Here is a 115,343-nt window from a genome sequence, read left to right as displayed (position 1 = left end):
TCGTCACCACCCGGACCATTATCGGGATCCGCATATGCGGGCGCTGCGATGCCGATCGCGGCACAGATGCCGATGAGTGCTATCAACCCTTTCATTGATTCACCTCTCGTTCTCGTGGCGACGCCATAGGTCAAAGGTTCTGCTTTGGAACAGCATTCGGTACCAACTCATCTCTCAACCCAATTGCGCGTCCGGCGGCACGACACTGGACTTGCCGCTCTTGGCTAGGTGCACTGCGTGAATTCCGGGCTTCTTCGCAAGTTGTTCGAGCAGGCTGTCAAGACCCTCCGGGTCGACGGTGTGGTGCTGGACGCTGTCGGGCCGGTCCGAGATCTGGGCGACCATGCGCTTGAGCATTTCCGGCGATTTGAGGTCTTTGAGGTCTTTGACCGGCGTGAGACTTCTTCGGGCGCCGCTGCCGGCCAGCACACCGGGAGCCCCGGCACCGAAAGCACTTCCGGCCATGCCGGCCAAAGACATCGAACTCAGCAGGCTGCCCTGGCCCAGCTCGGCCGCGGGCACGGCCTCCGGCCCAGCCGCCGACAGTGCGGCGGCGACCGTCTGGATGGCCGGAGTGTTCGCGGTCCAGCTGGGCGGCACCGTCAACGACCCCACCAACGTGCCACGCCCGAAATGAGCTGCGGGACTTGGCGATAACGCACTGGTAAGCCAGCCGCGGCCCCAATGCGGCACCAGCCCGCCCTCCAGGGCGTCCTTGGGCAGCTCACCCAACATCGCGGACTTCGAAGCGAACTTCAGGAACTGTGACACTGGGAAGTTGATCAGCAACCCGATGTCGTTGAACTGGGTGGAAAATCCGAGGGGTACCTTCACCGCGTTGTACAAGCTCGTGAAGGTCGACGCCCCGGCGGAGCCGAAGAGGCCGTTGAGCAGACCGTTGATGGTGGCGGTGTAGTCGGTGCTGAGGTTGGCGAGCACTTGCAGCAGTTGCGAAACCGGGTTGCTCGCCGAGAGGACCGACTGGGCAACGCTGCCCGCCGCGCTGCCGGCCGATTGACCCGCGGCGAGAGCTTGGTTGGCCAGCCCGCCCGCGTTGACGACTTCGGGTGGTTCAGTGAACGGCGTGACGTCACTCGCAGCGGCCGACGAGGCGGCGTAATCGTCCATCGCGACAGCGTCCTGGGCCCACATTTCGCTGTACTGGGCCTCGGTAGCGGCGATGGCCGCCGTGTTCTGCCCGAAGAGGTTGGTAGCCACGAGCACAGCCAGTTGGCTGCGGTTGGCCGCGATCTCGGCCGGTGGGACGTGGGCGCTGAAGGCCGTCTCGTACGCTGCCGCAGCCGCATTGGCTTGGCTGGCAGCCTGCGCCGCCTGTGCCGCCGTGCCGCTCATCCAGGTTACGTACGGCATTGCCGCGGCCGCCATGGCCATTGACGACGGGCCTACCCACGGCCCACTGGTCAAGCCGGTGATCACCGAGGAATAGGACGCGGCGGTGACCTGCAATTCGGCCGCCAGTTCGTCCCATGCGGCCGCGGCGGCCAGCATCGGCCCCGCCCCCGGACCGGTATACATGCGGCCCGAGTTGATTTCGGGCGGAAACGCTGCGTAGAACATCCCTATCTACCCCCTGCCGGAGTGCGCGTCTTAGTGGTCAGCACGGTCAGTCCTCCATCGGCGGCAGGACGAAGATCATGGCGGCGGCGGGGTCGGCTTCCGCGACGACTCCTCCTAGCGCCTTCACGGCCGCACCGCTGCTTCCGGAACCCACTGCGGTGGCGCTGAGCGCATTTCCCGCCAGGGCCGACATCGCCATCTCGCTGAAAATGCCGGCCTCTCCGGCCGATGAGGCTGCCGGAGCCGCTGCCGCCAGATTTGCCGTCAATGTCGAGGCGACCGAGCGCAGGGCCGGGGCCGCGGTGGTCCAGCCTTGGGGCACCGACATGCTGCCCACCTGTGCCGCGTGGCCCATGGACCCCGCGATCCCGCCCACCGAGTTCGCGGACGACAGATTGGCCGCGACCCCCTCGGCGATCGGTGCCAACGTCCCTTTGATGGGTGCCGCCGGCGTGAAGAAGGATTGCAGCGCCTGCCCGTTCTGTGCGTAGGCGTATACCTGCCCGAACGACAGGAACGGGCCACCGGGTATGGACGAGAAGCCCTGCAGGGAGAACGGGCCGGTCAGCGTCGAAAAGATGGCGTTGAAGTTGGCCAGGTCGCCCGCGAAGCCCGACGGCAGTGTCGCGTTGGCGAGTTGCGGCAACGCAAGTCCGGGAAGGAAAGAGGTCGATCCCGTCGTCGGCGACGACCCGATGGTGCTGGCCAACCCCTGCAAGGCGGTGGGCAACGAGTTGATGAACTGGGGCAGCTGCGTCGTGACCTCGGCGCCGACGGCGGCGCCCGAAGCCTGCGATACCGCCGCGGCCTGAGCCGCCTGGCCCGCCGCGTTCGTGGTCTGGGGCGGCTCGGTAAACGGCGTCAGCTGCGACGCGGCGGCCGACGATCCCGCATACACGTACATCGCCGTGGCGTCCTGCGCCCACATCTCCATGTACTCGGCCTCCGTCGCCGCGATCGCGGGGGTGTTCTGGCCGAAAATGTTGGTGGCGATCAGCGTTAGCAGCAGCGCGCGATTGGCCTCGATGATCGGCGGTGGAACGGTAGCCATGAACGCCGCCTCGTATGCGGCGGCCGCCGTATTCGCCTGTGCCGCTGCCTGATCGGCGCGGGCAGCGGTGGCCGACAGCCACGACACGAACGGTCCCGCGGCGGCCGCCATGCTGATCGATGTCGGCCCCAACCAGGTTCCGGCCGTTAGGCTCTCGATGACTGAGGCGTAAGCCACTGCGGTGGAATGCAATTCGGCGCCCAACTCGTCCCAGGCCGCCGCGGCGGCAAGCATCGGCCCCGCGCCCGGACCGGTATACATGCGCCCGGAATTGATTTCGGGCGGCAGCGCTCCGTAATCCATCTGTGTACCTCTTGATCCGTCGATGATCGTCGTGGCGGGTCGCTGCGGAACCTTCGACGACAAAGCTGGAATAGAACTTCTCGATGCACCTGGTATTGAGATATATCGGGGTAATGCGCCGGCTCGATGACCCCGGGCTGTTGCCTGTTTCAGACCCCCTGTCTGATCTGCTAATAGGTTCTGGGACGATTATTTTGCGGGAGTTCCCGGTAAGTAATGGCGATGTAAACAAGAAGTCTCCGTGCTTGGCCGATGCCGGTGAGATCCGTCGATAGCTAACGACAAAAATATCAAAACGCGTGGTCAGAGCCTGTTTTAACAGCGGTGCAATCACACCGCAATATGGCGCCATGTGAAATCGCATTCGAAATTGAATGACCAGCCTCGGTGACTAATCAAGAATAGGAATGCGAGGCTTGCGTCATGAGTAATTCTTAAAATGCCAATTGGGGTCTAAATACCAAAAATACGTCACAAGCGTGCCTCGTCACACGCACGCGTCACTCACGAGGAGTCGGCGAACGCAAACCGAGGCGCGAGCGGCAGCACACGGGCGTCGAGGGGACCGGCCTCGCCGCGGCGGGTGCTGACCCTCATCGTGGGAATCTCCTAACCTCAGCAACAACTAACTAAAACGTTAGAAGACGGCGGGCCGAATCCGCTGTCGTGCGCCTGCCCAGTAACTGGGAGCTTGCTGAAAGAGATTCTGGGCGGACCGGTTCCGCTATCCTGCGGCGGGCGGTCGTGCGACGACGAGGGGACGGAACCCGTACTGCGGAACCGCGCGGCCGAAGGGTTCGGCGGCTACATTGCCCAGCGGTACGCTCGGCATGCCGGGGGTCCCCGCCGGCGGCGGCGCAACCATCGGTGTGCCGCCCAACACTGCGGCATGAGGGCTGGCCAGCGGCGCGGCCGCCGTCCAGCTCGGCGGCACGGCCAACTTGCCGACACTGCCCGCGTTACCTGTTCCAGCGACGACGGCGCCGAGGCCGCCTGCGGGGCCCAACTGGCTCGCCGCAGCGCTGCTGACACCGCCCAACTGGCTGCCCGCGGCGGTACCAAGCCCGCCTGGAAGCGTCGCTTCGGCGGCCTCAGCCACGCCACCTATCGCGGACGTCCCGAACAAACTCGACAGGGTCCCAACCGTCGCACCCGGCGTCAGAGTCCCGGTCGAAGTGATGGTGTTCCAGATGTTCGCGTTGGGTCCCCACTGAGCCCAGAAACCGGACAACCACGACGGGCCCGATCCCGTCAGCAGCAGATTCGCGATGTCCGGCAACGAGTTCGCGCCACCGGACCCCGAGAGACCCTGCAGCGCAGCGGGAACCGCAGACATCAACTCCGACAGGGTGCCCTGCTGGCTGGCGGCGGCACTGCCGGTGGCCTGGACCACCGCGGCCGCCTGGGCCACCAAACCGCCGCCTGTCGTCATCTCTCGCGGCTGTTCGAACGGGCTCAACTCCGTAGCCGCGGCTGACGAACCGGCATAGGCGTACATGGCTGCAGCGTCTTGCGCCCACATCTCGCAGTATTCGGCCTCCGTCGCCGCGATGGCCGGGGTGTTTTGGCCCAGGATGTTGGTGGCGATCAGAGCCGCCAATTGGGCGCGATTGGCCACGATCAGTGGTGGCGGAACGGTCGCCGCGAAAGCCGCCTCGTACGCGCCCGCGGCGGCCTCAGCCTGCATGGCGGTCTGCTCGGCCTGGGCGGCCGTGGCGTTCATCCACGCGATGTAGGGCGCCGCCGCGGCCGCCATCGAGGCAGCCGCCGGGCCGTGCCATTGTTCACTGGCAAGCGCCGACAGGACTGATTCGTAAGACAATGCGGTGGAGCGCAATTCGGCGGCCAGGCCCTTCCAAGCGGAGGCGGCGGCCAGCATCGGAGCCGACCCGGCTCCCGAATACATGCGTGCGGAGTTGACCGCGGGCGGCAGCGCGGCAAAGTCCAGTGCGATGGTCATGATTGGCTCCCTCGCTTACCTGGTCGTGATGGCGTTGGCGGCTTCGGTGGTGGCATACGAGCCAGCGGCCGCGTCGAGTGTGGCGACGAACATCTCGTGGATCGCCGCCGCTTGGGCGGTCACCGCCTGGTACAGCGCGGCTTGTGCACTGAATTGTGTTGCGGTCAAGGTCGATACCGCATCGGTGGCAGCTGGTGCCAGGCCCGTCGTCAGCGGAGCGGCCGCGGCGTTCTGCGCGGCCATGGCCGACCCGACGCTGTGCAGTTGACCGGCGGCCAGCGCCAAGGCTGCTGGATGCGTGCTTACGTATGACATCGGACTTCCCCCTGATGAATGACATGGAAGACCGAGCTCGGGCCAATGTCGCTGGATCTAAGGCGTTTTCGCGCACGCGAGCTACGAGGCCTCGCTACAGCGAGCGCGCGGATCAGCGAATTGCGTTAAGTCGCTTTAGATTGCGAAGACGGCGCCGAGGCCGGATCGGAACGAAATGATCGTCGATTTGGGATACGGACTATCGTCGGTACTCATTTCGCTCTCACCTCCTCAGGGCCTGGGCACACGGGGATGCCACGGTACGCGCAGCACAAAGGGATGAGGACCCGGCAGAAACACCAGGTGCGGCACCCCTCTCGTCAGAGCTTTGGCACCACACGGCGTATCCGGTATGGCCGGAAGCCACTTGGGCTCAACCCTTAAGCCGGGAAGAGCTGTCCTGACCCTGGGCGTCTTTCGACGTTCGAGGTCAGTGGCCTATGTCCGTGCAGACGCCTCACCTAGCGAGGTGCATGCAGAGGCCATAGTGGCACTCGATACGACCGGCGTCAACTTCCCTACCCCCGTGTCGGCCGCCACTGGCGGTCATTGGACACGAAAGTTCCTCAACTACAGAGGATTCGGTCACTGCCGACACAGCTAGCCGGCGGCTGGCGGGCGTCCCAGCTGGACGGACCGCTTACGTTGCCTTCACGTCCGCAACGGCGGCGCGCAGACCCTCGGCGAGGTCTTCGCGAGTCAGCTCCTTGAACCGACGCAGTTGAGCCTCGGTGAACTCGACGGTGTCGCTGGCCAGCACCTCGTCGAGGATGTCGTCGTCAAGACGGAAGCTGCGGTGGTCGCGGGCCTTCTCCACCACGTTGCGCACGAACCCGGCATTACCGAGCACGTCGATACCGCGGATCAGGTCCCCGTCTTCGGAGTAGGTCTCGTCGTTGTAGAACTTCGTGTAGGACGGCAACAAGATTTGCGCGGTTTCCTCGGTGAGGATGTCCTCGTTTTCCTTGCTCATCAACAGCGTCAGCGCGATCAACTCATCCGGCGTGTAGCTGAAAAACTCGATCACCGTTGAAAAGCGCCGTCGCAGACCCTGGTTCACCTCGAGCATCTTTTCCATCGCTTTGGCGTAGCCCGCGCCGAACACGACGAGTTCGTCACGATGGTTCTCCATGTACAGCAGCAGCGTGTTGATGATCGCGTTACCGTACGGGTCGCCCTGCGAGTAACCCTTCTCGTGCAGGGTGTGCATCTCGTCGAAGAAAACCGCACCGCCGAGTGCGCCTTCGAGCATCTCCTCGGTGTTCTTCTCCGCGTCGGCCATGTACCGGCCCAAGAGCTTGGTTCGGCTGGTCTCCACCACCTGCGGCTTACGCAATACGGTGAGCCCGCACAGCTGCTTGGTGAAGGCCCTCGCGACCGACGTCTTGCCGGTGCCAGGCGGTCCGAGCAGCAGAGTGTGGCGCGACGTCACCGGAACAGGCAGGCCCATCTTGGCTCGGGCCAGGTTCACCTTGGTCGTCGCCTTGATGAGTTTGATTTCCTTCTTGGCCCGCTCCATGCCGAGCATCGCGTTGAGCTCGGCATCGCCTTCGGCCAGGTACTTGGCCGCCATCTCGGCGTGGCGGGCCGCTTCCGTCTGCGCGCGGGTGGGTGCGCTGTCCGGGTCCCACGGGTCGGTCCGCGCCTCAATGGTCTCCGGGTCGGTGACCACCAGCCGGAAGTTCGGGTTGTCCAGCGCTTCTCGCGCCGGGGTGAACTTCGCGTCGCGCGAATAGACGCGACGCAGCAATTCGACCGCTTCTTCCTCGCGCCCAACGTGGCGCAGGCACATGCCCTGCGTGTAGAGGGCGATGTTCGCCGCGCCGGGTACCCGGTCCCCTTCGATCGCCTCCTGCCCGCGCCGGTAGGCCTCCTCGAAGACCCCGAGGGACGCCAGCGCCGTGGTCGCCATGGCCGCACCCGCCGCCTTGAGCTCGGGGTGACGCCAGGTGGTCGCTTCGGGGAACTGATTCAGCACATCCGGCCAGCGTTTCGTGCGGAAGTAGAGAACCCCCCGCACATACCGGACCAGCTCCGCGTCGAACGGATGGCGCGGGTCTGTCTTATCCAGCAATTCGGCCGCTTCCGCGTAGCGCTTGGCTTCGGCCAGGACCGCTGCGTATGCGCAAGCGAGCGAATCAACACTGGTAACCGCCAGCCGGAGGAACAAGCCGTCGGAAACCTCGGGCCGGAACTGCAGATCGGTCACACCGAGGCGGCGGGTTTCCCAGCCGAAGGTACGCACCGCGGCCCATGCGCCGGCCAACACTTCGATGCTCTGATCGCCCGCAAGTATCCGAGCCAACCAGGCATCGCACATTCCGGGATCGCGCGTGGTCGCCGTCGCGAACATCTGGGCAGCGACCTGCGGATTGTGACTGGGCTGCAGCCCATTGACCGAGATCCCAGACGCCAGCAGACCGGCGACCATCGCGTTGCGGGCGTCTTCGGCAGCAGACTGCGCGCGTGTCATTGGGTTGTTGGTGAGCTCGTTGCGTGCTCCGGCTCGCTGCCCACGGGCAACACGAGCTCATCGTGGTCGCGCAGGTCGCGGCTGGGAAGGACCAGCTGTGGCCGCGTCGAGGGTGCCGGGAGGCTGGCACGCACCGCGGCCAGCTGGCGACCCGTGAGCCGGTTGAGCCCGGCCGCAATTTCCTTGGGCAAACGGGAATCGCTGTGATAGCGAACCCATGCAGACACCTGTGGCCGTCCTGACTGCGTCGTCAACCTCACGGTAAGCACCGTAGCGCCCACCTCTGGATGGTCCGCAAGCCACACCTGATTCAGCATCTCAGGACCGATGTCGTTCGGTGACACCCAGAAACTCGTGGCGAAGCCGTTGAAGTGCTTGAGGTGGCGCCAGCCGGGACGGCTCCAGGTCGGCTCCAGGTCGGCCAGCACCGCGCTGTCGACCTCGGCCAACTCGTCGGCGGTCAACGGCCGCGCCGCGCAGCTCTGCCCGTCGAGGTCTTGGACCATCCGCTCGGTTGCTGCCACCAGCGTCGCCGCCAGCGAGTCGCGGCACACCACCGCCTCCAGGTTGCGCTGCGGGTTCATTCGCAACACCACCCAGGTGCGGCGCCGGTTGGCAACGCCCTGGCCGCCCACCCGGTCCCACTCCTCCGGTCCCCACTCACCGAGCGAGGCCGAGGCCTTGGCCGCATCGACGCTGCCGTGCAGCTGGACGGACACGATGTCGATGCCGTCCAGGTGGATGTCGAACTGACGGAGGCCATCTGCCACCGCCGTCAACGGCACCCCGGCCGTCGCCGGCGTCCAGTGGCGATGCCTACCCGTCGGGTCGCCCTCGCCACCGTCCACCTCGATGACCGAAACCAGCTGGCCACGGTATTCGCGCACGCCGATGTTGTCGCGCCCGAACTTGCGCTTGTGGTCGACCGCCGGCGTGCACCCTGCGCCCAGGGCAGTGCCCGGGTCAGCGGACCAATCCCAAAGCCAGGACGCGAGGCCAGAGGTCACGGTGATGCCGTGGTAGGTGACGACCGACAGCAACGTGACCAGCACGGCGATGCCGACACCTACCCACCACGCGATGCGGTTCTCGCCTTGCCACGACTCCGGGAGGTGGCTGGCGATAACCAGAATGAGCACATCCACCAAGAACACGGCCGTGAGCCGCGCCCACGACAACGCCAGTCCAAATCTGCGCTGAGCCTTCATCGTTGCTTCCGCGATCGTCGCATCAATGTTGCTGTACCGAACACTGCGCCACCTATCAGTAGTGCCCCTGTCAGACCCCCGGCAGCCACCCACACCGGGACCATGTCACGCGGAGCGGGATCCGGCGGCAACGCCAGCGGTGCCGATAGCTGCCTGGGAGGTTGCGCGGGGCCGTCGGGAACATCCCATGTCAATGCTGCCACCGGGTCGATCACACCGTAGCCGAGTTGGTTGTCCACGCCACGCGCGGGCGGCCTGGCCGTGTGGATCAACCGATTTCGGATTTGGTACGACGACAACTCCGGGTATTTCGCTCGCACCAGGGCAGCTACCCCGGAAACGATTGCAGCCGAGAAGCTGGTACCAGCCGGAACCAGCAACGTGTTGTCCGGACCGTCGATCGCATTGATCAGGCCGTCGTCACGCGGCGACAGCCCGACCACGTCGGTGCCCGGTGCGGAAATCGAGACCCACGGGCCGGCGATGCTCATGTTGCTGAGCGCCTGCCCCTTGGAATCCACGGCACCCACGCTGAGCACATATTCGTGGAACCAGTCCGGTGTCACCACCGTCGTCACAGACGCCCAGGCGCGGGGATCGTCGGGCTGCAGCGGGTCATAAATCGTATTTTGCTTGCAGTCCTTCTTGCTGCTGTCCCCCGCGGCCGCAACGATCAGCGCGTTCTTCTCCACTGCCGCATAGCGAACCGCGGCACCCAACGCGCGTTGATCGATGGGATTGCGCGCGCTCATGCAGGTCACGTCGGAGATGTTGATGATCGACGCCCCCATGTTGGCAGCGTGCACGATGGCACGGGCCATTGTCTGGACGTTGTCGATCTTGGCCTGCGTTTGCGGGTCCTCGTCGCCGGTGTAGGGGTCCTTGAGCCCGAACGCCTGACTTGACTGACGGATCGAGATCACCTCGACGTCCGGTGCGATGCCGACGAACGCATCGGCCGGCGGCTCGGCCGGACTGGCCACCGGGGGCGGCGGAGGAGGCGCCGGAGAACTCGAGGGCGGCGACGTCGGGCTGGTGGTGCCCGAAGGCGCAGAGCTACCCGTCGTCGACGGCGACGGCGACGTAGTCGTCGGCGCAAGAGGACGCGGGTGGTCGACCGGGGCCACCCGACCGCCACCGGTGTAGCGCGGGATGGTCACCGTGCCGCCGCCTCGGTTGCCCGAGGGGGCCTGCCCGCCCGGTGGAGGCGGGATGCCGGGCGGTCCGGGCGGGGGTCCGGGTGGGGCCCCTCCCTCGCCGGGCGGCTCCGCCGGCACCGGGATCACCGTCACAGTGGGCGCCGGGACCGGAGACAACGTCACCGTCTGCGGTGGTGGTGGCTTCTCGGTGGTGGGAATGGTCACCGGTCTGCGCGGTGCCACCGGTGGCGCCGTCGCGCCGTTGGCCGGAGCCGCGGCGATCATCGACGCCACCAGCGTGCCGTGGACGTCGCAGTCCGAGAATCCGTCACCGCCGGCCATTACGTAGTCGCCGCCGGGAATGAGGTGCGGCAACCGCGGGTGCGGCGTCACACCGGTGTCGATGACAGCCACCTTCACCCCAGCGCCCCGGCCGAATTGCCACGCCTCATTGAGGTTCAGCATGTCCATGTACTTCGGCTGGACCTTGAAGTCGGTCCCGGGAAGCACTCCCACCTCGGTGCAGTAGGAGTTCTGCTTCATTGGCGCCAACGGTCCAGGAGGACTGTCCGGCGGCAATGCGGCTGGGTCGATCTGCGGGGGCGTAATGGCGTAAGCCGGCGGCATGCCGGCTAACGCACCTGATGCAAGCAGCATTGCGGCGATGGCCGCGGTGGACCCGCGACCATGCCGCAACCTGCTGTTACCTGTACCGGATCGCTGCATAAACGTTCATCAACCAGAATGCCAGCGGGAAGATTGGCATCAGGCAGAGGTATTCCAACCATTCCACCAGCTTGCGGAACAGTGGGCTGTAGATCGTGTTGGGTACCACTGCGGCCGCTGTCATTCCCGCCGCGGGCAGCAGCACCAGGATGGCTGCGGTGAGCGACACCGACAGGGGCGAGTGCAGCCCAGCCGCGTACCGGATGCACACCGCGGCAACGATGATCACTGACGTGCTGGCCAGGGTGATCGACTGCCAACGGTCGACGTACGAACGACCACGCAGCATCAGGAATCCTGCGACGAAAGTGGTCAAGATCAGTGGCAGCCAACGCTCGCTGGTGTGCGGATTGCACAGTGCGGTCAGGCACACGACCATCATGGTGCCGAGCCCGACCAGCAACCCGCTGAGGAACGAGCGGGCGCGCTCAGCCTGGATGAGCACGTCGCGCACCGACGCCGGGCCCTCCAAGGTCGGCGTTCCGCCGCCGGACACCACCACGGTCGTGGGCAGATCCGGGCGCGCCTCGAAAACCCAACGGCTGGTTGCCGACGGGAAGACCGGCAACCGGATGCCGGCCAGGCGCCGAGTCAGCGAGGGCGCCGCGTGGTAGAGGAACACGCACGCCAGGACCAGGCTGGCCAGCAGCGTCACCGCACTGGTTGCGGCGACCATCCGGAGTACGGCGGCAATCGTCGTCAGTGCACTGATGGTGACGATCGCGGTGTAGATCGCCAGCCTGCGGCCGGTGAAGCGCAGTGCCAGTGTTGTCGCCACGGTGAGGACACCGAAGCCCAAGACGGCTTGCGGCGACCCGACCGGACCGGGCGGGGCCGCGGCCGCGGCAACGGTGATCGGGATGATGCCGGCCATCAGCATGATGTCGGCGACCCGACGGTCGGCGTCGGTCTTGGCGCGCACCTGCAGCAGGCCGGCTACGCCCAACACAAGGACGCCGACAATGGCGGTGAAGATGGTGGTCAGCCACGTGTTGTGGTGCCAACGCCACCACGCCAAGATGCCGGTGGACAGGGCCACACCGATGGCCACCATCCACGCGCCGACCTGTACCGCAACGACCGGGTCGATGGACGCGAACCGCTTGCTGAGATTGGACGCGACAGCGGTGGAGATGTGCTCGATGACCTGCGAGCGGTGCTCGGTGTCGTTGATGAACCGGATCCAGAGGCGGTCGCCGTCGAAGATGTCCTGTTCGGTCAGCGACTGGGTGGCGCGCAACGGCGTGCCGTCAACCAGGCACAGCGCCCAGCGGCCACGGCCGGTGGCCTCTAGCGGGGTCTCGCCGAGTTCGCGGAGCCGGCTGTTGACCACCTTCAGCAGGGGCTCGGTCATCACCGAGACGGGGGCGTTGGCGTCCAACAGCACGCCGATCTGGACACCCTCGCCCGCCATGATGCCGACGACGACGGCGCGTGGTGTCGAGATGCCCTCAATGTCAGCCTGTGGAGCATCGGCTACTGCAGTCATCGTCCTGCACCCCCCTTTGTGAGTTGGCGTGTGGTCTGGTGGTTAAAGCCGTGGGCGGGCGTTGTCGGTGAACTCACCGATATGCCCGAGGTGCCCGAGGTGCCCGAGCCCGCTGATAGCGGCGGCCCGACTGACTCCGAATTCATTTGCCTCGCCTCGCGACTAATTGATTCTGATGGACATTGCTTTGCGCTTTTGCGGCCGGTTCTAGAGCAGTATGCCGTGTCCGCATCTCGCTCGCACTTTATGTTGAAAAATGCTGCTGCGCTGTTTATTTGGTAACGGCGTTGTTAAACCCTGCTATGCGTTTTCCACTCGCCATACGGCAGAGTGTCCAAAACGGTCTTCACGCCAACTTGCACCAGCTGTGGAGTAGCCGGGCAGATGGCGAGCCAGGCCTCGCCTGAGCCGGCCGTGCGGGCTTGCTGGTAAAGGGCGATACGACCGCCGGATCCGTCCTTCAAAGACAGCACGGAGGCGCTGGGGCCCTTCGCGTCGTCGCGGTACTGCCGTGCGTAAACGGCCACTTCGGCGGCAGGATCCGACAGCGCCTGACCCAGCGCGGCCACCGTGGCCGCGCTGATGCCCATGCGGCGTAGGTCACCCCCGGAGAACACGTTGAAGCCGGATTCCTGCCACGACTTCGTCGCCTCCAGCATCTCCTCCAACGGGACGTTGACGGCATTGATTGCCGCCGGGTCGGCGTGGTGAATCGATTCCAATCCGTCCATGACCAATGCGGCGATGGAGGAACTGTCGGTCACCGAAACATCGTCGACGGTGATGTCGTTGCCAACCCGGACTGCCGATACCCAGTGCTGTCCTCTGCGAGCCAGGACCACCCGAAACTCGTTGTCGGGAATGTCGCGGGATCCGGGCGGCGCGTTCTCGTCTTGAACCATCCCGTAAAGCAATTTGCCGCGCGACAGCAAGGAGACTACTTCCAGGTCGGGAGCGGCAAGCACCCTCAGGCGGGCGGCCACCTGGTCGTTGACCTGGTCGCCGACGACAATCCCCTGCTCGCGCATGACCTTCATGCCGGGGTGCTCGTTGAGCCAGTCGTTGTTGTCGGTCGACACGTAGGGTCGGCAACGCAACTCGGGGGCGACGTGCCGGATATCCAGGAGAGCCTGGAGCATCCAGAATCCGTCAACGTTAACGGTGATGTCGGTACGCGTACTCTGTTGATCCATCCCTGCCTCAGACGTTCCTCAGTAGATCAATGGCATTTGACTGCAGGAGACGGCAGCACACCGGTGGTGGTGTGCTGCCGCGCCTGAAGTTCGGTTTTAGGCCCAGCTGGAGCCGACGGCGCTGTCGGTCTGCGCCATGTTGTTGCCGGCCGCCTGAACCTTTTGACCGTGTTGGTTGGCCTGCTCGTAGATCACCTGGAAGTTGCGACCCAACTGGGTGATGAACTCCTGGCAAGCCACCGAACCGGCGCCGCCCCAGAAGTCGCCGGCAGCCAACACATCGCGAACGATGGCCTGGTGCTCAGCTTCCAGCGAGGCGGCCTGTGCGCGGATGAGCGCGCCGTGCGCATCGACATCCGCGAACTGGTAATTAATGGTCATACACGTGTTCTCCTAACGTGGAAAGCGTACGCAGCCGTGGCTGTGGGCGCTAGCTGCCCAGCAACTGCTGAGAAGCCTGCTCTTGCTGCTCGTAGTTGTTCGCATCCCGAACGAGTCCATCGCGCACGCCGTGCAGCATGTTCACAATGTTGCGGAACGCCGTGTTCATCTGACCCATGGTGTCCAGCGAGGTAGCCGAGGCCAGACCGCTCCAGCCGGCACCCGAGATGTTCTGCGCGGACGCCCACATGCGACGGGCCTCGTCCTCGACGGTCTGAGCGTGCGCCTCAAAACGGCCGGCCATGTCCCGCATCGCGTGCGGGTCCGTCATAAAACGCGATGTCACTCCACTGTCTCCTTAATTGCCTGTCATTGAGTTATTCCGGCGATTCCTGGCCGGATTTGGCCTTGACGTGCGCACAGCCTTCCGGCCGGTGGCCGGAAGGCATGTGGAAGTCCTGACTGTTCGTTAGATCAGCCCGCAGCTGCGGCGTTGGCGGCCTCGGTGGCGGCGTACGAACCCGAACTCGTCGCCAGGGTGTTGACGAACATTTCGTGAATAGCCGCGGCCTGGGCGCTCACCGCCTGGTACATCTGCGCGTGCGCGGCGAACTGAGCCGCGGTCAGCGCCGACACCTCGTCGGCCGCCGCAGGCACCACGCCGGTGGTCGGGGCCGCAGCGGCAGCGTTCTGCGCGCTCATGGTCGTGCCGATACCTTGCAGGTTTGCGGCGGCCGCCGCCAAAGCCTCCGGTTGCGTAGTCACAAACGACATGCTGTTTCCTCCTAGAGCTGCTCCCAGCACCGGTCTCTGCACGAGAGTAGATGACTGTCTGGGCACAAGTGGGGTTCGGCGTCCCCGTTTGGCATTTGTTCACCGGTCGGCAATACGAAGCCGACTGTTGTAACGACAGAGTAACAGCGCCTGACCTGGTTCGTAGGGTCTTCCAGAGACTCCGGTCTTGCCGGGTTGTTGGCGCTCAGAGCGGCGCTCAGGAGGCGCGTGCTCGGCGCTCGAGGGCTCGTCACCGTAGATCCCACCACACACCTCGCGAGTCCCCCACGAGCATCCGTCAACCCGCGAACGGGGGACGCGCCATGACGGTGGGCCGGAATCCGTAGCGGGGACTTGCTCCGGAGGCACCGGCCCCCACGCCCGCGAGCGGCAAACCCCCGAGGAGATTTCCGGCGGATCCGTCCGGGGCGGCGCTGATCGTGGTCACCGGGAGTGGTGCCGCCTGGCTGATCGCCGGGCCCAATCCCGCGATCGCGGGCGGCACCGACAACTTTCCGAGCGAGGCTGCCTGTCCCACGCTCGCGGTCACACCTGCACCGCCGGAGCCCAGCGCTCCGCTGACGGCGTCCGCGGCGTGCGGGCCGGCCGCCGCAGCGGAGGCGGCGGCCGACGCCAGGCCCTTGCTGAGGGAGAGCAACGAGTTGGCCATGCCGGTTGAGAAGTACGGCAGACCCTCGATGTTGTAAGCGGGCCCAGCAAAGTTCCGGAAGGCAGTGATGAGCCACGACGGGTTCAGAGTGCTGTTCCCACCTATCCCGGCGAGGATCGAGCCGACGACCGAGTTGGGGTTGAAGGTCACCCCGGACAACGTCACTGGCGAGGTCGGGTTCAACCCCAGCAGACCCGCGCTCGGTCCCACCAGGTTGGCCAACTGGACCTGCAAATTACCGAGCAGGTCCAGCAACGATTGCTGGGCCGATCCGGTCGCAGCCCCGACGGCATCGGTCACCGAAGCCGCCTGCGCAGCCGTACCCGCGGGGTTGGCAACCTGCGGCGGCGCGCTGAACGGGGATACCGCCGCCGTTGCGGTCGACGATGACGTCGCGTACTGATACATCGTCGCGGCGTCCTGAGCCCACATCTCGCCATATTGCGCCTCAAGGGCCGCGATCGCGTTGGTGTTTTGGCCAAAGGCATTGGTGGCCAACAACTGAGCCAGTTCCGCGCGGTTGAGCGCGACGAGTTCTGGCGGCACCATCGCCGCCAGCGCATTCTCGTACGCCGCCGCGGCGGCGGTGGCCTGGGTGGCAAATTGTTCGGCTCGAGACGCCGTGTTGCTCATCCATGTCACGTACGGTGTGACGGCTTCGGCCATCGACGCCGACGCCGGCCCCAGCCACTCTTCACCGGTCAGGTGCGTAATCACCGTTTCGTAGGCGACGGAGGCCGAATTGAGCTCTGCGGCCAGTCCGTTCCAGGCGGCAGCAGCAGCCACCATCGGCGCTGAACCGGGTCCTGCGTAGATGAGCGACGAGTTGATTTCCGGTGGCAGCGCCCCGAAATCCATGGCGTCCCTTACCGACTCGCGACCGCGTTGGCCGCTTCGGTGGCGGCATACGATCCGGCGCTGGCGTCAAGGGTGTTGACGAACATCTCGTGGATAGCTTGCGCCTGCGCGCTCACCGCTTGGTACATCTGCGCGTGTGCGGCGAATTGCGCGGCGGTCAATGCGGACACCTCGTCGGCGGCTGCCGGAACTACGCCGGTCGTCGGCGCTGCGGCGGCGGCATTCTGGGCGCTCAGGGCCGACCCGATGCCCTGCAGGCTGGCCGCCGCGGCCGACAGCGCCTCCGGCTGAGTGGTAACAAACGACATTTTGTCTCCTCCTTATAACTTTGGTAATCAACAACTTTCAGGGGACACTGTGCTTTCCACCGGCTACCCGGCGTACGGCGAACGAGTCAGGACGTTGTAGCGGAACCCATACTTGGTGACGAAGCCCGCGCTGCGTCGGCCCACAGCTCCCAGTGGTATCCCCCGCACCAGCGATGTGCCGAGATTGCTTGCCGCGGTGGTCATCTCGGGGAACGAGCTGGCGGGGGCCGGGCTCAGCTGAGAGACCTGCGAGACCTGCGAGACAGTAGTGGCCGCCCAAACAGGCGGCACCGACAACTTCCCGATGGTGGCGGCCTGTCCCCACCCCGCCGACACCGGGGTGCCCCATGCGCCGATGGCACCGGGTGGTGTCAAAGCACCACCCAGCGCGGGGTTCGGCGCAGGGGCGCCGGGCAGTAGCCCACCGCCCCACGCCACCAGGGAGTTGACGGCCCCGAGCGAGAAGTATGGGTAGTTCGTCACGGCATTCCAGATGTTCGAGGAATTGCCGAAGATCGTGGCAACGAGCCCGTTCGGCCCCACGAACCACGGCGGCAGCGTCGAGAGGTTGACCGCGAAGCCCAACCCCGCCAGGGGCGCAGAGAAGGGGGCTGACGCCGCTGCTGTGGCGGCCGCGTCTTCGACCGCCGCGGCCTGCTCGGCCACCGCGTCGGATTGGCTGGTCCTAGGCGGAGCGGTGAACGGACTCAGCCGTGACGCCGTCGCCGACGAATCGGCATAGCCGTACATCGCCGCGGCGTCCTGGGCCCACATCTCGGCGTACTGGGCCTCGGTAGCAGCGATCGCCGGCGTGTTCTGCCCGAAGAAGTTGGTGGCGAGCAGAGCCAGCAGCAAGGTCCGGTTGGCCTCGATCACTGGCGGCGGCACGGTCATCGCGAAGGCGGTCTCATAGGCGACGGCGGCCGCACGAGCCTGTACGCCGGCCTGCTCGGCCCGGTCGGCGGTGACGCTCATCCAGGCCACGTACGGCCCGGCTGCGGTCAGCATCGCCTCTGACGCCGGTCCCACCCAGGGGGAGCTCGTGAGCTCGGTGATCACCGCGGCATATCCGGCGGCTGCCGTACTCAGTTCGGCAGCGACGGCATCCCAGCCCATCGCGGCGGCCAACATCGGCCCCGACCCCGGTCCGGCATACATTCGGCCCGAGTTGATCTCCGGCGGTAACGCCCCGAAATCCAGCACCGGCGCTCCTCAGCGCGCTCCGGTCGCGAAGCGAATCGGGCGGCGTCGGCAGCGTGGCTTTGAGTTTCCAGCTTCGCGCAGAGGGTGCGCATTATACTGCCGTATATGGAATATGTGCATAGATCGACTGATCTGCATAGAAAACACATTAGATTGCTACCGTTGCTGAAACTGCCTCAGACGCCAACTATTCATCACTTGCCCACCACTGTTCAGCTGCCGTTCAATTTCGCCCGTGCCGTTGATGCTGTTGAGCTGCACAGATAGCAACGGACGCGGGACGTCGCACGACACGTGAGTTGTCTACGTTCAAGCGGGTTTACGCGCCAAAGATATGAGCGTTCATAGGATTGCTCCTCCCCCGGCGTAGAGCGTTCGGTCAAAGCATTAGGGCCCGGCGGATAACCGCCGGGCCCTAATGCAGCTAGCTAGCTAGCTCCTACTTGCTATCTCGGTGGCCGCAACCTGTACGAACACGCCGGTGTCTTCCGCCATCAGCAGGCCTCGACCGCGGGGCAGCGGGCCGCCCTTCATCTTGCCGCGGATGAAGCCCTCGTCGGGGTCAGCGTCCATCACCAGCAGCGGTGCGTTCGCCTGGTGCAGCGCCCTCAGCATCGGGTCGCTGCCCGCCGAGGACCAACCACCGAACGTGCGGGTGACGATCACGTGCAGCCCCACGTCGGCGGCCCTGTTCACGAACGGAACCACCTTGTGCAGCGGCGAGTCGAAGCCCGGCGGCAGCTGTTGGATGTCGTCGACGATCAGGAAGATCTCCGGACCGGTCCACCAGGCCCGAGACAACAGCTCCTCGGCGGACAGACCGGGTGGGGGTTCCCGGCCGGCCAAGGCCGCGGACAGCTCGCCCATCATCTGAACGACGCCGTCGAGGTTGTAGGCGAACTTCTCCACATACTCCGTACCCAGCTGGGTCAGCAGCTGACGACGCGGGTCGATCAGCCATACCTGTGCAGAGGGCTTTCCGGGCGGAGGCGGTGGCGCGCTGCTGGCGCCGGGCGCATACAACCGCCCGATTTCGGACATGATGGTGGCCAGCGTCGTGGTTTTCCCACATTCGCGTCGGCCGGTCACCATCAAGTGCGAGTTCTCGGCGAAGTTGAGGTAGACCGGTGACAGGTCCAGTTCCGATAGCCCCCACGCGATCCCACCGGCGCCAACACCTTGACGGGTGTCCCGCGCCGCCAGTTCGCGCACCTGCTCCACGCCGAACCGGGCCGGAAGCCGACGCACGATGGGTGCCCGGGTGGTGGTGAGCCTGCTGACCGCGGCAACCACGCTGTCGCACTCGAAGACGTTGTCCGGTGTGTTGGACATCGCCGGACGAGCCACCAGGGTGTGCAGGCCGGCCTGGGGGTCGCTGTCGAGGCGGATGTAGTTGACCGCGACCATGCCGCGACCCGGCTTGGCGGGAACGTCCTTGGCGAACCGCGAACGGACCAACTTGGCGTCCTCGACCGCGGCCAGGCGCAGCTCGACCCGGGAGCCGAAACCGCTACGCACCGGCGGGCGGAGTTCGGACTCACGATCGGCGGTGACAATCACGTGGACGCCGAACGAGGGCCCCTGGTTGATGATCATGTTCACCTGATCGATCAACACCTCGTTTTCTTCGGCGAGGGCGCGGTAGTTGTCGATCACCAGGTAGACATCCCCGAACCCGTCGTTGGGCACCGGGCCGGCTTCCCCGCCGAACTTGCGACGCCGGAACATCTCCATCGACGCGATGCCGTATTCCAGGAAGCTGCGTTTGCGCTCGCGTACCAGCGCCAGCAACTCCGACACCGTCCGGCGCACACCGTACGGGTCGGTCGGGCCCGCCACCTCACCCACGTGCGGCAGTTTCGCGACGGTGGTCAAGGCGGTGCTGCTGTACGCCAGGCAGTAGAACTGCACCTGTTCGGGGGTGTGGGTCAACGCCGCCGAGCAGATCAGGGTCTGCAGTGCGGTCGTCTTGCCCGAACCGCCGGCACCCAGAATCAGCACGTTGGCACCGGGACCCGAGGTATCGACCGTCCACGGTGGTTGGTCGTGTTTGAACGGCCGGTCGATGATCCCGATCGGGAACACGAGGTCTCGGGCCGTGCCGTAGTTCTGGTGCCACGGGCGCCCGAGGAACCGGTTGACCAACTCATCGATGGCGATGGGCTGGGTCAGCGGCGGTTGCCACAACCGGTAAGGCTCGAAGTTGATCCTGCGCAACTGATCGATGATTACCGTGCCGACCTTCGGCGTCCTGATCGCCTCTTCTTCTTCGTCGGCTTCTTCGGGCTCGACCACCTCGCCATTGGCGTAGGCGGCAATCGGCTCGATGGCGTCCGCGCCGCCACCCACGCTCACTTCGAGCGGCGTGAAGTCGTTGGTGAACAGTTGCGGGCGAACGTAGTCGATGCTGTGCACCAGGACCGGCGCTTCCTCGCCGTCGACGGTGACGCCGCGGAAGTAGTCGCGCCACAAGAACTCGGCCTGGAAACGGATGATGTCGTCGAGGCTCCGACGGAAGTAGCCCAGACCGGCCTGAGCGGGCAGATTCACCGCGTTGGGCACACCGGCGGCCTGCGCAGCCCCGGCGGTACGTGCCTTGAGCACCAAGCGGTAACCCATGTTCTCCATGAGCTTTTCCGCCCGGCTCTCGATGGTCTGCGAGGCCATCATCAGGTGGATCCAGTAGGCACGACCCTGCCGGCCGATCGAGTCGAGGACGTCCACGGCGGTCGGCATGATCCGGAACCACTCGTAGAACTCGTCGATCACGACGACGAGCATCGGCAGCGGCGCCATGTCTTGGCCACGGGCCCGCATCCGGGCGCGGACCGAGTTGTATTCCTTGGCGTCGTCGACGCCGGCGCTGTCGCAGATGGACTTGCGGCGCGCGATCTCGCCCCACAGCGCATCCAGGAAGCGCTCCATCAACGCCTGGTCTTCTTCCAGGTCGGTGATGATGCGGGAGACGTGCGGGACTCCGGCGAAGGGCTTGACCGCCGACCCACCCTTGAGGTCTGCCAAGACGAACTGGAGTTCCTCCGGCGGGTGGCCGAGCATCAGCGACTCGATCACGGTTCGCACCAGGGTCGATTTACCCGAACCCGTGGTACCCGACATGACCCCGTGCGGCCCGTCGCCGCCCTCGTCGAGGGATTTCATGTCCAGGAACAGCAGTTCGCCGTTGTCGGACCTGTTGCCGAAGGGTACGCGGAGCCGGGACCTGCCCATCGAGTCGGTGCGGCTGCCCCACAACGAGTCGAAGTCGATATTCCCCGGGTCATCAATTCCGTAGTAGGACAAGATGTCTCGGGCACCGATGTGGGTCACCCGCTGGCCGATCTCTTCGTATGCCTCGGCCAGGCGCCACTGGGCCAGTTTCTGCGCGAACTCCTCGGCCTCGACGGTGCTGAACTGATCGGCGAGGGCGAAGAACCACGCGTTGTCGTCGATCACCATCCAGGTGTCGCGGTCGCGGGGCAGCGCTTCGATGATGCCGACCTCGTCGAACTTCAACTTGCGCTCCGGGACGTCGGACCACATCGGAGAGCCGGTCAGGTCGAAGAACGTCACTCCGTCGACGCCTTCGGCGCTGATCACGTATTCCCATTGCGGGTCTTCGACGTCCGCGATGATCACGGTGTGCGGGGTCGGGCACTGCGCCGACGAACTTGCATGCCGAGGCGTGAAAGACCCACGGCCGGCGAACAATTCGGCTTGCTCGGCGGCGAATTCACGCACCGAGCTGTAGACCATCCGGGCGTTGCCCGCTGCGTCCTGACGCCGCGCGTCACCGAAGTGCGGCAGCCACTTGACCCAGTCCCACTCCTCCAGGTGGGAACTGACGACGATCATCTGCATGTGGTCTGGTCCGTGGGAGAACGCAAGCTGGCAGATGATCGCGCGCATCAATCCCAGCGCCTGCTCCCGCGTTCCGACCAGCGAATACCACGGTTCGACGAGAACGGACACCATCTTCGGCAGGTTGTAGACGACGCTTTGATAGCGACCGAATTCCTGCAGCGCCTTACCGGTTACCGGCTCCAACTCGATGTCGGTCGGCATGTTCTGCGGCTCACCCCAAGTTACCTCGGGACGCGTCATACCCACGCCGACCCGGACAACGCCGAAATTGAGGTCCTTGCCGTCGGGTTTGCGTTCCCACATGCGCGGGGATCCCACCGCGGCCGCCAACGTGTTCGGCGCTGGGTGGAACCACCGGTAGTTGGCGTCCATGCTGTCGGCGGACTCCTGCGCGGTGTCGCGCAGCATGTCCAGCATCAGCATGAACTGGGCGCGCATCGCGTCCAGCTTCGGCCGGCTCATCTGCTGCTGCCCGCCGCTGACGCCGCGGAACATCATCATCATCATGCCGCCGACCATGAAGATCGGGAAGATCGAGCCGACGCCGCCGAACACGTGCGAACCGCTGGCGAACGTCATGGCCACCATGCCGCCCAGGAGGCCGATCACGACGACGCCGACCACGATCAACCACCACGGCTTGCCCTCTGGCGGCGGGATGCTCAGTGGCGTCGGTAGGACGATGTTCTCCGGCTTGATTACCGGGGGCTTCTCCGGTGTCGGTCGGGCAAAACCACGTTTCACTTCGGTACCACCAACTCTGCAGGGGTCATGTCCATTGGAAGGGTGTCGTGCTCAACCAACGCGTCCGCACGGGACAGCGTCGGACCTTGCGGCAGCAGACGTAGCGCTACCCACGGCGCCAGGCTCGGCGTCAGGGTCAAGCCCAGAGCTTCCCGGGCGTCTTTGGTGTCGTCGACGCCGAACCGCGGGCCCGCCTGGGTGATCCACCACAACGATTCCGTGGTCTGGGAGGCCGGGTTGTTGCCGGTGACGGCCACGAAGTTGGCGTAGTTAGGTCCGAAGAAGACCTGGTCCGCCGAGCGGCCAGAGGTGTCCGCCTTCACCAGTCTCACCACCTTTCTCAGGTCGGCCGCCTTGATCGGCAGGGTGGGCCCGGACACCACCTGAACGCGGGCGCGGTTCTCGCCGGCGGTCCGTTCCCACCACCAGCAGGTCGACGGATTCTCGCGCAGGTCCTGCACGTTCAGCGGGCTGTCTGGGTAAGACGACAGATCCAGGCGGTTGACCACCGGCATCTTCGCCAACGCCGACGGTTCGACGGTCACCGGCTTTCCGGAGCGTCCGGCGTTCGTCAAGATCTGGGCCACCAACGGCGGGAGCGACTGCACACCATCGGTCAGGACCAACGAATATTGTTGCGGCCCACTGATTTGCGGCGTGACGATGACCGTCCCCACCGGTCCCGGTGCGCCCGGGAAGGTCGCCGGGGCATTGGCATTCGGCACCTCTGGCACCAGCAGTTCGGGCCCGACCGGCAGCGCGTCATACAACGCACGGCTCATCGGCTTGGCCTGACTGACCTGTTCCGGGGTGAGCCCCAAGGGCAGCAGAACCGAGCGGTCGGTGGCGTCGATCTTGGACCGGCGTCCTTCACGGACCACCCAGGTGGTCCCTTCGTAGCTCAACACCACGGCGTCCGACCCGCTCAACACCTTGCGGTGGTTGGTCAGCTCCGGGGTGCCGTCGATCACCGTCACCGTCACGCTCTGTGCGCCCCCGACTCCCGACGAGGTGTCCACGGTGTCGCACACCAGCCACGACGATTCCGACGGACTCTTCGGCGAGAACTGAGACGGAGCACCCGGAATACCCACCAGCGGCCCGTGCGGCATGGAGGTGATCTGATTCGACTTGACCTGTTTCGGGTTGTCCGGACGGCCGGCGATCAGCCGCGCCGACGCCAGATTCAGGGCCGGGTGCAACCGGTCGCCTACGCGGACATACAGCGCGCCAGAGTCTTTGTCGGCGATGATCGCCGAATCGTTGATCTGGCCTGACGGGCTGATGAATGACCACAGCAGCGCCCCGAGGCAGATCAGCACTGCCGCCGATATCGACGCCACCACCGACAGCGTCTGACGCCGTCCCGGTTCGATCTCCATCCGGACCCGCCAACGGGTCAACGCCATTGCTGTCCGACGCGCCAGGAACTGATAACCCGTCACCTGGGTCCGCGTTGACAACCCGAGGCCGTATCCCGACCCCCGCTGTCCGCGGCTCTCTTCAGCCACGTTAGATCACCTTCCGGTCTACTCCGAACGCCTGAAATATTGACCTGCACGCTTGGCCCTCGGGTTAGCGAGGCCAATCACATCGATAACCGTAAGGCACCCGCGCGGACCTTGCCACGCAGCGCAGGGTGCGCGGGATCCCCCGAGTATTTCAATGTGTCGTCACAGGGCATGGTAGCTACGAATGGCCGAATCGGCCTGTCGAACCGTTCACTTCGGTGTGCACGCTGCTGACCTGCTAAGAAATGATACGACGCGGTTCGCGCCGCCGGGGTCGTACGAGTATTCCGGTGGGTGTTGGACGCAAGAAGGGGCACATGACTGAGCTGGCACCCTCGCTGGTGGAACTAGCGCGGCGGTACGGCATTGCCACCGGATATCAGGACTGGGTGGGCCACTACGTCCACGTCTCCGAGCGGACGCTCGTGGCAGTCCTTGCAGCTCTGGGCGTTTCCGCGACAACCGAAGAGGAACGCAATGTGGCGCTGGCCGCACAGGCGCGCGGGTACTGGGCGCGGTCGCTGCCGGCCGCCGTCGTGGGGCGCGCGGGTGTCCAGACGCGGTTCTGGGTGCACGTGACCCACGGAGCCCCCGCCGATGTGTGGTTACGTCTCGAGGACGGCACGCAACGAGGCGGGATCGTCCAGGTCGACAACTTCACTCCCCCGTTCGATCTGGACGGAAGGTTGATCGGTGAGGCCAGCTTTGTGCTGCCTACCGATCTGCCGCTCGGCTACCACCGCATCCATCTGCGATCCAACGATTACGAGGCCGACACCGCCCTGATCGTGACGCCCGACTGGGTGGGGTTGCCCGACAAGCTCGGTGCCCGGCGGGCCTGGGGGTTGGCCGCCCAGCTCTACAGCGTTCGGTCCAAACAGTCCTGGGGAATCGGCGACCTCACCGATTTGGCGGACCTGGCGCTGTGGTCGGCTTCGCAACACGGCGCCGACTATCTGCTGGTCAATCCCCTCCACGCGGCAACACTTCCGGGCTCCCAGGCCAGTCGGAAAGGCGGCTCGACACCGATCGAGCCCTCGCCGTACCTGCCGACGTCGCGTCGGTTCTTCAATCCCCTCTACCTACGGGTGGAGGGGATTCCGGAAATCGTTGACCTGCCGAAGCGCGCCCGGGTGCGGCAATTGCGCGACGATGTGCAAGGTCACACCAGACGCCACGAGGCGATCGACCGGGACACCGCGTGGGCTGCCAAGCGCGCGGCGTTGAAACTCATCCATCGGGTGCCGCGAACCGCGGGGCGCGAGCTCGCCTACCGCGCCTTCTGTGCGCGGGAAGGGCGCGCATTGGACGACTTCGCCACTTGGTGTGCGCTGGCCGAAGAGCACGGCGGCGACTGGTACCGATGGCCGAACTCACTGCGGCACCCGGACGCGCCAGGGGTCGCCAAGTTCGTCTCTAAGAATAAGGAAGCGGTCGATTTCCACCGCTGGCTGCAATGGCAGCTCGACGAGCAGCTTGCCGCGGCGCAGTCGCAAGCGCTACGCGCGGGAATGGCGCTGGGAATCATGCACGACCTCGCCGTCGGCGTCCACCCCACCGGTGCCGACTCCTGGGCCCTGCAGGATGCCCTGGCGTTGGGTGTGACGGCGGGTGCGCCGCCGGACGAGTTCAACCAGCTCGGACAGGATTGGTCGCAGCCGCCCTGGCGCCCGGACCGACTCGAGGAACAGGAATATCGCCCGTTCCGCGCGCTCATCCGGGCGGTGCTGCGGCACGCGGGCGGGGTTCGGATCGACCACATCATCGGGTTGTTCCGGCTGTGGTGGATCCCCGAGGGCGCGCCGCCCACCGAAGGCACCTACGTGCGCTACGACCACGAAGCGATGATCGGCATCGTGGCGCTCGAGGCGCACCGGGCCGGAGCCGTCGTCGTCGGCGAGGATCTGGGCACCGTGGAACCGTGGGTGCGCGACTACTTATTACTACGCGGCCTGCTGGGAACGTCGATCCTCTGGTTCGAGCACGACCTCGACGGTGGCGGACCGCTTCCTGCCGAGCGCTGGCGCGAATACTGCTTGTCCTCGGTCACCACGCACGATCTGCCGCCGACCGCCGGATATCTGGCCGGTGACCATGTCCGGCTGCGGGAATCGTTGGGATTGTTGGCGAGGCCGGTCGAGGCCGAACTAGAGGCCTCGAGGGCCGAACGCGAGGCGTGGTTGGCCGAATTGCGCCGCGTCGGGCTTCTTGAAGAGGGCCAAGAAGACCCCGAGGACACGATCCTGGCCCTCTACCGCTATCTGGGCAGGACCCCGTCGCGACTGCTGGGCGTTGCCCTCACCGACGCGGTCGGCGACCGTCAGACCCAAAATCAGCCCGGCACCACCGACGAGTACCCGAACTGGCGGGTCCCGCTGACCGGTCCCGACGGCAAGCGGATGCTGCTCGAGGATGTGTTCGCCGATGCCAGGGCGGCCAGGTTGGTCGAGGCGGTGCGCGCTCAGATCGACCCCGCAACCGAGGCTCCGCGAGTTTGACGTGAGTCTCCCGCAACCCCTTCGGGCCGAACTCGGCGATGTGGTGCATCGCTATGCCGCGTACGTTGATGATCGCCAATTCGACTCCGTCGCAGCGCTTTTCACAGCTACGGCTGAACTCGTGCTACCCGAGCCGCCGGCCGTGTTGCAGCCGATCAAGTCCCACCGCGGCTTGGCGGCCATCGGTCGGGCCGTGGCCGCCGTCGCCCAGACGATGCGTACCGAGCACGCGATCGTCGGCGAAGTCTATGAGCAAGGTTCGCGGGCGGACGGGTCACACGCGCGAGGGCGGATAGCGTGCATCGCGCACCATTGGAGTGAACGTGCGGGCGAATTGGTCGACGCGATCTGGCACCTGCGCTACGACGACGATTATGAGCTCACCGACGCCGGGTGGCGGATCAGCCGCCGGGCATTGACGATCAACGCCATCGAGACTCAACCGGCGCGGAGGGTGCGACCACCGGATCCGAGCGATCCGGTGTAGCCGAAATCCCCGATTGCCGTCCTAAACTAGGCAATTCACGCTCAGCGGAGTTTGCCAGCAGCGATGCATCTGACTTTCGTACGTGCTCGTCGTTGCCCTTCGTGGCGTGCTTTTGAGTTTTTACAAGCGTCTTCGTGTATTTTTGCTCAAGGTGAGCGTAAGGAGACCAGCCGCAATGAGGGGCATCGAATGACTGAGCAGATCGAGGCGCCGTCCCGTCATGGAAAAGCCGCACCCGAGCGGCAGTTGGGAGTGGACTACGCGAGTGAGGTCCACGAGGCCGAGGATGTCGTCGACGTCGAGACGTACGGCGGTGGGTTCGACCTGACCCGCCGGGCCACGGCGCCCAAGCTGCGGGTGGGGCGCGACAAGTGGTTCAACCTGCTGTGGCTGATCCCGATCGGTTTTGCGCTGCTCGTCGCCGGTGTGGCGATCGGCAAAGGCCTGCACAACATGCCGGCCGTGCAGTCGTTCATCGAGCGATACCCCGGCACCAATGAGCAGTCCGGCATCGCCGGCCGTCCCGCCTGGATCGGGTGGACGCACTTTTTCAACCTCTTCATGATGATGTTCATCATTCGGTCTGGAATTCAGATCCTCTGTGACCACCCCCGGCTGTATTTCAGCCGCAATGCCACCCCCGGTAAGGACGAGTGGCTACGGGTTGGGCCACCCGTGCCGGACGACCCACTGTGGACCGCGAACTCCGACACCGTCGCCTTGCCACCGCAATTCGGCCTGCCCGGCTTCCGTCACTCGATCGGACTCGCGCGGTGGTGGCACCTTGGCATCGACGTCCTGTGGTTGCTCAACGGCGCGGTCTTCTACGTATTGCTGTTCGCCACCGGCCAGTGGCGGCACCTCGTGCCGACGAGTTGGGACGTCTTTCCGCACGCCGCGTCCGTCGCGATTCAGTACCTGTCACTGGACTGGCCCACGGACAACGGATGGGTGGCTTACAACGGGCTGCAGTTGCTGACTTACTTCACAACGGTTTTCATCGCTGCGCCGGCCGCGCTGATCACCGGGCTCGGCATGTCGCCGGCGTTGTCGCAACGGGTGCACTGGCTCAGCAAGCGACTGAGCATCCAGCACGCGCGTTCACTGCACTTCCTGGTGCTGGTGTACTTCCTGTTCTTCATTCTCGTCCACGTCACAATGGTTTTCGCGACGGGCGCCCTGCGCAATCTCAACCACATGTTCGCCGCGCGCGACGACAACAGCTGGGTGGGATTCGCGGTTTTCAGCGTCGCGATGGTGGTGGTGGCCGTTGGCTGGGTGGCGGCCACTCCATTCACCATTCGACACCCGCGGGTGGTGCAACGGGTGGGCTACGCGCTCGTAGGTCCTTTCCAGCGAGTGTTGGAACGCCTCAACCCCAAACCGGGCGCGTTCACCGAAAAAGACATTTCGCCCTACCACTGGCGCAATGGTCGGTTGCCGGAGACCGTCGAGTACAAGGAGCTGGAGAAGAATGACTTCAGGGACTGGCGGCTGCGTGTCTACGGATTGGTCGAAAACCCCAAGGCGTTCTCGCTCGAGGACCTGAAAGCGCTGCCCTACCACGACCAGATCACGCAGCACTTCTGCATCCAGGCGTGGTCGGGAGTCGCAAAGTGGGGCGGAGTTTCGATGCAGACGATCATGGACATCGTCAAGCCGCTGCCCGAGGCCAAATGGGTCGTCTTCTACTCAATGGGTGAGGGGGCCACGGGCGGCATCTATTACAACGCCCATCCCATCGAGCAGATGGGTCACCACATGAGCATGCTGGCCTACAACATGAACGACCAGCCGCTCCCCTACCTGCACGGACGGCCGCTGCGGTTACGCAATGAGCTGCAGCATGGGTTCAAGCAGGTGAAGTGGATCAAGGGCATCGAGTTCATCGCGCACTACTCCGAGATCGGCAGCGGTTACGGCGGCTACAGCGAGGACCATAAGTTCTTCGGCCGGCACCAGACGCTCTAGGGACCTCCAAACCGGGTGTTTGACCCGTCGACGATTTGGGTACATGGCGCGAATCGATCGTCGATTGAGGAGACACTCGTGGGGGGAATCTCTCGGAACGTTATCGAGCCACGCCCGTATGCGGACGAGCCGAAGGCTGATTCGCTAGTAGAAGCCCAACGCGCGCCCGGACTGGTTGCGGTCGTAGGTGCGGTACTCGCATTTGTCGTCAGCCTGGCCAATTTCGCCCTCGGCCAGGTCGGTGTCGGCATCGCCGCCGGTATCGGGGGCTTCCTCGTGTTCGCCGGTGGGCTGGCCTGGCTTCTGCTGGAACGCAGGCGAATACGCGACGCCGAACGGGAGAGGCTGATGACCGAACTCGCGCAGCGTGCGAGCTGGGTGTCTTAGTCGGTTCCGCCGCGCCGCTTAGTGCAACGCGGCGAGATTCTCGACCGACTCACGCACATCGGACCGCAACACGCGCGCGACGAGTTTGCCTACTGGCCCACTGAGCAGACCGCCTTTCAGATCGGCGGTGAGATGGAACGTCGATCCCGGGTCGTTGTCGGTGACGGCCATGGCCAGGTCGATGCGGACCCCGCCGCGGCCGCGCCCCTTCAACTCGATCCTTTTCGGCTCGTCGTAGTGGGTGACCTCCCAGTGGATGATGTTGCGGAACCCCTTCACCTTGATGCATGAAGACACACACGTGCCTTCTTCGATCGTCGACGGAATCGGGCCACGCCAGCCGCTGAAGATCGTCATCCACTCGTCAAACCGCTCCAGGTCAGAGGCCAGCTTCCATGCGGCCATCGGATCCACTTCGGATGTTGTCGAAACCTCTACCTTTGCCATGCGTTGCATTCACTCCTCTGACGCTGAGCCGTTGGAGTTAGATACCCGGGCGCCGCGGCGCGATAAACCGGCCGAAGCCGGCCTAACCCGGTGCGATCGTCAGGAATCGCCAGGACCGCTGTAACCGTCGTCGATTTTGCTCGCGATATCGATGACCATGGCCGACTGCGATTCCGGTGCGTCGACTTCCTTCGCGACGTATTGGGCGATAAAGCGCCGGATCTCACCGTCTACGCCGGCCAGGATGCGCAATACCTCGCCGCGCAGCGACTTCGACGACACATTGACCGTGATGTCGGAAGGCCGTGGTTTGGCGACGTCGACAATCAGCAGCAGGGGCTCGGCGGCGCGCGCGGTCGCGCGCAACGCGATATCGCCGGCGACCACAAAGTGTTGCTTGTCCAGTCGCAGGTCCAGCAAGAGGTCGATGGTCAACGGGATGTGAATGACGAAGGTGATCAGTTCGCCGAGCTTCCGCGTGACCCGCGGGTCGTGCACCTTGACCTTGGCGCTGACCTTGGCGATGCCGCCAGGTCCCTGCGCGATCGGCTCCATCTCGAACTCGCTGCCGGCGATGCCGCCGAATCCGGCGGCCACGCGGTCAGGTGTCACGGCGTGCTCGAAGAACCTGCGGCCGAAGTCTTCGTAGCTGATGTGGTCGAGATTTTGCATAGGCATATACCGTCTCATGCCACCCGTCCGAAGGGTTGCTGATCCCCCCGCGTCGCTGGGATTTTGCGGTTCAGTGTGACGTGCACCATGCCGGAACGGTTTGTGAACAACACCACAAGGTGCCGCTGAAATTCGGTGTGTCGTGCTGGGGCCTGCCACGCTGGAGTACTTGGAGGTGTTTGAAGTCTGATGAGCGCCCACGAAATTCTCGAGCAGCGCTCGGCCGCAGCACGACTCGGCGGGCTGTTCACCTGGTTCGGCGGCGGGCAATGGCGCGAGCTCGGCGAACCCCATGAACGTTCCACGCATGCCGTCGCCGGCGCGGTTGTCGCGCTTGGCGCCGTGCTGGCATGCCTGGTCGCCGCATTGGCGGTGAACGAGTCCGCGAGCTTGCCGTGGTGGTCCGTGCTGGCGGCTGGCCTGGTCTTCGGCTTGCTGGTCGGTGCGGTGATCCGCGGTACGGTCAGCGGCCCCATTCGGGGTCGGCTGGGCGTCGCGGGCCGCGGTGCCGTCGCGATCGCCGTCGGGGTGATAGTCGGCGAGCTTGCGGCGGTGGTGATGTTTTCCGGTTCGATCGATCGCCGACTGCAGGAGCAGTCGTTACGTGCCGCCGACTCCGTACCAGCCGTCGTTCACGCGGCAACAACCCTGCAACAGGCTCGGGATGCACGCGCGGCCCTGGACAACACTGTCGAACAGGCGCGCACCCAGGTAGACAAGGCGCTGATCGTCGCCCGCTGCGAATACAACCCAACCCCCGCGTGCCCGCAGACCCGGATCACCGGAATCCCCGGTCAGGGGCCGGAAACACGGTCGTCGAACGAGCTGCTGGCCGACGCACAGCGGGAATTGGACGCGGCACTGGCGGCCCGGGACCGGCAGGCCCCGGAACGGGACGCTGCTGTCGCTGACAGCGAGCAAGCTCTCATTGCGGCACGCGATGCGGCAATCGCGCACGACGGCGGTGGCCTCGGTGCGCGCTGGGTCGCCATGAACGAGCTGACGCTGGCCAGCGCGGGCGCGCTGGTGTTGCGGATGATCACGCTGGCGTTCTTCGCTCTGCTGTACCTGTTGCCGTTGATCCTGCGGCTCTGGCGCGGTGAGACGACCCACGATCGACATGCGGCCGCGCGTGCCGAACGTGAGCGGGCCGAGCTGGCAGCGCAACGCGCCGAGCTGGAGGCGGACGCGGCGATCGCGATCAAACGGGCCGAAGTTCGCCGCGAAGCCGAAATCATGTGGGCCGAGCACCAACTGACCCAAACCCGCCTGGCCATCGAGGCGCAGGCCGAAATCGACCGCGAGCAGCAACGTCGTCGGGTCGCCGAAGTGCTCGACGCCCCGGTGCACGCCTTGGCGGAACGTACCTTCGAGCCAGCGTTGGAGTCGGGGTTCGAGTCAGGGTTCGATTCAGGGTGCGAGTCAGGGAGGGAAGACATGTATTTGCCGATCGCCGCCGAAGCCGAGGCCGCCAGCCGAGCCATCGCCGAGCTACCTACCGGGGCGCCACAGCCACGTGCCGAGCGGGTGGAACATGCGCAGTTCGAGCCGAACCTGCCCGCGCCCGTCGAGACCGGCGGCTCGGTGGCGCCACAACACGAGGAGCGTGCCCCACTGATCCCGTCGCTTCCGGACGCCACCAAGGCCGCCGCCCGATGGATCCGACCGTTGGTTCCGCCGTTCGTCGCACGGGTGATCGACAACACCACCGCGCCCCTGCGCAGCGCGCGTCAAGTCTTTGAAGAGGTTGAGGAGATTGCTTTTTCGCTGAAGCGCACGCGCAAGGTGACGGTCAACACCGAGAGCTCGGACGGCTCGGGCAGCCCGAGTCCGGGCCGGCACGCGGTCGAGGCCTCCACCGCCGCCCCGCGGGTGGAAGCGAATCGGGTCGCTTCGTCGCGCGGGGACACCCGCGCGGACACGGGCATGCCGAGCTACGAGGGGCTCGGCGCCGATGCGGAGCACCGGTCGCTGTACGAGGCGCCCACGCACGACCTGGCGGGCCTCTCCGCATCGGGACAAGAGCGCCGTCGGGCGCTTATGGAGCGCGAGGGGCCGCGCGAGTTGCGTGCGCCCGAGGGGCCCCGCCAGCTGCCTCCCGGCAAGTAGCCAGCGGCTCGGTCAGACCGGCAGTGGGCATCGAAAACCGGCCGCGAAGCCGGCTTGGCCGCAGCGTATTATCCAGCAGACGGGCGCACTGGTTGGCCCGCCATTCGGGCAGTTGCAATCGGATTCGGAACAGGACGGGGATCTCGTGACGCTCCTGACAACGGCAGTAGCGGCGCCGCGTTTCACGGTGTCGACCGGCGAATCAACGGCTGCGCCGGCGGCCGCATGAGGGTCAGCCTGTTTCTCGCGGACGCGGCGCAAGCCGATGCCCAATCGGGCAAGGTCCACACTCTCGGTCTGGGCTGGCGGCAGTGTCAAACACCCACGCCCCCTTTTGCTTTGGTGCTCTTTCTCGACATCGACTGGGATGAAACAAATCAGCAGCACAAGTTGACTTGTCAGCTGCTCACCACCGATGGCGAACCGGTCGTCGTGATGGGACCGCAAGGGCCCCAACGCATTCTGTTTGAAGCCGCAGCCGAGGCCGGGCGCCTGCCAGGGGCCATTCACGGCACGTCCGTTCGAATGCCGCTCACGCTGAACATCCCGGGGGGCATCCCGTTGGATCCCGGAATTTATGAGTGGCGGGTGGAGGTCGAAGGTTTCGAGCATGCGACGGCGGTCGAGGCGTTTGTGGTGCTCGGCGCGCCCCATCCGCCGGCTTAGTCTCAGCGGCGTTAACGAGTGCCGCTAGCTGCCCGCGGCAGCCCAGCCAACAGCCAATCCCCGCTGGCTGCAAGAGATGGCTCGTGTTCCCGCCGAAATGTGTTGTTGTGCTTAGAGGTAGCTATCTGACGCGCAATACGAGATGTTCAAGCCGGCGCACGAAGATGCTCGGTAGCCATGGACCGACATCGGCGACTTCGATCATCGAGGTTCGATCCAACAGTTGCCGCAACACGATCTGAGCTTCTAACCGCGCGAGTGCGGCACCGACGCAGAAATGAACCCCTCTGCCGAAACTGAGGTGGCCCTTGCCGCCGGGCCGATCGAGGCGGAACTCGTCCGGGTTGTCGAATTGGCTCGGATCCCGGTTGGCAGCCCCCCACAACAGCAGCAGGTGCGAGTGAGCGGGCAGCTCGACACCGCCCAACGAGGTGGCGTTTCGCACGTGTCGGTAGTGGCCTCGGAACGGCGCTTCGAAGCGCAGCGTCTCTTCGATGAAGGGCCCAAGCAGCCCCGGGTTCTCACGCACCTGGCGCTGGATGTCGGGGCGACTGGCGAGCATCCACACGGCGCTGCCCAGCAGCGACGCCGTAGACTCACCACCTGCCGCGAACAACGTCACCATCATCAGGTTGGCGGTCAGCGAGTCCAGTTCCCCGGAGGCGCACGCAGTGGCGAGCTCGCCCAGCAGGTTGTCCTGCGGATCGGCCAAGGCGTGGCCGAATTGTTCGGTGATATAGCCACTGAGCTCCAGCACGGCCACGCCTGCAGCGGCGACCTCCTCGTCATCAACAAATGCCTCCAGCAGCTGGGTCGCCGCAAATCCCCATTGCACCAGCTGAGCGACGTCTGGGTCGGGTAATCCGATCAACTCGGCGACGACCATCATGGGTAGCCGGTTCGCCATGGCGCCCATCCACTCGATGTGCCCAGCGTTGAGGCCGGCGCGCCATAGCCGCTCAGCGGCGTCGGTGGCGAACTGCTCGATGACGCGGATTCGCTTGGCCGCCAGATGACGGACCAGGAGCTTTCGGTGCAGGGCGTGGGCAGGATCGTCGGCGGTGGCCAGCACGTGCGTCGGCCCGTCGAGCGGGTCCATCTGGGACGCCTTGATCCTGCCGTCGTCCGTATACGTCATCGTGGCGGTCAGATTCGAGGAGAAGTCCTCGGGGCGGGCCAGGGCCTCGTTGAGCGCGTCCCAACCGCACACCGCATAGAACTCGGAGTCACCGATGCGCTGGACCGGACCAGCGGCGCGCATGTGCTCATACAGCGGGTACGGGTCCTGCAAGGATTCGCGGCTGAAGAACGCGACGGCGTCGCTTGCGATTGTCATAATTTCACCCTGTCGGTCGTATAACTGCACGTCAACGTGGTCGAATTAAGTTGAAACGGGCACCGGACGGCGGTGCCGGTCGCCGTCTCACTCCGGGAGTCCTGCCTGCGGGTTTTAGGGAAAGTTCGTCGATTCCCGTCTCACGGTGAGAGTGTGACGTGCGCCCCACACCGGGGATCGGTGCTCTCGGGGAGCCACGCAAGGTCATGGCGTCATGCCGCCCGCACCGCCCGCGCCTCCGGCTCCGCCTGTGGAGGTGGGAGACGGGTCAATGCCTGCTTTACCGTCTTCGCCAGCGTAAAGAGTGCTGCCAAGGACGCCGGATCCGCCGGCGCCGCCGGTGCCGCCGACGCCGCCGAATCCGTCGACGGACGAGCCGCCTTTGCCGCCGGCACCACCGGCACCGCCGTCGGACCCGACGGGGTTGCCGATTCGGCCTTGGCCGCCGACGCCGCCGGTGCCGCCGTTACCACCTTTCGAATACCCACTGCCGCCGTCGCCTCCGTCGCCGCCTACGCCGCCACCCACAAAACCGCTATTACCCGCCCCGCCATTGCCGCCACGGCCGCCGGGCGCGTCGACGCCGCCTTGTCCGCCCGTACCACCTTGGCCACCGTTTCCGCCGAGGCCGTCATCGGATAGGCCACCGGTGCCACCTTTGCCCCCATTGCCGCCCCAGCCGTACTGGCCACCGCCGTGGCCGCCGTTACCGCCGGCACCACCCGTCGCACCAGCACCCTTGGCGCTGTTGCCCCCGGCGCCCCCCTCACCACCCGTGCCGCCATGGCCGGCGGAGCCGCCCAGCGCGGGTTTCGAGCCGCCATTGCCGCCGTTGCCTCCGGCCCCGCCGGTGCCGCCTTTACCGCTGAAACCGTCACCACCCCAGCCACCGCGACCGCCCGCACCCCCGTTACCCTCAGTCGCGCCCAGGCCGCCATTGCCGCCGGTGCCGCCGATGCCGCCGGTGCCGCCGTCACCACCGTCACCGCCGGCGCCGCCGGCGCCGCCCACGGCGGCGTTGCCGCCGCCCACTGCGCTGCCGCCGTCGGCGCCGTTGCCGCCAGCACCGCCGGCGCCCTGGAGCCCTTTGGCACCCGCCGTGCCGCCGCCGCCGGTACCGGCCGCGCCGCCGGACCCGCCGGCACCACCGGCACCGCCTGCACCGCCGTCGCCGCCCGTGCCCGCGTTGTTCGCGCCTGATTTGCTCTGGCCTCCGTTTGAGCCGTTGCCTCCGGCGCCGCCTTTGCCGCCGGTGCCGCCGGCGCCGCCGTCACCGGCCGTGCCGGTTGCGCCGGACTTGCCCCCACCCCCGCCGGCTGCTCCGGCCTTGCCCGCGGCGCCGCCTTGGCCGCCATTGCCGCCGGTGCCGCCGACAACACCGGGATCGCCGTCTTCACCGTGCTGTCCGGCCCCGACCGCGGCACCGTTGTTGCCGGCGCCGCTGTGACCGCCTCGCCCACCTTTGCCTCCCGTGCCGCCGTCGCCCCCATCGCCGCCGTTGCCGCTGATGCTTCCACCGGCACCACCCGCGCCACCGGCGCCGCCCCTGCCGCCGGCGCCGCCGTTGCCGCCCTTGGTCGCCAAGGCATCCGCGTCCTCGCCGATCGAACCGCTGGCTCCGGCGGCCCCGTTGCCGCCGTTGCCGCCATTACCAATATTTCCGGCGTTGCCGCCGTCGCCGCCGTTGCCGCCGTCACCGCCGTCGCTGGGCTGAGACCTGCCGTTGCCGCCGTCACCACCATGGCCGCCGCCGAGCCTGCTCCCGTCCTTCCCGGATGCGGCCGTTCCGGTGCGGCCGGAGCCGCCAGTTCCGCCCTTGCCTGCTGCGCCGGTGTCGCCGCCGTTGCCGCCGTTGCCGCCGTTGCCACCGTCTTTCGTCGCGTTGGCGCCGTCACCACCGCGACCGGCCACCCCGCTGTCGCCGCCGTCACCGCCTTCGCCGCCTAGACCCATGCTGCCGCTGGAGAAGCCCTTACTGACCGCGGTGGCGGTTGCGCTGCCCCCGGCGCCGCCCTTGCCGCCAGCACCGCCGTCGCCGCCGGTGCCGGCGTTACCACCGTTGGCCCCGTTGCCATCACCGGTGGTGAATGAGCCGTCCGCACCGTTCCAGCCGTTGCCGCCGGCACCACCGTTGGCACCAGCGCCGCCGTTACCGCCGTTGCCGCCGTTACCGGCCAGGCTGCCGCCCGCGCCGCCGTTTCCGCCATCACCGCCGCCGCCGCCGGCACTTCCGTTGGTGCCGTGGGGGGCAGCCGCCGACGTCGCGCTACTGCCCGCTTTACCCTGGAAGCCCTGGCCGCCATTGCCGCCGTCGCCGCCGTTGCCAAATCGTCCGCCGTCGCCGCCGGCACCGCCGCGCCCGCCGCTGGGGTTGCTGGCGGTGCCCGCAGCCCCGTCGCCTCCCTTACCGCCGTTACCGCCGCTGCCGTTGCTGCCGTCGGCGCCGGATGCGGCTTGCCCGCCCAAGCCGATTCCACCGGTTCCGCCTTTACCGCCGAAACCGGCATCGCCGCCGTCTCCCCCCCTGATACCGTCGCCGCCGAGGCTTTGCACGCCCGACCCGCCATTCGCGCCGTCACCGGCGTTACCCCCATTCCCGGCCGCACCCCCGACGCCTGCCGTGCCCCGGCTGCCATCGTTGTAGCCCTGGGCCAAGGCCGTGCCCCCTAATCCCCCGTCACCGCCTCTACCGCCGTGACCGCCGTCACCGCCGTCACCACCGTCCATGCTGGAAGCAATGGAGCTGGATCCGTTCCTGCCGGCCCCGCCGTCACCACCGGCACCGCCGGCCCCACCGGCACCGCCGGCACCACCGTCACCACCGTGGGTGCCGCCTTGACCGCCGGTCCCACCGGCACCGCCGTTACCCCCGGAGCTGCCATGCTCGCCGCTGACTCCGGTACTGACGGCATCCTTGCCGTTACTGCCCGTCCAGCCGTCGCCGCCGGTACCCCCCTTACCGCCGGTGCCGAAGGTTCCTGCGTTCCCACCAGCACCGCCGGCACCCCCATCGGGGCGAGCTGCAGTGCCTGCCGCCCCGTCACCGCCGTTGCCGCCGTTGCCGATCGTCGTGCTGATCAGACCCGTCTTACCGGCCGCGCCCACCGTGGACCCACTACCACCGGCACCACCCGCACCGGCCACACCGGCGTTACCGGCATTACCGCCATCGCCGCCCTGACCAGTGCCGCCGCCGGCGAAGGTCCCATTGGCGCCGTGGCCGCCGCGGCCTCCGTCCCCGGCGGCCCCGCCGTCACCACCGGCGCCCCCGGCACCCTGGCCACCCAGGAAACTGATCAGACCACCCTTGCCGCCGTTACCACCAGCCCCACCAGCCCCGCCATTACCACCGCTGCCGCCATGCCCGCCGCTCGCACCGGCGACGGTCGCATCGATCCCAGCTTCCCCCGAACCGCCGGCACCGCCCACCCCGCCGACACCGCCGGCACCGCCGGCACCGATCAGCCAACCGCCGCGCCCGCCATGACCGCCATCACCCGCATCTCCGCCATGACCACCTACCTCACCGGGCAAAGCCGGGAAACCATTCCCCCCGCTGCCGCCGGTGCCGCCCTGTCCACCAGCACCCCACATGCCCGCCGCGCCACCGGCACCCCCGTCACCGCCGCGACCTCCAATGCCACCGACCGGACCGCTTCCGCCTGCACCACCGGCACCACCATCGCCGAATACCATCCCGCCCAGCCCACCGTCACCACCGGCACCCCCGTCGCCCGGACCCACGCTGCTACCGCCCATACCCCCGGCCCCGCCAGTGCCGAAGAGTCGAGCGTTACCCCCGGTCCCCCCAGTGCCGCCGTCGATACCGCCGACGCCCCCGGCGCCACCAGCGGCACCGTTGCCGGTCAACCCCGCCGTCCCACCGGCTCCACCATTGCCCCCGGTCCCAGACGTGGACGCGCCACCGGCGCCGCCCACACCCGCGTGGCCGTACCACATACCCGCGTGACCGCCGGCTCCCCCATGACCCGCGTTAACCGCGCCTTCCCCGCCATTGCCGCCGATCCCGCCAGCACCGAACCACCCGGATGAACCACCCGCCCCACCGCTACCCCCGGTGCCGAACGTTGAGGCGCCACCTGCCCCGCCGAAGCCGCCGGCGCCGATCAACGGCGCAAACCCGCCGGCCCCGCCTGCACCGCCGCTCACCGCGCCGTGCCCGCCGATGCCGCCGGCGCCGCCATTGCCGAATAGCCAACCCCCGTTGCCGCCGATACCCCCTGCGCCCCCGACACCCGAAGCGCCCGCCGCCCCGCCAGCACCACCCGCGCCACCGTGGCCGAACAACCCCGCCGCACCGCCGGCCCCACCGGCTTGGCCCACCGCGCCCGAACCGCCGCTGCCCCCGTTGCCCCACAAAATCCCCCCGGCCCCGCCGGCCTGGCCGGTACCCGCCGCGCCCTCGGCACCGTTACCGATCAACGGCCGACCGAACAGCGCCTGGGTGGGCGCGTTGACGACACCGAGCACGCCCTGCTCGACTGCTTGCAGCGGTGACGCATTGGCTACTTCCGTCAACCCGTAGACACCGGCTCCCGACGTCAACGCCTGCACAAACCGCTGATGAAACCCGGCCGCCTGCACACTGATCGCCTGATACTCCTGCGCGTGAGTACCAAACAACGCCGCAATCGCCGCCGACACCTCGTCGGCACCAGCAGCCAACATCGACGTGGTAAACCCCGCCGCCGCGGTATTGGCCGCACTGACCGCCGAACCAATCCGCGCCAAATCGGCCGCCGCCATCGACAGCAACTCGGGGGAAACAACCACAAACGACATTTCGCAACCTCCAACGCACCGCATCTGCCAAAGCCCCTCGGGTAACTTTGACAACCGCAAAACCGCAGCTCAAAGCCTTTTGAAAAACTTGAAACCGGTAATCAGCGGCGATTGCGAAGAGCTGTCTCACGGCAAGCACCGGACCTGCAGCTATGAACAAAGACCGTTGACAACGTGTCTCACGGTTAGAAAAAGTGCCCGGCTCGCGCTAACGCTCGCAGCAGCCTCAACTGCGGCAACACGCATGTCGCTGTTCGGCGGTGATCTCCGAGCGGGCTATCGTCCTCAGCGGTGGCGATGGTCCGCTAATTGTCGCCGTGTTCAATAATCCTAGGCACGGATGATGACGAGCGTTAGGGTGAGGAGGCCGAAACCCGCTGCCTGTCTTCCAACGGGAAGGAAGCACGAATGACCGGCGCCGACTGGCTTGTCGGGGACGCGCGTCGCAGCGTTGCCACCGAACGCATCTACGATGCCGCCGCCGACTTCCTTGCCCGAGACGGCCTTCATGCACTCGACATCGACAAACTGGCCAGACAGGTCCACTGCTCACGAGCCACGATCTACCGCTACGTGGGCGGCAAATCGGAGATCCGTAACGCCGTCATCCAACGAGCCGCGGCTCGTGTCACCCAGTCAGTGCGCTCGGCGGTCAAGGATCTCAGCGGGCGGGAACGACTCGTCACCGCGATCATCATGTCGGTTCAGCAAATCCGCGCGGACCCGTTGGGCCAATTGGTGATCAGCTCGATCCGCGGCGGCACCACCGAGGTGGCGTGGCTCTCGGAGTCCGACCTACTCGCAGACTTTGCCAGCGACCTCGCCGGACTCGCCGACGGGGACCCGCAGGCCGCGAGTTGGATTGTCCGGGTGGTGCTTTCGTTGATGTATTGGCCCGAGGCAGACGAGAAAATCGAACGCCAACTAATTGAGCAGTTCGTCGCGCCGGCCTTCGCGGAAACGGGTGGTCACGAAGCCGACGCAGCCTCGCCGAGTGACCAATGCGACTCCGCGAGGCCAGCTTTGGCTATCTGACCACTAGGCGCCCGGATGCGACCAGGGCGAGGCCCGGAAGGAGGCACGACAGGTGTCGACGAACGACTGGCTTGTCGACGGTGACCGACACGCGGTCGCCGTCGAGCGCATCTATGACGCCGCGAGTGACATGATCGCTGAGCACGGTTTCAACTCGCTCAACATCGACAAGCTATGCCAAAAGGTGCACTGTTCCCGAGCGACAATTTACCGCTACGTCGGCGGTAAGAACGAAATTCGCAATGTTGTCCTCGCCCGAGCGGCGGCCCGTATCGCCGACGCCGTTCGTGAGGAACTGGAGCACCTGAGCGGACGGGAGCGGCTTGTCTCCTCAATCATATTGTCGTTGCAGAAAGTTCGGTGCGATCCAGTCGGCAAGGTCATGATCGCTTCGATTCGGGGCGGTACCGGTGAGGTGGCCTGGCTCGCCAAGTCGCCCCTGCTGGCCGACGTTGCAACCGAGCTTGCAGGACTTGCCGGCGGTGATCCGCAAGCCGCGGAATGGGTTGTCCGCGTTGTCCTCTCGCTGATGTTCTGGCCGGGGCAAGACGAGGACGCCGAGCGTCAACTTGTCGAGCGGTTTGTCGCACCCGCATTCGAGCAATCGCAACGTGCCGCTGACCAGTCCGTCGGCGCCGTTTCTCCGACTTAAGGCGCAACTGCGACCGAAGGACACCTAGTCGTCGCCGAAAGCCTGGTAAAGCTGCGGCAGGAACCCGGCGAGATGGTTCATCTCCTGCGCGCAGTGCACGATCAGATTACGCCCGCTGGTCGCCGAGTCGCCCAAGATCCGTGCCGCGATGGGGCGCACCGCCTTTGACGCCACACCAGGCGCCTTGCGTACCGCAATGTGCGAGCCGCCCATCCAGAACCGGGAACGCATCTCGGACCCATGCTTGGTCGAGCGGATGTGATGGATGAACCATCCGACGTCCACGGGGGCATCACTGGCACCTAACCGGGCGCAGATCGCCACGGCCTCGGCGCTGTCTGGTGGACAGCCCATCTCTTCAGGTGCGACGAATTGAATTGCACCGTTGAGCAGCGACGAGCCGATGTACTCGCTGATCAACGACCAACGGCCGATGTAGCGCTGGGAACCGCTACGGTTGCCGTCGTTCCCGTCTTTCCCGTCTTTCCCGTCTTTCCAAGCGGCGGAAAGATGTGCTCGTGGGTGCCACAGCTTGTAGCGGCGACTGTCGCTGCCGTGCCAGCCGAACCACCATGACCACATCGCCGGCGTAACACCGGGCATGTCCGTCAGGACAGACACCTGATAACCGCCATCAGACAGAACGCCATACCCGTTCTCGGTCTGCTGGTATCCCTCGTCGGCCACACTCGCAGCGTCCTCGAACGCCAACAGCGCCATCTCACCTTGCGGGCCGTGCTGTAGTGCCTCGACGACATGCGTTGGCAGGGGCGCCATTACGGGCTTGAAGTACTTGGCCCACGGCGTGGTCGCGTCGTCACCGCGGTAGCCGAGGTAAAGGTCACCGGCCATCAGATCCGTCCCATCCAGCTGTTGAAGAGGCCATCTGGGTCGTATTCAGCACGCACCCGATCCAGCTTGGCCATGGCCGCGTCACTGGCGAACCGCGCCGGGCGCTGCCCGAGATTCTCATCGGCAAGCTGGATTCCCACAGCCAGGTCGGACATCGCCGCCATGTTGGACCGTGCCCAGTCGCCGTACTTCGCCTCATCCGCCGGGTCTTTCCACGACCCGTAGAGCGCCAGATAGACGTCGGCTTCGATGCTGTAGGCCATGTCTTGGCGCGGCGGTACCGGTCCCCAGTTCAACCAGAGGAAGTGGGCGGGATGCCCGGGCATCGTGTCGAGAATGTTGTGGATACCAGGTAGCAGGTCTTCGGCCGGCGCCGAGGTCCACATGTTGTCCACCGCGTAGTAATGGTCGGACAGATAGTGGCTCATCGCGACGTCGTACCACGTGGTCAAATCGGTTGGCATGTAGGGGATTTTGACCAACGCCTGGTCAGCGACCGGGCAGGTACCGAAAAGGGCGAGGGCCTGTTCGGCCTCGGCTTCAGAGTCGGCGAATGCGGGCGAGGCGAACGTGATCACGGGGACGTCGATGCCCATGTTCGGCTCACCACGAGAGGCGATGGCCTGCAACTCAACTCGCGGGTCGACTTCAGCGCCGACCGCGCGCGCCCAGGTGAAGACTTCGTCGGCCAGGTCGAACGGGTAGACGTACACGCTGGTGCCACAAACGGCAGGCTTGGGATACAACTTCAGGTAGAACGACGTCACAACCCCGAAGAAGCCGGGCCCGGCGCCCCGTGCCGCCCAGTAGAGGTCGGGATGCTGATCCTCGCTGCAGTGCACGTGTTCACCGTCGGCGGTGATCACGTCCAGGCCGATGACGCTCTCCACGGCCGGCCCGTAAATGCGGCTGTTCCACCCATATCCGCCCTGCAACAGGTATCCCCCGAGGCAGACGCCCTTGCAGTGGCCGCCGGGGAAGAACAGGTTTTCCGCTTGCAGGTCGGCCATGAGCAGGCTGCCCCCCTTACCGGGACCGGCTACGGCAACACCCTGTTCGGCGTCGATGCTGGCGTGATCGAGGCGGCTGACGTCGAGCAGAACCGATCCGTCGCGCAGATGGCTAGCGGCGAAACTGTGTCCGCCCGAGACGATGCTGACCTGATGGCCGTTGGCCTTGGCATAGCTAAGCCCCGCCTTGATGTCGTCGGCGTCGGCGGCCTGGACGATCACTTCGGGATAACGCGCGGGCACGCGTTGGTGCCAGACTGTCCCGCGACGGGCCTCCTCGTAACCGTCTTCATTCCGGAAGTAGTGACGGCCGGCGGGTAATGCGCTCATCCAGACCCCCTAGGTCCACATTCCGGATCTTCAAAATCCGAGATGCGGTAACTATAGTGGACGTGTGGGCCAACCGGAACGGCATTCAGCAACCAATCGTGACGAGGGGATACAGGTGCTGCGTCGGGCGGCTGCCGCGCTGGACGAGATCGCCGCGGAGCCGGGGACCCTGCGCCTCGTCGACTTGGGGGAACGGCTGGGCTTGGCCAAGTCGACCGTGCGACGGTTGATGGTCGGCCTGACCGAAGTCGGTTTGGTCAGCGCGGACCCGCATGGCCGCTTTTCGCTCGGTGAGCGCTTGCTGGGCTTCGGCAGCTCCACCGGCGCGCACATCGCGGCGATATTCCGTTCGACCATCGAACGGGTAGCGCGTGCAACCGACGGTGAAACCGTTGACCTCTCTCTCCTGCGTGGCCAACGCATGTTGTTCATCGACCAGATCGAATCAACACACCGCCTGCGCGCGGTTTCGGCCATCGGCGTCCGATTCCCGCTAGACGCAACCGCCAACGGGAAGGCAGCCCTCGCCGCGCTCGACGACGCCGACGCCGAGGCCGCATTTTCCCGGTTCGACACCGGGACAGCCGACAAGTTGCGCGCCGAGATCGCCGAGATTCGGCGCACGGGTGTCGCTTTCGACCGAGACGAACACACGCAAGGCATCTCCGCGGCAGCGGTTGCCAAGCGCATCAGCGGCGATAACGTGGTCGCGATCTCGGTGCCGACTCCAACCGAGCGGTTCCTCAAGAAGGAGGAGCGCATCGTCGCGGCATTGCGTGCAGCCGCCGAGTCGCCGGCCTGGACACGCTGACCATGCGCCAACACGTTGCCGCAGAGCGAAGTTAGCGCGGCCGCGGTACTTCCCCATTACCGCGGCCGTGCTCACCCCGCGTTCAACCAGTGGGCACCGGGGATCCGGCGAACAGGTGACCCCACTCGTCACGAGCCGCCGACTGAGCGTCAACAAGCGAGTGCGCCGAGTCGCGGCCGGCGCCGGCAAGGTGGACCAGCGCCCATGCCATCGCAAATATCGGAACCCGGTGTCGCCTTGCGGCAGTGTGCAGTTCGTCGAATGCCGCCTCGGAGTGGCAGCGGCGAACACCCATGAGGATCCCCCGTGCGGTGTCGAGTATGCGGCCGGAGTCTGGGCCCCACGACAGATGCGCGGGAGCCCAATTCGACGTCATACCGTGCCTACCTCCAAAATTGCGGACCCACCGATCCGCACCACCGACGAAGCGAACATCTTCGTTGCTGACTGCGGCATCTCGCTGGTGCGGGCGTAACGCCGCACCGTGCAATGATTTGTGGATTTCGTCCGCGGTGCCAGATCGTCGCAGACATTGATACGGGTCTGTGACCATCCCGGTATCGGCCTGAGGCGCCCGTTCGATTGCGGATGTCCAGTAGCTCCAATTAGCTTGCGAGGGCTAGCACTTCGTCGAAGCCGGCGATGATGCACTCGTGAAAGACGTCGTAATCCGGGATCGCGGCGGTGTCGACATTGACACCCAAGGCGCAGGTGTCGACATACGTCAACAACGTGACATTGACCGCCGCGCCGATCGTCGGGCCGAACGCGTACTGTGCGCGCACCGCGGCGCCGCCGAGGTACACCGGCACCGGAATACCAGGGACGTCGCTTGCCGTGAAGTCGACGTGCCGAAGGACCGAGCCGATGTACCACCGTGGCATCAGGTTGAGCATGCCCGCGATCAATTGCGTGTAGGGCAACGTCTTTTCACGGCGTACGGCGGAGGCGCGCTCGTGTATCGCCCTGATCCGTTGTGCCGGGTCGGCCTCTCCGGCGGGAACGTCGAAACGCATCAACGTGATTTGGTTGCCGCCCATGTCGTCCGTCTGTGTCCGGAGACTGATCGGCATCGAGATGTGAAGGTCGCCAACCGGAACGTCGTGCTTCTCGTGGTACAGCCGCAGGCCGCCCGCCACTGCCGCGACGAACGCATCGTTGAGTGCACCACCACACCGGTGCGCCGCCCCACGCAGTTGTGGTCGCGACACCTCGTGTACGTCGAGATGACGGTTCAAACCGCGTTCCTTTGTCAGCGCAGACCCGGTGCGATTGATGGGACGGACGGTCCGGTAGATCGATGTCGCGTGGGCTGCGGCCGACTGCACCGTGGCGATAGGCCGACGTACACCGTCGTAGAGGAGTCGGGGCGCCCACCTGGCCGCGGCCGTCACCCCGCCGGCCAGCAGCGAAGTGTTATAGCGCAAGGTGTCGCGGTACGGGCCAAACCGGGCGGGCCGCGGCACCTCCGCTGCGTCAGGGAGGGGCGCATGCTCGGGCAGGTCTTCCGAGAGGTCGAACAGGTTCATCGCAATCTGGACGCCACCCACACCGTCGGTCAGGGCATGATGGAACTTGCAGATCAATGCCGCCGCACCGTTTTCCAACCCGTCGACCAATGTCGTCTCCCATAACGCCCGAGCCCGGTCGAAGTCCTGCATCTCGGCGACCCGAGCCATCTCGAGCACATCGGCGAGTGTGCCCGATCCCGAGATGCTCACTCGTCGCATGTGATAGTCCAGGTCGAAATCCGCGTCATACTCCCAGCGCGGCGGTGCCGGCGGCACGGATGTGACCACGCGCTCGCGGAACATGGGTAGCTTGCGACTTATCGCATCGAAGCGTCGGCGGACCTCATCCCAGTCCGGGGACCGGTCCAGCACAATCACGCTCACCACGGTCGACCGTAGTCGCGGATCGCTCTCCATTGTCCAGGTGAACGTGTCGCTGTTGCGCATGAACTCGGCCATCGGGTCCTCCCGCTCACAACCTACGACGAGCGAGGAAGAATGTCAGTGAAATACTGACCGACAAGGACTTTCGTCCCTCCAAGTGAGGCCATCAGTCCTCACTGCTGCGGCTGCCCGAGGGCGAACCGAAACGTTGCGCGCTAGTTGCCGAGAACCCGTCGGGTGTAGTCGTTGAGGAAGGCGCGATCGGGGTCGAGTCGATCCCTGACGGCTGCGAAACGGTCCCACTCGGGATAGCGGTCTCGCAGTGTCGCCGCACTCTGGTAATGACGCTTGCCCCAATGTGGCCGGCCCGCATAGTCGTCCATGATTTCTTCAACGGCACGGAAGTAGCTTTCGAACTCCATGCCGGCGTATTGATGAACGGCGATGTAGCACGTCTCGCGCCCGTACGCGCACGACAGGAACGCGTCGTCAGCGGCACCCCAGCGCACCTCAAGAGGAAACATGATCGGTAGGTTGCGACGGCGTACGAGGTCGATGACGCGCTCTACGGCGGTGGCCGCATGCGCGCGCGGGATCGCGTACTCCATCTCGGTGAACTTGACGTTGCGCGCGCTTGCGTAGACCCGCCACCCATGGTCTTGCACGGTGGATGGTGACATCAAGCTGGTCAGCACGCGGTTCAGCCGCGGTGCAGCGGCCGGAAAGAGTTGCCCAGTGCGACAGAAGAGGTCCAGCCCAGTGTTTTCGATCGTGTCACTGATGGTGCGCTTCCATCCGGGCACGGGCTTTGGCTCCTCGTTGCTGCGACGGGTACTGCGCGCCAGCACCTTGTCCGCATGCGGGAACACGAAGAACTCGAAGTGATCGTTCCCGTCCACGAGCTCGTCGAGTCGCTCGAGCGTCGTGGTCAGCGGAAGTACTTCGTCAGTGCGGTGCAGTGTGAACAGCGGAACCACTCGCAGGGTGACTTGCGAAATGACCCCTAGCGCACCGATCGACACTCGCGCCGCAAGGTATTCGTCGCCTTCCGAAAGAGTCAGGATGTCACCGGCTGCGGTGACCAGCCGTAGCGCAGTGATCTGTGCCGAAACGTTGGTGAACCGGGCTCCGGTGCCATGCGTCGCGTTGGCCGTTGCACCGGTGATCGATTGCTTGTCAATGTCGCCCTGGTTCTCCAGCCCCAACCCGTGGTGCGCCAACTGCGCGAACAGCGGGTGCAGTTTGGCGCCGCCCTCGACCGTGGCCAGCCCGTTGGCCGAGTCCACCTCGATGACCCGTTGCAAGCCACTCATGTCGATCATGACCCCGTCGGTGCAGGCGCAGTCGGTGAAGGAATGCCCGCTGCCAACCGCGCGCACCCGCTCTCCGCTGCTCGCCGCTTTCGCGACCATCTCGGCCAACTCTGCCTCCGAGGCCGGACGCAACACGGCCGACGGTGCGCAAGATTGGTCTCCAGCCCAGTTAATCCACCTCGCGGTCATCGCGTCAGCTCCTCGGTCTGGGATCGGCGGAACGACAGCCGGGCACAAACCTACGACGGTTGGGACGCAACGTCATCGGCCTATAGCCGAGTGGTGACTTTAGTCCCTGAAGCAGGGGCCTTTGGTCAATCTGACGGAGCCAGCACAACTGGGGCTGTTCAGTTGTGCTACAGCAACTTTAGGGTCGGTATCAGTTGCCGAAGACCCGGCGGGTGTAGTCGTTGAGGAATGTCCGGTTGGGGTCGAGCCGGTCGCGGACCGCGATGAACTTGTCCCAGTCGGGATAGCGGTCGCGCAGCGTGGCCGCGTTCTGGTAGTGGCGCTTGCCCCAATGCGGTCGTCCGTTGTATTCGTCCATGATTTCCTCGACGGCCCGGAAGTAGTTTTCGAACTCCATGCCCTTGAATTGGTGAACAGCGATGTAGCAGGTTTCTCGCCCGTTCGCCGTTGACAGGAAGGAGTCGTCCCCTGCCGAGAAACGCACCTCGAGCGGGAACATGACTGGCAGCTTGCGACGCCGCACCAGCTCGATGACCCGATGGACCGCCTCGCGACCGTGCGCGCGCGGTATCGCGTACTCCATCTCGGTGAACCTGACGTTGCGCTGCGTCGCGAAGACTCGGTAAGCGCGGTCTTGGGTGGTGCTGTCCGACATCTGGCCGGCCATGAAGCGATTCAGCCGCGGTGCCAGGTGGGGGAAGCGTCGGCCGGTCTGACAGACCAGGCTCAGCCCCCGGTTCTCGAACTCTTCGCCGACGGTGCGCTTCCACTCCGGTGTGGGTTGGGGCTCCTCGTTGCTGCGACGCATGGTGCGGGTCAGCGCCGTGTCCGCGTAGGGGAAGACGAAGAACTCGAAATGGTCATTGCCCTCGACCAATTCGTCCAGGCGGTCCAGGGTTTCGGCTAGCGGGCGCTTCTCGTCGCGCCGGTGCAACGTGAATAAGGGTGCCACTCTGAGGGTGACCTGCGAGATGATTCCGAGCGCACCGACCGCGACCCGCGCCGCCAGGTAATCGTCGCCCTCGGAAAGGCTCAGCACCTCGCCGCCGGCGGTGACCAGCCGCAGCGAGACGATGTTCGCCGACAAGTTGGTGAACCGCAGACCCGTTCCGTGTGTCGCGGTGGAGGTTGCGCCGGTGATCGATTGGGGGTCGACGTCGCCCTGATTCTCCAGCCCGAGTCCGAGCCGCTCGAGTTGGGGCCCCAGCTGGCGCAGCTTTGCGCCACCCTCGACCGTCACCAGGTTCTTCTCCGGGTCCGATCCAACGACCCGCTGCAAGCCGGTCAAGTCGAGCATGACGCCATCCGTGCAGGCGCAGTCGGTGAACGAATGACCACTGCCGACGGCACGTACCCGCTCCCCTCGCTTGGCTGCCTGCGCAACCACATCGGCGAGCTCGGCCTCCGAAGTCGGCCGCACAATCGACGACGGCGCACATAACTGGTCGCCCGCCCAGTTGCTCCATCTTTGAGTCACTGCACCAACTCCTTGTTAGCGATTCGCAGTTGAGATTCTCTGGTGGCATTCCGGGGCAGCGACAAGTGTTCGACTGTCCCGCAACGATTTCAGCATCAGAGGAAGGTCCGTCCCTCACCCCGGTAGGTCGGCACGGTGTCGACGATTTCAGCGCCGCGGACCAAATGCAGACGGTCGAAACGCTCACACAACTCGCCGGACTTCGTGTGACGGAAATAGACCTTGTCGCCAATCTTCAGTCGCGTGGCGGCATCACCGGTCAGCGGTGTTTGCACCTCGCCGGTGCCCTCTATCGGGTTGAGCTTCAACCCGATCGGCAGGTAGGGAGTCGGCATGCGGTCCTTGGCACCAACCCCACTCGCGAGGTAACCGCCGCCCAGCGCGGTCACCGTCTTCTCGTCTGGCCTGCGGCAGATGGGCAGCGCGAACATCGCTGCCGGCTCCAGGGTGAACGAGGAGTAAGTGTCGAACAGTGTGGGCGCGTAGAACCCGGATCCCGCGGTCGCTTCGGTCATCGCCGGCTCTTGGGCAACCAACTGGAGGTCGCCGGTGCCACCCGCGTTGACGATTTTGAGGTCCGCGACTTCGCGGACGAGTTCGACGGCTCGAGCGCGCCGTTCGCGCAATTCCGCGATTGACCGGCGTTGCATCCACCCGACGATGGCGTTTTGTGCGTGCTTGCCGGCGACTCGGTCGCCGAAGCCTGCGATGTGGCCCTCGTAGGACATCAGCGCGACAAGTTTGAGGTTCGGCCGTCGCGCAATAGCCTCCGCGAGGGCCCGCGCCTGTTCGGGTGTGTGCAGGGGTGAACGCTTTGGTCCGATCTTCACGCGGCCCCCGGCGGGCCAATAGCCGGCGTCAAGATCGATGCACAACCGCACCGGGTTGCTGGTCACCCTTTCGATCAGGTCGAGGTGCTCAACGCTGTCAACCATCACGATGGGCGCCGAATCGGGGCGCTCCGCCGTGAGTTCGCCCAACGCGCGCAGCGCCGCCCGGTCGGTGGCCGGATAGGCAAGCAACAAGTTTTCGAAGCCATGACCGGCCAGCCACAACGTCTCGGCCAGCGTGAACGTCATCAGCCCGTCGAATCGGTCATGTGAATCGAGGATCTCGCGCTGTAACGGCCTGCAGCGCAACGACTTCGAGGCCACCCGGATAGGCTTGTCGCCCGCCCGGGACAGCAACTGCCGGGCGTTGCTCCACATCGCGTCGAGGTCAACAAACGCGAACGGCGCATCCAGTTCCGCGAATGCTTCTTCGTACCGGCGCAGCCGGCTAGCCGGGTCCAGGCGCGCCGACCCTTCGCGACCAACCACCTCGTGCACGCCGTCACCTTACTGAACCAGGCGAAGTTCTCACAGTGTGTTTGCCGCGTTGTGCCGCGTGATTCGCAAATCGTGACCCAACGATGTGCGGTTTGACCAATTGCGGGTGATTCCTATTGGCGAGTGATATGCAAAGTGCCTATTTGCACTGCACCGAACGTCGGGTAGGGCCGGGCTACGAGGCCCCGTTCAGCCGGTTCTCCCGACAACAATCCCCGCCGACCTCCCCGCCGTGGGCTCCTCCCGTGCCACCCGTGCCGCCGTCAACGAGGCCCTTTCCGCCCGCTCCTCCCGCGTCGCCGGAGTCTTAGCGCAAGGTCGTTTCACAGGACCGCTCCGGAATCCTTTGCTGCGGCGATCTCGTCCCAATCCAAACCCAGTTCGAGCAGGATCTCCTCGGTGTGCTGGCCGTGCTCGGGAGCGCGCGCCGGCGCCGGCGGTGTTTCGTTGAATTGCACCGGCGCAGCCACGATTCGGTATTGCCCGCCGTGATCGTCAGTGTTGACCACGACGTACCCGTTGGGTTCGACCTGCGGGTCATTCAGGGTTTCGCGCGGGGTCGCCAGCGCGGCCCACACCCCCGGCTCGTCTTTCAGCGCCCGCTGCCAATGCGCCAGGTCCTGGCTTGCAAACGCATTCGCGAAGATCTCGGTTGCTTCGGCGGCGTTGGCGATCAGGTTGGCCGAGGGTACGAAGCGCTCGTCGGCGACAAGCTCGGGAAGGCCCATGCGCTCACAGAAGCCGGCCCAGAACTTGTCGGGCTGCAAGAACACCAGCTGAATCCACCGATCGTCCTTCGTCTTGTACCGGGCCACCAGCGGGTTGATCACCACACCAGGGGGAGCCCCCGGGATGCCGTCGATGTCGAAGAAATCCGCCGCGGAGATCGACGGAGCGATGGCCCACATCGCCTGCGCCAGCAGCGATGAGTCGACGATGGTCGGCTCGCCGGTACGTTCTCGGTGGAAGAGTGCCGCGCACACGCCACCGGCCAGCGTCGCCCCGCCCTGCAAGTCGCCGAAAGCCGGCCCCTGGACCGCCGGTGTGTCGCTACCGAACGGTGTCAGCGTGTACGCGACCCCGCCCCGGGACAGATATGTGGCGGCATCGAAGCCACCCCGGTCGCGATCCGGACCCCGCACCCCCAATCCGGTGCCCCGCGCGATGATGATGTTCGGGTTGAAAGCCCGGATGTCCTCGACGGTCAATCGGGCTCGCTCGAGCGCGCCCGGTAGCCAGTTCGTCAAGAATACGTCCGCGGTGGCGAGCAACCGCCCGAACAGTTCTCGGCCCGTTTCCGACTTGAGATCGATCCCGATGCTGCGCTTGCCGCGGTTGCCCAACTCGAGAATGAAATCCGCATCGACGCGGGCAGCCTCCCGAGTGAAGGGGCCAACGACCAATGCGCGGCCCGGATCGCCCGACGCGACACCTTCCACCTTGATGACTTCGGCACCCCAATCCGACAGTGCCGCACCCGCCGACGGCACGTAAGTCCACGATGCCAGTTCGACTACCCGGACTCCGCTGAGTACCCCGGCCATCGCACCCCTCGGGTCGAGTGTATTTCTTGCTATTTTAGATATTCTAGCTACTGTTGACGCTATTGATAGCCCGGCTGCAGCCGCGCGCGGCTTTTCTACAAAGAGATGCGTTCGGAAGAGATGCGATGGAGCCGACCGTTGGCCCTGATGCGGTGCACGCACGGCTTGTCGTTTCGTCGGGCGATACCCGGGATACGCACTCAGCGAAGCGTTTTGGCCACCGGGCCAGTGCCGCGCGGCGCGTCACAGCACCGCTCGACGGTTGCGCTTTCTCAAGTCAAACGTGGCTGGCATCTTAAGTGGCTGGTACACAACGTGATACGTCGAGTAGCACCGTGAGCGAGCGCCATTACAGTCAACAACCGGCTGTCGAAGGGCGTCGGCACCGGCGAGGTCAGGTGTGTGCAGTGGCCGTCGCCTGGCCAGGAGACCATGGCGCAGCGATGGGCGTCACGCGGCGGTCCGACCACCGGTTGGTGACCACCTACCGCGGACTACATGACCTGATCGGCAAATCGACGTCATCACGTCACATTCGAAAATACGGAAAGGGCCGGAACGCATGGATCTCAACGAGACCCGCGAGAGAATCGTCTACGAAAAAGACGGTCCCATCGCCAAGATCACACTCAACTGGCCCGAGAAGGCCAACGCCCAAGACCAGAAGATGGCCGAGGAGGTCGACGCCGCGTTGCTGGATGCCGACCGTGACTACGACATCAAGGTGCTGGTGCTCAAGGCCAACGGCAAGGGCTTCTGCTCCGGACACGCCATCGGCAACAACGCGGTCGACTACCCCGCGTTCGTCGAAGGCGCGAAGGTGATGGGCCACCCGTGGAAGCCGCAGAGCGACCTCTTCGTCAAGCCGACGCTCAACCTGTGGGAGTTCCCCAAGCCGACGATCGCGCAGGTGCACGGGTACTGCGTCGGTGGCGGCACCCACATGGGCCTGACCACCGACATCGTGATCGCCGCCGACGACGCCTACTTCTCCTACCCGCCACTGCAGGGTTTCGGCATGCCATCCGGCGAATGCTCCATCGAGCCGTGGGTTTTCATGAACTGGCGCCGCGCGGCCTACTACCTTTACCTGGCCGAGGTGATCGACGCCAAGAAGGCGCTGGAAGTCGGTCTGGTCAACGAGGTCGTCCCGCGCGACCAACTGGACGCGCGGGTAGATGCGATCGCCCGCCACATCGCGCAAGCGCCGATGACGACCTTGCTCGCGACCAAAGCCAACCTCAAGCGGGCGTGGGAGCTGATGGGCATGCGGGTGCACTGGCAGAGTTCCAACGACCTGGTCGCACTCGCCTCCATCAGCAGGGATGTGCAGCAGCTGATCCAACAGGTCTTCAAGGACAAGGTGCTGCCCTCCGAACAGGCGCGACGACAGGCGGCAGCGGCCGCCTCAACCGACGACACCCCGGCGTCGTCCTGACGAGCGGCCCCTCGTGAACATCGCTGACCACGCGCGTACCGCCGCCGAGTCACCGGCGTTGATACTGGCCGACGGCGGCGTGATCTCCTACGGCCAGCTGTACGCGCGCAGCCAACGCGTCGCCGCCCTGTTGCACGACGCCGGACTGCGGCGCGGCGACGGCGTTGCGCTGGTCCTGCCGAACCGGGCCGAGTTCTTCGAGATCACCTGGGGCTGCCAGCTTTCCGGGCTCTACTACACCGCCGTCAACACGCACTTCACCGCGGACGAAGTGGCCTACGTGATCGACGATTCCGAGGCGAAAGCGGTGTTCGTCGATGCGTCATTGACCGACATCGCAACGCGTCTGGGCACGGCAAGCACAGCGGTGTGCACACACGTCGCTGTCGGCGGCGACCTACCCGGGTGGACGGCATACGAAGACGCGTTGGCGGGTGCCGGTCAGGCGCCGCCACTGTCGGACGGTTCGGAAATGCTGTACTCGTCCGGCACCACCGGGCGCCCCAAGGCCATTCGGCGCCCGCTGCCCACGGACGGCAACGGCTCCTGGGGTCAGGCTCTGCTGGAGACGGCACTGGTGCAGCGTTACGGCATGGAACCGTCGAGTGTGTACCTCTCCCCCGCGCCCCTCTACCACGCCGCAGGGATCAACTACGCAATGGCAGTGCATCGTGTCGGCGCGGCCTCAATACTCATCCCGAAGTTCGATGCCGAGAAGGTTCTCGCGGTTGTCGAAAGACACCGCGTCACCCACGCGCAGTTCGTGCCGACCATGTTCGTGCGCATGCTCAAGCTGCCCAAGGAGATCCGCGCCCAATACGATCTGTCGAGTTTGCGGTGCGTCGTCCATGCGGCCGCGCCGTGCCCGGTGGATGTCAAGTACCAGATGATGGACTGGCTCGGCCCGATCATCTACGAATACTACGGGGGCACAGAAGGATTCGCGGGATCGACGATAGATCCGCAGCAGTGGTTGGCACATCCCGGTTCCGTTGGCAAGCCATACAATCCGGTCCACGTGCTCGGCGAGGACGGCCAGGAATTGCCGCCCGGTCAGACGGGTGAGCTCTTCTTCGAAGGCGGGCCCGATTTCGAGTACTTCAAAGATCCCGTGAAGACGGCGTCGGTTTCCAACGACCGCGGGTGGCGTTCGCTGGGCGACATGGGCTACCTCGACGAGGACGGCTACCTCTACCTCACCGACCGGTCGACGTTCATGATCGTCTCCGGTGGGGTCAACATCTATCCGCAAGAGGTGGAGAACCTTCTGGTCATGCACCCCAAGCTCGTTGACGCGGCGGTCTTCGGAGTGCCAAATGATGAGTTCGGCGAGGAAGTCAAGGCGGTGGTGCAACCCGTTGCGGGAGTGCCCGTTTCCCCCGACGCCGCGGAGGCGCTGGAAGCCGAGATCATCGCGTACTGCCGGGAACACCTCGCCACGTACAAGTGTCCGCGGACCATCGATTTCGAGGCCGAGTTACCGCGGGATCCGAACGGAAAGCTCTACAAGCGACGCATCCGTGAGCGCTACTGGCAGGGACGAATGTCGCGGATCGTCTGAGTGAGGTGAAGCCACAATGAGCACCGATACCGACAGGTCACCGTTGCCGGTGCCGTGGGCCGTCCAGACCCCCGACCGCATTCCCAAACAGCGGTATTACGATCCCGAGTTCTACGCACTGGAAAACGAGATGTTCTGGCCGCGCGTGTGGCAGATGGCCTGTCGCCTCGAAGAGATTCCCAAAGCTGGTGACTTCGTCGAGTACGAAATCCTCGACCAGTCGCTCATCGTCGTTCGCATTGACGATGCCGACGTCCGCGCCTACCACAACGCATGTCGGCATCGCGGTGTGAAGCTCGTGGAAGGCAACGGATCCCGGCGTACCTTCGTCTGCCCGTTCCACGGGTGGTGTTGGGGTATTGACGGCCGAAACACCTACGTGGCGCGGGCGGAAGCCTTCGCCGAGCACAATCTGTGCGCCGAGGATCTGCAGCTCGTCCCGGTCAGGTGCGAACTCTGGGGCGGGTGCGCATGGATCAATCTGGATGACGCCGCGCCGCCCCTGCGGGAGTGTCTGGAGCCGTTCGCGTCGACCTACGATGCGTGGCTGGTCGAGTCGCTGCGTGTCGAATGGTGGCAATCATGCCGGCTTCCGGTGAACTGGAAGTTGGCGACGGCCGCGTTCATGGAGGGCTACCACGTCCCGCAGACCCACCCGCAACTGTTGCCGTCATCGCAATCCGGCGGGCCGGCCGGCCAGGATCGGGCGGTGCACCCGATCATTCAGAGCAGTCTGTACTTCATGCGAACGCTCGGCGTCGGCATGGGCGGCATGACGCACGAGAACGACGTCCGGATCGCCGAGGGGCTCCAGCACATGTCGCTGCCGTCGGATCCGGGTGAGGCGATGGCCGTATGGCGCAGCACCCTTAACGACGCAGTCGTGGCGTGGCACCGAGCCAGGGGTAGCTCGATGCCCGATCTCAACGATCTGGTGCGGCGGGGCATTGTCGACGCGATCGGTTTCGGCTTCCCCCACTACTTTCTGCTGCCCCAGTACAGCAGTGCGTCGTCGTACCGGATTCGTCCACTCGGCCCCGAGGAGACGCTCTTCGAGATCTGGTCGCTCACCCGGTTTCCGTCCGACATCTCGGCGGGCAAACCACAACCACCGGTACCGATGGCCCCAGACGACCCGCGGTGGCCGCCCATCCCGGCCCAGGACTTCTCGAACCTGCCTCGTCAGCAAAAAGGGCTGCACTCCAAGAGCTTTGACTACATGCGGCTGTCGCATCAGATCGAGGGGCTGATCTCGAATTTCGAGCGCGTCATCGACGGATTCCTCGCCGGCCTGCCCTACGAACCCCTGGTACCCGCGATACAGAAGACGAACACGACCATCGACGTCCCGATCGTCGACTTCGGTTTTACCCCGCGCGTCACGTCGGAGGCGCGATGAGCACCAAGTGGGATCGCTCGGTCGACCTGCTGATCGCGGGCAGCGGCGGTGGCGGCATGGTGGCCGGACTCGCCGCCCTCGACAGCGGCATCGAACCCCTGATCGTCGAAAAGCAGGCACTGGTAGGCGGTTCGACGGGGCTCTCCGGTGGCATCGTGTGGTTACCCAACAACCCGTTGATGCGGGCCGACGGCATCGCGGACTCCCACGAGGACGGCCTCGCCTACCTCGCCGACGTCGTGGGGGACATCGGCGCGGCCTCCTCCCCCGCCCGGCGCGAGAAGTTCCTCACCGCGGGGTACCAGATGATCGACTTTCTGATCCGCAACGGCGTTCGGCTGATCCGGTGTGCCGGCTACTGCGACTACTACCCGAATCACAGGGGTGGCAACGTATCCGGCCGTGCCGTCGAAGGAATCCCGTTCGACGCCGCCAAATTGGGCTGGTGGAGCGACAAGCTGCAGCCGTCGCTGGCCGAAAACTACGGATATGTGGTCCTGACCAACGAACTGCGTTCCGTGCAGTACTACAACCGATCGCTGCGTACCTTCGCCATTGCGACCAAGGTGTTCCTGCGCACCAGGGCCGCGCACGCGACCCGCCGCCGGCTGCTCACCAACGGCGCGTCGCTGATCGGCCAGATGCTCAAGGTCCTTATCGACATGAGCGACGGCAGCCCTCCATTGTGGACGAATGCCGCCATAGAGGATCTCGTCGTCGACGACGGCAGGGTGGTCGGCGGGCGGGTCCTCCACAACGGCGCCGCCGTGAATATCGAGGCGCGCAAGGGAGTTCTGTTGGCCGCGGGCGGCTTCAGCAGAAACGCCGACATGCGTCGCCAGTACAGCGGCGACCAACCCAACGACGGTTCGTGGTCGATCGCCAACGCGGGTGACACCGGAGAGGCATTGCAAGCCGCCATGCGCCTGGGCGCCAACACCGACCTGCTGGACGAGGCCTGGTGGCTGCCGTCCGTTTTCATCGCGAACGGCGGTGCGGCCGCGGGATCGCTGGGGCAAGGGCGGCAACGCCCCGGCGCCATCTATGTCGACTCCACCGGTAGACGGTTCTGCAACGAGTCGAACTCCTACGTGGAGGTCGGCAAGGCGATGTATGCGAATAAGGCCGTACCGTGCTGGATGATTTTCGACGAGGGGTACGTGCGCCGGTACGTTGCCGGCACCAATCCACTCAAGCGCGAGCATCTGCCGGCCGCCTTGATCGAGAGCGGCGCCGTCAAGCGGGCCGGCAGCGTCGGCGACCTCGCTCGCCAAATCGACCTTCCCGCCGACGAACTCGCCAAGACGATCCAGCGGTTCAACCGGTTCGCGGCCGAGGGCCTAGATCCCGACTTCGGACGCGGGCAGTCGGCATACAACGATTGCCTCGGGGATCCCGGCTACCGGCCCAACAGGGCTCTCGGTCCCCTTGACCGGGCGCCCTACTACGCGACCCGGGTGCTACCGGCGGATGTCGGGACGTGCGGCGGAGTGATCACCAACGAATACGCGCAGGTTCTCGACCAGCAGGACCGGGTGATCGAAGGGCTTTATGCCACCGGTAATACCACCGCGACGGTGATGGGCCGCACGTATCCCGGCGCGGGGGCGAGCATCTCGAATTCGATGGTGTTCGGCTACGTCGCCGCCCGGCACGCCGCCAATCACTAAGCCCGCTCACCACTAACCCCGCGAGCAGACGCAAACTTGTACGAATCAGGCCTCCGGTGTGCGATTTTGCGTCTGCTCGCGGTGAGAAAGATACTCGCGAGGGTTCATCCCGGACTGCATGAGTTCGGCGCGGCGAGCCGCGACATCGGATGCCGCGCCCACCATGTTCGTCAAGATGTGACTGACCTGTAGATGCACACGCATGCCCATCAGTTCCCAGGCGCGCTTCACGTTGTTCTTTACCGCCATCAGGGTGGTGAGCGGAATCTGAGAGATCCTGCGCGCCATCTCCTCGACGACATCCTCGAGGTCTTCTCGTGGCACCACCCTGTTGAGTAGACCCCAATCGAGCGCCTGCTGCGCCGACAGCGTCGGCGCGAGCAGCAGCCAGTCCATCGTGCGATGCCAGTTCATCAGCAACCACGGTTCGATCATGGTGTGACCGCCGGGCTCACCGAGGGTCTGCGCCAGCGGCATCTGGAAATAAGCGTCTTCGGAAGCGACGCAGAAGTCGGTCAGCAGACCGAGGTAGATGCCGCCACCCACGCAATACCCGTGGATCTGGGAGATTGTCGGCTTGGGAAACTCCCAGAGATACAGCGTGGGCCACAGGAACAGGTCGGCCGTGCCCTTGTAGAGGTCCTCGAATGTGTCACCGAATTCCGGGTAGGGGTTCTCATCGGGACCCCAACGAGCCACATGCCCGCCGCAGAAGCCTTTTCCGTTGGCTTTGAGGATGACCACCTTGATCTCTTTGTCGCGGTCCGCCTCGCGCAGGCAATCGTCGACTTCGTGAACCAGTTGGGCATCCTTGGTGTTGGCCTTGTCAACCCGGTTCAAGATGATCCGCGCAATCGGCGGTTCGCGTTCATAGATGACCGCTTCGAGGACGCGCCGCTCCATCAGCGTGACATTACCGGCCGGCCCGGTCTCAGAGCGAGCGGCTGATGATCTCCTTCATGATTTCGCTTGTGCCGCCGTAGATCTTGCTCACTCGCGCGGCCGTGTAGAGCCGGGCGATCGGGTACTCCATCATGTAGCCGTAGCCGCCGAAGAATTGCAGGCACTTGTCGACGACCTCGACGGATTTGTCGGCGGCGATCAGCTTGGCCATCGACGCCGTCGCCGGGTCGTTGATGCCGTCGATGTATTCCTGGATGCAGTGGTCCACGGTGGTCTTGATCGACAGAGTCTCGGCTTTGAGTGCGGCCAGTTCAAATCTGTTGTGTTGGAACTTGATCAACTGCCGTCCGAACGCTTCTCGTTGCTTTGTGTAGCGGATCGCCTCGAGCACTGCCAACTCGGCGAGACCGGCGCACTGCGAGGCGATGATCAGCCGCTCCCGCGGCAGCTGTTCCATCAGCTGGTAAAAGCCCAAACCCTCTTTCTCTCCCAGCAGATTCGCCGTTGGCACGCGCATGTCGGTGAAGAACAGCTCGCGGGTGTCCTGCCCGTGCAGACCGATCTTCTCCAACACTCGCCCGCGCTCAAACCCCTGCAACTGCGCGGTTTCGGCCACGATCAACGAGACTCCCGCCGCACCCGCCGACGGGTCGGTCTTGGCGACGATGATCACCAGGTCGCAGTGACTTCCATTGGTGATGAAGGTCTTCGATCCGTTGATCACGTATTCGGAACCGTCGCGCACCGCGGTGGTCCGAATTCCCTGCAGATCCGATCCCGCCCCCGGCTCGGTCATTGCGATCGCAATGACCAAGTCCCCACTGATGACTCGGGGCAGCCACCGTTGTTTCTGTTCTTCAGTGCCGTAGGAGTTGATGTAGTGCGCCCCGATTGGCGAGTGCACGACCCAGCCAGATGCGGTGTCCTGCGCGAGGGCCTGCTCCTCGGCGATGACCGCCGAATAGCCGAAATCACCACCGGCGCCACCAAACCGCTCGGGCAGATCGACGCCCAATAAGCCTGCGGCGCCCTGCTTTCGCCAGTACTCCCGGTCTACCTGGTGCTCGCGGGCCCAGCGTTCTTGGTTGGGTGTGGCTTCTCGGAACATGAACTCGGCCGCGTGCTTGCGCAGCAAGCGGTGTTCGTCTGTCTCCCAACTGGCCCGATAAGCCGGAAAGAGCTCGGACACGGCAACCCCCTGAGGCTATTCGACGTGCATGTCGGAATAGGGTCGCATACCTACGGTCGCGTAGGTTGCGATTTCAGCAAATACGGGAGCTATTGCTTTCGCGGACTGCTTCGGGGGCTGTTTCGGGGGCTGCTTCGAGCCCGCGCCACGAGCCAGGCGGAGCCTTCGCCCTCGCCGGTAGCAATGAGGTCGAGTTCCGCGAAAGCTTCAGTCAGCTCCCCGGGTTTGGCGCGGAATCGTCCGGGGTCGGCTCCAACTTCGCTCATGCAACACACGGCCAACAGACCGCCCGGTGCCAAACGCTCAATGACCGCAGCGTCGAGCCGGCGGTCGCGAAATTGGTGGCACACGATCATGTCGACGGGTGGGCCGGGCGGTAACCCGTCGTCGAGATCGAAAGTATCGAACCGGCAGCGCTCGGATACGCCGCTGAGCACGGAAAGTGCCCGTGCGTGCTCGATGGCCACCGGTGAAATGTCCACACCCCGGACGGACAGGCCACGGCGCGCCAGCCAGACCGCCGCAAAACCCTGGCCGCAGGCCAGATCCAGAGCGTGTCCGGCGCGAGGGACGACGTCCAAGTACGGCCGGAGAAAATCGGGCGGCTGCAACGTATCGACCGCTGCCGGCCCGCGACTGCGATATTTCTCGTCCCAACGGCGACGGTCGTCCTGCGCCACGGCGTTACCCTACTTGTCTGGCGCTGCCAGCGGTTTTGAGTCAGGACCGGATGGGTAACACCCCGCAATGGGGACCGGGAATCCCCACCAGTATCGGCTCAGGGCGGATTGGCCTGACGCAACTGGACTAGCATGGAAATCGGGTCGGGCTGAAACCTTGTGAGGTCCCCGATGGGGTACGAAAAAGTTTTTAGGCAGCTGGCTGCAGGTGCGGCCATAACGGCTGCCCTTTCGATGACGGCAAATAATCCCTTGGTCGTTTCGACCATCGGGATTGGCACGGGCGTCGCCAACGCGCAACCCGACGCGCCGCTGCCACTTAAGCCTGGCGGCGGCGGAGGTGGCGGAGGCGGTGGCCACGGCGGCGGCGGAGGCGGCGGTGGCCACGGTGGCGGCGGTGGCGGCGGCCACGCACCAGGCGGCGGCGGTGGCGGTCATGGCGGCGGAGGCGCCGGCCACGCGCCTGGTGGTGGCGGCGGTCCCGGCGGTGGCGGCCATGGCGGCGGAGGCGCCGGCCACGCGCCTGGTGGCGGGGGCGGTCCCGGCGGCGGCAAGGGTGGCGGTGCCGGACCGGGCGGCGGCCCCGGCGGCGGCCACGGTGGCGGCGCCGGACCGGGCGGCGGCCAAGCTGGCGGCGGAGCCGGCCAAGGCGGCGGCCACGGTGGCGGTGCCGGACCGGGCGGCGGCCCGGGTGGCGGCGGAGCCGGCCAAGGCGGCGGTCATGGCGGCCCCGGTGGTGGTCAGGGCGGCGGCAAGGGCGGCGGCCAAGGCCCCGGCGGCGGCCCAGGCGGCGGTGGCGGTCCCGGACATGGGGGCGGCAGCCCCACGCCCGTCGGCGGCAATGGCGGTCCCGGTGGCGCGAACAACAAGACGCGGTCAGTCGCCGACGTACGCGGCGGGTTCCATTCGCCGGGTCGGCCGGATGGCGGCAGGGTTGCGAATTTCCGTGGTCCGGGTGTACCCGCAGCCGACGTCCGCGGCGCGTTCCGCGGACCTGGCGGACCCCGGGCCGACTTCCGCATCGGCGTGCGCGGGCCCGGCATCCCCGCCGGGAACTTCCGGGCAAACTTCCGTGGTATCGGCGCGCCACCCTTTGGCAAGTGGTGGGGCCCCCGCGGCGGCTTGGGCATCAACGTGCGCGGCCTCGGCGGCCACGCCAACCTGAACTGGGGATTCCGCGGTCACGGCTGGCCGGCTTGGCGTTTCCGCAGCGACTTCCGGGGGCCCGGCATCATCGGCGATTTGCGCTGGGATGCCAGGTTCCGCAGCCCAGGCCTGCACCTTCACGTTCCGCCCTGGTTCGGTGGCCCGCCACCGTGGGGTCTGGGACGTGCGCCGTGGGGCTGGGGGCCTCCGCCGCCACCCCTACGCGGCTGGGGCAACCCGCTCTGGGCGTCGCTGCACCCCTTCGGTTGGCGCGGGGGACCACCACCCGCCGGCTGGGTGGCGCCGCCGCTGAACTACATGGGTTACCCCGTCGTCCCGGTATGGGATCCGTACTACCTGCAGTGGGGCTTCTGGCTCTACGGGATCTGGGTCCCGATTCCAACGCCGTAGGCATCAGCTAGGAGGACGTAGCGATGAGCACTCGGAGTGGCGAAACGGGCTCTTTCCGTCCGGGGGGTGGCGGCTACACGCGTCCCCCCCAGACCGATGAGTTCCATCGCGGCCCGCAACCTCGCGACGACGTGCGACGCGCCGCCCCCGAACCTCGTGAGGAACTCCCGCGGCGCACCCCCATCACCAATTTCCGTTCCCCGCCGTGGCAACGTCGCCGACCTTCCAAGACGACGGCGGGTGTGCTTGCAGCGATCGCGCTGGCGGTAGTGGCGCTGGTGGTCGCCGTGGTGTCGTTGGTGACTCAGCCCGAACCCGCACCCTCGCCTACGGCGGCTACCCCCAACCCGCAGGCGATCACGGATGCGGACAAGGCGATGTGCCAGGCCATCGGGCCGCTCATGAAGGAGAACGACGACCGCAGCAATGCATTCTTGGCCACCGGCGAAGCGGGGTCACCCGAACGCGACGCCGCGCTGTCGAAGTTCGTCTCCGATACCCGAGCTTGGGTGCAACGGACGCAACAGACGCTCGACGACCACGCCAGCCCGCCGCGTTTCACCGTCCGCGCGCTGCAGCGCTATGTCGATGACATGCAAATGTTCGTCGCCAGCGTTCGTCCTGGTCCGGGGACCCAATATGACGAGGCGGCTTGGACCGACAGCATCGTTGCCTATGGCGGCGTGCTGTCGTCCTGCCAACAGTTGGGCGTCAGCTGGTAGCACAACATCGTGGCCTGAAACGGCCGGGACATCGGACCATACACGACGGATAGCCCGTATGCTCCTGTCATGAAAGATCGGCGGGCGGCTCCTCATGCGTAGCCACGGCTGGTCCGGAAACACACCTGCCTCCGACGAAGAGGCCATCGAGCGAATCCTGGACGCGGCCGACCGGATTATCAACGAGCGCGGCTCCGCGATGCGGATCGCTGACGTGGCAAGGGATTTGGGCGTCACGCGCCAAACGGTCTATCGCTACTTCCCCGGAACTGAAGCGCTGCTGATAGCCACCGCGATGCGCTCGGCCGACGGCTTCCTCGAGCACCTGGAGGCGCACCTCAAGGGCGTGTCCGATCCGGTCGTGGCGATGATCGAGGGCATCGTGTACGCCGTCGAACACCTGGCCGCGGACAGGCAGTTCGATCTGGTGCTGAAACCGAAGAACCGTGGCGGACAAACCGTTTCCATCATGTCCGACACCGGCATGGCGTTCGGCCGCTCGATGCTGCACAAATTCGATGTCGATTGGGAACAGCACGGCTTTGACGAGGAGGGCCTCGACGAACTGGCCGAGTTCTGCCTTCGGGTGCTGCATTCCTTTCTCGTCGATCCGGGTCGACCACCCCGCAGCGGTGAAGACCTGCGCCGCTATCTCACCCGGTGGATTGGGCCCGCGATCGCTTACCCGCGGCTAGCACAGGCAATGGCTCCCCTGCACGAGCCGGAGCCGCGACGAACGAGACGCCGTTCCTCCGCGGCATCCTGACCCGTAACCGGGCGCGGCCTTGCGGACATGGCCATACATTGCTGATACTGTGTATGGCCAGAGCATCGCCGCACACCCCTGGGAGGCACCAGGATGACAGATCTTCAAGTGAGGCGAGTTCGCTTCGACTTCTCGCACGACGACGTCCCGTTCAATTGGCAGCCTGAACGGCCCGCGTTCGGCATGCTATGCAATCTAATCTCTTTGTTTGCACCAGGATTCGAGAAATTCATTGTCGACGGGACACGCGAGGCCATTCCGTTGATGCGCAGGCCGGAAGACGTCGAGGAAGCAACCGCCTATCTGCGTCAGGAAGCTCAGCACTCGGCGGCCCACATGAGCCACGTCAGGGCCCTGAGCCGACGCTGGCCAGGCCTGCAGAACACCATGCAAGAGGTCATCGATTCCTTCGATCACCTCACCGCCACCAAGCCACTGGCCTGGCGGCTTGCCTACCCCGCCGTTGTCGAGGCGACATTCACGCCCTACTTCAAGGTGTTTCTCGACCACGAAGACAAGCTGTTCCGCCCAGGTGACGAACGGGTCGCGTCATTGTTCATCTGGCATTTCGTCGAAGAGATAGAGCACCGCAGCTCGGCCCTTCTTGTTTACAAAGCCGTACATGACAGCTATCCCTACCGCGTCAAGACCATCGGCGGCGTCGTCAAACACATCAGCGAGATTCTGACCATCATCGCCACCGGCTTCCAAGAGCACGTACCCCCGTGCGATGGTGGTGAATTCGGCCGTCTTATTCCGAATGGACTATCGTTCAACGCCTTTCGTGACTCGCTGAAAGCAACGCGCGAGCTTTGTTCGCCGGGACAGGGTACCTACGCTGGCGTGCCGCGGCGAGAAATCGTCGAGATGATCACCGGCCTGATCCGCTCCCAAGGCCCCGGCCACGACCCGACGTACGAGAAATTGCCGCCCTTCGCGGGCCGCTGGCTGAGGAAGTACGACGAAAACCCCAAGGTCGCCGCCCGTTGGTACACGGTCGGCGCCAACGCCGTCCGTTGACCCCGACTTCTACGATGGGCCAGACGATCAGCCGAGCGAGGAGGTCGACATGGCGGGGCTGGGACAGATTGCGCTGAACAGTGCGCCGGTCTTTGGTGGCGTGATGCTGGCAATTGCCGCCGGTCAACTACGAGGTCCGGACTTTCGCGCATTGATCAAGCAGGACATGGAACTGCTCGAGAAACTTCCACCGGAAGCCGCCGAACGGCGAGCCGAATTGCAGCGCACGATCAACGCCCGCATCGACGACCTCATCGAGGCGGCCGACCGGGGCCGCGCCCTGCGCCAGGCCGCGATGTCCTACCAAGGCAATTGGCGGGACATAGTTCTGCTGCTCTGCGCACTGTTGTTCACGATCATCTGGTGGGACGTCAGCCATAGCCGGAGCAACTGGCTGCCGATGTTCATCCTGCTGATCGTGCTGACGGTGGTGACCGCGGTGTACGCGCTGCGAGGTGTGGGCCGGGCCGTCGCGTCGGCACTGCATCGACGGCACCGCGCCGACCAAGCCTGACCTTTCGGGCAAGGCATTGCCCACCACCTAAGTGTGGTGTCAGGCTATCGACATGACAGAGGCTGAAAGTTTCGTCGACCAAACTGTCAAGGGTATTGCCGATCCGCAGCCCATGTACAAGGCGCTGCGCGAGGCAACCCCGGTGTTCCGGGCGCCGCAAGCGGTGGTGCTCAGCCGCCTCTCCGACATCGAGATGGCGCTCAAGCGGACCGACCTGTTCTCGTCGAACATGGATGCCGTCGATCTGGGCAATGTGCGCCCGCTGATTCCGCTGCAAATCGATCCGCCAGAGCATGCAAAGTACCGGCGGATCCTGGATCCCCTGTTCACCCCGCGAGAAATGGCCCGGCGGGAACCGCACGTCGCCGAGTTGGTGAACGAGATGATCGACAAGTTCGCCGGCCGCGGCGAATGCGACTTCCACGCCGAGTTCGCGGTCCCGCTGCCGTGCACCGTATTCCTGCAGTTGCTCGGCCTGCCCCTTGATGACCTGGACAAATTCTTGGAGTGGAAGGACGGCGTGATCCGCCCGGAGGGCGCCACCAACTTCGACGACCGCCACGACGCTTCGGCGCAGGTGGCGCAGGAGATCTACAACTATTTCGAGCGTGCCATCGACGACCACATTGCCAATCCGCGCGACGACGTGTTGTCGGCGATGATCGCCGCGAAGGTCGAAAGCGAGGTGCGGCCGCTTTCCCGTGAGGAGTTGCTCGACATCTGCTTCCTATTCCTGATCGCGGGACTGGACACGGTCACCGACTCGCTGGACTGCTTCTTCGTATACCTGGCGCGCCACCCCGATCACCGTCATCAGCTCGTAGAGCAACCCGATATTCTGCCGCACGCCGTCGAGGAGCTATTGCGCTGGGAGACACCGGTGCCCGGGGTGGCCAGGGTCGCGATGCAGGACGTCGAAGTGGGCGGCTGCCCGATCAGCAAGGGCGAAAGGGTCAGCCCGCTGCTCGGAGCGGCGAACACGGACCCGGCCGAGTTTCCTGATCCTGAGCTTGTGGACTTCGCCCGCAGCCCAAATCGCCACCGCGCCTTCGGTGGAGGTCCGCACCGCTGTCTGGGATCGCACCTGGCCCGCATGGAGCTACGCGTGGCGCTGCGTGAATTCCATAAGCGCATACCAGATTACGAAATAACGCCGGGAACCGAGCTGCAGTACACCGCCGCGCTGCGCTCGGTTGAGGCACTGCCACTTACGTTCCCGGTTGCGGCGCGATGACACACGTATCGGTCGACCCCGACCGTTGCGTCGGCCATGGACGTTGTTACACGCTGGCCCCAGACATCTTCGACGCCGACGAGGTTGGACATTCGATCGTGCGTGTTGCCGAAGTCTCCGGCGAATTGGAACTGCACGCGAGCACCGGCGCGCAGAACTGCCCGGAAGACGCGATCACCCTTAGTCAGTGAATTGCACAGTTTGCTAGGTACGCTGACGCAAACCACAGAAAGGGACGCTCGCCAATGCAACCCAACCAGTTGGATCCGATCGCCAGCGAACGGTTGTCCCACGCTGACAAGTCATGGACCTCCGACTTATCGATCAACGAGTTCGCCCTGCTGCATGGCGCCGGGTTCGAGCCGATCGAGTTGGTCATGGGCGTGTCCGTCTATCACGTCGGCTTCCAATTCAGCGGCATGCGCCAGCAACAGGAACTCGGCGTTCTGACCGAGGCAACCTACCGGGCGCGCTGGAATGCCATGGCGCGGATGCAGGCCGAAGCCGACGCACTCAAGGCGGACGGGATCGTCGGCGTCCGACTCAACTGGCGCCACCACGGCGAGGGTGGTGAGCATCTGGAGTTCATGGCGGTCGGCACCGCGGTCCGCTACGTCGACAAACCGGGGGCATTCCGGCGTCCGAACGGGCAAGCGTTCTCCAGCCACCTGTCCGGCCAGGACATGGTGACGTTGCTGCGCTCCGGATTTACGCCGGTGGCTTTCGTGATGGGCAACTGCGTGTTTCACATCGCCGTGCAGGGGTTCATGCAGACGCTGCGGCAGATCGGCCGGAACATGGAAATGCCGCAGTGGACGCAGGGCAACTATCAAGCGCGCGAGTTGGCGATGTCGCGGATGCAGACCGAGGCGGAGCGAGACGGTGCGACCGGGGTGGTCGGGGTGCACTTCTCCATCTCGAACTATGCGTGGGGAATGCACACCGTGGAGTTCTATACGGCCGGGACCGCCGTGCGCCGCACCGGTAGCGGCGAAACCATAAAACCGTCCTTCGTCCTGACGATGGATAACTGATGGTTGATTTCGACATCGACAGAGTCAGCCGCACAATTTCCGCCGCGCTGTACGGCCCCGGCGGGGTCGGGTTGGTGGTCAAAGTGTTCGCCGGACTGCCGGGAGTGATCCACACGCCGGCGAAACGCGGGCTGTTCCGATCGAATCCCGAGCGCATCCAGATCGGCGACTGGCGTTACGAAATTGCCCACGACGGGCGCCTACTCGCCGCGCACCTGGTGAACGGCATCGTCATCGGCGAGGAAACCCTGGATGCCGCGGCCGTCGGCCCGCACATCGGCCGTGCGCTCGGACAAATCGTCGCCAGGTACGGCGCCACGGTAATTCCTAACATCAACGCGGCGATCGAGGTGCTGGGCACCAGTAGCGGCTATTCGCACTGACGTCGCCACGTCACCGAAGGTCTTGTCCGCCTGATGGTTCCGACTCGGGTGTGGCCGTGGCGCCGGCACGACCCGCTGACCGGTGATCGCTGCACTCCAATAGCTCCTTGAGCGCATCGGGGAACCCGTCGGCAATCCCCCACAAGTCCGGAATCAGGTCGGGGCATGAAATGATGCCGATCCCCAACTCCCCGTTGAGCGACATCACAGTGATGTTCAGACCCGCGCTACCCAGCAGCGGGCCGAGCGGGTACATGGTGTCTATGCCGCACCCCAGGAAATACAACTGGTTCTGTGGCCCTGGCACATTCGACAAGATCATGTTGTAGACGGGGCTGCTGCCGATCGGAATGTGCGGCAGGAGGCGCATGGCGGCATCGAACATCGTCTGACCGCCGAACTGCGTCCAGTCGTGCAGCAACGTGGGACCGATGGCCGCGGTGTGGTCCTTGGCCGCGGCATTGCCTGCGGCGATGGTGCGAATGCGCTCGGCGGGGTCACTGATCTGGCTCTCGACGCGGCAGAACATCCACGTGGTCTGGTTGCGGCCCGGCCGGTCGGACTTGTCGTGCACCGACACCGGCACCGTCGCTACCAGCGGGGCCTCGGGCAGCTCACCGCGTTCGAGCAAGAACCGCCGCAGCACTCCGGCGCATAACGCCACCACCACATCGTTGACGGTGACTCCGAACCGGTCCTTGACCCGCTTGACGTCGCGCATATCGAGTTGGGTGTAGGCGATATTTCTCTGTTTGGTCAACGAGCCGTTGAACGGCGTCGGCGGCGCGGAAAATGGCGCTGCCATTGCGCGACCTTCGCGCGCTCGGAGCACCGTTTGCGCCACCGTCATCAAGGTCGCCGGCACCACACTGGCCAACTTGAGCGGGCGCAGCGCGAAATTCAGGAAGCCGCTGGCCGCGATCTCCAGCGCACTCCCCCGTCCCGCGCCCGTGACGGGCTGCGGCGCCGGCGCATCGGGCTTCACACTGCACAGCTGGGCCAGCAGGTTCGCCCCGGCTACCCCGTCGACCAAGGCGTGGTGAACCTTGAGCATCACCGCCACCGTGTCGTCGCGGGCACAGCCTTCGATGACCCACATCTCCCACAGCGGCCGGTCGCGGTCCAATGGCAATCCCGCTATGTAGCCACAGATTTCGGACAGTTCACGTCGGCTCCCCGGGGCTGGCATCGCAATCCGGTGCAGGTGGCGCCGCAGGTGAAAGTTCTCGTCATCCACCCACACCGGGTGGTCCGGGTTGAACTGGGTGTCGGCCAGTTTCATCCGAAACTCCGGCACTGCCTGCACATGTTTGGACAGCACGGTGCGGAACCTCGCGTAGCTGTACCCCCCGGGCATCGTCGACGTGTCCAGTTCCAACACGCAGCACACGTTCAGCGGCTGCGTCGGTGTCTCCAGATAGAGAAAGAATGCGTCAAGCCCACTAAGTCGTTCCATGGTCGCCCGCCCGTCGACGAGAAGAAATTTTTCGAATGCCCCGATCCCCAGAAAACGAGTTTAGGTAGCGGAATGCCGGGAATCCACCCCCACGGAAAGGCGTTGGCGTTAAATATTGGTGACCGCCGTGCTAATGCGGCGGGTTCGGCGCTGCGCGCGGCGCCACCAATTCCGGGTGCGGCCGATGCCCCGGATTAGTTGCGGGGCATACCCGAAACCCACAAAAAACAAACAACATTTTTTCGCCGCGGGCCATCGCCACCCTGATGTTTCTCAGCCCCCGGCCGGTCGACTACCACGTCAGCAAGATCTTCACCAAGCTCGGCTTGTCGTCGCGCGCCGAACTCATTCGTATGTCAGCGGTGCTGGAATGACTCGTGCAACGTTCGCGGCTGCTGGGCAGTGTCCGGTAGACAACTCACATGACTCTTGGCGCCTGCGCGATCACGATCTTTCATCCCCCCGCTGACCCAGCGGGACTCGGCCGGTGGGTTGCCGAGTACATCGCGTCGGCCGGCAACGCTCCCGGCTACCTCAGCGCACGTGAATCGGTGCCAGGCAGCGGGCATCTGGATTTCGCCGTCGAGGTGACTTTCGAGCACACGGAGCAGTTGCATGAGTGGCTGGACGGTTCCGAACGCGATGCCGTCCTCCGCGACGGGCAAGCGCACGGCTTCTGGTGCGCTGCTGAGTTGATACTTGCCGAGGGTGAGCTGCCACCCACCAACGCAGGGGTCTTCCTGCACCGGGTCGCGCGCGGCAAAGAATCCGAATTCGTCTCGGCCCAAAGCGATCTGACGCTCGTGAGCGCTCGCTTTCCGGGCTACGAGGGGACGGTGCTGTTTCCGGCGGACAGCTCGGGCCACTGGATGTCGGTGCTGCGCTTCCGGACCGCCGGTCAGCTGAACGCGTGGATTCGTTCACGCGAACGCCAGGAAGCGTTGCCGCGATTACGCAATGAGTTGACCCACGATTTTGCCGAGTTGCCGCGTAGCGCCCCGTTCGGGTCGACCGTTCGGGTTGCCGACGGAGAAACCAAAATCACCCCGGGTTGGAAGTCGGCGATGTTGGTGGTCCTGTGCCTGTATCCGACCGTGATGCTGCTTTCCAAGACACTGGCGCCAGCCCTCGGCGATATCGGCGCCAACCCGGCCGCGGCCATGTTCGTCGGCAACGTCGTCAGTGTCGCTCTGTTGCAGTGGGTTCTGGTGCCGGCGGCCTCCCGCCCTTTCCGCCGCTGGCTCGACCCGATCGACGGCGCTCCGGCGCGGATCAGCGCGGTAGGGACGGCGGTCGTTGCGGCCGCGTGCGCGGCGCTGTTGGTCATGTTCTGCCTGATCGGGTAGTCAGCCGCCGATCATCGCGTGCAGCTCCTCGACCGACCACGGATCCGAGTCTGTGTGGTCGCGGTACCCCACCACCTGCGGCGTCGGCTTGTTGAATTTGCCGACGAATCCGCCTGCGGCAATGAATATTTGGCCGGTCAGGGCGGACGCCAGATCACTGGCGAGATACGCATAGAGGGGCGCTACAAACTCGGCCGGGGCGGCGTCCAGTGACGCTCGCATGGTCATCTCGTCGAGCAAACCGCGACGGTGGAGGTTCTGGATGTGCTCCTCGTATTCCGCGCCGGTTGACAACCGTGTCCTGGCGCCGGGGCAGATCACGTTGGCCCGCACCCCCGATCCCTTCAATTCCGCCGCAATGGCCACGGTCAACCCGTTGACGGCGCCTTTGCCGGCCGGATAGCCGGTGCCACCGTAGTCGCCGAGGAACGCCACCGAGCTGGTATTGATGATCGACCCGTGCCCCTGTGCGGCCATGATCGGCGCGGCCGCCCGACACGTGTGAAACACCGTGCCGAGGTGGGCTTGAATCAGATCGTCGAATTCGCTCGCCGAGATATTCAGGATCGAGGAATGCGGCGGCTCGGCCACCCCGGCACAGTTGATCAGCACGTCCAATCGCCCGTAGGAGCCAAGGCATTTCTCGATCAGCGCCTGGGCGATGCCTTCGTCGGATGCCGCTCCGACCAGACCGGTGGCGCTGCCGTGGTGTGCGGCAAGTGCATCGACCGTTTCTTGCACGGGGTCGGCGTCGCGCCCGTTGACCACGACGCCCGCGCCGAGGCCGCAGACGTGTTCGGCAACCGCTCGCCCGATGCCTCGACTTCCGCCAACGATCACGACCCCGCGTCCGGCGAGCAACTTGTCGTCAGTCATGGCGTTCGATTCATACGGGCTCGCGCGGCCACCAGATCCAACGCTCGAGCACCACAACGATGGCCGGTAGCACGAAGCTGCGGACCACCAGGGCGTCCAGCAACAAACCGAGACCGACGGTGACGCCGATCTGCGCCACGCTCAGCGCGCTACTGGTCGCCAGCCCGAACATCGTTATGCCGATGACGATTCCGGCGACAGTTATCACGGCGCCCGTGGCGGCGAACGTGCGAATGATACTGACCCGTGGCCCGCCGGGACGTTCTTCACGCATGCGCCGCGCCAACAGCAGGTTGCCCGAGGAACCCAGCGCTATCAGCAACACAAACGCGATCGGCGGGACCAGCCAATGCAATTCGTAACCAAGTAGGCGTTGCCAGAACATCACGCTGGCGCCGAGCGCGCAGACGTAGGACATCGCGATGGTGGCCAAGACGACGATGCCGGCGAGTGGACTTCGTAGCAGTAGTGCGGCGATCGCAAAGATGACGACGAGTGTGATGGCCACCAACAAGAGCAGGTCACCGCCGACGAGATCTTGGATGTCGCGGGTGGTCGGCCCGACGCCGGTCAGTTGCACCGCAACCGGTTTGAGGGTGCCGTCCTGGGTCGCATCCTTCACCGCACTGACGATGGCGCGAGCGCGCTCTGCACCTTCACTTCCCCACTCGTCACCTTCCCCGTACACGAGTAGTCGTGTCGCGAGTCCGGTCGACGAGATGAAATCGTCCAGGACCGGCCGCATATTCGGATCGGTAAGGATCCTGCGGGAGGCATAGAGGTTCGCGCCCGGGGCATCCGGTGAGACGGCAGCCAGTTCATGCAGGTAACCCGGCATTTCCAGGATGGATACCGGCGTTGCGGGGTTGTTCAGCACCAGCTTTAGTTGTGCCGCCGACGCCCGTACCTGCGCCATCTGGCCGGACACTTGGTCCATGATTTGCGCAAAGCTAGCCCCTCCGGACGTCGCCGCCGCGTCGGCGATCCCCTGGGCCAGCTGTTCTGCCCCGTCGGCCAGGTTCTTGGCAGTGTCAGACACTCCATTCGCCCATGCCACCGCCCCTTGGGCGGCCGCGCATACGGGGGTCGCGACGCAGTCCGGAATCGACCCTACGAAGCTGCGGAGCGGGTCGAAAATCTCGACGACGTCAGCAGATCGACTGCGGAGTTTGACGATCGCGTCCTGCGTCAGATGGACGGCCAAACTCACCTGACCAATTCCATACACGCTCTGTTGCATGGCACCTTGCAGCAGGTCCAGCGACTTCACCACTTCATTCGCCGCAGTTTCGAGGTTAGGCAGGGCGTCCTGCCGCGCCGCCAGCAGGTCGCCGAAGTCGTAGAGATTGTCGCCGAGATTTCCGCCCGACGCCGTCAACGCGGCTTGCTTGGATGCCAGTCCGCTGGGGTGGCTGGCGGACTGCACCATGCGTACGCCGGGAATGGCCATGATCGAGGTCGTGATCTTTTCGACGGCCGTCAGACCGGTCGGGTTGCGAATGTCGTGATCGGTCTCGATGGTGACGACGGCGGGTAGCAGTTCATTGGGCGGGAAGTGTCGATCAGCGGCCTGATATCCGAGGTTGGAGGGAGCCCAACGGGGGGTCGCGGCCGCTTCATTCCAGCCGATCGGCACGCCGGGCAGGGCTATCAGCAGGACTACCGCCAAGACGCCACTGCCCAACAAGTAGGGTGCCGGCCAGCGCGCCACAGCGGTGCCGATTCGCCGGAAGCGGCGCAGCGTACGCCGGCGCTCCGGCGGTTTGAGCAGATCGAAGCGACTGGCGAGCGCGATCAGCGCCGGGGTCAGCGTTAGCGCCGCCAAGCCCACCGCGATAACCCCGATCGAGCACAGGATTCCGGTGGTCCCGAACATGCTGATGCGGGCCAGGTCCAGCCAGCCGACCGCGCCCAGGGGTGCGACCACGATCAGGGTGGAGGCCACGATGGCGGGCGCCACGCCGCGATAGGCGTCGTCCAAAGCGTCTGCCGGATCGAAGTCTTGTCTTCGCCGTTCGTGGTAGCGGCCGATCAGGAAAATCGCGAACACGGTGCCGGTCCCGACCACGACCGCCGTGCTCAGTTCGAGCGAAAACAGATTGACGCCGATCACTTCGCGGTCGACGAGCAGGGTGATGATGGGTTTGGCTATGGCCAATGACATGACGACCGTCACCAGCGGCACCATCGCGGTGATCAGGGATCGGTAGAGAATCAACAACAGGACCAGCAGCACGGCGAACGTGGCCAGCGTGATCAGCTGCGTGTGTCTGTCGATTGCAGCGAACTCGTCCAAGATCGTGACGCCTGGACCGGTGACGAAGACGTGAACGCCGTCGGGAGAGCTCATCTGCGCCACGATGGAACGCACCGCAGTTATCGCCTCCCGCGCTTGCGAGGTACCGATCATGCCCGAAAGACGCAACGTCGCGAACACGGCCTTGTGATCGGCGCTGACTGCCGCATCGGCGGTGGCCGGAATGCCCCACCGGTCTTCAACTTCGAAGATGTGCCGTGAATCGCTGCGCAGCGCGGCCAGCAATTGGTCGTAGTACAACCGGTCGCTGTCGTCGAGTGCGCTGTCCTTCTCGATCACGACGTATGCGATGTTGTCGCCGGGAGCTTCGTCAAACGCCCTTGCCGACCACTGCACCGCCTCCCAGGTGGCGGTGCCATACGGCGAGTACGGCTGATCCTCGAGGGTGATCAGCTGCTCAAGTTGCGGCGCAACGCTATTACCGATGACGACCGCGAGCGCCCATGCGCCGATGACCAGTAGCGCGAAACGCTGGATGAATCGAGCAATCACCGCATGAACCTCAACTGCGTCGCGTGGTCAGGCATCACGGCCGCAAGCCGATACCGCTCGATTGGTGCGTCACCTTCGCCTCGTTTGAGTTCGTGGAGCGACCCTCATCAGAGTCGGCTAATTCAACCACCTCGGACACCGGGTTGGCAGTTATTTCCGCCCGCCGGTGGGCCGCAGCTACCACTCTCATCGGATAAAGTCCCCGGTCATGCGGCTGCTGAAATTCCTCTGGCGACGTGTGCTGGCGTTTGACCGCGTTGGCGCGCGCATCCCGCAGTTGATCCAGGTTTGGCTAATTGAACTGCTTTTCGTGATGCCGCTGACGTTTTTTATCGGGAAAGTCATCGACATCCACGGTGCCTTCGGTGTGGAGGGCACCGGGGAACGGCTGGACGGGGTGTTCTGGGGAGCGTTGGTCATTTCCCTCGTCTTCGGATCCCTTTTTGTGCGCTCACTGATCAGGCCTCGGGTGGTGCAGGGTTCATGGACGCCGGTGGTACACGCCGATATCGGCCCAGTCACCGTTGACGGCGGCAATCGCGCGTGGACGGTGACCTATCCCTACCTAACCAGCCACCCGTCCTATGCCCTACTGCTGCTGCTGACGGCTCCCATCCCGGCGGTCATGTTCGCCGCGACCATCAACCAAGGCGACAGTACCTTTTATTTCCGGGTGACCGGGATAGTGGGGCTGACCATACTTGCCCTGCTGGCAGTAACACGCGTATTGGCCTGGTACGTCTTTCGTTTCGGCCGACGTCAACTCGACGAACAACTCCAGGACATGCCGGTTTCGCCCCGCCGGCTCGGCTGGGAGATTGCCTGGAAACCCGTGCTGGTTGTCGTGCTGTTGATCTATGCGATCGTCTGCATCCCACTGGGGGCCATGTGGCTGAAAGAGAAGCGGACCATCGCCGCGTTGCCCGTCGTCACCGTTTCGGATACGGACTGTCCGGGCAGCTACTTCCGCGTGAAAGGGACGGTGATCTCCCAGCCCATCTACTGGGCGCCGCGCGGCACCGGCCGCGGTGGCAACAATTACGCGGGCGCCGGCGTCTTGGTTGCGCTGCCTTCGGGTGGAGAGGCGCTGTTGCTCGCCGAAGCGCTGTCGGTGGCCGACTTCAGGGGAATGATGGCCCACCTCCACAACGGCGCGCTAAGCGCCGCAGCCAAAGTGATCGACGAATTCACCGCCAGCCAGCGCCAGTATTACGGATTCGACGAGAGTGCTTTTCCAGAGCCAACTTCCGCTGGACGGGTCATGTTGCTGCTATCCAATCCGTAGCTGGCAGCCACGACGACCCTGCGCAAGCTGGGACCGCACCTGAAGAAGCCGAGCTGAAGCGGACCGGCCGGGTGCCGAGTATTGCGCGCCTGACTTCCCTGCCGCCATCCACGAACTCTATTGTGCGACAAGCCGACCGCGGCGCATCGGTCCTGGGCAACTTACGGCGCAGGGCCATGCTCCGGTCATCTCTCCAATGTCGAGCACTTCGTGCTACTGATGCAGGAGAACCGGTCTTTCGACCACTACTTCGTAACCCTCTCGGGCATCCGATGGTTTCGACACGGCGACGCCCGCGTGCGCGCAGAAAGGCTGGAACCCGGCTACTCTATCGAGTCCCTTACCCGCAGACCACGCCGGCGCAGGCAGCCCTTGCGAAGCCCTGGGCCGGCAGCAGTCAGGTGCAGGGAATCCCATGCGGCCCGCCGACCCAGTGACCGGGCGGCGACGGATACGGGCACCACTTCTTGATCTGGCCTGGCGGTACCGGGCTCCACTTACCTGGGTCGATGTTCGGCACCGGTGGGTACGGGATCCACGGGTCAGGATCGGCCGACGCAACCCCCGCGCCTACGCCGAGCGCACCGGCACTCAAGGCGCCAGTCAGTGAAATGGTCCCAATAATCTTTTTGAAATTCATTTTCATGGCCTCCTTTCGGCCGCCTATTCGGCACCCTTTGGGGCGCCTACGCGTTGGACACACGCTTAACAGGGGCTAACGACCACTTAAGATTTGGCTTACCCTGTGAGCCGGAACACCAAACTTCGTCAGCCGACACCGCCATTGTGTCGCTACGGCCCCACAAAGGAAAATATGGACCGGCTCGCAATCGGTTGTCTCAGCGTTTTCGGGCTGCCACCGGTGGACCTGGTTAACGTTGCTGCAGACCTAGGGTGCCGACATATCTCGACCACCGTGCGCGGGTTCCCGCTGGTGCCCCTAGGGTATCGGCCCTTCACCTTGCGAGACACCGCGCTGCGGATGGAGCTTCGCGCCGTCTTGAACCATCGCGGCGTGTCGATCTCACTCGGCGATGGCTTTCTGGTGCTGCCGGACGCCGACACCGCCGACTACGGCGGGGACCTTGACGTCCTGGCGGAGCTCGGCACCCCTCGCATCAATGTCGTCAGCCTGGACCCAGATCTTGGCCGCACCTTCGACCAGCTCGCCACCCTGGCGGAACTGGCCGCCGAGCGTGGCATCGTCACGAACCTCGAGCCGGTACCCGGCTTGACGGTCGGCGACCTCCCGACGGCCCTGGCCGCGGTGAAACACGTTGCACGACAGGACTTTGTGCTACTGATCGACACGATGCACCTGGTGCGGTCCGGAGCCCGTGCGGCGGAAGTGGCCGCCCTCGAGCCCGGATACATCGGGTACGCCCAAATCAACGACACCACACTGCGGCCGCGCGGCGACAACTACATGGACGAAGCCATGTTCGAGCGCATGGTTCCGGGCGAAGGCGACCTTCCGCTGCGCGACATTCTGTCCGCGCTTCCCCGCGACATCATCATCGAAATTGAAGTGCCACAACGGTCCTTGGCGATGGATGGCGTCGGCCCTATCGACCGCCTGCGCCCGTGCGTGGCGGCCGCACGGCGCCTGCTGGCGGGCGCCTTAGCCAGGTGAGATGCGGCTCGGCTGGCGAAGGGGAAGACCGGCCGCCCGATAGATCGCATCGATCACCGTCATGTTCTCCACGGCGTCCTCGGGTGTCGTCTTCACCGGTTCTCCATGCAGCACCGCAGCGGTGAACGCATCCAGCTGGTAGGCGTAGGAGGCCCGACGGGGGAACCGTTCCCTCCGTTTGCCATTGGGCGATTGTATGGACAGCCGGTGAAACAGCTGCGGTACGACGGGGTTCAGCACCCGCAAAGCGCCGCGGTCACCGACGACGCGCACGCTCATATCCAACAGGCTCGACGACCACATCGAGCAGCGGACGCGGCCCATACAACCGCCCGGATAACGCAACTCGGCAGTCATGGCTCGATCCACCTGCGGATCACGGGTTTTGGCCTGGGCCGAGACGACTTCCGGTGTGGCGCCGCCGAATATCCGGGCCATATGGACCGCGTAGCATCCCGCATCCATCAGCGCGCCACCGGCGAGCGAGTAGTTGTACCGGATGTCGGAGAATTTGGGCAGCGGGAAGCACATCGACGTTTCCACCCGCTGCAGGTTGCCCAGCTCGCCCGAGGCGATGATTTGTTCAACCCGCAAAGCCAGCGGGTGGTAGCGGTAGTGGAAAGCCTCCATCACGACGCGGTCCGACTTCGCTGCCAGGCCGGCAATCTCACGCGCCTCCGCGGCGTTGGCGGTGAACGGTTTCTCACACAGCACGTGCTTGCCGGCGGCCAGAGCCGCCCGCGTCCATACCCCGTGCAGACCGTTCGGCAGTGGGTTGTAGATGGCATCAAGGGTCGGGTCGCCGATCAGCTTGATATAGCTGTCGTGCACTCTGGCGATGCCGTGTTTGGCGGCGAAGGCCTCGGCCCGCGACACATCGCGCGCCGCCACCGCGGCCACCTCCACTTTGGGGTTGTCCTTCGCCGGATTGACCAGGGCCAGCGGGGCGATCCGGGCGGCTCCCAGAATGCCGATCCGCAGCGGCGCCCGGTGCCGTGACTCACCCATCGTGGTCACCGGGTCGGCGACGGGCGAATACGGGCGCGCGTTCGGGACGCACCCCGATACCGATGAAGTATGCGGGCACGAAAGCCAGCCACGGTAGCCGTTCCACCAGACCTAGCAGGGCCATCGGCGGGGCGAAATCCTTGCCCTGCAGCAGCGGGCCGAGCAACGCGCGCTGCAGCACCCGCTGCACCGCCTGGGTCACCGCGGTAGGGAATGCGCGGCGGCGGCGGACGGCCGCCAGGGCGCGGTCGGTCACCCGATGTTGTCGCAGTGGTTCGGCCAAGATGGTGGCGGCGGCGACGGCATCCTGCACCGCCAGGTTGATGCCCACCCCGCCCAGCGGTGACATCGCGTGCGCGGCGTCACCGATGCAGAGCAGCCCGTCAACATGCCAGCGCCGCAATCGGTTTACCCGCACATCGAGATGCTTGATGTCGTCCATTGAGGTCAGCGTGTCCACCGAGGTAACCGCCTCGGGCACCAAGGCCGCAACCTCGCGACGGAATTCATCGATGCCCCGCGTGCGCAGCTCGGCATCGGTGCCCTTGGCCCCCAGGTATGCGATTTGGAAGTAACCCTCCCGGGGAATCACGGCCAAGGCCTTGCCGGGACCGACGCGCGGCAGGAAGGAGAAATCGACACCACCGTCGTGGGGAAGCCTGAACCACCACACATCGAAGTTCACCGGGTACTCGCGGGTTTTCAAGCCGGCCTCATGGCGCGCGATCGACCACCGCCCGTCACATGCCACCGTCAACTCGGCCCGCAACTCACCGGGACCGTCCGGGCCTTCATAGCGCACCCCGGCCACTCTGCCCGCCTCGTGAATCAGGCCGGTGACCTCGCTGTTCATCAGCAAGGTGAAGGTCGGTTCGGCCTTTGCCGCTTCGGCCAACAGGTTCAACAGGTCCCACTGCGGCACCATCGCGACGAACGGAAAGGGCTGGCGCAAACGTTCGAAGTCGACGTAGGTGATCGAGCGCCCGTCCACGTCGAACTCGGCCTTGCTGACCTTGGTGAATGGCAAGGCCGCGAACCGATCCCACAACCCAAGCTCGTCGAGTAGCCGCAGCGTCGTCGGATGAACGGTGTCACCGCGGAAGTCGCGCAGGAAATCGCCGTGCTTCTCCAGCAGGGTGACCTGCACACCGGCGCGAGCCAGCAGCAGGCCCAGAACCATCCCCGCCGGACCACCGCCGACGATCGCGCACGTGGTTGTATCGGGCATCAGCGCTCAAGCATAGGCCGCTGTCAACGCTGAGCGTCACAACGTGATCGCTGGATCCTGATGTCGACCTGAATGCGCTACGCCGGCAGTGTTGTCACTCCTGGCCGCGCGGCGGCGGCTGCACCTCGACTCCGCCCGACTCGTGCTCCGGTCCGGCGGCGGGATGCTCGGCAGGAACGCGGTCGCGGAATCGCTGCGCTTCGCTTCCTTCGCGTCGTTCCGCGGCGCCGTTCCCGCTGTGGTACGGCCCAGGCTTCGGGCGGGGCTTCCCGCCGGGGAACGCCAACCGAAAGATGGTGCGGTGCACCATGTACCACTGCTTCGAGAACCGTCCGGAGTTGTAGGGCAGCTCGTAACGCTCGCATATCTCCTTGATCTTCGGTGCGATCTCGGAGTACCGGCTACTCGGCATGTCCGGGTACAAGTGATGTTCCACCTGGTATCCCAAATTGCCGCTGATCACGTGGAACAACGGGCTGCCGTCGATGTTTGCGGCACCGACCAGTTGGCGCAGATACCATTCGCCGCGGGTCTCGTTCTCGACCTCTTCCTTACTGAAGGTGTAGGTCTGGTCTGGGAAGTGGCCGCAGAAGATGATGGCGTGCGCCCACACGTTGCGGATGACATTGGCCAGCGCGTCGGCGGCCAGGGTACGCAGGTAGGTGCTTTCCGCGCCGGGCAACACTTTGTCCAGGAACGTAGCGGTGGCGCCGACCCGTCCTTTGTTCGATATCTTGCGGAGTCGCCGGCCCAGGCGCGATGTCGAAGGCTGGTCAAGCCGACCGCCCGAGGCCAGCTGCGCCAGGGTGAAGGCGCCGGCGCTGATCAGCGGCCAACCGATGTAGTCCTTGATGATTTGCGAACGCGCCTTGACACCAATGCCTTTGAGGTCTTTGCGCACCTCTGACCAAGGCTTCTCGCGGGCCCTGATGGCTTCGATGTCCATGTCGTGCACCGCCACACCCCATTCGAACAACACGGTGAGCAGCAAGTTGTACAACGGCTGCGCCAGATAAGCTGGGCTCCACTTCTGATTTGGATCGATCCGCATGATCTCGTAGCCAAGGTCCTTATCCAAGCCACGAATGTTGGTGTAGGTGTGGTGGATGTAGTTGTGGGAGTGCTTCCACGACTCCGCGGTCGAGGCGGTGTCCCAGTCCCAGACCGAGGAATGGATGTCGGGATCGTTCATCCAATCCCATTGGCCGTGCATGACGTTGTGGCCGATCTCCATGTTCTCCAAGATCTTGGCCATACCCAGGCATGCCGTGCCGAGCAACCACGCGGTTTTCGATCGGGAGGCCAGTAGCAGCACGCGCCCGACTACCACGATCTGCCGTTGGGTCGAGATCACCGTCTTGATGTAGCGGCGGTCGCGCTCGCCAAGGTCGGCGAATACTTCGTCGTGAATCGCGTCCAGTTCTTTGCCGAGCTTCTCCCGTTCTTGCTCGCTCAGGTGCGCGAATGGACTTTGGGTCCGTTGCAGAGTTGAAGTCACTGCGGTTCCTTTCGATCAAAGTTCGAGTTCGACGTCGCCTTCCGCACTGTTGATGCAGATCCGAACGTCCTGTTCGGTGGGCTCACTGATCTCGCCCGAGCGCAGGTCGCGCAGCTTGCCCGATTTCAACGTGCCCACGCAGGTGTGACAGATGCCGATGCGGCAGCCAAAGTTCAATTCCAGCCCGGCCTTCTCGCCGGCCTCCAAAATCGAGGTCCCGCCGTCACATTCGACTTTCTTGTCACTCTTGAGGAAGCAGACTTCGCCGCCCTCGCCGTCGCCGGCGTCGCCGCCGATCTTGGGCTGGAATCGCTCGAAATGCAGGCTGTCTGGGTCGCCGTTGTTCTCCCAATGCTCGATGAGCGCATCGAGCATTTCTTCCGGACCCGAGCAGAACGCTTCCCGTTCACGCCAGTCCGGACACTCTTCGTCCAGGTGGCCAGGTTCGAGCCGGCCCCGCTCCCCCGTCAGGCGCACGTCCAGCCGCACCCGCTCATACCGGTCGGCGAGGTCCTCAAGGACCGGCAGGAACATGACCTGGTCACGGGTGCGAGCGGAGTGGATGTGCACCACGTCGCAACCGTCGGGGCCGAGTGCGCCGCGATGGTCGAGGCTGCGCAGCATGCTCATGATCGGGGTGATGCCGCTGCCCGCGCTGATGAACAGCATCTTTTTAGGCAGTGGTTCGGGCAGCGTGAAGACGCCTTCGATCTCGCCGAGCCGTACCAGTTCGCCGGGCTCGATCCTTTCCACCAGGAACGGCGACACGACGCCACCGTCGACCTTCTTCGGGGTGACGCTGATCAGGCCGTCCTCGGGTTCGGGGTCAGAGGTCAGCGAATAGGCCCGCCAGTGGTAGACGCCGTCGATGACCACGCCAAGCCGCACATATTGGCCGGGCTTGTGCCCCGGCCATTCGTACCCGGGCCGAATGAGGATGCTCGCCGCCTGTGAACCCTGTGGTTCGACCCGTTCAACCTTGCCGCGCAGTTCCTTCGTCGTCCACAGCGGGTTGATCATCTCGAGGTAGTCGTCGGGTTCCAGCGGCTTGAACAATCTCCCCACCGCGCGCAGGAACAACCGCCGTCCGCGTGACACCTGGGGTTCAGCACCGCGTTCAGCCATGCCCCTACGGATACACGCTTGTACACCTAACTAAACCAAAAATTCCAAAGTCGTTGCTATTCAACGCTATTAGAATTCATCGACGATATGCCAAGATAAACAGCCGTTCACTGGCATGCGTTGGGCCGATGACCGGGGCTGACTGTTCTCACTGGCTTGCCCCGATTTGCGCAGCCGCAAACGCCGGATGAGCTGTGGAAACGTCGAGAATCTGGATGACCGCGGGTCACCTTGTGACGCGAGAGCGGTCAGCTCGCTAGCGCTGTACAGGTGTTAGCGGCAGCGGGATGCCGCGGTCGGCGAAGTCGAACGCTGCGCCCTTGGAGAATTCGGTCATCGCCACTTCCGGGCTGCGCTTCGCAGCCGCCTCGGACCAGCGGATCTCGACCACCAACTCGGCGCCGTCGCGATGAGCGGCCAGATTGTTCCAGTGCGGATCCACCCCCACCGCGACTGCCCGCAGCGGCTCGAGGTGCTCCTCGTCGATCGTCGCAATCCAGCCCCGGTCACGGATCGCCGGAGTGTCTGCTGGCAGCCGCACCTGCACCACATCGCCGTCCAGCACCGTCACGACAATTTCCGTGTATTGCAACGGATTCAGCGCGGGGTGCAATCGAATCACCCGGGCCAGGTCGGCGGCGGTCGAACCCGCGTTCAGGCATCGTCGAAGTCTGGCGGCCGCCACGCCGGCGACCCCGATGAATTGCTTGCGCAGCAGATCGGTCGCCTTGTCAGCTTCGCATCGGCCACGCAGCGACAGGTCGAACGACAACGACAGCAAGTGGTGCTGCAGGGCAACCTCTTCGGCCATCCGGACCAGGGCCGAGCGCGACCACTGACGAAATTGGACGTCGTCGGTCAACGGGCCCCGATAGTCGGCTATCCCGTCGTCGGTGGAATCAATTGCGCTCAGCCGGACGCTGGCGGCTTCGGTGCCGGCAATGACCTCGGCCTCCTCCGGCAACGGCAAGGGCTCGTTTTCGGGGTCGATGCTGACCGTCCAAGCGCAGTGCGGATGGCGGTCGGAAGGAACCCGCGGAGGCCGGTGGATCGGACGGAACCGGGCTCTGGGGTTGGTGGCGATCGCCGTGGCCTCGAACGTCGGATCCTCGATGTCGTGACACATCTGCTTGACCGCTTCGTCGCCGAGCGGCTCGACGTCGAGCAAGGCTCCGCAGTGGTCAAGGTAGAACTCACCGTGATAGTCGTCGATGATCGTGTAGCGGAAGTCCATGAATTGCGGCGGGGCACCGACGTCGAGTTGCATCATCTTGAAGATCTCGGCGACGGTGTCTCCGCTCAGCCCGAACGCCGCGCGCATGCGCTGGGTGTAGACGGGACTGGCGCCCATCCACTCCTCGATGGCCACCGCGGTCATGCCGGACTGCCCGAATGCGGCAAGGACGTGCCCCATCCCGCTGCGATCGATGAGATGGCCGCTGAGCAGGAGTTCGGGTACCAGCCGGGCGAGCTCGGGCTGAGTCAATTCGTCGTATGCCATTGAGCTCCCTTGCGTGTCGTCAGATAACATAACAACTGCAATGTTTTATGGTCAATCCGATCGGCTCCCAGCCCGGAGATTCTGCGAATGTGGTGATCTAGTCGGCATGGCGCGACGAGTTGCTCCGACCCGGCCCGCCCACGGCAAGCAAGCACGTGCCGAACGCACGCGTGCCCGCGTGGTCGACGTCACCGCCCAGATCGTGTTGAACGAAGGCCTGGCGGCGGCCAGCGGACGGCACATCGCCGAGACGGCGGGCGTCACCTGGGGCGTGATCCAGTACCACTTCGGCGACCGCGACGGCCTGCTCATGTCGGTCGTCGACCAGGGCTTTGCCGAACTGATGGAAGCGCTGAAGCCGCTGCCCCCGACAACAGCGGATACGTCGACCCGGGACCGTGTCGATGCGGTGGTGACGGCGGCCTGGCGGGCAATGTCGAGCCCGACGGCTCGGGCGGCAACCGAAATCCTGATCGGCACCCGGGCGACCCGCGGTGCGGCAGAGACCGAGCATCTCATTCAGCTGGCAAAGACGTTCAGCACGCTGGGCACGATAATCGACGAAAATCTGAGCCCCACCCAGAGCGCAGAGATCGGCGCCCACCTACTGATCGCGTTGCGCGGCATGATCGCCAACCAGTTGGCCACGCAACATCCGGTCGACACCACCAAAGACCGGCGCGTGCTGGTGGACATAATTAGCACCTACATCGAGAGCCGGATGGACCCGTTTTCATGACCGATACGATGCAAGCACTCCTGCGCGAGCGGGTGGGTGACCCGGCGGTGGCCGTGAAATATCGTGATCTGCAGTGGACTTGGAGTGAATACCTGGCGGAGTCTGCAGCGCAAGCCGCCGCCCTCATCGGTGTCGCCGACCCCGGCCGACCGCTGCATGTCGCCAGCTTGCTGGGCAACACCCCCGACATGCTGACCCAGATGGCAGCGGCCGCACTCGGCGGCTACGTCTTGTGCGGGCTGAATACGACCCGGCGTGGCGACGCCCTGGCCGCCGACATCAGACGCGCGGATTGCCAGATCATCGTGACCGATGCCGAACACCGGGGTCTGCTGAACGGTCTGAACCTCGATGGCATCCGGGTTTTCGAAACGTCAACGCCGCAATGGGCCAAATTGGTCTCCGATGCTGGTGATCTGGTGCCCTATCGCCAGGTGGAGATGATGGACGCGTTCATGATGATCTTCACCTCCGGAACCAGTGGCGATCCCAAGGCCGTTCAGGTTTCACATCTGATGCCGACCTTCGCCGGGCGCAACCTGGCCGAACGTTTCGGCCTTACCCAGCAAGACATTTGTTACGTGTCCATGCCGCTGTTTCATTCCAACGCGGTTGTCGGGGGGTGGGCCCCCGCGGTGGCCTCGGGCGCCGCCATCGTGCCGGCGAAATTCTCGGCGTCCAATTTTCTCAACGACATTCGCCGGTACAACGCGACATACATGAATTACGTCGGCAAACCGCTCGCCTACATCCTGGCCACGCCGGAGCGCGACGACGACGCCGACAACCCGCTGCGGGTGGCCTTCGGCAACGAAGCCAACGAGAAGGACATCGAAGAGTTCAGTCGACGGTTCGGGGTTCAGGTCGAGGACGGTTTCGGCTCCACCGAGAACGCCGTCATCGTGATCCGCGAGCCGGGCACGCCCCCGGGTTCGATCGGCAAAGGCGCCGCCGGAGTCGCGATCTACAACAGCGACACCGTCACCGAATGCGCTACAGCACGTTTCGACGAGCACGGGACGCTGGTCAACGCCGACGAGGCGGTAGGCGAGTTGGTCAACACGACGGGATCGGGCTTCTTCACCGGCTACTACAACGATCCCGACGCCAATGCCGAACGGATGCGTCACGGCATGTACTGGTCCGGGGACCTCGCCTATCGGGACGCCGACGGCTGGATCTATCTGGCCGGCCGCACCGCCGATTGGATGCGGGTGGACGGCGAGAATCTTGCCGCCGCTCCGATCGAGCGGATCCTGTTGCGGCACAACGCTATCAACCGGGTCGCGGTGTATGCGGTCCCGGACCAGCGGGTGGGCGACCAGGTGATGGCGGCGGTGGTCTTGCACGACGACCGGCACTTCGATCCTGACTCATTCGAGGAATTCCTTGCCGCGCAGCCCGACCTGTCGCCCAAAGCCTGGCCACGATACGTGCGTATCGCCGCCGATCTGCCCAGTACCGCCACCCACAAGGTGCTCAAACGCACCCTGATCAAAGAGGGCACCAACATCGGGGAAGGCGAAACCCTTTGGGAGCGGGAGCCGCGCGGCACCGCATACCACGTCACGGTTTCCGGCGCCCGGCTCGCGCGGGAGGGTTAGCCGTCGATCTCGCCGGCGATGCCTCGCTCGAGGCTTTCGCGCGTGCCGGTGGGCAACACGATGAGCCCCTCGAGTTCGTTGCGCGCCAGACCATACGCCCGCTCGCGTTCCTGCGGCGTTGCACCGGCGTCCGCGGCCACCCGCAACAGGTTCTGGGCACGCGCAATCCGCTGCTGTTCCTCGCGCGAGAAGTCGCTGCGGCGCCGTCGTATCGCGTCGGCTTCGGCGGCGTTGAATGCCGTCACGTAGTCCTCAACCGCATCGAGATACTGTCGGGCAGCTTCCCTGTCATCGAGCAGATCCTCGGCTCGCACCGGCTTGTGGAAGTCGGCCCGCAGTTTGGCTTTGTGAAACGCAGTGGTCAACGGCTCGCGCATGTCGGTCATCACTGGGAAGTCGAGCAGCTTGCTGATGTCTAGCTCGTATTCCAGCCAGCGCGCGTCGGTGCTGTCGTGTGCCTGGATCGCGCGGGTGATGGCTCGCCACTGCGCGGCCTCGTTGGAGACGGTGGGGCCGCCCGGTGCTGTGGGGCCCTCCACCGCCGCTCCCGCTGGTTCTTCGCGCAGCCGCTTGGTGTAGGCCGAGAACGCCTTCAGGGCCGCATAGAGCCCGCCGATGAGCGGCAGGATCAGGATCAGCAGCTCGAGCAGACGAAACAGCACTCCCACCAGGCCAGGATGCCATCACGGGGACGCCGACGGGATCAGCCGCAGGCGGGCCGCTCTTCGCGAGACACCGACATCAGCGAAATTGCCAATGCTTACGCCACCCGCAGCGCGCATGTACGCATACCGGCGCCGCGAAGATTCGCGCTTTGCCCGATGGTTCATTGGGCGATTCGCCGGACAGTTGGGTCAGCCCGACTTGAGGAGATCGCCATGACCCTTACCGACGAACGCAGCCGGACTCCCAGCGTTTTCGACCTCGCGTTGCCAACCCTTGCCTATCACCAAGCCCGTGATCCCCGCGAAGTGCACCGCCTGATTGGGGAAGCCCGCGGGCAGGGACCCGTTGGCGTGGGCCCATACGGTCCCGAACTGCTGAGCTATGACCTGGTGCGTACCGTGTTGCGCGACAGCCGCTTCGCCGTGCCGAAGGGAATGAGTCTGGTCGTGCAGGGCATCACCTCCGGCCCGGTCTGGGACCGCGTCTGCAGGCTGCTCATCAGTCTCGACCCCGCCGAGCATCACCGGCTCCGCCGCCTGGTGGCCCGCGCCTTCACACCCCGGTCCGCCGAAAGGATGCGCGGGGCATGCGTCGGCGTCATCAGCGAGTTGGTCGACGCGCAGGTAGCCAGGGGACGCTGCGATGTCGTCACCGACATCGCTCGCCCCTACCCGATCCCGATCATCTGCAGTCTGCTGGGGGCTCCGCGGGAGGACTGGCAACTGTTCTCCGCCTGGGCCGAGGACATCAGCAAGGCCTTCGGGTGCACCGTCGCCGAGAACGCCCCATCGATCGTCGCTGCGTGGGACCAACTCGAGGCCTACGTCGAGGAACTGATCGAGCGCCGACGCCACTCGTTGGCCGACGACCTGATCTCGGACCTCATTCGCGCGGAAGTCGACGGCGACCGGTTGAGCCACGACGAGATGGTCTACCTCGCCGTCATCCTGCTCAACGCCGGCACCGACACGACACGCAACCAACTCGCCGCGGCCCTACAAGCGCTGTCCGACTACCCCGACCAGTGGACGTTGCTCGCCGAGCATCCCGAACTGGCGCCGCAAGCGGTGGAGGAACTCATCAGATACTCCCCCATCACCTTCGCAGCCCTGCGCGTCGCAACCGAGGATGACGAACTCGGCGACTTCCATATTCCAGCGGGCAACTTCATCATCGCCAACACCGCGTCGGCCAACCACGACCCGGCGGTCTACGACGACCCCGCCCGCCTGGACATCACCCGAGCGGGTGCTCCGCAACTGATGACCTTCGGCGGCGGTGTGCACTACTGCCTAGGAGCTCACCTGGCCCGGATCGAACTGGCCGAAGCGCTACGCGTGCTCACCCGACGCATCGCCAACCCGCGCCGCATCGGACCGACCCCCTGGCGAGCACCGACCGAATTGTCCGGTCCGACAACGCTTCCCGTCGAATTCGATCAACGCTTGTCGGTCTGACCCGCAGCGATCTGGTCGGCGGCCTTGGCCGCGACCTCACCGGCCAGGCGCGAGGCCACCTCGGGGGCGTTCGCCGCGAACCGCGCCAGCAGCTTCTGGCGCAGTGGCGCCACGGTGACCTCGCCGCGGTTACGCTCGACCGCGGTGACTACGGCAGCACCGACCTCCTCCGGCTTGCCGGTGCCGATGAACGGCGGCGGGGGCGCTCCCGAGTCGGCGTACATACCAGCTCCGCTGATCGCTCCCGGGCTCACCACCGAGACACCCACACCGGCGGGCCGCAGATCGTCACGCAGACACAGCGCGAAGCCCCGCAAACCGAACTTCGTCGCGGCATACAGCGAGGCGCGGGCCGTCGCGGTCTGACCCGAAATCGAGGAGATGTAGACGAAGTGCCCCGATCCCCGTTTGGTGAAGACCGGGATCAGTTCCCGGGTCATCTGTACCGGTACCTCGAGGTTGACCCGAAGCGCACGATCGACCTGCTCGGGGGTGAAGCTGTCGAGCCGCCCGGAGGCGGGCAATGCCGCGTTGGCGACGAGGACGTCGATGTCGCCCGCCTCGGCGAGCAGGGCGAGGCCCGCGCCAGGCTCGGCGAGGTCGCTGACGATCGTCCGATGCCCGTCTCCTGCGAGCGATGCAGCGAGCTCGTCGAGCTCCTGCTGCTTGCGGGAGCTCAGAATCAAATGTGCGCCGCGCGAGGCGACCGCTGAGGCAATTGCGCGGCCCAGGCCGCCAGTGGCCCCGGTGAGCAGAACAGTCTTACCCGATAGCTTCATGACACGACGTTAGTCGATCCCGCCGACCGCTCAGTAGGCGAACCGATTCAGCACGTCGTAGGACAGCGCCGCAGGCAACGCCCCGAATAGCCGGTAGATCCACCGGACCGGGGTCGATTCGATCTGCCGGTACCCGGCCAACACAGCCTTCCGCTCGAGGAACCGCAGCTTCGAATGCCAGGTTTCCAACGCGCGGATGTCCCCGACGCCCCATGTCACGATGCCGTTCGTGAAAACCTTCGACGCCGGTGGTCCGAGCGGCGAAACCGTGTCGAACAGCAGCTCTCCAGTGCCGAATCGATCGATAATCCGCACAAGCAGCTGCCGCACGTCGCGCTCGGCCAAGTACATCAGTAAGCCCTCGGCGGCGACGAGTGTCGCTCGCCCCGCCGGGACGTCCTCGAGCCACCGCGGGTCGGTCACCGACGAGGCAATCATTCGGTAGCTGTCGGTTTCGTCGTAGAGCCGGCGACGCAACGCAATAACCCCTGGCTGATCGAGATCGAACCACAGCACCGAGGGCGGCACGGCAAGCCGGAACGCGCGGCTGTCTAGGCCGCAACCAAGGTGTAACACCACCGCGTCGGGGTGACGGGCCAGGAAGTCAGTTGACCAGTCGTCGATCTGTTTGGCGCGCAGCGCGACCAGATATTGGTTCCAGGCCGGAAGCGAGGCGCGGTGCACGCGTTTGAAGTCGTAGTCGATGCGGTCGACGGCTTCCGCGGCGGCGCGATCACCCAGAATTGTGGATTGCGAACGGCTTTCGTAGGCCCGCAAGTACAGGGTCACCAGGTTCGTCCACTCGACCGATCCCCACCGGACCGAACTGAAGTCCACTCTGTCCGTCGTCACGTATGCCTCCCAGGACTCCCGCCCGTCCCCCTCCCCCGACGCTACGCCTGAGCGCGGGCAGGAACAGGAGGGTTGGCAACCCGAAAGGGCATGACTGCCAACTCAAAAGGAACGGCCGTCCGATCGATTATCGCCATACACCGACCGTGATGTGTATGGTGGCAGGGTGGCACTTCCGGGCCCCGCTCGCGCCGCCGTTCCGGCCGACCTCGCGCGCTTGATCGGGCTGCCGTTCGACGACTGCGATGCCACGATCCAAGCGGCCATCTCCGACGCGAGCGTGCCGGCGCTGTTGATGTCGATGGTGCATATGACCGGGGACCTGAATCTGCTCACCGAACTGCCCCGCCCGTTCGCGTTGATTCCGATGGACATTCAGGGCGGCATGAGCGAGTCGGACAAGAACGAGGTGCGTGCGCGTGCCTTCGACGTCGTGCGCGAATACCGGGATCGTGGCTGCCCACCGCCCTTCGTGCCGGACCGGGACCAGCTGCGAACGATGCTCGACGTGATCAGCGCCGGGCAGGTCACCGACGAGTTCACCGACTATGTGGCGGCCGACCTGCGGATATCCAACGCCGATCAAGACGGTCCGCCGTTGCGGTCCACGCCGGAGCAGCGGCAGGCATTCCCCGTTGTGGTGATCGGATGCGGTGAAGCCGGGCTGTTGGCGGGCATAAAGCTCAAGCAGGCGGGCGTGCCGTTCGTCATCATCGAGAAGCAGTCGGGGGTGGGCGGCACCTGGCTGGCCAACCGTTACCCGGGATGCCGAGTCGACATCGCCAACCACTACTACGCGTACTCGTTCGAACCCACCGACCACTGGTCGCACTTCTATTCCGAACAGCCCGAGATCTTGCAGTACCTCAACGACGTGATGGAGCGACACGAAATCGCCCCGCACGTGCGGTTCAACACCGAGGTGGTGGGCGCGGCGTGGGATGACGATGCGGCGAGGTGGATCGTCCACGCCCGTGGCCCTGATGATCACACAGACACGCTGGTCGCTCGTGCCGTCATCTGCGCCGTCGGCCAATTCAGCAATGCGGTGATCCCGGATATCAAGGGCGGCAAAGACTTCAGCGGTCCGTCGTTCCACACCGCAGACTGGGACGACGGCGTGGAGCTGGCCGGCAAGCGAGTCGCGGTGATCGGCGCGGGTGCCAGCGGATTTCAGCTGGTGCCGGCGATCGCAGGCATCACCGAACACGTCGACGTTTACCAGCGCACCGCGCAGTGGATGGCGCCCAACGTCAACTATCACGCGGCCGTCAGCGAGCCTGCGAAATGGGCGGTGCGCCATCTGCCTTTCTATGGACGGTGGCTGCGTTTCGTCACCTGGTGGCCGATCGCCGACGGCGCGACCGACCTGACGGTGATCGATCCGGACTGGGACACCGGTGGCCTGTCGGTGAGCGCGGCCAATCACCAGGTGCGGGAAGTGTTCGTCGCCTGGATGCGCGCCTTCACCGACGACGAAGACCTGCTGGCGAAGGTCACGCCCAGTTATCCGCCAATGGGTAAGCGCACGTTGCAGGACAACGGAACCTGGCTCATCACGTTGCAGCGCGACGACGTCGAGCTCATCCGGGACGCCATCGCGGAGATCACCCCGGACGGCGTCACCACCGTTGACGGAGTCCACCGGCCGGCCGACGTTTTGATCTGGGCCACCGGCTTCGACGTCAACCACCAACTGGGCCCGATCAACGTGCGGGGCCTCGACGGGATCGAGCTCAACGCCGCGTGGGGCGACGCCGCCTACGCCTACCTGGGCATCACCGTGCCCGCCTTTCCGAACTTCTACTGCATGTACGGCCCGGGCACCAACGCCGTCAACGGCACCAGCATCATCTACAACTCGGAATGCCAGATGCGCTACATCCTGGGCTGCATCGACATGACACTCGCGACGGGCGCCCGCTCCGCGATGGTGCGCAGCGAGGTGTGCCAGGATTACAACCGGCGCAGCCAGCGCCAGCTCAAGAAAATGGTCTACACCCACCCCGCGGTCGCGAGCAGTTACTACAAGAACTCGGCGGGCGACGTGCCCACACTGTTCGCCTGGCGCATCGTCGACTACTGGAAGTGGACCCAACGCCCCGACCCGGACGGTTACCTACTGAGACCGTAAGAGAAATCAGGAGTTTTCATGCCAAACCGATTGAGCGGCAAGGTCGCGCTGATCAGCGGCGGCGCTCGGGGCATGGGCGCCTCGCACGCGCGGGCCATGGTCGCCGAGGGAGCCAAGGTGGTGACCGGCGACATCCTCGACGACGAGGGCAAGGCGGTGGCCGACGAAATCGGGGACGCGGCCCGCTACGTCCACCTCGATGTCACCGACCCCGATCAGTGGTTCGCCGCCGTCGAGACCGCCGTGACCGAGTTCGGCGGCCTCGATGTTTTGGTGAACAACGCCGGGATCATCAACATCGGCACGATTGAGGACTATGCGCTCTCGGAATGGCAGCGCATCCTCGACATCAACCTCACCGGCGTGTTCCTGGGCATCCGCGCCGCAGTCGGGCCGATGAAGGCCGCTGGGCGCGGCTCCATCATCAACATCTCCTCCATCGAAGGGTTGGCCGGCACGATCGCCTGCCACGGGTACACCGCCACCAAGTTCGCGGTGCGCGGCCTGACCAAGTCGACCGCATTAGAGTTGGGCCCCTTCGGAATTCGCGTGAACTCGATCCACCCAGGATTGATCAGGACGCCGATGACCGAATGGGTGCCCGAAGACATCTTCCAGACGGCACTGGGCCGCATCGCCGAACCACAGGAAGTGTCCAACCTGGTCGTGTATCTGGCCAGTGACGAATCCAGCTACTCCACCGGCTCGGAGTTCGTGGTCGACGGCGGATGCGTCGCCGGCCTGGGCCACAAAGACTTCTCTGCGGTCGACGACTCCCAGCAACCCGAGTGGGTCACCTAGCAGCCGTCAGAACGCTTCCGGATCTCGCTGTACCTCGGGCGGCACTGGGTGGTTGTACAACCGTGATGCATTCTCCCAGGTGATCTTTCGGATCACGTCGGCCGGCAGTCCGCCGATCTCTTCGTGAATGGTCTGCTGGGTATGCGGCCAGGTGGAGTCGCAGTGCGGGTAGTCGGCCTCCAACATGATGTTGTCCACGCCGATCCGCCCGTACTGTACGAACGACGACTTGTCCTCCACGGCGCAGAACCAGAAGTTACGCTTGAACACCTCAGCAGGAGTGAGGGTTTCACCCAAGTTGCGCCAGGTGCCGTACATCTCGTGGTAGCTGAGCATGTGGTCCAGGCGATCCAGCAGGCCGGCCACCCAGCCGATACCACCCTCCGACAAGCAGATTTTGAGGTCGGGGAACCTGCTCGGTAGGCCCGAGTACAGCCAGTCGACGGCCGCCGAGATGGCGTAGGCAAAGAACAGCACACCCTGCACGTCGGGAGGTGCGTCCTCGGTCGTGGACGGCGAGGACCCGGATGACCCGATGTGGAGATTGACCACGGTCCCCGTCTCGGCGCACGCCGCCATCATCGGATCCCAGTGCCCCGAGTGGATACTCGGGAATCCGAGCATGGCGGGGTTCTCGCTGAACGTCACCGCGTGGAAGCCGCGCTCGGCATTCTCCACGATCATCTCGGCGCCCAGGTCGGGGTCCAGCAGCCAGGGCAACTGGCAGGGGATGATCCGTTCGGGGTACAGACCGGCCCAGGCTTCGAGATGCCAGTCGTTCCACGCGCGGACCGCGGCAAGCGCCAGGTCGCGGTCCTTGGTGACCTGCTGCAGTCGTTGCCCCGCAAAACCTGGCAAAAACGACGGAAAATTCAGCGAGGCGTAGATGCCGTTGAGGTCCATGTCCTTGATGCGCTCATGGATATCCCAAGCGCCCCTGCGCATTTCGTCGAACCGGACCGGCTCGAACCCGTACTCGGACACGGGCCGACCGACCACCGCGTTGAACCCGACGTTCGGCAGCACCTGACCGTCGTATACCCAGGTCTGTCCACCATCGCCGGTGTCCACAACGCGAGGTGCACGCTCGGCAAACCGCTGCGGCAGACGTCCGGTGAAAGTGTCCGGAGGTTCGACGATGTGGTCGTCGACCGAGATCACCGTGTAGCGACGTGGCGCTCGGGGCGGATCCGGCAGAAACGTGACCGTACGGTCCGCACCGGTCTTGGCCGTCGTGAAATTCAGGTTGCTCGCCAGTTCGTCGATCGACTTCACGTCGGCAGTCTCCTATCGATCCGCGGTGCTCAGCTGAGCACTTCGGGATCGGCCTTGATCGTCATTCGCGCCGCGCCCGCCCAGTAGACGTCGGCGGCTCGTTCGATAAGCGATTTCTGCATGCCGGCCATGTCTGACCAGTTCATCCGCGAAGGCGGCTGGCCGGTGAGCATGATGTCGTACGCCAGCCTGCAGACCCGCTCGATGGAAGCGGCCCGGTAGACGGCCTCGGGCAGGTTGCGACCGGTCGCGATGACACCGTGGTTGGCCAAGATGGTCAGGTTGGCTTGGCCGATGTGTGCCGCCAAATCCGCTGCACGAGCGGGATTGTCGATCTCTCCGTCGTATGACGACACCAGGCACAGGTCGTCGAGAAACAGCGAGCCCGTCTGGTGCAGCAGGTCGGGCAGTCGGCCCAAGGCTGCCAGCACACACACGTAGTACGGGTGATTGTGAATCACCACCCGGGCATCACTGCGGGCGCGGTGCAGTTCGGTGTGGATGTGTATCGCCGGCGTGACATCCCACTTGCCGCGGATCACCCGAGCTTCGGTGTCCACCGTGCAGATGTCGGATGCGGTGAGCTCTTGCCACCACAGACCCCAAGGATTCACCAGCATGTCGGTCTGGCCGTCGAGTTGCCAGGTGATGTGACCGGCCATGTTCTCCGCAAACCCATAGGACGCCAGATGGCGGAAGGCCACCGCGAGTGCCTGCTCGTTGGACAGCTCGACACCGATCGGCGGAACGACCGACGGCGCCCACACTTCCAAGCCGCCTCGCCGCGCGTCAGGAGTGTTCATCTTCGGCCTCCATCCTGGCTCGAATATCCTCGCGGAGCTGGCCTTTGGCAACCTTTCCGCCGGACGACCGCGGTAGCTCGTCGACCACAACAAGTCGCTCGGGTAACAACTCCTTGGAAACTCCCAGCCCCAGCAAATATTTGGTCAGCCCGGGCAGGTCGATGGTCTGGCCTCCGACGAGTTCGGCGTAAAGACACACCTTTTCACCGAATACCGCATCGGGCATCGCCACCGCCGCCGCCACCGCGATGGCGGGATGCGTCGAGGCCGCGTCCTCGACCTGCGCCGCGCTGATGTTTTTACCGCCGCGCAGGATGAAGTCGGAGGTACGACCCGTCACGCTGAGATAGCCGTCGGCATCGATCTGGCAGATGTCTCCCATGCGCATCCACCCGTCCTGGGTGAACAACTTGTCGTGGTCCGCACCACCGAGATAGCCGAGACTGGTGGCCGGCCCACGGCACGCGGGCTGCCCCTGCCCGGTGTCGGTGACGTCCCGGTCGCCGTCGAAGAGGCGCACCGACATTTCCGCGACGACGCGTCCCGCGGTGCGCAGTCGGCGTTCGCGCGGGTCAGCCAGCGTGGTGGCGCTCAGCAGGCCGGTTTCGTTCGACCCATAGAACTGCAGAATCGTTGCGCCGGTGAGTTCTTCGAATTCCGCGGCCGGACGGTACGGCAACGCTTCGCCGCCGGTGAACACCACCCGCAATGAGCTCAGGTCGTGCGTCCGGCTGGCGTTGTCCGCCATCAACATGGTCAATTGTGTACTGACACAACATAAGACGGTGACCCGATGGCGTTCGATCGCCTCACATGCCGCCGCGGCCGTGAAGCGCCGCAACAATACCGCCGTGGCGCCCAGATAGATCGGCGTCGTGTGGCTGGTCCAGATCCCGAAACCGAAGGGCATCGGGATGACCGGCAAGATTATGTCGTGAGGCGTCAGTAGACCGTTGGCGACTGCCTTCTGATGGAAATAGTGCCAACGATTCTGGGTGTGTACGACGCACTTGGGCAACCCCGTGGTTCCGGAGGTGGAGTTGATCAGAAAGACATCGTCGGGCCCGAGTTGAGAGCCTCCTATCACTGGCATCGGTTTCGCATCGACGTTGAGGCGCGGCGCTTCCCCGTCGGCGTCGGTCATTATCAGCAAGGGCACCTGGAGTTGAGCGGCGACGCTTGATGCGGGATCGCGCCGCTGCTGGTCGCTGATCAGCAGCTTCGGTTGCGTCGACTGCATGATGCTGCCCGCTTCACGGGTTCCGGCGCGCGCGCCGATACCGACGACGACGGCCGCGCAGCGTTCGATCGCAACGAACAGCACGTGGATCGCGCCGCAGTCGCCATGCCACACCGCAACTCGATCGTGTCTTTGCACGCCTGCACCTGCGAGCTGTGCGGCCAGAGCGTCTGCGGCACAGTCGAATTCACGCCAAGTCAGAACCCGGCCGTGATGGTCGCCGGGATGGCCGCTGGGATGATCGATGTACGCCGGGCGGCCGGGGGCGTCTTCGCTGTTGCGGCGGACCGCGTCGGACAGAGTCGCTTCGGACCACCATCCCGCGGCGTGGTAGCGGGCCGCTTCCTCGGCGCTGAACGCCGGCGAGGAGATCACGTTGAGCGCGCCGGCGTGCATCTTCCGATCATAAGGAGGCGCACGGACGTCCTGCGGCTTGGTTGGTCTGGCTCTATTTTGCTGACATTTGTCATTGACAGTTGTCGATGAAAGTGGATACGTTGCCGGAGTGCGAACGACTACGCGCGGAAGTGGGCCCGCCACCGAGCCGGGTGCCGCCACTGCAGCCGCGGCGGCCCCTAAGGGCGCGGGCGCGCGGGAATCTCAGCGCCTGCAAACCCGGGCGCGAATCTTCGATGCCGCGGTAGCCGAGATCGGGCGGCACGGCCTGGCCGGCGCGGACGTGGCCGCGATTGTCACGGCCGCCGGAGTAGCGCGCGGCACCTTCTACTTCCACTTCCCCACCAAAGAGCACGTCCTGGTCGAGCTGGAGCACGTCGAAGAAACGCAGATTGTGGCAAGGCTGCAGGCGAAGGCCGGAAGATCAACCGACTTGCGGTCGGTGCTGACAATGCTGGTACGTCAGGTGCTGGCTGCCGAGCGCAAATTGGGCCCGGTGGTGTTCCGGGACATGCTGGCGCTGCACTTCTCGCCGACCCGACCCGTCGAGGACGAACTCGGCGGACACCCGCTCGCCGAATTCGTCATCGCGGCGATCACTCGTGCCCAGCAAGCGGGTCGGGTATCCCGCGACCCGGACCCGGGCGAACTGGGCGTGATCTTCCTGACCGGGCTATTCGCGCTACTGGCCACCGCGGGGGGATCCCGCGCGAGGTCTGCACTTTTGGATCGGTATGTCACGACCATCGTTCAAGGAATGGAGGCGCCATGAAAGTCGACGAGAAGCTAGCCGAGAAAACAGGTATAGAGGGCTATCGCGACTTCCTGGTCCGGCGCGATGGTGAGGCGGACCTGGTGCATCGCCGCCTCACCAGCCGTGAGGAGTTCTTCGCGGGTATCGAAGACAATCCCGTCCGGTCCGCGTACCGCATCGACCGCCAGGTGTTCCTACGAAACCTGCGCCGCCGCAAGCCGGAACCGAACCTCGACCCTCAGACGCTGTTCGTGTTGGCGACCGCCAAGCTCAACCAAGCGGAACGATTCGGTGTGGCTTTAGGTGAAACGTATGGCGTCAACAGCGGCGACGACGCGTCGCCCGAACGGGTGTATGTGGAGCTCGAGGAGCACTACCACACCCGCCTACTGGCCTACGTCCTGGACATTTTCGGCCTGCCATCGCAGGTGGTCGTGCCACCGCTGGTAATGCGCCAATTCGTCAAGATGGGAGTTTTCGTGCCCGAGCGACTCGGCATCGCGTTCGTCGGTGCGGGCGAAATGGCCGGCTGTATTTTATTCGACGAATTGCGCCAAGTCGGCAAAGAATTGTTCGCCGACGAGCCAGACGTGGCGGAACGGATCGACCGCCTCTACACCGAGATATTGACCGACGAGATCGGGCACGTCGGCTACTGCGCTGCGCGCTGCACCCGCCCGGAACGTGCTTTGATGCGGCGGCTCTACCCGTACGTTCTCCGGCTGTTCGTGCGTCAGACCGCCGAGGTCAGCGTTCTCGTCGATGCACAGCGGCTCGCGACCCTTATCGAGCAGCCCTTCGATGTCGAGCGGCTGAGCGCCGGGCTACCGAACGAGACTTTCCTGGCCGCGCATCCATGACGAGCCTGGCCCGCTGACCTGCATCGATCGCATAAGCGCCGGCCCGCTCAGCGGTTCCAAGAATTCATCAAGAATCCTCCAAGGACGGCCCCGGACTCTAGTGTCGCCCGGATCCACCGGACTGCCTGACCTTCGAGGACACAACTGTTATGGCCATCTTGGAGTCGCCGCCGGCACCCCATCACGGACACTTCCACGCCCACCAACCCCAGCGGCATCCCTGGGAGATCGGGCTGCTCGTGCTGGTCATCGTGTCCAGCGTGGTCGTGTATCTGGTGGCGCTTGCGGTGGCGTTCTCGGGCAAGATCAGCATGCTGTGGCTGTCGATTCTGCTGTTCCCGGTGCTGCTCTACCTGGGTCGGGGCCTGATGTACGGCCGGCAGCGCGCCAACGGTGTCAAGATGTCTCCCACCCAATTTCCCGAGGGCTACTGGCTCGTCGTTGAAGCCGCGCAACGGTTCGGCCTCAGCGAGGTGCCCGACGCATACGTCGTGCTTGGAAACGGCCAGATCAACGCCTTCGCCAGCGGCCACGGCTTGCGCCGCTACGTCTGCGTTTACAGCGACCTGTTCGAAATCGGTGGCCAGGCTCGCGACCCCGAAGCGCTCGCCTTCGTCATCGGACACGAGGTCGGTCACATCGCAGCGGGCCACGCGTCCTACTGGCGGCAGCTCGCCCAGTTGGCGATGAAGATCCCGTTCCTGGGCTCGTCGTTGTCGCGGTCGATGGAGTACACGGCCGACAATTATGGCTACGCGTTTCGCCCCGCGGGCGCTGCTCGCGCCATCGGCGTGCTCAGCGCCGGCAAGTATTTGCTCAGGTCGGTGAGTTTTGACGAGATGGCAAACCGGGCCAGCACGGAGACCGGATTCTTCGTCTGGCTGGCAAACATGATGGCCTCGCACCCGGTGAACACCTGGCGTGCAGCGGCGCTGCGAAACAGGGCCATCGCGGGGTCGCTGTTCTTCCGGCCGACTCAGCTGGCGCCCGTAGTTCCGGCTCACGTTCCCGCACAAATGCCGCCCCAGATGCCTGCGCCGGGGGCAACCCAGATGCCGCCGCAGTGGTCACCGCCCCCTACCCGCACCTGGACGCCGTAGCCACCACAGTAGCCACCACATTCCTGATTGCTTGGGTTACCCAAGGACCGCTGAGCGGCGCCCGCGTGGGTGCCGCTCAGTGCGTATAGATGGCATTGACGTGGGACAACACCGATCCCAGTGACGATTACCGTGTGCGATTTGTCCTGATGGGTAAACCTTCCACATGACGCGGGAAAAGCACGATCTTGCGATACGCATGGCGAAGCTGGCACAGACCATCGCGACCCCACGCACCGTCGAGGAGATCCTGAACGACGTCGCCGCCGCCGCAATTGAGCTGATACCAGACACCGACACCGCTGGAGTTTTGTTGATTCACGGCAACGGAAGATTCGAATCGCTGGGGAGCGTGGACGAGCTACCTGCGAAACTGGACCAGCTTCAACACGACTTCCAAGAGGGGCCCTGCGCTCAGGCCGCGCTGCACGACACGATCGTCAGGACTGACGACTTCCGAAACGAAGCGCGCTGGCCACGGTACTCACCAGCGGCAATCGAACTAGGCGTGCTCAGCGGGCTGTCGTTCAAGCTGTTTACCGCCGACCGCACCGCCGGCGCGCTCAACCTGTTCGCATTTCAGCCCAACGTCTGGGACGCCGAGTCCGAGACCATCGGCACCGTACTGGCGGCGCACGCGGCGGCGGCGATTCTGGCCGGCCGCCACGACGAACAACTGCAGGCGGCGCTGTCCAGCCGTGACCGCATCGGCCAAGCCAAAGGGATCATCATGGAGCGATACGGTGTCGACGACCTGCGCGCCTTCGACATGTTGCGCGCCCTGTCGCAGGAGAGCAACGCCAAACTTGTCGACATCGCGGAACGAGTGATCGATACGCGCGCCAGCAACGCCATGAACTGAGCGTTATGCGTCACATCGTCCGAGCCGAAGTGGAGGGCGCACCGCCGACGATGGGAGAATGTCGACCGTTAGGCAATGACGAAGCAGGAAGCCGGTGTGAATCCGGCGCGGTCCCGCCACTGTAATCGGGGAGCAAACCTCATGAACCACGGCCGAAGGCTGGAAGGTGAGGCAAGCAGCGATCCGAGAGCCAGGAGACTCGCGTCATTGCGTCGTATCTACCCGGGGCGGTGTACCCCGAGAGAGACAGCCTGCCATGACGCTGCACGCACGATCCGGCGCCTGCGCCGCCATAGTCGTTGATCCATTAGCACTGCGGCGCCGCCGCCGTTCAGAAGGGACTGCCCCGCGCCCTCCGCGGGTGCCTGGTCGTTGCACGCTTTAAGGGCGGCCGACGATGAGCGCCCCGATTTGGATGGCGGCACCGCCCGAGATGCATTCGGCCCTGCTCAGCAGCGGCCCTGGGCCCGGCCCGCTGCACGCGGCGGCACAGGCGTGGCTGTCGTTGAGCACCGCCTACACCGAAACGGCCGACGAGCTGACCGCGCTGCTGGCCGCGGTACAGGCCGGAGACTGGGAGGGCCCGACCAGCATGGCGTACGTGGCCGGCCATCTGCCGTATCTGGGATGGCTGGTCCAAGCCAGCGCCGATGCTGCCGCGATAGCCGCGCAACACGAGACCGCGGCCAGCGCCTACACGTCGGCCCTGGCGGCGATGCCGACACTGGCCGAGTTGGCCGCCAACCACGCCACCCATGGGGCATTGGTGGCAACCAATTTCTTCGGCGTCAACACCATTCCGATCGCCCTGAACGAGGCCGACTACGCGCGGATGTGGGTGCAGGCCGCCACCGTGATGAGCACCTATCAGACGATCGCGTCCACGGCATTAGCCGCCGCGCCGCAGACCACCGCGGCACCGCAGATCGTGGTGGCCGAGGCCGATGCCCAGCAGGTCGCCGCGGCTGAGGCGCTACCGCTGCCACCGGACCAGCAGATGGACTTCTTCCGGTGGTTGCAGGACATCGGCTATATCGACTTCTACGACACCTATGTACAACCGCTGATCAACGCGCTGTCGGAACTGCCCTACTTCCAGGCGATGTTTTCCGGATTCGACCCGTACCTGGTCATCCTTGGCAATCCACTCACCTACTTCAGCCCCTTCAACATCGCGTTCGCGCTGGGCTACCCGATGGACATCGGCAGCTATGTCGCCTTCCTGTCGCAGATGTTCGCCTTCGTCGCCCTGGATCTCACCGCGGCGTTCGCTTCGGGTAATCCCGCGACGATCGGTTTCACCATCTTGTTCGTCACGGTTGAAATCATCGGCACCGTCATCACCGACACCATCGCACTGCTGAAGACCCTGCTCGAGCAAACTTTGGTGATCATTGCGGCGGTGGTGCCCTTGCTGATCACTCCGCTGGTCCCGTTGGCCGCCGGCGCGGTGCTGGCGCCGATCGGCATCAAGGGTTTGGCAACGCTGGCCGCGGTGCCCCCACCACCGGCACCGGTTGCGCCCATACCGCCGTCACTCGCGGCCCTTGCCCCAACCGTCCCTTCTTCCGCTCCCGCGCCCACGCCGGCTCCCGCCGAAGCGACGGTCTCCCCTGCCACACCGACCACGTCCCCACCCCCGACTGCTGCACCGCCCACAGTGACCGGTGCGGGCATACCCACGCCGATGGCCGCCTTCGACTATCTGATGGGCGGCCTGAGCTCGGACGCCAAGCGGTCCGCCGCTACCGGCGCCCGAAAGAAGGCGGCGGACTCCGATGCGGCCGAGGCCCCGGCGGCGGCCGTGCCGGCGCAGGCTCAGGCCGCGGCGAAACGGCGAAAAAGGGCCAAGGCCAAGGAAATCGACCGGGGTTGGGGGTTCATGGACCTCGAGTCGGACAACGACTTGGCGGAGCCTTCGGTGGGTGCCTCGAACCAGGGCGGTGGAACGCTGGGTTTTGCCGGCACCGTTCGCCGCGACGACGGCGGGCGCGCGGCAGGTCTGATCACCCTGGTCGACGCTGCCTACGACGGACCCCGCGCACCCGTCATGCCGAGCACGTGGGATCCCGACGCAGGAGCGTCACCCGAGGTGCCACCCGACTCGCCTGAACGCTGACGCGCTACCGGATCAGCCGCTCTTCAGGCGAATCTTCCACCGCACAAAGCTGAGGTAGAACACGCTCAGCACCGCCAGCATGGCCATGTCGAACAACCACGCGCCGGGCGTGTGATGCCAGTGTGAGTCCTTGGGCACCTGCGGAACCGGACACAACTTGGTCAGGTCGATAGTGGACGCCGAGGTCGCAAAGCCCCAGCGGGCCGGGGTGAGCCAGGACATCTGGTCGAGCCCAAAGCGGTTGGTCACGGGGATCATGCCGCCGGAGAACACCAGCTGCGACATCACCGCCACCACGAGCAGGGGCATGATCTGTTCGCTCGTCTTGGCCAGCGACGACAGCACCAACCCGAGCATCGCCGAGGCGACCGTCGTCGCCGCGATGTCCGCATACAACTCCAGCGCGGCGCTACCCAACACCACAGCGCTCTCTTTGGGACCCGGCTTCCCGAGCAGCGCGATCACCGTGACGATCGCCGACTGGATGAGCGCGAGCACGGTGTAGACGCACACCTTGGCCAGCAGATACGCCGTGGTCGACAAGCCGACCGCCTGCTCGCGCAGGAAGATCGCCCGCTCACCGATCAGGTCGCGGATGGTCAGTGCCGTGCCCATGAAGACCGCACCGACGTTGAGCAACACCAGAATCTGCGCAGGCTCGGTGGGTGCATCGCTGGTCAAAGGCGGGGCATTGAAGCCGACGTCGCCAGGCACCGACATCGACAGCGCACCCATGATGAACGGCAGTATCGCCAGGAAGATGAAGTAGCCGCGGTCGGAGACGATCAACCGCAACTGTCTTCGCGCGATCGTGGAGAACTGGCGAACCAGGCTGGTATGCGCCGCCTCGCCCAACTCCGCCGGTTTCTCGGCCGGTGGCACCGGCGGTGGCGGCCCCGTCCTGGCCAGATAGCGGGCCTTGGCCCCATCCGGATCGTCGGCGACCGTGCTGAAGATGTCGGCCCAGTTGGTCGTCCCCATGGACGGGCCGATCTGGCTGGGTGGCCCGCAGAAGGCCGTCTTGCCGCCAGGAGCCAGCAGCAGCACCTGGTCGCAGACGTCGAGGTAGGTCAGCGAGTGGGTGACCACCAGCACCACACGACCGGCGTCGGCCAGCTGCCGCAACATCGTCATGACCTGCCGGTCCAGCGCCGGGTCCAGACCCGAAGTCGGCTCGTCAAGGATGAGCAGCGAGGGGCCGGTGAGCAACTCCAGCGCCACCGACGCACGTTTGCGCTGACCACCGGAGAGCTTGTCGACCCTGGTCTCGAGGTGCTTGGTCATCTCGAGTTCCTCGAGCACCCGGGCCACGACCTGTGCGCGGTCCTCCTTGGTGGTGTCGGGCGGCAGCCGCAGCTCCGCGGCGTACATCAGCGCCTGTTTGACGGTCAGCTGACCGTGCACGACGTCATCCTGCGGGACCATGCCGATCCTGCTGCGCAGCGAGGCGTATTCGGAGTGCACGTTGTGCCCCTCGAACGTCACCGTGCCGCTGGTCGGGTGCGTGTATCCGGCGACCAACTTGGCAAAGGTCGACTTGCCCGCGCCCGATGGGCCGATGACCGCGGTGAGCATTCCGGGCCGCGCGGAGATCGAGATGTTGTCCAGCAGCGTCTTGTTGCCCTCGATCGTCCACGTCACACCACGTACATCCAGACCGCCGGTGCGGGTTTCGAGCAGGCTCTCTTCTCGGCGTGCCAGCGAACCGTTGGCGAAGACGAGGTCGATGTTGCCGATCGTGACCACGTCGCCCTCGCGCAGCACGGCCGACTCGACCCGGGTGCCGTTCACGAAGGTGCCGTTGATGCTGCGGTTATCGCGAATCTCGGTGCCGTTGGCCGTAGGAATCAGCGTGGCGTGATGACGCGACGCCAGCACCTCGGGAATGACGATGTCATTGTCTTCGGCGCGGCCGATCTTGATGGCGCCCGCCGGCACATCTCCCGCTCCCCCTCGGCCCGGCCGCAGGATCCGCATCATCGACGTCGCGCCACCTCCGCGCGCTGCCGACGGTGGCGGTGGTCCTGCCGGCCGATAGATCTGCGGCGCCGGCTGCTGTGGTCCGCTGGGCGGTCGAACCGCCGACTGCGGACCGGACGGGTACCGGGGCTGCTGCCCGGACGGCGCCTGGGCCGCCGGCATGCGCGTGGTCGACGGCGGCGGTGGCGACTGCCCGGGCCACTGGGACCCGCTCGGGGGTGCCTGGGACGGAATAGGTCCGCTCGGCCTGGGTGGTATCGCCATAGCCGTCGTTGGTGGGGGTCGTCCGACCGACCCCTGATGCCGGCCGAGCTGGAAGTCCAGCGCCGGACCATCTGGATTGCCGATGTTGACCCGCTGACCGTCGTGGATGTCGACGCTCGGCACCCGACGGTTGTTCACGTACAGCCCGTTGAGGCTGCCGTTGTCGATAGCGGTCCACCGGCCCTGGTCATAGCGCAGCAGCAAGTGGACCCTGGAGATCAGCGGATCGGCGACGCGGACGTCGGCGCGCAGGTCACGTCCGATAGTTACATCGTGGCCCGCTGCGAAGGTGCGCTCGGCTCCGTCATACCGCACGGTCACAGGCGGGGCGGCTGGTTGGCTCATCAGCACCAACTGTATCGGCACGAGCAAGGTTTGCAGGAGTTACTCAGGCAAATCGTCCGGCCGTCGGATTTCGGGTAGCTTTCTCGGCCAGTCCGGCACTCCCGTCCGGCTGCCGGCCTTCAACCGAATACCCTTGTGCCACACCAGCTTTAGCAACTAAGGCAGCCGCGTGGCAGCCGGGTTCAGCGGAAGCGTGGTGCGCCGAGGGTAAAGGTTGCGGACTCGATAAAAACTCCCGCATGGCGGCCCGGACGCAGCCACGTCCGCAGCGTGCCCGCCGATGAGACCTCGACAGTGATCACCGCGGCTCTCAATCGACCAGCGAAAACCAGCAGCGATTCGCCGACTCGGCCATCGCTGAACTGTTGACGAGCCGTGGCTTTGGCCTTGACAGGGATCGCCGGACCGATGACCCGCGGCGTCGCGCTGACCGACCAGGCCATGTCGTCGTCGCCCGTCCCGGTGATGGTTCTACCACTCACCAGGTCTCCGTCGAAACGTGCCAGCGTTTTGGGCATCGCCCAATTGGTACGCCCGCCCACAAGGCTCGGCGGCGAATCGACCGACATAAACGCAACGGTGCCCCAGGGACGGAAGCCCGTGTGGGAGGCCACCATTCCGAGCACCTCGTCGTAAGGTCCGACGGGCGTGTCGGTGTAACGGACGAAGCCTCCCACCGTGGCCAGCGCGGGACTGCCGGCCAGGGCCGGCGGCAGTACGGAAGTTGCCGCACGTCCGCCCCGGCCCAGCCACATCACTGCCGAGCAATGGCATTCCCATGGCGCTTCTGCCTGGTTGCTCGGCAATTGCGCCAGTAGCGCCTGGCTCAACGCGGTCTCGGGAATGCTGGGCAATCCGCTCAGCTCGGCTCGGACGTTCCTGTCGCTGTTGGTCATTCTGATAGCTGCGCGGTCAGGGCAACGGGTTGCTTCTGAGGATTTCCTCGCGACATTCCCGGCGAGTTTGACCCGTTTGCTCCATGCACACCAGGATCGGCCGTTCCTGCTCACTTGGCAACGGCGCCTCGGCAGGTTCCGGGGTAGCGACGATGGTGGGACTGGCCACCGTGCCCTCGGTAAGCGACCAGATGGGCGAACTGTTGCCCTCTAACTCCGAACAGTAAGCCGTCGCGTTCGTTTTGGTAACGCCCATGGCGCCCAGGGGCGCGCATTCCGCGCCGATGGCAACGACCGGGAGAACCGGCGCGCTCGACTCGGCGGTAGTGGGCGTCGTTTGCGGCGTCGACGCGGCTTGGGTGGTCGGGGCCTGAGGTTCGTGTGCCCGTTCCTCGTCGCCCAACCGGGCAAATTCCCGTAGTGCGATGACCACCGCGATGACCAGCAGAACCGCGAGCACCGCCGAAATGATGACAGAGGGGCGAGTCAGAGATTGCTTGGAGAGCGGCGGTGGCGCCGCGGCCACGGAGAGGCTGGTGCCCTCGGGATCCTCCCCCGTGCCCAAGTGGTGGCTGAGCGCCCGCGCGAAGTCGATGCACCGCAGGTAACGGTCCTTGGGATCCTTGGAGAGTGCCTTGGCAAAGACCGGGTCGAGGTGTTGGAGATCAGGACGGCGATCGCCGATGGCCGGGGGTGATGCGCTGAGATGCTGACTGATCACGACGGCGGCGTTCGAATGCTGAAACGGCGGCGCCCCGGTCAGGAGCTGAAACGCCGAAACAGCCAGGGCGTACTGATCGGCCCGGCCGTCCAGGTCCTGCCCCATCAGCTGTTCCGGAGCCGCGTAGGACACCGTTCCCACCGTCATGTTGGTTGCGGTCAGCCCGGTGGATTCACCCACTAGGCCGGCGATCCCGAAATCCGCCAACATGATCCGGCAATCAGGACCATCCGGGCGGGCGATGAGAATGTTGGCGGGCTTTACGTCACGGTGGATGAGCTTGTTCTCGTGCGCGTAGTCCAAGGCTTCGGCGACCGCGGTGACAATCTGGGTGACCATGGCGCCGGGCATGCCTTCGGGGTACGTCTCCCGAAGTAACTCGCCCGCGTCGGTGCCGTCGACATAGTCCATGTCGATCCACAGCTGGCCATCGGTCTCGCCACGGTCATGCACCGCGACCACGTGCGGATGCCACAGCGAAGCGGCGGTGTCGGCCTCCCGATGGAACCGTTCCCGGTACTCCTTATCGGCCGAGACGTCCGTCCGCAGGATCTTCAGCACGTCTTGTCGGGGCAACCTCGGATGCTGGGCAAGGTAGACCTCGCCCATACCGCCGGCCCCCAACAGACGGATGATGGTGTAGCCAGCGAACGTCGAACCTTCGGCGAGCGCCATTGCCGCATAGTAGCCGGTAGGCGGGGTGGGAACTCAAGTTCCGCCCCACGGTGGCCCGTCGCTGCGTTTTGATCCAGGTGGGTGGGGTAATTTGCGGTGCATGGGCGACACTGACGGTGACTTTCGAGACGACGTGCCCCTGGCGGATGCCGTCGAGCAGCAGCGCCCGGGCGTCGATCCCCCATTCGACGAGGAACAATCCAGCTTCCCCGCCGAAATAGATGAGATTGGGTTGGAAACCAGTATTGCCGACTGGCAGGAACAGCAGCAGGTGGTCCCGCTCGACCCCGACCTGGACGAACCCGACTAGCTCTGAATCCTGGCCGTTATCCCGCTACCGCTTGCAGGCTTGCGCCGCTTCGCGCGGTGACTTCTTGTACGAAATCACCGATGTAATGAATGGCGCGCCTACCTTCGGGCAGAATGTCGGCGGCCAGAGGAAAGTCGTGAATTTGGCGGCGCCACAGGTGCAAATCGCACCGGATTGAATGGGCCTGCAGTCGTTCTGCCATCAGCTCCGCATCCAGACACAGTAGCTCGTCCGAACTTGCGTGGATGGTCACCGGCGGCATCGCTGACAAGTCGGCATCCACCGGCGAAACGATCTCACCGAGGTACCGGGCAAACATCGACAGCGCTCCGCAGGTGAACATCGAGCACTTACGGGCGTTGCGGTGCTTGAGTTTCCGGGTCGGATCCGCGTCGGTGAAAGGCGAAATCGCTGCGATCCCGGCAGGCTTGGCAAGGTCGCTCTCAATGGCCGCGAGGGTGCTCATGAAGGCGAGGTAGCCGCCCGCCGAGTCTCCCGCGACGACGATCTGGTCGTCCTCGTAGCCCAGACCGCGCAGGTAGCGGAGGCCGTCTAGGGCGTCGTCGATCGAGTCAGGAATCCGGTGCCGCGGCAGCTTCCGGTACCCGACGGCGAGTACGCCCGCGCCGGCGGCCGCCGAGAGCCGGGTTACCAGCGAGCGATGAGTGTTGAGACCGCAGGCCAGGAAGGCGCCGCCATGGGGGTAAAGGACGGCCCGCGACGGGGTAACATTCGGCGCGCACACCCATTCAGCGGCGCAGTGCTCCAGCTGCACGCATTCGATGGTCGCCGACCCGAAGCGCGGCATCATGCCCGCCAATCCGTCGACGTAGTCGAACGGCCACTGCAGATTCGGCTGAAGCGCCCACGCCCGCACTGTGTTCTTGACGAGAAGTCGACTGGCCCAGGACACCGGAATGGATTGCGCGCTAAATCGACGGTGCATTCGTCGCTCACCTAGCGGTGTTTCGCTGTGTGACGGTTGCTTACGAATCTGTTGCCCGATCATTTGCGGTGACCTCCCTTGGTCTGGCCCACCGAATACCCTGCGGCGCAAGGGCTAAACGGCACTGCAAGCGCTGGCGCCGATGTTGGATATCTCACGTTTGGTGAACGAATAAACCGGGTAGCCGGTTACATAAGTGGGTCTGAAGCGGGCCTGGATCGGGGTTCACAATGCGCTTCGCAACGCTTTCGCGCGGATTGCATTGCAACCATCAACTATGCTGGCGCGTCGGACTTTTCGACCGGTGCGATTCGGCCAGAATATAGCCGGGTATACCGGCCACTATGAGCGCGACGTCAAAGACTTTGTATTTTCCATTGTCGATCGCTACCAGTGTGGCAGGAGGCCTCCTCGCTGGCTCGATCTTCAACCAGGTGTGGAAGCGGTTGAGCGCGAACGATGAAGGTCCCCCGGACCCCAAAGACCTCAGTAAGTCCACCCAGAGCGCACTGCTTGGCGCCGGACTGCAGGGCCTGATTTTCGGTGTGGTTCGGGCGGCAGTCGATCGCATGGCCGCCCGCGGCTACAAGGCAGTCACAAACGAGTCGCCGTCGTCATGATCGTTGACGCGGTAACGAGCTCCGCCCTCCCCTAATGTCAATACGCTGCGCCGCAGCGATTTGCGCGACGCCGGCGTCTAACCCACCGTCCCAGTTGCCGAGCCACCGGTCCGGTCAGAGTGCGTCGAAAACCGATATCGGTTCGAGGATTACGCCGTTCTCCGCGACGTAGCGGTCCCACAGTTCGAGGAGTTCGGCCAGCTTGTCCGGGCGCACATCGGCCTGATCGTGGATCTCGCCAGGGTCTGCTGCGAGATCGTAGAGCTGCCACGTCCCGGGGCCGTAAGGCGCCGGTAGATAGAGCGCCTTCCAGTCACCCTGCCGAATGGCGCGCCGACCGAACAGTTCCCAGCCCGTGCCGACGTCGCCGTCATGCACCCGTTCGACGCCGCCGGACAGATACGGCACCAGCGAACTTCCGCGCATCGGGACCACCTCCCGGCCCCGATAGGTGGAGTCGGCCTCGCTGGGATGCGGGATGCCGGCAAGCTCCAGCACGGTAGGGGCGATATCCATGACGGTTGCGAATGCGGTGCCAATCTCGCCCTGCCGCTTGAACCCTGGCCAGGTCATGAAGCCGACCACGCGGATCCCGCCTTCGGTGGTGAATGCCTTGTGCAGCCGCGATGGCGCGGTGGCGGCCTGCGCCCAGCGTGGGCCGTACCAGATGAACGAGGTCGGGCGGCCGAGGTTGTCGAGGCTGTTGTCGCAGTGCTGTGCCACGCGCGCAGCGATCTCCGGGCCACGCAACGGCATTGCCTCGACGATCGCTCCTTCCGCGCCGTTGTCGGACAAGAAGATCACGACCGTGTTGTCCAACTCGCCGGTCTCGGCCAAATAGTCGATCACCCGCCCGATGTTCCAGTCCATCCGGTCCACCATGCCGGCATAAACCTCCATACTGCGGGCCGACAACGCGCGCTGTTCGGCCGACATGTCGGCCCACTCGGGAGCGCCGTCGGCCACGACCGGGTGGGCCTCGACGTCGGGCGGACACAGACCCAGCTGCTTCAGCGCAGCCAGACGCGCTTCGCGTAGTGCGTCCGGCCCGTCGTCGTAGCGGCCTCGATAGGCGGCGACGGATTCGTCCGGTGCTTGCAACGGCCAGTGCGGCGCCTGAAAGGGCAGGTAGGCGAAGAACGGCCGGTCGTCATCCTCGCAACGCTCGCGGAAGTAGCGCAACAGGTTGTCGGCGTAGAAGTCCGATGAATAGAAGTCTTCTCCGACCGTGACAAATTGGTCGTCTTCGGTGTAAAGGGTTGGCACGGGCGAGAATCCGCGCGCGCCCGAACCGCCGTAGTGGCTGGCTCCGGCTGGGAGCAGAGCGAAGGAGCGCTCGAATCCTCGCGCCCACGGCGACGTTTCGATAGTCGACCCCAGGTGCCATTTGCCCGACATCAGCGTCAAATACCCTGCGTCGCGCAATAATTCGGGGAGCGCGACCACCCGGTCGTTGAGATAGCCCTCGTAGCCGGGTGCTCCTTGGAATCCTGGAACCGCCACCTCGAGCATGGTGCCGATGCCGGCAACGTGATGATCGGTCCCGGTCAGCAGCATCGCCCGGGTCGGTGAGCAGGCCGGAGCAGAATGGAAATCGGTGAACCGGATCCCCCGGTAGGCCAGCTGATCCAGGTTGGGCGTAGCGATCTCGCCGCCGAACGCGCCGATATCGGAGTAGCCAAGGTCATCGGCCACGATGACCAGAAAGTTGGGCCGCTTCACGCTGACATGTACCCCTTAGCTGACCGTGACGGGAATGCCATTGAGGGCGCCGTTGCCCGATGGCTCGTCGACGAATGTCGGCACCGAAAGCACATTCGTGTTCACGCCCGGTGAGCTGTTGGCGACCGACAGGCGGGTACCGGGTTTGGCGTGTCCCCAGCCATGTGGCATCGAAACCACGCCGGGCATGATCGCGTCGGTCAATTCAGCCCGCACCTTGATCTCGCCCGCCGCGGACTTCACCGTCACGATCTCGCCGTCGGCAACACCGTACCGGGCCGCATCGGCGGGGTGGATCAGCAGCGTGCAGCGGTCCCTACCCTTCATCAACGCGGGCACGTTGTGCAGCCAGGAGTTGTTCGACCGCAGGTGCCTGCGGCTTACCAAGACCAGCGGATCGGCGGGCCGTTCCAGTCGGGCGGCCAGCCGGGGCAGGTCGTCGAGCAGGTATTGCGGCGCGAGCCGGATCCTTTTGTCCGGGGTGCCCAGAATGTCCGGTAGCTGGGGCACCATCGGCCCGAAATCGATTCCGTTCGGGTTCTTCTTCAGCTGGTCCAGCGTGAGACCACCGGGGTTCTCGCCGTAGCGGTCCCCGAACGGCCCGGTGCGCAACGTCAGATCCAGCATCCGCTCGGGACCACCATGGTCGTAGAGCTTGCGGATCTCTACGCCGTCGAGTCCGCGGGTGAAGGCCAGGTAGTCGAAGAAGCCGTCGTCGATCGCCGCCACGTCGACGTCCTCGGCCGGTGTTCCGGTGCACAAGCCGGTCAGGCGGATGAGGATCTCCCATTCGTGCGGACGCTCACCGGGGTCGAAAACCGGCGCCGAGTAATTCGCGAAGCTGCGGATCGCGAATTGCAGGATCAGGTCGTCGTGATGGGGCTGCTCCAACGGAGAGAGCCCGGGCAGAATCACATCGGCGTGCCGGGTCGTCTCGTTAAGCCAAAGATCAACGGAGATCATCGCTTCCAGCGTCGGCAACGCCTCGTCGAGCTTGTCGCCGGCGGGCGTGGACAACACTGGGTTGCCCGCGATCGTGATGAGGGCCTTGAGCTGGCCGTCGCCAGGTGTGGCGATCTCCTCGGCCAGACACGACACCGGCACCTGGCCCAGGACTTCCTTCGCTCCCCGCACCCGAGTACGCCAGCGGCCGAATTCGGGGGCGCCGCCCTCCAAACCCGGCAGCGGCTGCGTGGTGATCGACCAGGCCGCAGGTCGGGGGAACATGGCCCCGCCGGTTGTATCGAAATGTCCGGTCAAAATGTTGATCACGTCGACCAGCCAGCTGGCCAGGCTGCCGAATTCCTGATTGCACAGCCCGATTCGGCCGTAGACCACCGATTTCTCGGTGCCGGCGAGCTCGCGCGCCAAGGTCCGAATTCGGTCCTCGGCAATTCCCGTGGCCGTACTCACCCGACTCGGCGGCCAGTCCGCTACCACCCGTCGCAGGGTGTCGAGTTCGTCGACGTAGGGGCTGGGGTTGACCAGGTCCTCGTCGAACAACGTGTGCGCGACGGCCAGCAGTAGCGCCGCATCGGTACCCGGGACTATGGGCAGCCATTCGTCGGCCTGGGCCGCGGTCTCGGTACGCACCGGGTCGATGACAATCACCTTCCCGCGTTTGCGGATGGCGCCGATCAATCCCATCACGTTGGGCGCGGCCAGCAACGAACCCTGCGACGCGGCGGGATTGGCGCCCATGATCACCAGCAGATCCGTGCGTTCGATATCGGGCACCGGGAAGTTCCACCAACCGCCGTACATCAGATGCGACGACAGGTTCTTTGGCCACTGGTCGACCGTGCCCGGGGAGTAGGTGATCGGCATTCCGGACATGCCGAGCAGCACCCCCGCGTACCGGGCGAGCGAAAAGGAGTGCGCCAACGGGTTGCCGGTGTAGGCGGTGACGGCGCCGATTCCGTATTTGCGGATCACCGGTGTGAGCAACTCGGTACAGCGGCGGAATGCCGCGTCCCAGCTGACCTCCTGCCAGCGTCCATCGACCTTGATCAGCGGGCTGCGGATGCGGTCGGGGTCGCTGTGTATGGCGCCCAGCGACACTCCCTTCGGGCACAGATGACCACGACTCCACACGTCGTCGCGATTGCCTCGAATACTGGCGACCACACCGTCCGCTACGTGAACCTCCAAGCCGCACATGGCTTCACACAAAGGGCAGGAACGCAGATGCTTGCCGTCTTCGCCGGGTGCCACAGACCCACCTTATTACGCTACTTCGAGTCGCGGAAGTAGCCGCGGCGCGGTCTCGGCGCAACCCCAAGTTGCCGGACCCCCGACACGTAGCGGAGTATCGCGCTATGAGACGAGAAGTGGGCGTTGAAATGGAAGTCGAAATCACCGCCGCCACAACTCTCGAATTTCAGATAGCCGTCGCGCCGCATCCCGGTGCCGAAGTGTTCGAGTCGCTTCGCTTCGACTTGAACGGACGCACCATCCAACCGTTGGAAATCAGCGGTGTGCACGGCAACCGGATTCACAAGTTCGATGCCTCGGAGGGCACCCTACGGGTTGACTACGCAGCGACGATCGTGGGCCGGACACAGCCGGCCCTCGGGTCCGAATACGACCAGTCGTTGTACCTACGTCCCAGCCGCTACGCCGAGACCGACAAGTTCTTTGGCTTCGCCGCAACCGAATTCGGCAGTGACCGCGACGCCGCGACGCTACTGGAGCACGTGAGTTCGTGGGTGGGCACCCGCCTTGAGTACGTACCCGGTTCGAGTGACCCGATCGACGGCGCGGTGGACACCCTGCTCGCCGGCAGGGGCGTGTGCCGTGATTACGCACACCTGGTCGTGGCGCTGCTGCGTGCGGTCCACGTCCCCGCCCGCTTGGTATCGGTCTATGCGCCGGGATTGTCTCCTATGGATTTCCACGCCGTCGCCGAGGCTTTCGTCGAGGGACAATGGCGAGTGGTCGATGCGACGCTGCTGGCCCCGCGGCAGACGTTGGTGCGCATAGCCACCGGCCGAGACGCCGCCGACACGGCGTTTCTCGACAATCACCGGGGCGCGATCACACTGAACCAGCTCTCGGTGACAGCCGTCGTTGACGGCGACTTGCCCCACGATTCGATCGACCAACTCGTTTCGATCCGCTGAGGACATTCGACTGTCGCCCGGACTGTCGCCCGTTCCGTAGCGCGGTCACCAACCCGTGTCGGGCTACCGTGCCCTGGCTTCCTTCGGGTGCGTCGAGCGCGGCGGCGTTGCGGAACTTGTGCTCCGAGGCCGTCTCGGGCGCGTCATGCACCGACGCGGACAGGAACCTGTTCGGCAACGCCAACTTGGCGATGGTGCGGAAGGTGAGCAGATACTGGCGAATCAGCGGCCCGGTCGTATACGGCAGGTCGTACTTCGCACACAGGGCACGAACCCGTAGGGCGATCTCCGCGTAGTGGTTACTTGGCAGGTCGGGAAACAGGTGGTGCTCGATCTGGTAGCAGAGGTTTCCACTGAGGAATGCCAAGACCGGGCCGGCGTCGAAGTTTGCGGTGCCGAGCATCTGCCGCAGATACCATTCCGGTTTGGTCTCGTCGTCGAGTGCGGCAGGGTGGAACTTCTCCGCGCCGTCGGCAAAGTGACCACACAGGATCACCACGTTTGCCCATACGTTGCGCAGCAGGTTGGCCACCAAATTCGCCAGCAGCGTGCGGCGCCATCGTCGCAGGCTGAGGGCCGGAAAGAAGACGAAGTCCTTGCCGGCCTGACGGGCCATCTTGTGCAGTAGCGCGCGGGTGTGTGCAGACTTCTCGGCGTCGGTCGTTGCCCGCTCATGTGCGGAATGCAAACCGTGTGCCGCGATGCCCCACTCGAACATGATGGCCAGCAGCAGGTTGCGCGGAACTTGATACAGGTTGCTGCGTCGCCACTCCTGGTCCCGGGTCACCCGCAGCACGCCGAAGCCTAGATCGTCGTCCACCCCAAGGACGTTGGTGAACACGTGGTGGCGGTAGTTGTGCGAATACCGCCACTGCGATGAGACACCCGCCATGTCCCACTCCCAGGTATTGGAATGGATTTCCGGGTCGTTCATCCAATCCCATTGACCGTGGCCGATATTGTGACCGAGTTCCATGTTCTCGATGCTCTTGGCGATTGCGAGGGTTGCGGTACCCATCGCCCAGCCGACCTTGCCGGTGGTCCCGGCAATCACCAGCCGCGCGACCAAATCAAGGCCTCGCTGGAATGCGATGGCCCGACGGATGTAGGCCCTGTCTTTGGCACCGAGCGAACCCTCGACATCGCGGCGGATCGCCTCTAGATCGGCTGCCAGCGCCTCGAGGTCCGCCTCATTCAGGTGCGCATATGCCGCTACATCGGTTATCGCCATTGCCGCAGCATCATGATTTCGTCCGTCCGTCGAGGATCGTGGGGTTGGCCCAGCATTGTTCCCGCATCGACGGGTGCGCCATCCTCCAGCCTCTCATCAATTCCACTGGTTCGCGCCCCCGGGGGTAGAGATATGACCATGACAGAGCACTCATACCCCGGCCCACTGCTGGCCAATCAGGTCGCGGTGGTGACCGGGGGCGGTGGCGGCATCGGTGCCGCCACCTCGAAGTTGTTCGCCCAGCAGGGCGCCCAGGTGGTGATCGCCGATATCGACGGCGACCTCGCCCGGCGGACCGCGGACGAGATCGGTGAGGCAGCGTTGGCGATCACCACCGACGTCCGCCAGGACGACCAGGTGAGCGCTCTGGCACGGACCGTGCTGGACCGTTATGGCCGGGTAGATGTGCTGGTCAACAACGTGGGGCACTGGCTGCGGCACCCTGGCAAGTTCGTCGACACCGACCCGCAATTCTGGGACGAGCTCTACCGGGTGAATTTGTATCACGTTTTTCTGGTGACGCGCGCGTTCCTGCCGGCCATGATCGACCAACGTGCGGGGGCGATCATCAACGTCTCGTCCGTGGAAGGGTTGCGCGGCTACCCCGAGGATCCGGTCTATGCCGCCTTCAAGGCGGCGGTCATCCACTTCACCCGCAGCCTCGCGGTCCAGGTAGGT

The 115,343-nt window shown here is 65.1% G+C and carries 95 protein-coding genes, 2 pseudogenes and 2 riboswitches (2 of these 99 only partly in view); of the genes and pseudogenes, 42 read left to right on the top strand and 55 right to left on the bottom strand.

Translation table 11 applies throughout. The annotated features are described in order from the left end of the window. The 18 genes from G6N68_RS13220 to eccB form a co-directional block, all read right to left on the bottom strand. A protein-coding gene (locus G6N68_RS13220) for a DUF732 domain-containing protein (protein WP_163712714.1) crosses the window boundary here: on the bottom strand, positions 1-95 show its start. It extends 229 nt beyond the left edge of the window; only the first 95 of its 324 coding nucleotides appear in the window; its start codon is at positions 93-95; its stop codon lies off the left edge, out of view. Between the two features lie 79 nt (positions 96-174). After that, a complete protein-coding gene (locus G6N68_RS13215) occupies positions 175-1,578 on the bottom strand; it encodes a PPE family protein (protein ID WP_163712711.1) in 1,404 nt (467 codons plus the stop codon). A 46-nt stretch (positions 1,579-1,624) separates the two neighbouring features. Beyond that, on the bottom strand, positions 1,625-2,932 hold the full coding sequence (locus G6N68_RS13210; protein WP_163712708.1) for a PPE family protein: 1,308 nt from the start codon (positions 2,930-2,932) through the stop codon (positions 1,625-1,627). 724 nt (positions 2,933-3,656) lie between these two features. After that, on the bottom strand, positions 3,657-4,892 hold the full coding sequence (locus G6N68_RS13205) for a PPE family protein (RefSeq protein WP_163712704.1): 1,236 nt from the start codon (positions 4,890-4,892) through the stop codon (positions 3,657-3,659). Positions 4,893-4,907: 15 nt separating this feature from the next. Then, positions 4,908-5,207, bottom strand: a complete 300-nt coding sequence (locus G6N68_RS13200) for a PE family protein (protein ID WP_163712699.1) — start codon at positions 5,205-5,207, stop codon at positions 4,908-4,910. Between the two features lie 305 nt (positions 5,208-5,512). After that, positions 5,513-5,683: riboswitch (M-box (ykoK) riboswitch) on the bottom strand. A gap of 164 nt (positions 5,684-5,847) precedes the next feature. Continuing rightward, positions 5,848-7,680: a type VII secretion AAA-ATPase EccA gene (eccA, locus tag G6N68_RS13195; RefSeq protein WP_163712696.1), complete on the bottom strand. Its 1,833-nt coding sequence runs from the start codon at positions 7,678-7,680 to the stop codon at positions 5,848-5,850. Further along, positions 7,677-8,888 (bottom strand): type VII secretion protein EccE, encoded by a 1,212-nt coding sequence (eccE, locus tag G6N68_RS13190; RefSeq protein ID WP_163712693.1) that lies wholly within the window; start codon positions 8,886-8,888, stop codon positions 7,677-7,679. The genes eccA and eccE overlap by 4 nt, the downstream gene beginning before the upstream one ends. Continuing rightward, positions 8,885-10,753: a type VII secretion-associated serine protease mycosin gene (gene mycP, locus G6N68_RS13185; RefSeq protein ID WP_163712690.1), complete on the bottom strand. Its 1,869-nt coding sequence runs from the start codon at positions 10,751-10,753 to the stop codon at positions 8,885-8,887. Before mycP ends, eccE begins: the two co-directional genes overlap by 4 nt. After that, on the bottom strand, positions 10,731-12,242 hold the full coding sequence (gene eccD / locus G6N68_RS13180; protein ID WP_163712686.1) for a type VII secretion integral membrane protein EccD: 1,512 nt from the start codon (positions 12,240-12,242) through the stop codon (positions 10,731-10,733). The genes mycP and eccD overlap by 23 nt, the downstream gene beginning before the upstream one ends. 290 nt (positions 12,243-12,532) lie before the next feature. Beyond that, the gene (locus tag G6N68_RS13175; RefSeq protein ID WP_163712683.1) at positions 12,533-13,435 is read right to left on the bottom strand and encodes an ESX secretion-associated protein EspG; all 903 of its coding nucleotides are present in this window, start codon (positions 13,433-13,435) and stop codon (positions 12,533-12,535) included. 96 nt (positions 13,436-13,531) lie between these two features. Continuing rightward, positions 13,532-13,816, bottom strand: coding sequence for a WXG100 family type VII secretion target (locus tag G6N68_RS13170; protein ID WP_069418427.1), 285 nt, complete (start codon positions 13,814-13,816; stop codon positions 13,532-13,534). 49 nt (positions 13,817-13,865) lie between these two features. Further along, positions 13,866-14,162, bottom strand: a complete 297-nt coding sequence (locus G6N68_RS13165; RefSeq protein WP_163712680.1) for a WXG100 family type VII secretion target — start codon at positions 14,160-14,162, stop codon at positions 13,866-13,868. Positions 14,163-14,290: 128 nt separating this feature from the next. Next, positions 14,291-14,590 carry a type VII secretion system ESX-5 target PE19 gene (locus tag G6N68_RS13160; RefSeq protein ID WP_012394388.1) on the bottom strand — a complete coding sequence of 100 codons (300 nt, stop codon included), beginning with the start codon at positions 14,588-14,590 and terminating at the stop codon, positions 14,291-14,293. 298 nt (positions 14,591-14,888) lie between these two features. Next, positions 14,889-16,118 (bottom strand): PPE family protein, encoded by a 1,230-nt coding sequence (locus tag G6N68_RS13155; RefSeq protein ID WP_163712677.1) that lies wholly within the window; start codon positions 16,116-16,118, stop codon positions 14,889-14,891. Positions 16,119-16,126: 8 nt separating this feature from the next. Continuing rightward, the gene (locus tag G6N68_RS13150) at positions 16,127-16,426 is read right to left on the bottom strand and encodes a PE family protein (protein WP_163712674.1); all 300 of its coding nucleotides are present in this window, start codon (positions 16,424-16,426) and stop codon (positions 16,127-16,129) included. A 63-nt stretch (positions 16,427-16,489) separates the two neighbouring features. Next, complete coding sequence (locus G6N68_RS13145; RefSeq protein WP_275899972.1) at positions 16,490-17,629, bottom strand: PPE family protein; 1,140 nt, start codon at positions 17,627-17,629, stop codon at positions 16,490-16,492. 432 nt (positions 17,630-18,061) lie between these two features. Next, positions 18,062-22,234 carry a type VII secretion protein EccCa gene (gene eccCa, locus G6N68_RS13140; RefSeq protein WP_163712671.1) on the bottom strand — a complete coding sequence of 1,391 codons (4,173 nt, stop codon included), beginning with the start codon at positions 22,232-22,234 and terminating at the stop codon, positions 18,062-18,064. Beyond that, positions 22,231-23,745, bottom strand: a complete 1,515-nt coding sequence (gene eccB, locus G6N68_RS13135; protein ID WP_163712668.1) for a type VII secretion protein EccB — start codon at positions 23,743-23,745, stop codon at positions 22,231-22,233. Before eccB ends, eccCa begins: the two co-directional genes overlap by 4 nt. A gap of 317 nt (positions 23,746-24,062) precedes the next feature. On the opposite strand from eccB, the gene malQ reads away from it, so the two are divergent. From malQ to G6N68_RS13115, 4 genes are all read left to right on the top strand, one after another. Further along, positions 24,063-26,243 (top strand): 4-alpha-glucanotransferase, encoded by a 2,181-nt coding sequence (gene malQ / locus G6N68_RS13130; RefSeq protein ID WP_163712665.1) that lies wholly within the window; start codon positions 24,063-24,065, stop codon positions 26,241-26,243. Between the two features lies 1 nt (position 26,244). Beyond that, complete coding sequence (locus G6N68_RS13125; protein ID WP_240355454.1) at positions 26,245-26,730, top strand: nuclear transport factor 2 family protein; 486 nt, start codon at positions 26,245-26,247, stop codon at positions 26,728-26,730. A gap of 189 nt (positions 26,731-26,919) precedes the next feature. Beyond that, on the top strand, positions 26,920-28,701 hold the full coding sequence (locus G6N68_RS13120; RefSeq protein WP_163712659.1) for a molybdopterin-dependent oxidoreductase: 1,782 nt from the start codon (positions 26,920-26,922) through the stop codon (positions 28,699-28,701). A gap of 78 nt (positions 28,702-28,779) precedes the next feature. Then, positions 28,780-29,088 (top strand): hypothetical protein, encoded by a 309-nt coding sequence (locus tag G6N68_RS13115; RefSeq protein WP_240355453.1) that lies wholly within the window; start codon positions 28,780-28,782, stop codon positions 29,086-29,088. Between the two features lie 18 nt (positions 29,089-29,106). On the opposite strand, the gene G6N68_RS13110 is transcribed toward G6N68_RS13115, so the two are convergent. Beyond that, positions 29,107-29,535: a type II toxin-antitoxin system Rv0910 family toxin gene (locus G6N68_RS13110; RefSeq protein ID WP_163712656.1), complete on the bottom strand. Its 429-nt coding sequence runs from the start codon at positions 29,533-29,535 to the stop codon at positions 29,107-29,109. A gap of 99 nt (positions 29,536-29,634) precedes the next feature. After that, positions 29,635-30,207 carry a hypothetical protein gene (locus tag G6N68_RS13105; protein WP_163712653.1) on the bottom strand — a complete coding sequence of 191 codons (573 nt, stop codon included), beginning with the start codon at positions 30,205-30,207 and terminating at the stop codon, positions 29,635-29,637. Positions 30,208-30,396: 189 nt separating this feature from the next. Here G6N68_RS13105 and G6N68_RS13100 point away from each other — a divergent pair, with 189 nt between their 5' ends. Then, positions 30,397-32,316 (top strand): DUF4407 domain-containing protein, encoded by a 1,920-nt coding sequence (locus G6N68_RS13100; protein WP_163712650.1) that lies wholly within the window; start codon positions 30,397-30,399, stop codon positions 32,314-32,316. A 225-nt stretch (positions 32,317-32,541) separates the two neighbouring features. Continuing rightward, the gene (locus tag G6N68_RS13095; protein ID WP_163712647.1) at positions 32,542-32,982 is read left to right on the top strand and encodes a DUF6941 family protein; all 441 of its coding nucleotides are present in this window, start codon (positions 32,542-32,544) and stop codon (positions 32,980-32,982) included. A gap of 121 nt (positions 32,983-33,103) precedes the next feature. Here G6N68_RS13095 and G6N68_RS13090 read toward each other — a convergent pair whose 3' ends face one another. Together G6N68_RS13090 and G6N68_RS13085 are read right to left on the bottom strand one after the other, a co-directional pair. Beyond that, positions 33,104-34,318, bottom strand: a complete 1,215-nt coding sequence (locus G6N68_RS13090) for a cytochrome P450 (RefSeq protein WP_163712644.1) — start codon at positions 34,316-34,318, stop codon at positions 33,104-33,106. Positions 34,319-34,522: 204 nt separating this feature from the next. Then, positions 34,523-39,121, bottom strand: a complete 4,599-nt coding sequence (locus G6N68_RS13085; RefSeq protein WP_163712641.1) for a PE family protein — start codon at positions 39,119-39,121, stop codon at positions 34,523-34,525. A 408-nt stretch (positions 39,122-39,529) separates the two neighbouring features. Here G6N68_RS13085 and G6N68_RS13080 point away from each other — a divergent pair, with 408 nt between their 5' ends. Further along, positions 39,530-40,156, top strand: coding sequence for a TetR/AcrR family transcriptional regulator (locus G6N68_RS13080; protein WP_163712638.1), 627 nt, complete (start codon positions 39,530-39,532; stop codon positions 40,154-40,156). Positions 40,157-40,208: 52 nt separating this feature from the next. Then, entirely contained in the window at positions 40,209-40,808 is a 600-nt protein-coding gene (locus G6N68_RS13075) for a TetR/AcrR family transcriptional regulator (protein WP_163712635.1), read from the top strand. A 24-nt stretch (positions 40,809-40,832) separates the two neighbouring features. Here G6N68_RS13075 and G6N68_RS13070 read toward each other — a convergent pair whose 3' ends face one another. Together G6N68_RS13070 and G6N68_RS13065 are read right to left on the bottom strand one after the other, a co-directional pair. Further along, positions 40,833-41,660, bottom strand: coding sequence for a DAPG hydrolase family protein (locus G6N68_RS13070; RefSeq protein WP_163712632.1), 828 nt, complete (start codon positions 41,658-41,660; stop codon positions 40,833-40,835). Next, positions 41,660-43,000 (bottom strand): FAD-binding oxidoreductase, encoded by a 1,341-nt coding sequence (locus tag G6N68_RS13065; RefSeq protein ID WP_163712629.1) that lies wholly within the window; start codon positions 42,998-43,000, stop codon positions 41,660-41,662. The genes G6N68_RS13070 and G6N68_RS13065 overlap by 1 nt, the downstream gene beginning before the upstream one ends. A gap of 64 nt (positions 43,001-43,064) precedes the next feature. On the opposite strand from G6N68_RS13065, the gene G6N68_RS13060 reads away from it, so the two are divergent. Further along, a complete protein-coding gene (locus G6N68_RS13060; RefSeq protein ID WP_163712626.1) occupies positions 43,065-43,811 on the top strand; it encodes an IclR family transcriptional regulator in 747 nt (248 codons plus the stop codon). Between the two features lie 82 nt (positions 43,812-43,893). Here the strand turns inward: G6N68_RS13060 and G6N68_RS13055 are convergent, their stop codons facing one another. From G6N68_RS13055 to G6N68_RS13030, 6 genes are all read right to left on the bottom strand, one after another. Then, positions 43,894-44,187, bottom strand: a complete 294-nt coding sequence (locus G6N68_RS13055) for an ANTAR domain-containing protein (RefSeq protein ID WP_163712622.1) — start codon at positions 44,185-44,187, stop codon at positions 43,894-43,896. Positions 44,188-44,416: 229 nt separating this feature from the next. Further along, complete coding sequence (locus tag G6N68_RS13050) at positions 44,417-45,781, bottom strand: wax ester/triacylglycerol synthase domain-containing protein (RefSeq protein ID WP_163712619.1); 1,365 nt, start codon at positions 45,779-45,781, stop codon at positions 44,417-44,419. A gap of 140 nt (positions 45,782-45,921) precedes the next feature. Then, positions 45,922-47,208, bottom strand: coding sequence for a D-arabinono-1,4-lactone oxidase (locus G6N68_RS13045; RefSeq protein WP_163712616.1), 1,287 nt, complete (start codon positions 47,206-47,208; stop codon positions 45,922-45,924). Positions 47,209-47,398: 190 nt separating this feature from the next. Beyond that, a complete protein-coding gene (locus tag G6N68_RS13040) occupies positions 47,399-48,685 on the bottom strand; it encodes a D-arabinono-1,4-lactone oxidase (RefSeq protein WP_163712612.1) in 1,287 nt (428 codons plus the stop codon). A 95-nt stretch (positions 48,686-48,780) separates the two neighbouring features. Continuing rightward, positions 48,781-50,013 carry an amino acid deaminase/aldolase gene (locus G6N68_RS13035; RefSeq protein WP_163712609.1) on the bottom strand — a complete coding sequence of 411 codons (1,233 nt, stop codon included), beginning with the start codon at positions 50,011-50,013 and terminating at the stop codon, positions 48,781-48,783. Between the two features lie 323 nt (positions 50,014-50,336). Further along, positions 50,337-51,557 (bottom strand): CaiB/BaiF CoA transferase family protein, encoded by a 1,221-nt coding sequence (locus G6N68_RS13030; protein ID WP_163712605.1) that lies wholly within the window; start codon positions 51,555-51,557, stop codon positions 50,337-50,339. Positions 51,558-51,905: 348 nt separating this feature from the next. Here G6N68_RS13030 and G6N68_RS30795 point away from each other — a divergent pair. The 5 genes and pseudogenes from G6N68_RS30795 to G6N68_RS13010 all read left to right on the top strand — a co-directional run. Further along, positions 51,906-52,114: pseudogene (locus G6N68_RS30795) on the top strand (thiamine pyrophosphate-dependent dehydrogenase E1 component subunit alpha); the annotation flags it as partial. Between the two features lie 5 nt (positions 52,115-52,119). After that, positions 52,120-52,995, top strand: coding sequence for an enoyl-CoA hydratase-related protein (locus G6N68_RS13025; RefSeq protein ID WP_163712602.1), 876 nt, complete (start codon positions 52,120-52,122; stop codon positions 52,993-52,995). 13 nt (positions 52,996-53,008) lie between these two features. Next, a complete protein-coding gene (locus G6N68_RS13020; protein ID WP_163712598.1) occupies positions 53,009-54,556 on the top strand; it encodes an acyl-CoA synthetase in 1,548 nt (515 codons plus the stop codon). Positions 54,557-54,572: 16 nt separating this feature from the next. After that, on the top strand, positions 54,573-55,955 hold the full coding sequence (locus G6N68_RS13015) for an aromatic ring-hydroxylating oxygenase subunit alpha (RefSeq protein ID WP_163712595.1): 1,383 nt from the start codon (positions 54,573-54,575) through the stop codon (positions 55,953-55,955). Continuing rightward, positions 55,952-57,625 carry an FAD-binding protein gene (locus tag G6N68_RS13010; RefSeq protein ID WP_163712592.1) on the top strand — a complete coding sequence of 558 codons (1,674 nt, stop codon included), beginning with the start codon at positions 55,952-55,954 and terminating at the stop codon, positions 57,623-57,625. The genes G6N68_RS13015 and G6N68_RS13010 overlap by 4 nt, the downstream gene beginning before the upstream one ends. Positions 57,626-57,670: 45 nt before the next feature. Here G6N68_RS13010 and G6N68_RS13005 read toward each other — a convergent pair whose 3' ends face one another. From G6N68_RS13005 to G6N68_RS12995, 3 genes are all read right to left on the bottom strand, one after another. Then, positions 57,671-58,528 carry an enoyl-CoA hydratase-related protein gene (locus G6N68_RS13005; RefSeq protein ID WP_163712589.1) on the bottom strand — a complete coding sequence of 286 codons (858 nt, stop codon included), beginning with the start codon at positions 58,526-58,528 and terminating at the stop codon, positions 57,671-57,673. Positions 58,529-58,556: 28 nt separating this feature from the next. Next, positions 58,557-59,717 (bottom strand): acyl-CoA dehydrogenase family protein, encoded by a 1,161-nt coding sequence (locus G6N68_RS13000; RefSeq protein WP_163712586.1) that lies wholly within the window; start codon positions 59,715-59,717, stop codon positions 58,557-58,559. Positions 59,718-59,806: 89 nt separating this feature from the next. Then, the gene (locus G6N68_RS12995; protein ID WP_163712581.1) at positions 59,807-60,397 is read right to left on the bottom strand and encodes an SAM-dependent methyltransferase; all 591 of its coding nucleotides are present in this window, start codon (positions 60,395-60,397) and stop codon (positions 59,807-59,809) included. Between the two features lie 234 nt (positions 60,398-60,631). Between G6N68_RS12995 and G6N68_RS12990 the strand changes: the two genes are divergently transcribed. The 9 genes from G6N68_RS12990 (at position 60,632) to G6N68_RS12950 (ending at position 67,627) form a co-directional block, all read left to right on the top strand. Continuing rightward, positions 60,632-61,954 (top strand): hypothetical protein, encoded by a 1,323-nt coding sequence (locus G6N68_RS12990; RefSeq protein WP_163712578.1) that lies wholly within the window; start codon positions 60,632-60,634, stop codon positions 61,952-61,954. A gap of 23 nt (positions 61,955-61,977) precedes the next feature. After that, positions 61,978-62,676 carry a hypothetical protein gene (locus G6N68_RS12985; RefSeq protein WP_163712575.1) on the top strand — a complete coding sequence of 233 codons (699 nt, stop codon included), beginning with the start codon at positions 61,978-61,980 and terminating at the stop codon, positions 62,674-62,676. A gap of 94 nt (positions 62,677-62,770) precedes the next feature. Further along, positions 62,771-63,442, top strand: coding sequence for a TetR/AcrR family transcriptional regulator (locus G6N68_RS12980; RefSeq protein ID WP_163712572.1), 672 nt, complete (start codon positions 62,771-62,773; stop codon positions 63,440-63,442). Positions 63,443-63,535: 93 nt separating this feature from the next. Further along, positions 63,536-64,462, top strand: coding sequence for a metal-dependent hydrolase (locus G6N68_RS12975; RefSeq protein ID WP_163712568.1), 927 nt, complete (start codon positions 63,536-63,538; stop codon positions 64,460-64,462). Between the two features lie 49 nt (positions 64,463-64,511). Further along, entirely contained in the window at positions 64,512-64,976 is a 465-nt protein-coding gene (locus G6N68_RS12970; RefSeq protein ID WP_163712565.1) for a hypothetical protein, read from the top strand. A gap of 52 nt (positions 64,977-65,028) precedes the next feature. Then, positions 65,029-66,210, top strand: a complete 1,182-nt coding sequence (locus G6N68_RS12965; RefSeq protein ID WP_163712562.1) for a cytochrome P450 — start codon at positions 65,029-65,031, stop codon at positions 66,208-66,210. Then, positions 66,207-66,401, top strand: coding sequence for a ferredoxin (locus G6N68_RS12960; protein WP_163712559.1), 195 nt, complete (start codon positions 66,207-66,209; stop codon positions 66,399-66,401). Before G6N68_RS12965 ends, G6N68_RS12960 begins: the two co-directional genes overlap by 4 nt. A gap of 54 nt (positions 66,402-66,455) precedes the next feature. Next, positions 66,456-67,244 carry a heavy metal-binding domain-containing protein gene (locus G6N68_RS12955; protein ID WP_163712556.1) on the top strand — a complete coding sequence of 263 codons (789 nt, stop codon included), beginning with the start codon at positions 66,456-66,458 and terminating at the stop codon, positions 67,242-67,244. After that, complete coding sequence (locus G6N68_RS12950) at positions 67,244-67,627, top strand: DUF5073 family protein (RefSeq protein WP_163712552.1); 384 nt, start codon at positions 67,244-67,246, stop codon at positions 67,625-67,627. The genes G6N68_RS12955 and G6N68_RS12950 overlap by 1 nt, the downstream gene beginning before the upstream one ends. Positions 67,628-67,637: 10 nt before the next feature. Here G6N68_RS12950 and G6N68_RS12945 read toward each other — a convergent pair whose 3' ends face one another. Beyond that, on the bottom strand, positions 67,638-69,083 hold the full coding sequence (locus G6N68_RS12945) for a WS/DGAT/MGAT family O-acyltransferase (RefSeq protein WP_163712550.1): 1,446 nt from the start codon (positions 69,081-69,083) through the stop codon (positions 67,638-67,640). A gap of 236 nt (positions 69,084-69,319) precedes the next feature. Between G6N68_RS12945 and G6N68_RS12940 the strand changes: the two genes are divergently transcribed. Then, positions 69,320-69,457, top strand: a complete 138-nt coding sequence (locus tag G6N68_RS12940) for a LuxR C-terminal-related transcriptional regulator (RefSeq protein WP_308494662.1) — start codon at positions 69,320-69,322, stop codon at positions 69,455-69,457. A 48-nt stretch (positions 69,458-69,505) separates the two neighbouring features. After that, positions 69,506-70,429: a putative antibiotic biosynthesis monooxygenase gene (locus G6N68_RS12935; RefSeq protein WP_163712543.1), complete on the top strand. Its 924-nt coding sequence runs from the start codon at positions 69,506-69,508 to the stop codon at positions 70,427-70,429. Here G6N68_RS12935 and G6N68_RS12930 read toward each other — a convergent pair whose 3' ends face one another. Beyond that, positions 70,430-71,305: an SDR family NAD(P)-dependent oxidoreductase gene (locus tag G6N68_RS12930; RefSeq protein ID WP_163712539.1), complete on the bottom strand. Its 876-nt coding sequence runs from the start codon at positions 71,303-71,305 to the stop codon at positions 70,430-70,432. A 10-nt stretch (positions 71,306-71,315) separates the two neighbouring features. Further along, complete coding sequence (locus tag G6N68_RS12925; RefSeq protein WP_163712535.1) at positions 71,316-74,114, bottom strand: MMPL/RND family transporter; 2,799 nt, start codon at positions 74,112-74,114, stop codon at positions 71,316-71,318. A gap of 166 nt (positions 74,115-74,280) precedes the next feature. Between G6N68_RS12925 and G6N68_RS12920 the strand changes: the two genes are divergently transcribed. Beyond that, positions 74,281-75,399, top strand: coding sequence for a hypothetical protein (locus G6N68_RS12920; RefSeq protein ID WP_240355452.1), 1,119 nt, complete (start codon positions 74,281-74,283; stop codon positions 75,397-75,399). A gap of 162 nt (positions 75,400-75,561) precedes the next feature. Next, positions 75,562-75,748, top strand: a pseudogene (locus G6N68_RS12915) (alkaline phosphatase family protein); the annotation flags it as partial. A 48-nt stretch (positions 75,749-75,796) separates the two neighbouring features. On the opposite strand, the gene G6N68_RS12910 reads toward G6N68_RS12915, so the two are convergent. Continuing rightward, positions 75,797-76,039: a hypothetical protein gene (locus G6N68_RS12910; protein ID WP_163712532.1), complete on the bottom strand. Its 243-nt coding sequence runs from the start codon at positions 76,037-76,039 to the stop codon at positions 75,797-75,799. A gap of 174 nt (positions 76,040-76,213) precedes the next feature. On the opposite strand from G6N68_RS12910, the gene G6N68_RS12905 reads away from it, so the two are divergent. After that, entirely contained in the window at positions 76,214-77,032 is an 819-nt protein-coding gene (locus G6N68_RS12905) for a sugar phosphate isomerase/epimerase family protein (RefSeq protein WP_163712528.1), read from the top strand. Here G6N68_RS12905 and G6N68_RS12900 read toward each other — a convergent pair. The 5 genes from G6N68_RS12900 to G6N68_RS12880 all read right to left on the bottom strand — a co-directional run bounded on the left by G6N68_RS12900 (position 77,021) and on the right by G6N68_RS12880 (position 83,392). Further along, positions 77,021-78,040 carry a Gfo/Idh/MocA family protein gene (locus tag G6N68_RS12900; RefSeq protein ID WP_163712525.1) on the bottom strand — a complete coding sequence of 340 codons (1,020 nt, stop codon included), beginning with the start codon at positions 78,038-78,040 and terminating at the stop codon, positions 77,021-77,023. The genes G6N68_RS12905 and G6N68_RS12900 overlap by 12 nt on opposite strands. Next, positions 78,033-79,268, bottom strand: coding sequence for an FAD-dependent oxidoreductase (locus G6N68_RS12895; RefSeq protein WP_163712521.1), 1,236 nt, complete (start codon positions 79,266-79,268; stop codon positions 78,033-78,035). Before G6N68_RS12895 ends, G6N68_RS12900 begins: the two co-directional genes overlap by 8 nt. 94 nt (positions 79,269-79,362) lie before the next feature. After that, positions 79,363-80,766 (bottom strand): fatty acid desaturase family protein, encoded by a 1,404-nt coding sequence (locus tag G6N68_RS12890; protein ID WP_163712517.1) that lies wholly within the window; start codon positions 80,764-80,766, stop codon positions 79,363-79,365. 15 nt (positions 80,767-80,781) lie between these two features. Continuing rightward, a complete protein-coding gene (locus G6N68_RS12885) occupies positions 80,782-81,891 on the bottom strand; it encodes a ferredoxin reductase (RefSeq protein WP_163712515.1) in 1,110 nt (369 codons plus the stop codon). Between the two features lie 256 nt (positions 81,892-82,147). Beyond that, a complete protein-coding gene (locus tag G6N68_RS12880; protein ID WP_240355451.1) occupies positions 82,148-83,392 on the bottom strand; it encodes a hypothetical protein in 1,245 nt (414 codons plus the stop codon). A 106-nt stretch (positions 83,393-83,498) separates the two neighbouring features. Between G6N68_RS12880 and G6N68_RS12875 the strand changes: the two genes are divergently transcribed. Next, on the top strand, positions 83,499-84,131 hold the full coding sequence (locus G6N68_RS12875; RefSeq protein ID WP_163712507.1) for a TetR/AcrR family transcriptional regulator: 633 nt from the start codon (positions 83,499-83,501) through the stop codon (positions 84,129-84,131). Next, positions 84,128-85,735, top strand: a complete 1,608-nt coding sequence (gene fadD1, locus G6N68_RS12870; protein ID WP_163712504.1) for a fatty-acid--CoA ligase FadD1 — start codon at positions 84,128-84,130, stop codon at positions 85,733-85,735. Before G6N68_RS12875 ends, fadD1 begins: the two co-directional genes overlap by 4 nt. Here fadD1 and G6N68_RS12865 read toward each other — a convergent pair. Next, on the bottom strand, positions 85,732-86,403 hold the full coding sequence (locus tag G6N68_RS12865; RefSeq protein ID WP_163712501.1) for a hypothetical protein: 672 nt from the start codon (positions 86,401-86,403) through the stop codon (positions 85,732-85,734). The genes fadD1 and G6N68_RS12865 overlap by 4 nt on opposite strands. A 210-nt stretch (positions 86,404-86,613) precedes the next feature. Between G6N68_RS12865 and G6N68_RS12860 the strand changes: the two genes are divergently transcribed. Then, a complete protein-coding gene (locus G6N68_RS12860) occupies positions 86,614-87,858 on the top strand; it encodes a cytochrome P450 (RefSeq protein ID WP_163712497.1) in 1,245 nt (414 codons plus the stop codon). Here the strand turns inward: G6N68_RS12860 and G6N68_RS12855 are convergent. Both G6N68_RS12855 and G6N68_RS12850 read right to left on the bottom strand, forming a co-directional pair. Next, a complete protein-coding gene (locus tag G6N68_RS12855; protein WP_163712495.1) occupies positions 87,840-88,637 on the bottom strand; it encodes an SDR family NAD(P)-dependent oxidoreductase in 798 nt (265 codons plus the stop codon). The two genes, G6N68_RS12860 and G6N68_RS12855, sit on opposite strands and share 19 nt — an antisense overlap. A gap of 30 nt (positions 88,638-88,667) precedes the next feature. Continuing rightward, on the bottom strand, positions 88,668-89,489 hold the full coding sequence (locus G6N68_RS12850) for a class I SAM-dependent methyltransferase (RefSeq protein ID WP_163712492.1): 822 nt from the start codon (positions 89,487-89,489) through the stop codon (positions 88,668-88,670). A gap of 166 nt (positions 89,490-89,655) precedes the next feature. Here G6N68_RS12850 and G6N68_RS12845 point away from each other — a divergent pair, with 166 nt between their 5' ends. Continuing rightward, positions 89,656-91,623, top strand: a complete 1,968-nt coding sequence (locus G6N68_RS12845) for a flavin-containing monooxygenase (protein ID WP_163712487.1) — start codon at positions 89,656-89,658, stop codon at positions 91,621-91,623. An 18-nt stretch (positions 91,624-91,641) separates the two neighbouring features. Then, positions 91,642-92,424 carry an SDR family oxidoreductase gene (locus tag G6N68_RS12840; RefSeq protein ID WP_163712484.1) on the top strand — a complete coding sequence of 261 codons (783 nt, stop codon included), beginning with the start codon at positions 91,642-91,644 and terminating at the stop codon, positions 92,422-92,424. Positions 92,425-92,430: 6 nt separating this feature from the next. Here the strand turns inward: G6N68_RS12840 and G6N68_RS12835 are convergent, their stop codons facing one another. The 3 genes from G6N68_RS12835 to G6N68_RS12825 are packed head-to-tail and all read right to left on the bottom strand — an operon-like array spanning position 92,431 to position 96,138. Further along, the gene (locus tag G6N68_RS12835) at positions 92,431-93,699 is read right to left on the bottom strand and encodes an amidohydrolase family protein (protein ID WP_163712482.1); all 1,269 of its coding nucleotides are present in this window, start codon (positions 93,697-93,699) and stop codon (positions 92,431-92,433) included. 29 nt (positions 93,700-93,728) lie between these two features. Further along, positions 93,729-94,502, bottom strand: a complete 774-nt coding sequence (locus G6N68_RS12830; RefSeq protein ID WP_163712479.1) for a class II aldolase/adducin family protein — start codon at positions 94,500-94,502, stop codon at positions 93,729-93,731. Continuing rightward, positions 94,489-96,138, bottom strand: a complete 1,650-nt coding sequence (locus G6N68_RS12825) for a class I adenylate-forming enzyme family protein (RefSeq protein WP_163712476.1) — start codon at positions 96,136-96,138, stop codon at positions 94,489-94,491. Before G6N68_RS12825 ends, G6N68_RS12830 begins: the two co-directional genes overlap by 14 nt. A gap of 109 nt (positions 96,139-96,247) precedes the next feature. On the opposite strand from G6N68_RS12825, the gene G6N68_RS12820 reads away from it, so the two are divergent. The 5 genes from G6N68_RS12820 (at position 96,248) to G6N68_RS12800 (ending at position 101,833) form a co-directional block, all read left to right on the top strand. Further along, complete coding sequence (locus G6N68_RS12820) at positions 96,248-96,910, top strand: TetR/AcrR family transcriptional regulator (RefSeq protein ID WP_163712473.1); 663 nt, start codon at positions 96,248-96,250, stop codon at positions 96,908-96,910. After that, complete coding sequence (locus G6N68_RS12815; RefSeq protein WP_163712470.1) at positions 96,907-97,752, top strand: hypothetical protein; 846 nt, start codon at positions 96,907-96,909, stop codon at positions 97,750-97,752. The genes G6N68_RS12820 and G6N68_RS12815 overlap by 4 nt, the downstream gene beginning before the upstream one ends. A 149-nt stretch (positions 97,753-97,901) precedes the next feature. Then, complete coding sequence (locus G6N68_RS12810) at positions 97,902-98,852, top strand: M48 family metallopeptidase (protein WP_163712467.1); 951 nt, start codon at positions 97,902-97,904, stop codon at positions 98,850-98,852. 166 nt (positions 98,853-99,018) lie between these two features. Continuing rightward, positions 99,019-99,714 carry a GAF and ANTAR domain-containing protein gene (locus tag G6N68_RS12805; protein WP_163712464.1) on the top strand — a complete coding sequence of 232 codons (696 nt, stop codon included), beginning with the start codon at positions 99,019-99,021 and terminating at the stop codon, positions 99,712-99,714. Positions 99,715-99,755: 41 nt separating this feature from the next. Beyond that, positions 99,756-99,935, top strand: a riboswitch (cobalamin riboswitch). Positions 99,936-100,111: 176 nt separating this feature from the next. Beyond that, positions 100,112-101,833 (top strand): PPE family protein, encoded by a 1,722-nt coding sequence (locus tag G6N68_RS12800; RefSeq protein WP_163712461.1) that lies wholly within the window; start codon positions 100,112-100,114, stop codon positions 101,831-101,833. Positions 101,834-101,845: 12 nt separating this feature from the next. Here the strand turns inward: G6N68_RS12800 and G6N68_RS12795 are convergent, their stop codons facing one another. The 3 genes from G6N68_RS12795 to G6N68_RS12785 all read right to left on the bottom strand — a co-directional run bounded on the left by G6N68_RS12795 (position 101,846) and on the right by G6N68_RS12785 (position 106,714). Continuing rightward, the gene (locus G6N68_RS12795) at positions 101,846-104,428 is read right to left on the bottom strand and encodes an FHA domain-containing protein (RefSeq protein ID WP_163718538.1); all 2,583 of its coding nucleotides are present in this window, start codon (positions 104,426-104,428) and stop codon (positions 101,846-101,848) included. Between the two features lie 176 nt (positions 104,429-104,604). Further along, positions 104,605-105,318, bottom strand: a complete 714-nt coding sequence (locus G6N68_RS12790) for an acetoacetate decarboxylase family protein (RefSeq protein WP_163712459.1) — start codon at positions 105,316-105,318, stop codon at positions 104,605-104,607. Between the two features lie 16 nt (positions 105,319-105,334). Then, a complete protein-coding gene (locus G6N68_RS12785) occupies positions 105,335-106,714 on the bottom strand; it encodes a serine/threonine-protein kinase (RefSeq protein ID WP_163712455.1) in 1,380 nt (459 codons plus the stop codon). Between the two features lie 100 nt (positions 106,715-106,814). Between G6N68_RS12785 and G6N68_RS12780 the strand changes: the two genes are divergently transcribed. After that, positions 106,815-107,024, top strand: coding sequence for a hypothetical protein (locus G6N68_RS12780; protein WP_163712452.1), 210 nt, complete (start codon positions 106,815-106,817; stop codon positions 107,022-107,024). 16 nt (positions 107,025-107,040) lie between these two features. On the opposite strand, the gene G6N68_RS12775 is transcribed toward G6N68_RS12780, so the two are convergent. Beyond that, a complete protein-coding gene (locus G6N68_RS12775) occupies positions 107,041-107,970 on the bottom strand; it encodes an alpha/beta hydrolase (RefSeq protein WP_163712449.1) in 930 nt (309 codons plus the stop codon). 344 nt (positions 107,971-108,314) lie between these two features. Here G6N68_RS12775 and G6N68_RS12770 point away from each other — a divergent pair, with 344 nt between their 5' ends. Beyond that, the gene (locus tag G6N68_RS12770) at positions 108,315-108,590 is read left to right on the top strand and encodes a DUF4235 domain-containing protein (protein ID WP_163712447.1); all 276 of its coding nucleotides are present in this window, start codon (positions 108,315-108,317) and stop codon (positions 108,588-108,590) included. Between the two features lie 114 nt (positions 108,591-108,704). On the opposite strand, the gene G6N68_RS12765 is transcribed toward G6N68_RS12770, so the two are convergent. Then, positions 108,705-110,312 (bottom strand): arylsulfatase, encoded by a 1,608-nt coding sequence (locus G6N68_RS12765; RefSeq protein WP_163712444.1) that lies wholly within the window; start codon positions 110,310-110,312, stop codon positions 108,705-108,707. Between the two features lie 15 nt (positions 110,313-110,327). Then, a complete protein-coding gene (locus tag G6N68_RS12760) occupies positions 110,328-112,526 on the bottom strand; it encodes a molybdopterin-dependent oxidoreductase (protein WP_163712442.1) in 2,199 nt (732 codons plus the stop codon). Between the two features lie 104 nt (positions 112,527-112,630). On the opposite strand from G6N68_RS12760, the gene G6N68_RS12755 reads away from it, so the two are divergent. Further along, positions 112,631-113,434 carry a transglutaminase-like domain-containing protein gene (locus G6N68_RS12755; protein WP_163712439.1) on the top strand — a complete coding sequence of 268 codons (804 nt, stop codon included), beginning with the start codon at positions 112,631-112,633 and terminating at the stop codon, positions 113,432-113,434. Here G6N68_RS12755 and G6N68_RS12750 read toward each other — a convergent pair. Further along, positions 113,349-114,665, bottom strand: a complete 1,317-nt coding sequence (locus G6N68_RS12750; RefSeq protein WP_163712435.1) for a fatty acid desaturase family protein — start codon at positions 114,663-114,665, stop codon at positions 113,349-113,351. The two genes, G6N68_RS12755 and G6N68_RS12750, sit on opposite strands and share 86 nt — an antisense overlap. 138 nt (positions 114,666-114,803) lie before the next feature. Between G6N68_RS12750 and G6N68_RS12745 the strand changes: the two genes are divergently transcribed. Then, on the top strand, positions 114,804-115,343 hold the 5' portion of the coding sequence (locus tag G6N68_RS12745) for an SDR family NAD(P)-dependent oxidoreductase (RefSeq protein ID WP_163712431.1). The gene runs 297 nt beyond the window's last position; only the first 540 of its 837 coding nucleotides appear in the window; its start codon is at positions 114,804-114,806; its stop codon lies beyond the right edge, outside the window.

It is taken from the genome of Mycobacterium bourgelatii (assembly GCF_010723575.1).
In the GTDB taxonomy this organism is placed as follows: Bacteria; Actinomycetota; Actinomycetes; order Mycobacteriales; family Mycobacteriaceae; genus Mycobacterium; species Mycobacterium bourgelatii.
This window is presented reverse-complemented; position numbering and strand designations above follow the sequence as displayed.

What these genes read in the sequence shown, in the direction of transcription:
- G6N68_RS13215 (WP_163712711.1), bottom strand. Translation starts at nt 1,578, where the DNA reads ATGTTCTACGCAGCGTTTCCGCCCGAAATCAACTCGGGCCGCATGTAT.
- G6N68_RS13210 (WP_163712708.1), bottom strand. Translation starts at nt 2,932, where the DNA reads ATGGATTACGGAGCGCTGCCGCCCGAAATCAATTCCGGGCGCATGTAT.
- G6N68_RS13205 (WP_163712704.1), bottom strand. Translation starts at nt 4,892, where the DNA reads ATGACCATCGCACTGGACTTTGCCGCGCTGCCGCCCGCGGTCAACTCC.
- G6N68_RS13200 (WP_163712699.1), bottom strand. Translation starts at nt 5,207, where the DNA reads ATGTCATACGTAAGCACGCATCCAGCAGCCTTGGCGCTGGCCGCCGGT.
- eccA (WP_163712696.1), bottom strand. Translation starts at nt 7,680, where the DNA reads ATGACACGCGCGCAGTCTGCTGCCGAAGACGCCCGCAACGCGATGGTC.
- eccE (WP_163712693.1), bottom strand. Translation starts at nt 8,888, where the DNA reads ATGAAGGCTCAGCGCAGATTTGGACTGGCGTTGTCGTGGGCGCGGCTC.
- mycP (WP_163712690.1), bottom strand. Translation starts at nt 10,753, where the DNA reads ATGCAGCGATCCGGTACAGGTAACAGCAGGTTGCGGCATGGTCGCGGG.
- eccD (WP_163712686.1), bottom strand. Translation starts at nt 12,242, where the DNA reads ATGACTGCAGTAGCCGATGCTCCACAGGCTGACATTGAGGGCATCTCG.
- G6N68_RS13175 (WP_163712683.1), bottom strand. Translation starts at nt 13,435, where the DNA reads ATGGATCAACAGAGTACGCGTACCGACATCACCGTTAACGTTGACGGA.
- G6N68_RS13170 (WP_069418427.1), bottom strand. Translation starts at nt 13,816, where the DNA reads ATGACCATTAATTACCAGTTCGCGGATGTCGATGCGCACGGCGCGCTC.
- G6N68_RS13160 (WP_012394388.1), bottom strand. Translation starts at nt 14,590, where the DNA reads ATGTCGTTTGTGACTACGCAACCGGAGGCTTTGGCGGCGGCCGCCGCA.
- G6N68_RS13155 (WP_163712677.1), bottom strand. Translation starts at nt 16,118, where the DNA reads ATGGATTTCGGGGCGCTGCCACCGGAAATCAACTCGTCGCTCATCTAC.
- G6N68_RS13150 (WP_163712674.1), bottom strand. Translation starts at nt 16,426, where the DNA reads ATGTCGTTTGTTACCACTCAGCCGGAGGCGCTGTCGGCCGCGGCGGCC.
- malQ (WP_163712665.1), top strand. Translation starts at nt 24,063, where the DNA reads ATGACTGAGCTGGCACCCTCGCTGGTGGAACTAGCGCGGCGGTACGGC.
- G6N68_RS13120 (WP_163712659.1), top strand. Translation starts at nt 26,920, where the DNA reads ATGACTGAGCAGATCGAGGCGCCGTCCCGTCATGGAAAAGCCGCACCC.
- G6N68_RS13110 (WP_163712656.1), bottom strand. Translation starts at nt 29,535, where the DNA reads ATGGCAAAGGTAGAGGTTTCGACAACATCCGAAGTGGATCCGATGGCC.
- G6N68_RS13105 (WP_163712653.1), bottom strand. Translation starts at nt 30,207, where the DNA reads ATGCAAAATCTCGACCACATCAGCTACGAAGACTTCGGCCGCAGGTTC.
- G6N68_RS13100 (WP_163712650.1), top strand. Translation starts at nt 30,397, where the DNA reads ATGAGCGCCCACGAAATTCTCGAGCAGCGCTCGGCCGCAGCACGACTC.
- G6N68_RS13095 (WP_163712647.1), top strand. Translation starts at nt 32,542, where the DNA reads ATGAGGGTCAGCCTGTTTCTCGCGGACGCGGCGCAAGCCGATGCCCAA.
- G6N68_RS13090 (WP_163712644.1), bottom strand. Translation starts at nt 34,318, where the DNA reads ATGACAATCGCAAGCGACGCCGTCGCGTTCTTCAGCCGCGAATCCTTG.
- G6N68_RS13085 (WP_163712641.1), bottom strand. Translation starts at nt 39,121, where the DNA reads ATGTCGTTTGTGGTTGTTTCCCCCGAGTTGCTGTCGATGGCGGCGGCC.
- G6N68_RS13080 (WP_163712638.1), top strand. Translation starts at nt 39,530, where the DNA reads ATGACCGGCGCCGACTGGCTTGTCGGGGACGCGCGTCGCAGCGTTGCC.
- G6N68_RS13070 (WP_163712632.1), bottom strand. Translation starts at nt 41,660, where the DNA reads ATGGCCGGTGACCTTTACCTCGGCTACCGCGGTGACGACGCGACCACG.
- G6N68_RS13065 (WP_163712629.1), bottom strand. Translation starts at nt 43,000, where the DNA reads ATGAGCGCATTACCCGCCGGCCGTCACTACTTCCGGAATGAAGACGGT.
- G6N68_RS13055 (WP_163712622.1), bottom strand. Translation starts at nt 44,187, where the DNA reads ATGACGTCGAATTGGGCTCCCGCGCATCTGTCGTGGGGCCCAGACTCC.
- G6N68_RS13050 (WP_163712619.1), bottom strand. Translation starts at nt 45,781, where the DNA reads ATGGCCGAGTTCATGCGCAACAGCGACACGTTCACCTGGACAATGGAG.
- G6N68_RS13045 (WP_163712616.1), bottom strand. Translation starts at nt 47,208, where the DNA reads ATGACCGCGAGGTGGATTAACTGGGCTGGAGACCAATCTTGCGCACCG.
- G6N68_RS13030 (WP_163712605.1), bottom strand. Translation starts at nt 51,557, where the DNA reads ATGGCCGGGGTACTCAGCGGAGTCCGGGTAGTCGAACTGGCATCGTGG.
- G6N68_RS13025 (WP_163712602.1), top strand. Translation starts at nt 52,120, where the DNA reads ATGGATCTCAACGAGACCCGCGAGAGAATCGTCTACGAAAAAGACGGT.
- G6N68_RS13015 (WP_163712595.1), top strand. Translation starts at nt 54,573, where the DNA reads ATGAGCACCGATACCGACAGGTCACCGTTGCCGGTGCCGTGGGCCGTC.
- G6N68_RS13010 (WP_163712592.1), top strand. Translation starts at nt 55,952, where the DNA reads ATGAGCACCAAGTGGGATCGCTCGGTCGACCTGCTGATCGCGGGCAGC.
- G6N68_RS13005 (WP_163712589.1), bottom strand. Translation starts at nt 58,528, where the DNA reads ATGGAGCGGCGCGTCCTCGAAGCGGTCATCTATGAACGCGAACCGCCG.
- G6N68_RS12990 (WP_163712578.1), top strand. Translation starts at nt 60,632, where the DNA reads ATGACGGCAAATAATCCCTTGGTCGTTTCGACCATCGGGATTGGCACG.
- G6N68_RS12985 (WP_163712575.1), top strand. Translation starts at nt 61,978, where the DNA reads ATGAGCACTCGGAGTGGCGAAACGGGCTCTTTCCGTCCGGGGGGTGGC.
- G6N68_RS12980 (WP_163712572.1), top strand. Translation starts at nt 62,771, where the DNA reads ATGCGTAGCCACGGCTGGTCCGGAAACACACCTGCCTCCGACGAAGAG.
- G6N68_RS12975 (WP_163712568.1), top strand. Translation starts at nt 63,536, where the DNA reads ATGACAGATCTTCAAGTGAGGCGAGTTCGCTTCGACTTCTCGCACGAC.
- G6N68_RS12970 (WP_163712565.1), top strand. Translation starts at nt 64,512, where the DNA reads ATGGCGGGGCTGGGACAGATTGCGCTGAACAGTGCGCCGGTCTTTGGT.
- G6N68_RS12965 (WP_163712562.1), top strand. Translation starts at nt 65,029, where the DNA reads ATGACAGAGGCTGAAAGTTTCGTCGACCAAACTGTCAAGGGTATTGCC.
- G6N68_RS12960 (WP_163712559.1), top strand. Translation starts at nt 66,207, where the DNA reads ATGACACACGTATCGGTCGACCCCGACCGTTGCGTCGGCCATGGACGT.
- G6N68_RS12955 (WP_163712556.1), top strand. Translation starts at nt 66,456, where the DNA reads ATGCAACCCAACCAGTTGGATCCGATCGCCAGCGAACGGTTGTCCCAC.
- G6N68_RS12950 (WP_163712552.1), top strand. Translation starts at nt 67,244, where the DNA reads ATGGTTGATTTCGACATCGACAGAGTCAGCCGCACAATTTCCGCCGCG.
- G6N68_RS12945 (WP_163712550.1), bottom strand. Translation starts at nt 69,083, where the DNA reads ATGGAACGACTTAGTGGGCTTGACGCATTCTTTCTCTATCTGGAGACA.
- G6N68_RS12935 (WP_163712543.1), top strand. Translation starts at nt 69,506, where the DNA reads ATGACTCTTGGCGCCTGCGCGATCACGATCTTTCATCCCCCCGCTGAC.
- G6N68_RS12930 (WP_163712539.1), bottom strand. Translation starts at nt 71,305, where the DNA reads ATGACTGACGACAAGTTGCTCGCCGGACGCGGGGTCGTGATCGTTGGC.
- G6N68_RS12910 (WP_163712532.1), bottom strand. Translation starts at nt 76,039, where the DNA reads ATGAATTTCAAAAAGATTATTGGGACCATTTCACTGACTGGCGCCTTG.
- G6N68_RS12905 (WP_163712528.1), top strand. Translation starts at nt 76,214, where the DNA reads ATGGACCGGCTCGCAATCGGTTGTCTCAGCGTTTTCGGGCTGCCACCG.
- G6N68_RS12900 (WP_163712525.1), bottom strand. Translation starts at nt 78,040, where the DNA reads ATGGGTGAGTCACGGCACCGGGCGCCGCTGCGGATCGGCATTCTGGGA.
- G6N68_RS12895 (WP_163712521.1), bottom strand. Translation starts at nt 79,268, where the DNA reads ATGCCCGATACAACCACGTGCGCGATCGTCGGCGGTGGTCCGGCGGGG.
- G6N68_RS12885 (WP_163712515.1), bottom strand. Translation starts at nt 81,891, where the DNA reads ATGGCTGAACGCGGTGCTGAACCCCAGGTGTCACGCGGACGGCGGTTG.
- G6N68_RS12880 (WP_240355451.1), bottom strand. Translation starts at nt 83,392, where the DNA reads ATGGCATACGACGAATTGACTCAGCCCGAGCTCGCCCGGCTGGTACCC.
- G6N68_RS12875 (WP_163712507.1), top strand. Translation starts at nt 83,499, where the DNA reads ATGGCGCGACGAGTTGCTCCGACCCGGCCCGCCCACGGCAAGCAAGCA.
- fadD1 (WP_163712504.1), top strand. Translation starts at nt 84,128, where the DNA reads ATGACCGATACGATGCAAGCACTCCTGCGCGAGCGGGTGGGTGACCCG.
- G6N68_RS12860 (WP_163712497.1), top strand. Translation starts at nt 86,614, where the DNA reads ATGACCCTTACCGACGAACGCAGCCGGACTCCCAGCGTTTTCGACCTC.
- G6N68_RS12855 (WP_163712495.1), bottom strand. Translation starts at nt 88,637, where the DNA reads ATGAAGCTATCGGGTAAGACTGTTCTGCTCACCGGGGCCACTGGCGGC.
- G6N68_RS12840 (WP_163712484.1), top strand. Translation starts at nt 91,642, where the DNA reads ATGCCAAACCGATTGAGCGGCAAGGTCGCGCTGATCAGCGGCGGCGCT.
- G6N68_RS12830 (WP_163712479.1), bottom strand. Translation starts at nt 94,502, where the DNA reads ATGAACACTCCTGACGCGCGGCGAGGCGGCTTGGAAGTGTGGGCGCCG.
- G6N68_RS12825 (WP_163712476.1), bottom strand. Translation starts at nt 96,138, where the DNA reads ATGCACGCCGGCGCGCTCAACGTGATCTCCTCGCCGGCGTTCAGCGCC.
- G6N68_RS12815 (WP_163712470.1), top strand. Translation starts at nt 96,907, where the DNA reads ATGAAAGTCGACGAGAAGCTAGCCGAGAAAACAGGTATAGAGGGCTAT.
- G6N68_RS12810 (WP_163712467.1), top strand. Translation starts at nt 97,902, where the DNA reads ATGGCCATCTTGGAGTCGCCGCCGGCACCCCATCACGGACACTTCCAC.
- G6N68_RS12805 (WP_163712464.1), top strand. Translation starts at nt 99,019, where the DNA reads ATGACGCGGGAAAAGCACGATCTTGCGATACGCATGGCGAAGCTGGCA.
- G6N68_RS12800 (WP_163712461.1), top strand. Translation starts at nt 100,112, where the DNA reads ATGAGCGCCCCGATTTGGATGGCGGCACCGCCCGAGATGCATTCGGCC.
- G6N68_RS12790 (WP_163712459.1), bottom strand. Translation starts at nt 105,318, where the DNA reads ATGACCAACAGCGACAGGAACGTCCGAGCCGAGCTGAGCGGATTGCCC.
- G6N68_RS12785 (WP_163712455.1), bottom strand. Translation starts at nt 106,714, where the DNA reads ATGGCGCTCGCCGAAGGTTCGACGTTCGCTGGCTACACCATCATCCGT.
- G6N68_RS12780 (WP_163712452.1), top strand. Translation starts at nt 106,815, where the DNA reads ATGGGCGACACTGACGGTGACTTTCGAGACGACGTGCCCCTGGCGGAT.
- G6N68_RS12775 (WP_163712449.1), bottom strand. Translation starts at nt 107,970, where the DNA reads ATGCACCGTCGATTTAGCGCGCAATCCATTCCGGTGTCCTGGGCCAGT.
- G6N68_RS12770 (WP_163712447.1), top strand. Translation starts at nt 108,315, where the DNA reads ATGAGCGCGACGTCAAAGACTTTGTATTTTCCATTGTCGATCGCTACC.
- G6N68_RS12755 (WP_163712439.1), top strand. Translation starts at nt 112,631, where the DNA reads ATGAGACGAGAAGTGGGCGTTGAAATGGAAGTCGAAATCACCGCCGCC.
- G6N68_RS12750 (WP_163712435.1), bottom strand. Translation starts at nt 114,665, where the DNA reads ATGGCGATAACCGATGTAGCGGCATATGCGCACCTGAATGAGGCGGAC.